The sequence below is a fragment of the Paenibacillus sp. MMS18-CY102 genome (assembly GCF_009789195.1).
GTDB lineage: Bacteria > Bacillota > Bacilli > Paenibacillales > Paenibacillaceae > Paenibacillus_T.
This window is the reverse complement of sequence record NZ_WSTC01000010.1, coordinates 57672-173014: the sequence shown is the minus strand read 5'-3', so window position 1 is coordinate 173014 and position 115343 is coordinate 57672. Positions and strand designations below refer to the sequence as shown.

At 53.2% G+C, this 115343-nt stretch carries 49 protein-coding genes, 4 pseudogenes and 1 other annotated feature (2 of these 54 cut by a window edge); of the genes and pseudogenes, 49 read left to right on the top strand and 4 right to left on the bottom strand.

Annotation, left to right across the window (positions count from 1 at the left end; all coding sequences use genetic code 11):
• The 11 genes from GON22_RS09580 to pssA all read left to right on the top strand — a co-directional run.
• A protein-coding gene (locus GON22_RS09580; RefSeq protein WP_442954370.1) for a protein arginine kinase crosses the window boundary here: on the top strand, positions 1-486 show its 3' portion. It extends 528 nt beyond the left edge of the window; 486 of the gene's 1014 nt are visible here — the last part of the coding sequence; its start codon lies beyond the left edge, outside the window; its stop codon occupies positions 484-486.
• Positions 487-519: 33 nt separating this feature from the next.
• A complete protein-coding gene (gene clpC / locus GON22_RS09575) occupies positions 520-2988 on the top strand; it encodes an ATP-dependent protease ATP-binding subunit ClpC (RefSeq protein ID WP_160395875.1) in 2469 nt (822 codons plus the stop codon).
• Between the two features lie 87 nt (positions 2989-3075).
• Positions 3076-3627 carry a YfiT family bacillithiol transferase gene (locus GON22_RS09570; protein ID WP_160395874.1) on the top strand — a complete coding sequence of 184 codons (552 nt, stop codon included), beginning with the start codon at positions 3076-3078 and terminating at the stop codon, positions 3625-3627.
• A 255-nt stretch (positions 3628-3882) separates the two neighbouring features.
• Positions 3883-5043: an ABC transporter substrate-binding protein gene (locus tag GON22_RS09565; RefSeq protein WP_160395873.1), complete on the top strand. Its 1161-nt coding sequence runs from the start codon at positions 3883-3885 to the stop codon at positions 5041-5043.
• Between the two features lie 19 nt (positions 5044-5062).
• Entirely contained in the window at positions 5063-5908 is an 846-nt protein-coding gene (locus GON22_RS09560; protein ID WP_160395872.1) for an ABC transporter ATP-binding protein, read from the top strand.
• A gap of 23 nt (positions 5909-5931) precedes the next feature.
• Positions 5932-6762 (top strand): ABC transporter permease, encoded by an 831-nt coding sequence (locus GON22_RS09555; RefSeq protein ID WP_160395871.1) that lies wholly within the window; start codon positions 5932-5934, stop codon positions 6760-6762.
• A 172-nt stretch (positions 6763-6934) separates the two neighbouring features.
• Positions 6935-8293, top strand: coding sequence for an LLM class flavin-dependent oxidoreductase (locus tag GON22_RS09550; RefSeq protein WP_160395883.1), 1359 nt, complete (start codon positions 6935-6937; stop codon positions 8291-8293).
• Positions 8294-8349: 56 nt separating this feature from the next.
• Positions 8350-9780 carry a DHA2 family efflux MFS transporter permease subunit gene (locus tag GON22_RS09545; RefSeq protein WP_160395870.1) on the top strand — a complete coding sequence of 477 codons (1431 nt, stop codon included), beginning with the start codon at positions 8350-8352 and terminating at the stop codon, positions 9778-9780.
• 167 nt (positions 9781-9947) lie between these two features.
• Positions 9948-11318, top strand: coding sequence for a DNA repair protein RadA (gene radA, locus GON22_RS09540; protein WP_160395869.1), 1371 nt, complete (start codon positions 9948-9950; stop codon positions 11316-11318).
• Between the two features lie 12 nt (positions 11319-11330).
• Complete coding sequence (disA, locus tag GON22_RS09535; protein ID WP_160395868.1) at positions 11331-12401, top strand: DNA integrity scanning diadenylate cyclase DisA; 1071 nt, start codon at positions 11331-11333, stop codon at positions 12399-12401.
• Positions 12402-12504: 103 nt separating this feature from the next.
• The gene (pssA, locus tag GON22_RS09530; protein ID WP_160395867.1) at positions 12505-13248 is read left to right on the top strand and encodes a CDP-diacylglycerol--serine O-phosphatidyltransferase; all 744 of its coding nucleotides are present in this window, start codon (positions 12505-12507) and stop codon (positions 13246-13248) included.
• 198 nt (positions 13249-13446) lie between these two features.
• Here pssA and GON22_RS09525 read toward each other — a convergent pair whose 3' ends face one another.
• Both GON22_RS09525 and GON22_RS09520 read right to left on the bottom strand, forming a co-directional pair.
• The gene (locus GON22_RS09525; protein WP_160395866.1) at positions 13447-14148 is read right to left on the bottom strand and encodes a metal-dependent hydrolase; all 702 of its coding nucleotides are present in this window, start codon (positions 14146-14148) and stop codon (positions 13447-13449) included.
• A 53-nt stretch (positions 14149-14201) separates the two neighbouring features.
• Positions 14202-15371 carry an MFS transporter gene (locus GON22_RS09520; RefSeq protein WP_160395865.1) on the bottom strand — a complete coding sequence of 390 codons (1170 nt, stop codon included), beginning with the start codon at positions 15369-15371 and terminating at the stop codon, positions 14202-14204.
• A 123-nt stretch (positions 15372-15494) separates the two neighbouring features.
• Between GON22_RS09520 and GON22_RS09515 the strand changes: the two genes are divergently transcribed.
• Positions 15495-15911, top strand: coding sequence for a PaaX family transcriptional regulator C-terminal domain-containing protein (locus GON22_RS09515; RefSeq protein ID WP_160395864.1), 417 nt, complete (start codon positions 15495-15497; stop codon positions 15909-15911).
• A gap of 191 nt (positions 15912-16102) precedes the next feature.
• The gene (locus tag GON22_RS09510) at positions 16103-16753 is read left to right on the top strand and encodes an L-threonylcarbamoyladenylate synthase (protein ID WP_160395863.1); all 651 of its coding nucleotides are present in this window, start codon (positions 16103-16105) and stop codon (positions 16751-16753) included.
• A 129-nt stretch (positions 16754-16882) separates the two neighbouring features.
• Here GON22_RS09510 and GON22_RS09505 read toward each other — a convergent pair whose 3' ends face one another.
• The gene (locus GON22_RS09505; RefSeq protein WP_336604284.1) at positions 16883-17278 is read right to left on the bottom strand and encodes a DUF1573 domain-containing protein; all 396 of its coding nucleotides are present in this window, start codon (positions 17276-17278) and stop codon (positions 16883-16885) included.
• Positions 17279-17420: 142 nt separating this feature from the next.
• Between GON22_RS09505 and GON22_RS09500 the strand changes: the two genes are divergently transcribed.
• The 25 genes from GON22_RS09500 (at position 17421) to tuf (ending at position 43997) form a co-directional block, all read left to right on the top strand.
• Positions 17421-18518 carry a PIN/TRAM domain-containing protein gene (locus GON22_RS09500; RefSeq protein ID WP_160395861.1) on the top strand — a complete coding sequence of 366 codons (1098 nt, stop codon included), beginning with the start codon at positions 17421-17423 and terminating at the stop codon, positions 18516-18518.
• A gap of 47 nt (positions 18519-18565) precedes the next feature.
• The gene (ispD, locus tag GON22_RS09495; protein WP_160395860.1) at positions 18566-19264 is read left to right on the top strand and encodes a 2-C-methyl-D-erythritol 4-phosphate cytidylyltransferase; all 699 of its coding nucleotides are present in this window, start codon (positions 18566-18568) and stop codon (positions 19262-19264) included.
• Between the two features lie 34 nt (positions 19265-19298).
• Positions 19299-19790: a 2-C-methyl-D-erythritol 2,4-cyclodiphosphate synthase gene (gene ispF / locus GON22_RS09490; protein WP_160395859.1), complete on the top strand. Its 492-nt coding sequence runs from the start codon at positions 19299-19301 to the stop codon at positions 19788-19790.
• Between the two features lie 62 nt (positions 19791-19852).
• The gene (gene gltX, locus GON22_RS09485; RefSeq protein ID WP_160395858.1) at positions 19853-21310 is read left to right on the top strand and encodes a glutamate--tRNA ligase; all 1458 of its coding nucleotides are present in this window, start codon (positions 19853-19855) and stop codon (positions 21308-21310) included.
• A gap of 627 nt (positions 21311-21937) precedes the next feature.
• Entirely contained in the window at positions 21938-22621 is a 684-nt protein-coding gene (cysE, locus tag GON22_RS09480) for a serine O-acetyltransferase (protein ID WP_160395857.1), read from the top strand.
• Positions 22618-24051 carry a cysteine--tRNA ligase gene (cysS, locus tag GON22_RS09475; protein ID WP_160395856.1) on the top strand — a complete coding sequence of 478 codons (1434 nt, stop codon included), beginning with the start codon at positions 22618-22620 and terminating at the stop codon, positions 24049-24051. The genes cysE and cysS overlap by 4 nt, the downstream gene beginning before the upstream one ends.
• Complete coding sequence (locus GON22_RS09470) at positions 24048-24515, top strand: Mini-ribonuclease 3 (protein ID WP_237179089.1); 468 nt, start codon at positions 24048-24050, stop codon at positions 24513-24515. The genes cysS and GON22_RS09470 overlap by 4 nt, the downstream gene beginning before the upstream one ends.
• On the top strand, positions 24512-25357 hold the full coding sequence (gene rlmB / locus GON22_RS09465) for a 23S rRNA (guanosine(2251)-2'-O)-methyltransferase RlmB (RefSeq protein ID WP_202113172.1): 846 nt from the start codon (positions 24512-24514) through the stop codon (positions 25355-25357). The genes GON22_RS09470 and rlmB overlap by 4 nt, the downstream gene beginning before the upstream one ends.
• Positions 25358-25359: 2 nt before the next feature.
• Positions 25360-25890 carry an NYN domain-containing protein gene (locus tag GON22_RS09460; protein WP_160395855.1) on the top strand — a complete coding sequence of 177 codons (531 nt, stop codon included), beginning with the start codon at positions 25360-25362 and terminating at the stop codon, positions 25888-25890.
• 199 nt (positions 25891-26089) lie between these two features.
• On the top strand, positions 26090-26740 hold the full coding sequence (gene sigH, locus GON22_RS09455) for an RNA polymerase sporulation sigma factor SigH (RefSeq protein ID WP_160395854.1): 651 nt from the start codon (positions 26090-26092) through the stop codon (positions 26738-26740).
• A gap of 384 nt (positions 26741-27124) precedes the next feature.
• Positions 27125-27274, top strand: a complete 150-nt coding sequence (gene rpmG, locus GON22_RS09450; protein ID WP_006037965.1) for a 50S ribosomal protein L33 — start codon at positions 27125-27127, stop codon at positions 27272-27274.
• Positions 27275-27292: 18 nt separating this feature from the next.
• Positions 27293-27502, top strand: a complete 210-nt coding sequence (gene secE / locus GON22_RS09445) for a preprotein translocase subunit SecE (RefSeq protein WP_006037964.1) — start codon at positions 27293-27295, stop codon at positions 27500-27502.
• Positions 27503-27525: 23 nt separating this feature from the next.
• On the top strand, positions 27526-28059 hold the full coding sequence (nusG, locus tag GON22_RS09440; RefSeq protein ID WP_160395853.1) for a transcription termination/antitermination protein NusG: 534 nt from the start codon (positions 27526-27528) through the stop codon (positions 28057-28059).
• 88 nt (positions 28060-28147) lie between these two features.
• Positions 28148-28573 carry a 50S ribosomal protein L11 gene (gene rplK, locus GON22_RS09435; RefSeq protein ID WP_006037962.1) on the top strand — a complete coding sequence of 142 codons (426 nt, stop codon included), beginning with the start codon at positions 28148-28150 and terminating at the stop codon, positions 28571-28573.
• A gap of 134 nt (positions 28574-28707) precedes the next feature.
• Positions 28708-29400 (top strand): 50S ribosomal protein L1, encoded by a 693-nt coding sequence (gene rplA / locus GON22_RS09430; RefSeq protein ID WP_160395852.1) that lies wholly within the window; start codon positions 28708-28710, stop codon positions 29398-29400.
• 12 nt (positions 29401-29412) lie between these two features.
• Positions 29413-29572 (top strand) — a sequence feature (ribosomal protein L10 leader region).
• 55 nt (positions 29573-29627) lie between these two features.
• Positions 29628-30131 (top strand): 50S ribosomal protein L10, encoded by a 504-nt coding sequence (rplJ, locus tag GON22_RS09425; protein ID WP_160395851.1) that lies wholly within the window; start codon positions 29628-29630, stop codon positions 30129-30131.
• Positions 30132-30199: 68 nt separating this feature from the next.
• Positions 30200-30559 carry a 50S ribosomal protein L7/L12 gene (gene rplL, locus GON22_RS09420; RefSeq protein WP_160395850.1) on the top strand — a complete coding sequence of 120 codons (360 nt, stop codon included), beginning with the start codon at positions 30200-30202 and terminating at the stop codon, positions 30557-30559.
• Positions 30560-30653: 94 nt separating this feature from the next.
• A complete protein-coding gene (locus tag GON22_RS09415; RefSeq protein ID WP_160395849.1) occupies positions 30654-31268 on the top strand; it encodes a methyltransferase in 615 nt (204 codons plus the stop codon).
• A 520-nt stretch (positions 31269-31788) separates the two neighbouring features.
• Positions 31789-35352, top strand: coding sequence for a DNA-directed RNA polymerase subunit beta (gene rpoB / locus GON22_RS09410; protein WP_202113171.1), 3564 nt, complete (start codon positions 31789-31791; stop codon positions 35350-35352).
• 28 nt (positions 35353-35380) lie between these two features.
• The gene (rpoC, locus tag GON22_RS09405) at positions 35381-39007 is read left to right on the top strand and encodes a DNA-directed RNA polymerase subunit beta' (RefSeq protein ID WP_160395847.1); all 3627 of its coding nucleotides are present in this window, start codon (positions 35381-35383) and stop codon (positions 39005-39007) included.
• A gap of 207 nt (positions 39008-39214) precedes the next feature.
• Complete coding sequence (locus tag GON22_RS09400) at positions 39215-39454, top strand: L7Ae/L30e/S12e/Gadd45 family ribosomal protein (protein WP_160395846.1); 240 nt, start codon at positions 39215-39217, stop codon at positions 39452-39454.
• A 146-nt stretch (positions 39455-39600) separates the two neighbouring features.
• Complete coding sequence (gene rpsL / locus GON22_RS09395) at positions 39601-40020, top strand: 30S ribosomal protein S12 (protein ID WP_006037954.1); 420 nt, start codon at positions 39601-39603, stop codon at positions 40018-40020.
• Positions 40021-40088: 68 nt separating this feature from the next.
• Positions 40089-40559 carry a 30S ribosomal protein S7 gene (gene rpsG, locus GON22_RS09390; protein WP_006037953.1) on the top strand — a complete coding sequence of 157 codons (471 nt, stop codon included), beginning with the start codon at positions 40089-40091 and terminating at the stop codon, positions 40557-40559.
• A 35-nt stretch (positions 40560-40594) separates the two neighbouring features.
• A complete protein-coding gene (fusA, locus tag GON22_RS09385; RefSeq protein ID WP_160395845.1) occupies positions 40595-42670 on the top strand; it encodes an elongation factor G in 2076 nt (691 codons plus the stop codon).
• 136 nt (positions 42671-42806) lie between these two features.
• A complete protein-coding gene (gene tuf / locus GON22_RS09380; protein ID WP_160395844.1) occupies positions 42807-43997 on the top strand; it encodes an elongation factor Tu in 1191 nt (396 codons plus the stop codon).
• Positions 43998-44153: 156 nt separating this feature from the next.
• On the opposite strand, the gene loaP is transcribed toward tuf, so the two are convergent.
• Positions 44154-44738 carry an antiterminator LoaP gene (gene loaP / locus GON22_RS09375; protein ID WP_160395843.1) on the bottom strand — a complete coding sequence of 195 codons (585 nt, stop codon included), beginning with the start codon at positions 44736-44738 and terminating at the stop codon, positions 44154-44156.
• 462 nt (positions 44739-45200) lie between these two features.
• Between loaP and fabD the strand changes: the two genes are divergently transcribed.
• From fabD to GON22_RS09330, 11 genes and pseudogenes are all read left to right on the top strand, one after another.
• Complete coding sequence (gene fabD, locus GON22_RS09370) at positions 45201-48665, top strand: ACP S-malonyltransferase (protein WP_160395842.1); 3465 nt, start codon at positions 45201-45203, stop codon at positions 48663-48665.
• A gap of 40 nt (positions 48666-48705) precedes the next feature.
• A pseudogene (locus GON22_RS09365) lies at positions 48706-57207 on the top strand (SDR family NAD(P)-dependent oxidoreductase); the annotation flags it as partial.
• A gap of 201 nt (positions 57208-57408) precedes the next feature.
• A pseudogene (locus GON22_RS26735) lies at positions 57409-58953 on the top strand (type I polyketide synthase); the annotation flags it as partial.
• A 189-nt stretch (positions 58954-59142) separates the two neighbouring features.
• Positions 59143-60219: a polyketide synthase dehydratase domain-containing protein gene (locus GON22_RS26730; RefSeq protein WP_442954369.1), complete on the top strand. Its 1077-nt coding sequence runs from the start codon at positions 59143-59145 to the stop codon at positions 60217-60219.
• A 7-nt stretch (positions 60220-60226) separates the two neighbouring features.
• A pseudogene (locus GON22_RS26725) lies at positions 60227-68530 on the top strand (SDR family NAD(P)-dependent oxidoreductase); the annotation flags it as partial.
• A gap of 310 nt (positions 68531-68840) precedes the next feature.
• A complete protein-coding gene (locus GON22_RS09355; protein ID WP_160395839.1) occupies positions 68841-86090 on the top strand; it encodes an SDR family NAD(P)-dependent oxidoreductase in 17250 nt (5749 codons plus the stop codon).
• Positions 86091-86399: 309 nt separating this feature from the next.
• Positions 86400-87089, top strand: coding sequence for an MBL fold metallo-hydrolase (locus GON22_RS09350; protein ID WP_336604283.1), 690 nt, complete (start codon positions 86400-86402; stop codon positions 87087-87089).
• A gap of 35 nt (positions 87090-87124) precedes the next feature.
• Positions 87125-89437 (top strand): beta-ketoacyl synthase N-terminal-like domain-containing protein, encoded by a 2313-nt coding sequence (locus GON22_RS09345; RefSeq protein WP_160395838.1) that lies wholly within the window; start codon positions 87125-87127, stop codon positions 89435-89437.
• 18 nt (positions 89438-89455) lie between these two features.
• Positions 89456-97885 (top strand): SDR family NAD(P)-dependent oxidoreductase, encoded by an 8430-nt coding sequence (locus GON22_RS09340; protein ID WP_160395837.1) that lies wholly within the window; start codon positions 89456-89458, stop codon positions 97883-97885.
• A 29-nt stretch (positions 97886-97914) separates the two neighbouring features.
• Positions 97915-109503, top strand: coding sequence for an SDR family NAD(P)-dependent oxidoreductase (locus GON22_RS09335; protein ID WP_160395836.1), 11589 nt, complete (start codon positions 97915-97917; stop codon positions 109501-109503).
• A 24-nt stretch (positions 109504-109527) separates the two neighbouring features.
• Positions 109528-115343, top strand: a pseudogene (locus tag GON22_RS09330) (SDR family NAD(P)-dependent oxidoreductase); its annotated part runs 7033 nt beyond the window's last position; the annotation flags it as partial.

Sequence of the window (115343 nt, the reverse complement as noted above, 5' to 3'; positions counted from 1 at the left end):
CAGCAAATTAACCGGATTTTATCCGCGGTTACCCAGGTAGGGCTAGCGGTTAGAGGGATGTATGGGGAAGGCAGTGAATCGCTCGGCAATTTGTTTCAAATTTCGAATCAGATTACGCTCGGCCAATCCGAGGCGGAAATCATCGATAATCTGTACAGCGTAGCGCAGCAAATCATTGAGCATGAGAAAGCGGCGAGACAGCGGTTAATGACAGAATCCAGCATCCGTATTGAAGACCGGGTTCTGCGATCCTATGGCGTACTGTCGCAAGCGCGGATCATGGACTCGAAGGAAGCGGCGCAACGGATATCGGATATTCGTCTTGGCATTGATCTAGGCATGATTGGCGGGGTTACCTCGCAGGTCATGAACGAGCTGATGGTGCTGATGCAGCCGGGATTCCTCCAGCAGGTATTCGGGGAAGCGCTTAGCCCGGAAGCAAGGGACATCCGTAGAGCGGAGCTTATTCGCAAGCAGTTAACGTAATAAATTGTAAATCATTCATGGGGGTGTTTCGCAATGATGTTCGGAAGATTCACGGAACGTGCACAGAAGGTGTTGGCGTTGGCGCAGGAGGAAGCAGTACGGTTAGGCCATAACAATATCGGTACAGAGCATATCTTGCTTGGCCTTATTCGAGAAGGAGAAGGCATTGCGGCGAAGGCGCTCATCGGGCTTGGCCTTGGATTAGAGAAAATTCAAGATGAAGTCGAAGCGCTCATCGGCCGCGGCCAAGAGCAGCCGACGAACATTGCCTATACGCCGCGCGCGAAGAAAGTTATCGAGCTATCGATGGACGAAGCGCGGAAGCTTGGACATACGTATGTAGGCACAGAGCATATTCTGCTTGGCCTGATTCGCGAAGGCGAAGGCGTAGCTGCACGCGTGCTGAACAATTTGGGCATCAGCCTGAACAAAGCGCGCCAGCAAGTGCTCCAGCTGCTCGGCAGCAGCGAAGCGGTATCCAGCAGCCATGGTGCGCCAGCTAATGTAAGCACGCCAACGCTGGATGGCTTGGCTCGTGATTTGACGGCATTCGCACGCGAAGGCAACCTCGATCCGGTTATCGGCCGGAGCAAAGAAATCGAGCGCGTTATTCAAGTGCTGAGCCGCCGGACCAAGAACAACCCGGTATTGATCGGGGAGCCAGGCGTCGGCAAAACAGCGATTGCAGAAGGGCTCGCACAGAAAATTATTGCTGGCGAAATTCCTGAGACGCTGCGCGACAAACGCGTTATGACGCTGGACATGGGCTCGGTCGTTGCAGGCACGAAGTACCGCGGCGAGTTCGAGGATCGGCTGAAAAAAATTATGGACGAAATTCGCCAAGCGAATAACATCATTCTGTTCATCGACGAGTTGCACACCTTGATTGGTGCAGGAGGAGCAGAGGGGGCAATCGATGCATCGAATATCCTGAAGCCATCGCTGGCAAGGGGCGAACTGCAGTGCATCGGTGCCACGACGCTGGACGAATATCGCAAATATATTGAGAAGGATGCTGCCCTAGAGCGCCGGTTCCAACCGATCACGGTTGACCAGCCGTCGCCGGAGGAAGCGATTCAAATCTTGCACGGCCTGCGCGACCGTTATGAGGCGCATCACCGTGTAAAAATTACGGACGAAGCGATCGAGCAAGCCGTCAAGTTGTCTGACCGTTATATTACGGACCGGTTCTTGCCGGATAAGGCGATTGACTTGATCGATGAGGCTTCTTCCAAAGTAAGGCTCAAAACGTATACGGTACCGCCTAACCTGAAGCTGCTTGAGAATCGCCTGGAGGATATCCGTAAGGAGAAGGACTCAGCTGTACAGTCTCAAGAGTTCGAGAAAGCAGCCGCCCTGCGCGACACGGAGCAAAAGCTGCGCGAAGAGCTGGATATTACGCGCAACCAATGGAAAGAAAAGCAAGGCCGCACCGATTCCGAGGTAACGCCTGAGGATATCGCACAGGTTGTGGCAAGCTGGACCGGCGTACCGGTTAGCAAGCTGGCTGAGGAAGAGACGCAGCGCCTGCTGAAGATGGAAGAGATTTTGCATGATCGTGTCATTGGCCAAACCGATGCGGTAAAAGCGGTATCCCGCGCTATCCGCCGTGCCCGTGCAGGCCTGAAAGATCCGAAACGCCCGATTGGTTCGTTCATCTTCTTAGGCCCAACAGGTGTAGGCAAAACGGAGCTGGCTCGTGCGCTTGCCGAATCGATTTTTGGTGATGAAAATGCCGTCATCCGGATCGATATGTCGGAGTACATGGAGAAGCATTCGACGTCTCGTTTGGTCGGCGCGCCTCCAGGGTATGTCGGCTATGAAGAGGGCGGCCAATTGACCGAGAAAGTACGCCGCAAACCGTACTCGGTCGTATTGCTCGACGAGATTGAGAAAGCACATCCGGAAGTGTTCAACATCTTGCTGCAAGTGCTTGAGGATGGCCGCCTAACGGACTCCAAAGGCCGCGTTGTAGACTTCCGCAATACGCTGATCATCATGACGTCTAACGTTGGCGCTGATCAAATTAAACGGAATTCGACGCTTGGCTTCACTGCCGTGCAAGATTCGGGCCGTGAATTTATCCAAATGAAAGATAAAGTAATGGGCGAACTGAAAAAGAGCTTCCGTCCAGAGTTCTTAAACCGGATCGATGAGACGATCGTGTTCCACTCGCTGGAGCAAGAGCATATCGCGCAAATCGTGACGCTCATGTCCGAAGAGCTGCGCAAACGTCTCAAAGAGCAAGAGGTGGACTTCTCGCTGACGGAAGCGGCGAAAAACTTCCTCGCGAAGGAAGGATTCGATCCGCAATACGGTGCGCGTCCACTGCGCCGCGCTATTCAGAAGCATATCGAGGACCGCTTGTCCGAGGATCTGCTTATGGGTACGATAACGAAAGGCGATTCGCTGCTGATCGACGAGAAGGATGGCGCGCTCGTCGTGCATCGTTCAAGTGCGGAGCCAGAGGCTGCCGACCATGCAGAGCCGGCGAATACGTAAGTAAGTTTTAGTCACGACGCAATAAGATCAAAGGCGCTGCAAGAGCCAGGTTCTTGCAGCGCTTTTTTACATACTGGAGGAATAGGGATGAGCGAGCAAGCGGTGGAGCTGGAATTGTTGCGTTTCCCCATCGGTCGGTTTGTAGTGCCGGAGTCCATTACGGTGGACCAACGACAGCAGTGGATAAAAGAGATTGGCGTTTTGCCGAAGCAGCTAGAGGAAGCCGTTCGGGGGCTTGATGATGGCCAATTGGATACGCCCTATCGAGACGGTGGTTGGACGCTGCGCCAAGTCGTGCATCATATTGCGGACAGCCATATGAACTCCTACACGAGGTTTAAACTAGCGGTGACGGAAGAACGGCCGACGATCAAACCATATGCCGAGGAGCTGTGGGCAGAGTTGCCGGATGGCGAGCGGGCGCCAATTGGCAGTTCGTTGCGGCTTGTGGAGGCTCTTCATGAGCGGTGGCATTATTTTCTCGAACGAATGGAAGATGGGCAATTTGAACGTGCTTTCATCCACCCTGAGCATGGCCGGGCTATGACATTGCTTGAAGCCACAGGCATGTACGCTTGGCATGGCCAGCATCATGTGGCGCATATTACGTCATTGAAGCAGCGAAAAAGCTGGGAATAGGGCAGTAATATCATGAAGCCTTTAATCGAAATATTTTTCGATTCGAGGCTTTTTTTCTATTGACTGGCAGGAAATGGGCTGTTATGATACTAATCATACTAAACAGATAGGTTTTATATAATTAACTAATTCGCCGAGAATTAGCAATAAGCCGACCAGGCATCTGGAGGTCTTTACAACGGAACTAATTCCGAGTAAAGGCCTTTTTGTGTTAGGCAACCATTACAGAGACAAGCGGAGAGGAACGTGGCGGACATGGCCAAAATCGGGGAGAAAAACAAGCGGGAAATGCAAGAGACAGCGATACATCTGCAAGCAAGTTATGCAAAGAACAATGAGCAGCTTATAAACCGCAAACGGGAAGGCAACAAACGCCGCACATCGATTGCGCTAGGTATTTCGATCGTGCTTGTGCTCATGCTGGCGCTGACCGGATGCGGCGATGGCTCAAGCAAAGCGGCAAGTGGCAAGGAGGGCGGATCCGATCTTGAAACGCTCGAACTCAAATACCAAGGCAGCGTTGGGAACGTTACATACCCAGAACTAGCCGAGGAGCTTGGCTATCTGGCACCGATCAAGCTGAACTGGATTGGCAACACGATAAGCGGTCCGCAAGATATTCAGACCGCTGCGACGGGACAATCGGATTTTGGCGGAGCGTTCAATGGGGCAATCATTAAGTTGATCTCGGCTGGCGCACCGGTGAAAGCGGTCATCGGGTATTACGGAATCGATAAGGACACGTACATCGGTTATTACACATTGGAAGATAGCCCGATCAAGACAGCGAAGGACTTGATTGGCAAAAAGATTGGCGTAAACACGTTAGGTGCACACTCGGAATTCGTTACGAAGGAATATTTGCGGCGGAATGGATTGACGGAGGATGAGATCAAGCAAGTAACGCTCGTCGTTATTCCGCCGGTCAATACGGAGCAGGCGTTGCGCCAGAAACAAATCGACGTAGCGGCTTTAGGCAGCGTCCTTCGGGATAAGGCGTTGGAGCGTGGCGGAATACGAGCGCTGTTCACGGACTTCGAGCTGTTCGGCACCTTCACGGCAGGGAGCTACGTTTTCAAAAATAAATTCATCGAAGAAAACCCGAACACGGTACGTAAGTTCGTCGAAGCAACGGGCAAAGCGATCGAATGGGCGCGCACGACGCCGCGGGAAGAGGTTATCGCGAAGTACAAAGCGATTATTGAAAAACGCGGGCGCAAAGAAGACTCGACGACGATTCAGTATTGGAAGAGCACTGGCATTGCCGGCAAAGGCGGTTATATCCGCGAGAGCGAGTTCAAGGTTTGGAAAGATTGGCTGGTGAAGAGCGGCGAAATCAAGGAAGACGATGTGAAGCTGACGGATTTGTACACCGATGAGTTTAGCGCCTTTAAAGACGATCAAGAGACCAAGTAATCAAGAGGAGGATGAACCAATGAAAATCCAATTCGACAATGTGCAGAAAACCTTCAAGGTGCGCAATCCAGCTGAAGGACGAGGCGCATTCTCGACCTTCACGGCGGTCAAAGACGTGCAGCTAGGCGTGAAAGACGGCGAGTTTATGGTCATCGTCGGGCCGAGCGGCTGCGGCAAGTCAACGCTGCTGGATATGCTTGGCGGGTTGACGAAGCCATCAGCTGGACAGATTTTACTCGATGGAAAGCCAATTGATGGCCCGGGCCTTGATCGAGGCATCGTGTTCCAGCAGTATGCGCTATTCCCTTGGAAGACGGCGAAGCAGAACATTGAATTCGGGCTGGAAGCCAAAGGCGTGCCGCGCAAGGAGCGAAGCGAACGGGCGAGCCATTTTCTCGCATTGGTCGGATTGGCAGGGTTCGAGCAGCGTTATCCCCATGAGCTGTCAGGCGGCATGAAGCAACGGGTTGCCATTGCGCGCAGCCTAGCTTTTGACCCGGATGTGCTGTTAATGGATGAACCATTCGCCGCATTGGACGCCCAGACAAGAGAGACGTTGCAAAGCGAATTGCTTCGCATTTGGGAGCAGACGAAGAAGACGATTGTGTTTATTACGCACGGCATTGACGAAGCGGTTTATTTGGGCCAGCGGGTTGCAGTGATGACCTCCCGTCCAGGGACGATTAAGCAGGTGCTTGATATCCCGATTCATTTAGGTGGCGCGGAGGAGGACATTCGTTCATTACCGGAGTTCGGCGAGCTGCGGCATGAGATTTGGGAGCTGCTGCGGGAAGAAGTATCAAGGGCACAACAGCAGGAGCATCACAAAGCGCAAGCAGGTGCGGCCGTCGGGGCACGCGGATAACGAAGAAGAGGAGTTGATTGGAAATGGCGGTTATTAACAAGTCTGTCGCTGTCCCTTATGGTGCGAATGCGAAGGTGCCTTCGCTTCCGCTCGGATTGCTGGGCAAGGTGTTTAAGCGGAGCATCGCAATTATTTTGCTGCTGGCTATTTGGGAAACAGCGCCGCGTATCGGAGTTGTAGATTCCACCTTTTTGCCACCGTTCTCGGAAGTCATTCGAGCTTGGTGGGGGCTATTGGAGGGAGGCGATATCGCCGTTCACTTCCAAGCGAGTATCGTGCGCTCGTTGACAGGCTTCAGCCTGGCGATTTTGCTGGCGATTCCGCTAGGGCTTCTAATCGGCTGGTATCCGAAAGTCGCTGAGCTGCTGAACCCACTGCTGGAGCTGTTTCGCAATACGGCGGCACTCGCATTGTTGCCGGTGTTCGTGCTGATCCTTGGCATCGGCGAAACGTCGAAGGTCGCGCTCGTATTCTACTCTTGCTCGTGGCCGATTTTGCTAAACACAATTAATGGCGTTAAAAATGTTGATCCGCTGCTGATCAAATCAGCGAAGTCCATGGGGCTCGGACCGTTGCGGCTGTTCCAAAAGGTGATACTGCCAGCATCGGTTCCGACGATCTTCACCGGCATCCGCCTGGCTGGCGCATACTCCATTCTCGTATTGGTCGCGGCAGAGATGGTAGGCGCCAAGGCAGGGCTTGGCTATCTTATTAACTACACGCAGTTTAACTTCCAAATTCCCGAAATGTACGCAGGCATTATTACGATTTCCTTGCTTGGTTTGCTCTTCAATCAGCTATTAGTCACGCTGGAGCGGCGGTTCTCGTCTTGGAAAACACAATCGAACGATTAATGGGATGGAACGATGGGTTCATGGGATGTAATGAAGGATACATGGAATCCCAATACAATCACAATAGATAGAGGAGTGGATCGCAATGAGTCACAATTATGAACAATCGCAATCGAGTTCAACTGGCAATTCGGATAACCAATCGAAGAAACAGCTTCGTTTAGGTGCGTTTATGATGATCCCAGGGCATCACGTTGCTGCATGGCGGCATCCAGAAGCAGAGGCGAAGAGCGTGCTCGACTTTAAGTTTTATAAGCAGCTCGCGTTGACGGCGGAGCGGGGCAAGTTCGATATGGTGTTTCTTGCAGATGGGTATGCCGTTCACGAACGGTATCCCGAAGCGCTGGAGCAGACGGTTAACGTAAGGCCAGAGCCATTCACGCTGTTGTCCGCTTTGAGTGCGGCCACGGCGAATATTGGCTTGGCGGGAACTGTATCAACGACTTATAACGAGCCGTTCCATGTCGCCCGCAAGTTTGCATCCCTTGATTATCTTAGCGAAGGCCGCGCTGCATGGAATGTGGTTACATCAGGTTCTGATGCGGAGGCGAAAAACTTCAACCTCGAGAAGCATGTCCAGCACGATCTCCGCTATGAGCGGGCTGAAGAATTCGTTGATGTCGTCTCGAAGCTATGGGATAGCTGGGATGATGATGCGCTCCTATATGACAAAGAATCTGCGAGGTTCGCAGACAAGGATAAGGTTCGGGCGATTGACCATAAGGGCAAGTATTTCAGCGTTCGCGGCCCGTTGAATGTGGCGCGCCCGATTCAGGGGCATCCTGTTGTGATTCAAGCGGGAGCATCTGAGCCAGGAAAAGAACTGGCAGCGCGTACGGCAGAAGTGATTTTTACGGCTTGGCAAACGCTTGAGGAAGCGCAGAAGTTTTATTCGGATGTCAAAGGGCGCTTAGCGCGTTATGGCAGATCGCCTGATGACCTGAAAATTATGCCGGGCGTATTCCCGATCATTGGGCGTACGGAAGAGGAAGCGGCGGCGAAGAAGGCATTGTTCGAGCAATTGATTCCAGAGCAAGCGGGCGTAGCGCTGCTGTCGGCCTTGATTAGCTTTGATCTGGCTGGCTATCCAGTCGACGGCCCATTGCCTGAGCTGCCGCAGCTTTCCCAAATTAATGGGGGCAAAAGCCGGTTCCAGTTGCTCAAGGACCTCGCTGATCGGGAGCAACTGACGATACGCCAGCTGTACCAGCGCATTGCAGGCGCTCGCGGCCATCGTGAGATCGTCGGCACGCCGTCGCAGATTGCGGATCAGCTTCAGGAGTGGTTTGAAAACGGCGCGGCGGATGGCTTCAACATTATGCCTCCTTATTTGCCGGGCGGATTGGATGACTTCGTGGATTTGGTCGTGCCTGAGCTGCAACGCCGTGGCTTGTTCCGCACGGAGTACGAGGGAGCGACGCTCCGGGAAAATCTCGGATTGCGCCGTCCCGCAGATTTCACAGCAACTGAGCTTGCCAAGCAGCAACAAGAGCAGGCCATAGAGCAGGTCGCTGTGCAGGTGGCAAAGTGAGATCGGCAACAGCCGATATCGGCAGATTATTCGGCCGGGGAGGGAGTCGCTTAACGATGGCGACTCTTTTCCTCGGCTCGTTTCTTTCCATCTACCATGTCGTATCGTTGAATGCGGTGCTTCCGGGCTTTATTACGATATTCCATACGGACCTATCGACAGCACAGTGGTTAATGACTGGCTTCACGCTGGCGACAGGAATGGTTGCACCCGTATGTGCTTATCTCGAGGAGCGGTTTGGCACACGCAGGCTGTTTTTGTCCTGCATTGTGATGTTGACCGTTTGCTCAATTATCTGTTCCTTCGCTTGGAGCATTTACTCGCTCATCGTGTTCCGAACGCTTCAGGGAATCTTTTGCGGCATCTTGCAGCCGTTGACCCTCTCCATACTGTATGGCACGCTGCCGCCTGAGCGGCATTCAGCCGCACTCGGCTGGTGGACGGCGTCGACGATACTCGGGCCTGCGCTAGCCCCGACGATTAGCGGCTGGCTGCAGCAATCGGATTGGCGGCTAATCTTCTGGGTGACGGTGCCAATTGGGCTGCTCGTCTGGCGAATGGGCTTGGCTTGCTTGCCAGTTGCGAAGGCTAAGAATATTCAGCGCCCGGATTTCCTCAGCTTGTCTTACGTAATGGCAGGAACGCTTGCGCTGTTGATGCTGTTTAGCAAAATGAATCGCTGGGGTTTGCTGTCCGTATCCTCGCTTGTATGCCTAACAACAGCCCTGCTGTTTATTGGGTTGTTCGTCCGGCGCTCCTTGCGCTCTGAGCAACCGCTGCTCCAACTAAGGCTGTTCAATAACCGGATGTTTTCATCTAGCTTGGCTGCTTCGCTCATCTTAATTGTAGGGCTGTATTCGGGCATTTATTTTATCCCGTTATTTCTTCAGCAAGTGCAGGGGATGGCTCCGTTGCATGTCGGCCTGCTGTTGCTGCCGCCTGCCTTATCGATGACGCTTGCCACGACGATTTCTACTCGTTACTATAAAAAGCTTGGCCCTAGCTCGCTGCTTATTGCGGGCTCTGTTCTGCTTATGGTTGCAACCTGGCAATTCAGCAGGCTGAAGCCGGAATCGGGCCATGGATTTGTCATGCTATGGATGGCCGTGCGTTACGTTGGTATCGGGCTGTCGATGACGCCCGCCATGAACGCAGGCATGTCCGCCGTTTCGCAGCAGCTTGCTTCACATGCCTCTGCATTAATTAATTGGATTCGGCAGGCAGGGGGAGCGCTTGCCATTGGCCTGTTCACTGCCTTTTTCTATTCGAGAATAAGCGCTTATGGCGGGCTAGCCGGAGTATCCCCGTCAACTGTTGATAGGGCGGACCAGTTGAATGTTCTAACACCCTACATGCACGGTCTAAATGATGTGTTCTTGCTTGCGCTGCTGTTCACCTCATTAAGCATTCCACTCGCATTGCTAATGCGTAACAGGAAACGGGCTGCTGCAGGAAAGCCACATATAAAGGAGGGGCACACGGGTTAAAGCACACCTTACGGCGCTCGCTTCTTCTGGGGAAAATCGGAATTGCAACATACGAAGAGGGGAGAACGACACGTTCTCCTCTTATTCCGCATGGCGCTAGGGGTTTCTATTGCGGTTCGAAAATGGTAAACTTTGAATGATATCGTTTACTGTTAAGGGAGCCGACAATGGCAAAAATAAAAGTGAAATTCGCATGTATGGAATGTGGCACGGAATCGCCAAAATGGCTGGGCAAATGTCCGGGCTGCGGAGCTTGGAACTCCATGGTGGAGGAAAAGGAAACCGTCGTCAAGACAACCGGCGCAGCGGGCGCTGCCGTTTTTCAAACGAAAGAAAAGCCGCGTTCCATCATACACATAGAAAGTGACCAAGAACCGCGTATCGATACGAAGCTTGGCGAACTGAACCGCGTCCTCGGAGGCGGGGTAGTGCCAGGCTCGCTCATATTGGTGGGCGGCGATCCAGGTATCGGAAAATCGACGTTGCTGCTCCAAGCATCCCACTCACTCGCCGCAAGCGGCATGCGGATTTTGTACATATCGGGTGAGGAATCGGTTCGCCAGACGAGATTGCGCGCAGACCGGCTAGGTTCGTTGTCTGAACAGTTATACGTGCTGTGCGAGACGAATGTTGAATCGATTCGCGAAGCGATCGAATCGGTTGAGCCCGCGCTTGTCGTCATCGATTCCATTCAAACGGTGTTCGATCCGAACGTGCAATCGGCGCCAGGCAGTGTCGCACAGGTTAGGGAATGCACTTCGCACTTCATGCGAATTGCGAAGATTAAAGGCATCGCGACCGTTCTTGTGGGGCATGTGACCAAAGAAGGGGCAATTGCCGGCCCGCGCATGCTGGAACATATGGTCGACTGCGTTCTTTACTTTGAAGGGGAGCGCCACCATACGTACCGCCTGCTGCGTGCGGTTAAGAATCGGTTCGGCTCGACGAACGAAATTGGCATTTTCGAAATGGGCGAAAGCGGCCTGCGTGAAGTAGCAAATCCTTCAGAGCTGTTCTTGTCCGAGCGGCCGCTTGGCGTTGCAGGCTCCACGGTTGTAGCGAGCATGGAGGGAACAAGGCCAGTGCTCGTAGAGCTGCAAGCGCTCGTTGCTTCGACGAACTTCCCTTCGCCAAGGCGCATGTCGGCAGGCATCGACCATCATCGGATGGCGCTTATTATAGCAGTGCTGGAGAAGCGAATGGGCATGTTCCTGCAAAATCAAGACGCTTACTTGAATGTGGCAGGCGGCGTCAAGCTCGATGAGCCTGCGGTTGATTTGGCGGCAGCGGTCAGCATTGCTTCTAGTTTTAGGGATGCGCCGACGCGTCCATTTGATGTTATTTTTGGCGAAGTTGGCTTGACGGGTGAAGTTCGTGCGGTATCGAGGGCGGAGCAGCGGGTACGTGAAGCAGAGAAGCTAGGCTTTAAACGGGTCATTATGCCCGAGAATAGCTTGAAAGGATGGAAGCCGCCGTCCAACATTGAAATCATCGGCGTATCCACCGTGGCGGAGGCGCTCAGGGCAGCGCTCGGATAGAGGGGGCACACAATGAAGGAACAGAGAGAGCTTGAGGTCATGAACCAATTGCTGCAGCTAGTTGCACCAGGGACGGCTTTCCGCGATGGGTTGGAAAACGTGCTGCGTGCCAAGACGGGAGCACTGCTCGTTGTCGGCTACAGCCCGGAAGTGATGGAAGTGGTAGACGGCGGCTTTTCGATTAATTGCGATTTTTCGCCTAACTATTTGTATGAGCTTGCGAAGATGGACGGCGCTATTATCTTAAGCGAAGATATTAAGCGTATTTTATATGCCAACACCCAGCTAATACCTGATAGCTCCATTACCTCATCAGAGACTGGCATACGCCACCGGACGGCGGAGCGGGTTGCGAAGCAAACCGGCAAGCTGGTCGTATCGATTTCGCAGCGCCGGAACGTTATCACTTTGTATCAAGGCAATCTTCGTTATGCACTTAAAGACATGGCGGTCATTCTGACGAAGGCGAATCAAGCTATCCAGACGTTGGAGAAATACAAAGTTGTATTAAACCAGTCGTTTACGAACTTGTCAGCGGCTGAGTTTGAGGAGCTCGTTACACTGCAAGAAGTCGCGCATGTCGTGCATCGCGTTGAGATGGTCGTCCGCATTAAATTGGAGATCAAACGGTATGTGAATGAGTTAGGGACAGAAGGCCGCCTCATCAACATGCAGATGGAGGAGCTTGTCGGAGGCGTAGAAGAAGATGCTTGGTTCTTGCTCAAGGATTATGCGAAGGATAATTCGGATGACCGCATTCGGGATATTCGCATTGCGTTTAAGAAGCTCAGTTCCGATGAACTAATGGATCCGCCGCATATTATCCGGCTGCTTGGCTATGCAGGAACATCTGCAGATGAGGCCGTATCCCCAAGAGGATATCGTTTGCTCCACAAAATCCCACGTCTTCCTATCGTTGTTATGCATAATCTCGTCGATCGCTTCCATCATCTTCCTCATATAGTGATGGCTACCTATGAAGAGTTAGACGAAGTCGATGGCATTGGAGAAGTTCGTGCACGTGCGATCAAGGAAGGGCTTAAGCGAATTCAAGATCAAATGTTCATTGACAGGCACATTTAAATCCCATAGAATGAGGGAATGCGTTCGTGTATGGTTCTCATTGGAATTGTTGCATGTGTTCGCGAATCGATTTATTGGGCATAGTAGAGATGAGGTGGAACGGATGATCACAAAATCGATACCTAGCCTGTTTACAGTAGGCAATCTCTTTCTCGGTATAGTCGCCATCATTCTCGTGTTCAACGAGAAGCCAGAATTGGCGGCCATGATGGTTATTATCGCCATGCTGTTAGACGGCGTGGATGGCCGAATTGCACGCGCGCTTAACGCGCAGAGCGAGTTCGGGAAAGAACTGGATTCGTTGTCGGACGTCATTTCGTTCGGCGTTGCACCGGCGTTCATTATGTACGTAGTTGCTTTTCAGGATTTAAATCAGGCGGCCGCTTGGATTGTAACTGCGCTGTTCCCGATCTGTGGTGCGCTTCGGTTGGCTCGCTTTAACGTCATATCCGGCATGCCCGGCTACTTTATCGGACTTCCAATCCCTGCAGCAGGCGGGGTGCTGTCGACGCTGGCATTATTCAGTAAGGATATTTCGGTCGTCGTCCTGCTTATAAGCACGTTGTTGCTGTCGTTCCTGATGGTAAGCACAGTGAAGTACCCGAATTTTAAGAAGTTCGGCATTCCGAAAAACGCAATTTGGGTCGTGCCTATTATCGTTATCGTTGCCGTTGTACTCGGCTATATGTTCCCTAAGCATCTATCCAAAATCATTTTCGTGCCATTGCTGGTTTACGCATTGTACGGCTTAAAAAAAAACGTTAGTGCCCTGGTGCGCAGGGCAAGCCGCAAGAAGCGGCGGCGCACGGCTGCAGAAGATGCGGCAAAGTCAGAGCATAGCGCTTAACTGGCAGGCTGTCCCACGAGTAAGCCTGCTCATTTAATTGGTGAAAGTAAGGAATGGCGGTGTTAGGGAGACAATCCCTGCACCGCCATTTTTCTTTTGAGATCCGTTAGAAAAGAGGTATCCCTTAGCCATCGCGCGGCTTGTGGGATACCTCTGTCTTTTGTTGCCGAGTGTTAACAGGTTTCAGCAAACGAATGATTAAGCCGTTACAGTGGAAACATCCAACGATTGGCCAGGGCTAAGCACTTGGCCCGCCAATCCTTTGCGTTCCATTTGCTCTGCCCATGCAGATGAATCTACTGCGACAAGCGGGAACGTATTAAAGTGCATAGGAATCGTAACGCTTGGCTTCAGCCAGCTTGCCGCAATAACAGCATCCTCGATGCCCATTGTGAAGTTATCGCCGATGGGCAAGCAAGCAACGTCGATCGTATTCAGTTCGGCGATGAGCTTCATGTCAGAGAACAGTGCAGTATCCCCTGCGTGGTAAACCGTTTTGCCGCCCATTGTTACGAGCAGGCCTGCTGCAACGCCGCCATAAATGAACTCGCCTTCCCCAACTTCCATTCCCGTGCTATGCCATGCTGGCGTTACTTTGACACGGCCCCATGGGAAGGTGAATGCTCCGCCTACACCCATCGGATGAATGGATGCGCCTTGTTTTGCAAAATGGAGCGCGAGCTCATAGGTCGTCACGATAGGGCAATCGTTATTTTTCGCAATGCTCACAGCATCCCCTGTATGGTCCCCATGGCCATGCGTAACGAGAACGGCATCTACCTTAAGGTCTTCGGCTTTAACGGCTGCTTGAGGATTTCCAGTCAGGAACGGATCGATTACAACACTTTTGCCGTTAGCTTCTACCAGGAAACATGAGTGGCCCAAAAAAGTAATTTTCATCATTAATTCCTCCATTAATTTGATTATATAGGTGAAGCCGGTTCTGTCCGCTCTTACTGAATTTGTTCTGCGGCGGCAGTTGGCTGTGCGGTATGTATGTGATAAAGCCAATAACCAACTGTCATGAGAACAACGTAAACAACGGCCAGAATCAGCATTAACCACTGAAAACCGATAGAATCAATCGCAAAACCTCCAGCGATAAGAAGGATTGCATTCCACAATCCGAAAGACTGTTCCATGGAGGAGAGCAGCGCAGTCCGCTGCGTCGGTGTCCATTCGCCCATATTCAGGTTGCTAAGTGTGAGCGGCCTTACGCCGCCGGAAGCTAGGCCAAGGACAGCCAGTGCGACGATCCCGAAGGGGAGGTAGCTGCTGCTGCCTAGCAATGCCATAGATGCGGTGCATAACAGCGCCGATGTGGCTGCGATTTTGGCAAACCCATATACATTGCCAGCCCGGACGATAAAACGTGCCGAGATGAATCCGAGCAAGGTGAAAAGGCTGAGAATTAAACCAAATATATTTAAGCTGACTTGGGTTTGCGTGAAGAAATAGTAAGGGAGAAATCCGACAAAGGTAGCCATTGCAAACGCTCGTGTGATGGAATAATAAAGCTTCCAAAACTTCTGGGCGGATGTTTCTGTTGGCTTCGCTCCGCGAGCCTCTTGCTGTGTGTTTGTGTGAGCAGGTTCTCGAATGAGGAGTACAGCTGTGATCGCGATAGCATTCGCTCCAATGGAGCACCAGAAGGCGTATTCGTGGGAGTAGTTGAAGATGATGCTTCCAATGATGCCTGAGAGCAGGAAGGAAGCAAAGGTGTAGCTGCTGGAGCCGGATTCGGCTTTCTTGTACGCTTGCATGTCGGGCATGATCGTACGCAATAAGCTTGAGTCTGTGCCTTGTGCCAAACTGTATCCAAGACCGGATAGGATCTGGCCAACAAGCAGAATGCCGAGATGTTCATTGGCAATGAGTGCGGCGAGTCCGCCTGCTTTTATAAGCTCTCCGAGCGCGATGACCTGCTTATGCGGCATGCGTGTGAGCATGGCTGCATTAAGCTTGGAGGTTAGCAGAAGCACAATAGCGTACACGCCCAGCAGCAGCTCAATTTTCCAGACAGGCAAATCGAGTGTGAAGAAGTAAACGAATAGAACGGACAAATGGAAATACATGCGTGAGACGATACGGTACACATAGAACAGTCTAGCGTTAATTGACATTGAACTCAACTCCTTTTACATAATAAATACCAAAATTAATAAAATGAGCTTATAATCAGATCTTGGACCAGTCGACAAAAATCGATTATAATTTTGATAAGGGATGGCAATTGGTTTGTCTTATTGATTGAGATCCCAGAGAAAGACCGACAGATTCGCAATCAGGTGCGCATGCAAGTTCGGATCAATGAAGCCTACATCGCCAATCGCCAGTGGTTCCATGAAACATTCATTCCCGCTGCCGAACCGCTGAATTTGAAATCGGACGAGGAGCTATTCGTTCATTTTTTAACGCTGGATGAAATGATCACCGAGCTCAGCCTCATCGACCCGATGCTGCCTAAACAGCTGCTCCCTGTTGATTGGGAAGGGGAGAAGGTTTATGCAGAGCTGCAGCAATACTTATGGCGCGGCTCAGCGTCCACATCTCGCCATCCTCGCATTACCATCGTTTTGTCAATCACTAACAGTAATCCGAAGCTGCAGCCACTTGGCTGGAGTTTTTTTGTTATAACTAAAAAATGTCCCCTCGCAACATAATTCATTATGAACATGCATCCTGACACGGCAGTACTCACTTCCATCTATGATTATAAGCAATTAACTGGTGTTTTGTTATAGTTTTTATCTATATATACATAGATAGAAAATATTGGATTGAAAAGATTTTCGCTGATAGCTTAGAGATAGGCAAAGCCGCAGGCAATAAATTATGAAGAGGAGTGGTTGGAATGGCAGAGCATAATAAAGTGTTGGAACCGAATGAACCAAATTTCCGTAAAGCAGCTGAATGTGTTGTAAATGGAGGAATCGTCATTGCTCCGAGTGACACGAATCTCGCGTTGACGCTCAATCCATGGAAGGACGATGCGATCGAGCGTGCATTCGCGATTAAGAACCGTCCGGCGACGTCAGCGCTGACGCTGTTCTTTTTGGAGCCAGATGAGTGGAAGGACTACGCGGAGGCGGCTGATCCCGGTCTTGTGCAGGCATTTGCAGATGCGTTCTGGCCAGGGCCGCTTAACATCATTTTGCCGAAAAAGCCTTCAATATCTGATCGTATGGTATGTGGCGGTTCGACCGTTGCCCTTGGCTGCCTGAGCAATCCGGTATGGCGCGGGATGATGAAATACACGAATATGCCGGTTGCGATGACGTCGGCGAATCTGTCTGGACAAGCTGATGGGGTATTGGTTGATCTAGATCTGGCACTCCGCCAAGTTGGCGGGAATGTCGACTACATATTGAAAGGAGAGGCGCAGGGGACGACGAAGTCGAGTACAATTATCGATCTGACTGGCGAGCCGCGCATCACGCGCTTCGGTGACTTAACGAGAGAGCAGCTGAACCAGATTGCACCGATTTTTAAGGATATTGATTAAACCTAGAACTGTCCCGAAAGTCATTTCTATAGACTTTTAGGGCAGTTTTTTCATTTGGCAGCGCAAAATAAAACAGGGGTCCCCAGCCTTCGTGGCTGTTTGGGACCCCCTGTTATTCGTGTTGAAGCATTAACGCATATTGAACAGGCCGAGCGTAGAACATCTGTCTGATTCGTTGGCAACAACGTCTTCGAGCTTAATATCAAGCAGATTGCATAGAGCGGACATGTAGAACAGGTTACGGCCGAGCTCAGCGCGTAGGACATCGCTGCATTGCTCGCACAACTCGCCATTCATGTGATTTTTCAGCATGGATTGGGCTTCTGTCAGATCGGTCTCATCCGAATAGGCTTGCTTCTTGGCATTTAACTCAATGCAGCCGCATTCGGTAACAGCTTTGGCAACAGCGCGGTTGACAGCAGAACCTGTTTGGCCGTATTTGGAGAGGACATCTAATAGACTGCGGTGCCGTAGCAATAGTTCAGACACTTGCCGTTGAAATTGATCCAATGTTGGTGCGCTCACATTCATCCACCTTTCTCGTCATCGGCGTTCGTATAACTCTATTATAATCTTCGCGCCGTTCCATTTCAAAAAGAAATTGGTTGGAACGGGGATTAATGGGCGGATACGCTGACCATAATGAGTAATGGAGGTGGAATAGGTCATGAAACGTATGATACAAATTATTGGCATTTGGTTGGGTGGCGCGCTTGGCAGCCAGTGGGATGAATGGATGGGCAGCGGATTTTCTTCTTCGCTCGTGAGCACGGCAGCACAAGGTGGCGGATCGGGCATGCATTATGCAAACATTGCGATTGGCGCATTCTGCGGCCTTGCAGCGGCAACGATGATGGCAACACCAATTATGAAGCGGGTTCGCGGCGGGTCGGAACGGCTGGCGGCGGTTCCTATGAATGATTTGTTTGCAGGGGCGTCAGGCATATTGGCGGGACTTATTTTTGCGGCGCTTCTTTATCCGGCTGTCGCGCGGATCAACGGAATCGGCATTGTATTTCCTGTTATACTGTCGGCGCTGCTCGGTTATCTGGGGCTGCAGCTTGGCCTTGGGAAGAAGGATGAGTTAGCTGCGGGATGGAGCACACTGATGCAGCGTCGAACGATGCCTGCGGAGGACGATGGCAAGAGCCGATTTGAGGAACATAAAATTTTGGATACGAGCGTCATTATTGACGGGCGGATCGCAGACATTTGCAAAACCGGGTTTATCGAAGGCACGCTTGTTATTCCAGAGTTTGTGCTCGAGGAACTGCAGCATATTGCGGATTCTTCGGATTTGCTCAAGCGAAACCGCGGCCGGCGGGGACTTGATATTTTGAACAAAATTCAAAAAGAACTCGACGTCAGAGTGCTTATTTATGAAGGTGATTTCGAAGAAATTGGCGAGGTGGACAGCAAACTGGTTAAGCTCGCTAAGGCGCTCGGCGGCAAGGTTGTGACGAATGACTTCAACTTGAACAAAGTATGCGAGCTGCAAGGCGTATCGGTGCTGAACATTAATGATCTAGCCAACGCAGTGAAGCCGGTCGTGCTGCCAGGCGAGGAGATCGTCGTGCAGGTGATCAAGGATGGCAAGGAACATGGCCAAGGCGTTGCTTATCTGGATGATGGAACGATGATCGTCGTAGAGGGCGGCCGCGAATACATTGGGACAACGATGGAAGTGCTCGTGACGAGCGTGCTGCAAACATCGGCGGGCCGAATGATCTTTGCGAAGCCGAAGCTGTTGGAAAAAGCGCAATAAACACGGTATGATGGTTGTATGATCATACAGTGAGGCGGTTGGCAGACATGGTAGCACAGTGGGGAGTCGTCATCGTGGCAGCAGGAAAAGGGACGCGGATGGGGACGGCGGAGAGCAAGCAGTACTTGGCTTTGCAGGACAAGCCGATTCTCGTCCATACGCTTGAGCTGTTCCAGTCACTTGCTGGCACGAAGGCGATAACGCTGGTCGTTGGGGAGCATGATATCGACCGGTGCCAGAATTGGGTAGTGCAATATGGATTAGACAAAGTAACGGCAGTCGTCACTGGCGGAGCGGAGCGGCAGCATTCGGTTCACTTGGGGCTAAAAGCGCTGCCAGCGGACATTGAATGGGTGATGGTGCATGATGGCGTCCGTCCGCTCGTTACGGCAGAAGCCGTGCGAAGAGGCTGTGAAGCTGCTATGCAAGCCGGCGCTTCCGTACTCGCTGTTCCCGTGAAAGATACGATTAAACAGGTTGATAAAGCGGGTGTCATCGTTGCGACGCCTGACCGCCGGAGCTTGTGGGCGATCCAAACGCCACAAGCTTTTCGTCGTGCGCTGCTAACCCGTGCGCATGAGGAGGCAGAAGCTGAGGGCTTCGTTGGCACGGATGACGCGATGGTCGTCGAGCGGCTGGGGGTTCCGGTCGTTGTAGCAGAAGGCGATTATACGAACATTAAGATAACGACGCCGGAAGATTTGCCGTACGCGACGTTCCTATTGGAAACGCGCAAGCCATTATAAAACGTTACATCATTTAAGAGGGGGATACATGAGCATGATTCGTGTAGGACAAGGATTCGACGTACATCAATTGGTAGAAGGGCGCCCGTGCATTATTGGCGGCGTTACAATTCCGTATGAGAAGGGATTGCTCGGCCACTCCGATGCGGACGTTTTGCTGCATGTCGTAGCGGATGCTGTGCTCGGGGCGCTTGGGCTGGGCGACATCGGCAAGCATTTTCCAGATACAGATCCGGCGTTCGAGGGCGCGGACAGCGTCAAGCTGCTTGAGCATGTGTGGGCGCTTGCGAAGGAGCGGGGCTACAAGCTGGGCAACGTCGATAATACGATTATTGCGCAGAAGCCGAAGATGCTTCCTTACATACCGCAAATGGTTGAGGTCATCGCGCGCGTGCTGGAAGCCGACGACTTGTCGCAAGTAAACGTGAAGGCGACGACGACGGAGCAGCTCGGCTTTACTGGACGGGGCGAAGGAATCGCAGCGCAATCGGTTGTCTGTCTTGTCAAGGATGTGCTATCATCTTAGGCATTAGTTTACGAGAAGTCCGACCGCAAGGACCGGCACAAGTACGAGGGGAGCAGTAATCAATGACACAGGAAATTCGCGTTCGATATGCGCCGTCACCGACGGGCCATCTCCATATCGGCAATGCAAGAACGGCATTGTTTAATTATTTGTATGCACGCAGCTTAGGCGGCAAATTCATTATTCGGATTGAAGATACAGATGTGAAACGTAACGTAGCAGGCGGGGAAGAAAGCCAGCTCAAATATTTGCAATGGCTCGGCATCGACTGGGACGAGAGCATCGACGTTGGCGGAGGTTACGGACCATATCGCCAGACGGAACGCCTCGATATTTATCGCGAACACTGGCAGGCGCTGCTTGACCAGGGTCGCGCGTATCGCTGCTACTGCACGGAAGAAGAGCTCGAAGCAGAGCGTGAGGAGCAAATTGCCCGTGGCGAAACGCCACGCTACTCTGGCCAGCATCGTGAGCTGACAGAAGAGCAGCGCCAAGCGTTCGAAGCGGAAGGCCGTGTGCCGAGCATTCGGTTCCGCGTTCAAGAAGGCAAAACTTATAAGTTCAACGATATGGTAAAAGGCGAAATCAGCTTCGAATCCGAAGGCATGGGCGATTTTGTAATCGTGAAAAAGGACGGCATTCCGACTTACAACTTCGCTGTAGTAATCGACGATTACCTGATGCGGATCTCCCATGTTCTGCGTGGCGAGGACCATATTTCGAATACGCCGCGCCAGCTCATGATCTACGAAGCGCTTGGCTGGGAGCCTCCACAGTTCGGCCATATGACGCTGATCGTGAATGAATCGCGCAAGAAGCTCAGCAAGCGCGACGAATCCATCGTCCAGTTCATCGAGCAATACGATCAGTTAGGCTATTTGCCGGAAGCGCTATTCAACTTCATCGCACTTCTTGGCTGGTCGCCAGAGGGCGAGCAAGAAATGTTCACGCGCGACGAGCTCATCAGCGTGTTTAATGCAGCGCGGCTCAGCAAGAGCCCGGCTGTATTCGATACGAACAAGCTGGCGTGGATGAACAATGAATATGTGAAGAAAACCGAAATTGACCGCCTTGTTAACCTCTGTTTGCCTCATCTGCAAAAGGCAGGCCGCGTACCGGCTGAGCTGGATGCTGCTGCACATGCTTGGGTAACGGATCTTGTCCAACTGTATCAAGACAAAATTCGTTTCGCATCGGAGATCGTTACGCTGACGGAGCTGTTCTTCCGGGATGCGGTTGAAGATGAAGGTGATGCTGTAACTGTATTGGCCGAAGAGCAAGTGCCGGCTGTACTGGGCGCGTTCCTTGCACAAGTGGAAGCGGCTGCTTCTTTTGGCGCTGACGACATGAAGGCGCTAATTAAAGCGGTACAGCAGGAGACGGGGAACAAAGGCAAAGCGCTGTTCATGCCGATCCGGGCTGCGTTGACGGGACAAACCCATGGTCCTGACTTGAACCAGACTATCGCATTGCTCGGCAAGGACAAAGTAGCGGCTCGGCTGAAGCTGCGACTTGGCTGATAAGTGTGCAACCCATGACGTCCGCCCTTGTCACCATGGCGGTGAGCGGGTATACTGAATTTAAAGGCAAAGTTGGAGCTGGCCAGTTGGTTGCTCCATTACGGTCTATAATAAAAAGGCTTTGAACAGGAGAAGTTCGCTATAGCGGAATTATCAGAGAGGACAACCGTCATGCGGGCACGCGATGCATTCGCGGCATACCGGCATTGGGCTGTAAGTTGTCTAATTCCACAGCGTAACTGATGCACCTGGGAGCCTTGCTCCGATCCGAATGCGGTGATGCGAGCCGGTCTTGAGTATTTCAATTCAAGATGGCCTAGTTTGCCTGTCGGGGTAGGCGGCAACGGAATGCCTCCGTTAAAGGGCACTTAAGATGAACGGCCATTCGATATGGCAGGCGATGCGGCAGAGGCGATTAACGCTAAGCGCAGCAGGGAGCCAGCTATCGAACCCTTGTTCATGCAGAGTGGAACCGCGACGAACACGCCTCTGCAGTCCTTGTGACTGCGGAGGCTTTTTTTTGTACAGGTAGCATGTTATTTAGTTAGAAGGCAATGCTGCAAACATGGGGAATAGCCCGCATAGGCTTGCGGATGAAATGAGGGGAAGCGGAGAGGGGGAGGCGGCATGTTTAGGCATATTCGCTCGGACATACAAGCGGTGTTTGACAACGACCCGGCAGCCCGCAGCAAGCTGGAGGTTGTGCTGACATATTCAGGTCTCCATGCGATCTGGGCGCACCGCGTTGCACACGGTTTTTATAAGCGGGGCTGGTTCGCGATTGCACGCGGTGTATCGCAAGTTAGCCGATTTATGACCGGTATTGAAATCCATCCGGGTGCCCGTATTGGCGACCGGTTATTTATAGACCATGGCATGGGTGTCGTTATAGGCGAAACCTGCGAGATTGGTGACGACGTTGTCATTTATCAAGGCGTTACGCTCGGCGGTACAGGCAAGGAAAAAGGAAAGCGGCATCCGACCATTGGCAACAATGTAGTGATCGCCTCAGGCGCTAAGGTGCTGGGTTCCTTCTCCGTAGGCGCCAATTCTAACATAGGCGCCAATTCCGTCGTTTTGCGGGCCGTTCCGGATAATAGCACAGTGGTTGGCATACCAGGGCGTATCGTTAAGCGGAATGGCGAACGGGTTGGCGACCGGCTTGACCATACGAAACTGCCGGACCCAGTCATTGAGATGTTTCGTACAATGCAGAAGGAAATTGCCGATCTTCGGCATGAAGTATATGAATTGAGGGCAGTAGCGGGAAAGTCCCGGGAGCCCGTACTCGAAGGAGAATCCGTCAAATGACTGTTTCCATTTATAATACGATGGCCCGTGCGCAGGAGGCTTTCAAGCCACAGCAGCCAGGCCAAGTCAAAATGTATGTGTGTGGCCCGACCGTATATGACTATATCCATATTGGCAATGCGCGGCCGGTTATCTTTTTCGATGTGGTGAGACGCTACTTAGAGGCCGTTGGCTATGATGTGAATTACATTGTCAACTTTACGGACGTCGACGACAAATTGATTCGCAAAGCAGAACAGCTGGGCACGACAGTACCAGAGGTAGCCAATACGTTTATCGCTGCTTTTAATGAAGATATTGAGGCGCTCGGCGTGCACAAAGCGACGCGTAATCCGCGAGTTACGGACCACATTCCGCTAATTGTTAGTTTTATTGAAGGCTTGGTAGATAAGGGATTTGCCTACGAGAGCGCAGGCGACGTCTATTTCCGCACCAACCATTTCGATGAATACGGCAAGCTGTCGAAACAAAATACGGATGAACTGCAGCTCGGCATTCGCATTGAGATCGATGAGCGCAAGCAGCATGCGCAAGATTTTGTGCTGTGGAAGTCGGCTAAGCCAGGCGAAATCTACTGGTCCAGCCCATGGGGCAACGGCCGGCCAGGCTGGCATATAGAATGCTCTGCGATGGCGCGCGAATATCTTGGCGATACGCTGGATATCCATGGCGGCGGACATGACCTTCAATTCCCGCATCATGAATGTGAGGTAGCGCAATCCGAGTCGTTGACGGGCAAACCGCTCGCGAACTATTGGATGCATAACGGATACGTTCACATTAATAACGAAAAAATGTCCAAATCGCTCGGAAACGGCATCACCGTTCGTGAAATGCTGAAGCGGACGAAGCCGCAGGCGATTCGTTATTTTGTTCTTGCTACGCATTACCGCAGCCCGGTGAACTTTAGTGACGATACGCTCGCGCAAGCGGAAAACAGTGTCGAGCGCATTGCGAACTGCGCAGGCAATTTGCTGCATCGGTTGTCTGTACTGGGGGCAAAGCCGATTGGTTCGCAGCAGTCGGCCATAGCTTCTGGCAATGCAGAATTGGATGCGAGATTATCAGCTATTGCAGCGCAATTCAATGCAAAAATGAACGATGACTTCAATACGCCGGATGCGATTACAGCATTGTTCGAGCTTGTATCGGAAGCTAACGGCACGATGCAACGCCAGGATGCTTCTGCATCTGAGCTTCAAGCGCTGCTTGCGTTTCTGGAGCAGTTTGACCGGACGCTCGGGCTGCTGCCGCGCGTGGCCGAAGCGGGAGAGATGCTGGATGAACAGATCGAGCAGTTGATCGTGGAACGTACGGAAGCACGCCAGGCCAAAAATTGGGCAAGGGCTGATGAGATTCGGGATTTGCTCGCAGCTGACAATATTGTATTGGAAGATACGCCGCAAGGCATTAAGTGGCGCCGCAAATGATGGGGCATTCAATTGGCGATACCCCATTGGATGCTCTTGACCTGTTGATTCATGAGCCATCGAAGCCAGCCCGGCTCATGAATCCAGTTGTTCTTGCTTATGCTGGCGATGCGGTGTTTGAGCTGCTAGTACGGCAGTATCTGATCTCCAAGCCGAACCATAAAATGCATGAATTGCATCGGGAAGCAACGAAGCGGGTTTCGGCCAAGGCGCAGCGGATTTCGTTGGAGAAGCTGGCGCCCTTGTTGACAGAGGAAGAAGCGGATGTCGTACGCAGAGGGCGGAATGCCAAGTCAGGCGCGCCGCCCAAAAATGCTGATCTGGCTGATTACCGCCAAGCGACTGCGCTCGAAACGTTGTTCGGCTATTTATATTATGAAAGACGCGGTGACCGGCTTCGCGAGCTCTTGGCCGTTATATTGGATGAACAGGGACCGCTCCGGTCCGAGGAGGATAAGGCATGAAATCACGGAACAATCCCTATAGGCAAGAACGCCAGCGCGAACGGAGTTCAGGCGGGAATCGCCAAACCGAGCAAGTGCGAGTTGACGAAACGGCAGCGGACAATGGAGAAGAAGTAATTGCGGGCAAGCATCCTGTACTGGAAGCGCTCCGGTCCGGCCGTGAAATTAATAAGATTTGGATCGCAGAAGGCGCGCAAAAGCATCTTACAGCACCCATCGTAGCGGAAGCCAAACAACATGGCATTATCGTGCAGTTTGCGGACAAGCGCAAGCTTGACAGCATGGCGGGGGAAGTTGCTCACCAAGGCGTAATCGCACAAGCGGCGGCTTATCGGTACTACGAAGTTGAAGAAATTCTTGCAGCGGCCAAAGCAAAAGGCGAAACGCCATTCTTGCTGCTCCTTGATGAGATCGAAGATCCGCACAACTTAGGTTCAATCCTGCGAACTGCGGAATGCACGGGTGTTCATGGCGTTATTATTCCGAAGCGCCGCTCTGTTGGATTAACAGCTACGGTGTCCAAAATTTCTGCTGGGGCAGCAGAGTATGTTCCAGTAGCGCGCGTGACTAACTTGGCACAGACGATTGAGTCGCTTAAGGAGCAAGGCGTATGGATCGCCGGAGCAGATGTCGCGGCAGAGCAAGATGTTTATCGCACGAAGTTTGATATGCCGCTCGGCCTTGTCATTGGCAATGAGAGCAAAGGAATGGGACGCCTCATTCGTGAAAAATGCGATTTTCTTATTAAGCTGCCGATGGCTGGCCAGCTTAACTCACTGAATGCATCCGTAGCTGCGGGCGTTCTTATGTATGAAGTGCTTCGCCAACGCAGGGGTATCTGACGATGAGCCGGAGGGGAGACGTCCTGCTGGTTGATGGCTACAACATGATTGGGGCTTGGCCGGCATTGCAGCGTCTTCGTGACCATGATCTTGAGGATGCCAGGGATGCATTGCTGGACATGCTTGCGGATTATCAAGGGTTTACGGGCATGCGCGTATACGTCGTGTTTGACGCTCATCAAGTTCCGGGGCTTGGTGCGAAGTATAAGCAGCATGAGATGGTCGTTGTGTATACGAAGGAAAAAGAAACAGCTGATGAATGCATTGAACGCTTAGTGGTTGATTTGACGTTGCGCGGGCGCAATATCTACGTAGCAACCTCTGATATGACAGAGCAGCATGTTGCGTTTGGCAAAGGGGCGCTGCGCTTATCGGCGCGAGAGCTGTTAATCGATATCGGGCAGAAGCAGAAACAAATTCAAGCAACATTAAAAGAGGTTGAAACACGCCCGATCAAACGAAATACGGTCGATGGATCGTTAACGTTAGATGTGCGTGCGAGACTCGAGAAGTGGCGTCGAGGGGATCTGTAAGCATTGCGTAACAAACGTGTAAAAGTAGGTAACATTAGGCAATTTGAATTCCACCATTTGCTTACATATCTACTATTTACTTAGTAGTTTTGGGCGGTCGTTTCGGTTGACGGTTCGAAGTTACATAATGTATACTAAATCTATGCTTGATAGAGTGCGAGTCGAGCAGTGCACGCCTTGCAGGCCGGAGGGATAGTTCGTGAGCATCGACCTCAGAGAAACGAGTACGGACGGATATGACTGCAGAACGGACGAAGATGTCGTTGAAGCGGTCCGCGAAGGCGATAGCGAAGCTTTAGAATATTTGATTTACAAGTATCGCAATTTCGTACGCGCGAAAGCCCGTTCTTATTTTCTTATCGGCGCCGACCGGGAGGATATCGTCCAGGAAGGCATGATAGGCCTTTATAAATCCATTCGTGATTTTAAAGGAGACAAGCTCTCATCGTTTAAAGCGTTTGCTGAATTGTGCATAACGAGGCAGATTATTACTGCGATTAAGACGGCGACCCGTCAGAAGCATATTCCGCTTAACTCATATGTTTCGTTAGACAAGCCGATCTATGATGAAGATTCCGACCGTACATTGCTAGATGTCATTTGCGGCACTCGCGTATCGGACCCGGAAGAGCTGATTATTAATCAAGAAGAATTCGTCGGATTAGAAGACAAGATGTCCGAGATATTGAGTGACTTGGAACGCAAAGTGCTTATGCTCTACTTGGACGGCCGTTCCTATCAGGAGATTGCAGTCGATTTGGATCGGCATGTGAAATCTATAGACAATGCCCTTCAACGCGTAAAGCGTAAGCTGGAACGTTACTTGGAAGTGCGTGATATCGGAGGATAAGGAATACGAATCACAAAGACTCGTGCAGCGAGTCTTTTTTATTTGGTGTAAGGTGCTGGAGTTAAGGCGTAGCCTGCTAGAATGAACCAAAGAACGGCGAATTATGCAAACGTGCAGATGAAATGTGTCTATTTTTCCGAAAATTGGCCATACTGCACGGAGGACACCCGATGTCGCTTGTTGTGCAGCAAAACGAGGAATGGCGCGGTTCTGCAGCTCGATTGCCAAAATATTTGTTGAATATATCGGCATTGACACGAAAAATGCAATGTGATAATCTGTTTGGGTAGGTCTAAAAATGCATTTTTCAACCTATTGGCTCAGGAATCAACTTTGATTCAACATAAAAGAGCAACACTAAGTACAGCTCAGGAGGTGTACTTCATGCGGGTAATCATTACGTTGGCTTGTACGAGCTGCAAACAAAGAAACTACACGAACAGCAAGAACAAGCGCAATCACCCCGACCGCATCGAGATGAAGAAGTTTTGCAAGTTCTGTAACGAGCATACTCCTCATCGCGAGACGAGATAGTCTATTGGAGGTGTGAACGTGGCTTTTTTGGCTAAGCTCAAGCAAGGCTTCGGAACAACGTTCAGTTTCTTCGCAGACAGTTGGGCGGAACTAAAGAAAGTAAGATGGCCGAGCCGTAAAGAGTTGACAAGCTATACGATTGTAGTGCTTGTAACTATTATTCTCGTAACCATTTATTTCTGGGTTCTTGACATCGGGATCTCTGAATTGGTTGAACTGGTTGTTTAAGAAGGGTCCGAAGGTGGATGGCTATGGAAAAACGATGGTATGTGGTGCATACCTATTCCGGGTATGAGAACAAAGTGAAGGCGAACCTAGAGCGCCGCGTTGAATCAATGGGCATGGAGGATAAGATCTTCCGCGTTCTTGTTCCTATGGAAGAAGAAGTGGTAAACAAGGATGGCAAGAAAAAAACCATCATGCGTAAAGTTTACCCTGGTTATGTTCTTGTGGAGATGGTTCAAACGGATGATTCTTGGTATGTCGTTCGCAACACGCCCGGCGTGACGGGCTTCGTCGGTTCGACGGGATCCGGTTCTAAGCCGACTCCTTTATTGCCTGAAGAAGTGGATCAGATTCTGAAACACATGGGCATGGAGGAACCGAAACCGAAGATCGAGTTCGAACTGAAAGAAACCGTCAATGTCAAAGTGGGTCCTTTTGCGGGTTTTGTTGGCACGATCGAAGAGATCTTGCTGGATAAAGCTAAGTTGAAGGTTCACGTCAACATGTTTGGCAGGGAAACCCCGCTTGAGCTGGATTACACTCAAGTGGAGAAGATATAACATCCGGTTTCCGGAATCGTCGGCGCCTCCGGCGAGGCGGAGTTTAACTTCGTGCATATGGGCATTACTGGTTTAAGGAGGTGTTAGCATGGCAAAGAAAGTCATCAAGATGGTGAAACTGCAAGTGCCAGCAGGTAAAGCGAACCCGGCTCCGCCGATCGGTCCTGCACTCGGTCAAGCAGGCGTTAACATCATGGCGTTCTGTAAAGAGTTCAACGCTCGTACAGCTGACCAAGCGGGCTTGATTATCCCGGTCGTTATCAGCGTATTCGAAGATCGTTCGTTCACGTTCGAGACGAAAACGCCGCCAGCTGCAGTACTGCTTCGCGTAGCCGCAGGTATCCCTAAAGGATCCGGTGAGCCTAACAAGAAGAAAGTTGCAACAGTGAAACGTGCCAAAGTTCGCGAAATCGCTGAGCAAAAAATGGAAGATCTGAATGCAGCATCCGTGGAAGCGGCAATGCGCATGGTTGAAGGTACGGCGCGCAGCATGGGCGTTGTTATCGAAGACTAATCCAACTCGATAATTGAGTTGCGTTCGTTCCGGAAACGGGAGGACGGCGCGGATGGCAGCGTCATCGGCGTGAAAGTGGGAGGATCATCCGCAAGGAGGATATTCCGCTACTACCACACAAGGAGGTTATACTCATGGCTAAACACGGTAAGAAATATATCGAAGCTGCTAAGCTTATCGACAGCGAAGCAACTTACGAAACAGCAGAAGCAATCGAGCTCGTGAAGAAAGCCGCTTCGGCTAAATTCGACGAAACGGTTGAGGTTGCGGTACGTCTGGGTGTTGACCCACGTAAACAAGACCAAGCGGTTCGCGGTGTAGTTGTCCTGCCACACGGCACGGGTAAAACGAAACGCGTACTCGTATTCGCTAAAGGCGAAAAAGCAAAGGAAGCGGAAGCTGCCGGCGCTGATTATGTTGGTGATTCCGACGTAATCAACAAAATCCAACAAGGTTGGTTCGACTTCGATGTCTGCGTAGCTACGCCTGACATGATGGCTGAAGTCGGTAAACTCGGTCGTATTCTCGGTGGTAAAGGCCTCATGCCTAACCCTAAAGCCGGCACGGTAACGTTCGACGTTTCCAAAGCTGTGCAAGAGATTAAGGCTGGTAAAATCGAGTACCGTCTCGATCGTGCAGGACAAATTCTTGCTCCGATCGGCAAAGTATCGTTCGACGCTGAGAAACTCTCTGAGAACCTCAAATCGTTGATCGATGCGCTTAACCGTGCTAAACCAGCATCGGCTAAAGGCGTGTACCTGAAAAACATCGCGATTTCCTCGACGATGGGCCCTGGCGCTCGCGTTAACGTGGCTTCGTACCGCTAAGAGGCAACGCATCAATTTCGAATACGCATACCGTAGACAGTAGGTGCCTAAGGGCTTAATTTCCTACCGAGGTGTTATGATACAGTGTTTGCATCTTACATTCGCAAGAATGGTAAGCTGACAGACCATCATGGCCTTCGCATTGTCTGCGAAGGCCTTTCTCATGCATCAAGGGACGGGAAACGTAATTGAACGGAATGTGCAATAATGTACGGGAGGTGTACAAAGTGGCAAACGCAAAAATTATTCAAGATAAACAACTCGCAGTTGATGAAATCGCAGCAAAGCTCCGTGCGAGCTCCTCTACGGTTGTAGCTGACTACCGCGGATTGAACGTTGCACAAGTAACGGAACTCCGTAAGCAATTGCGTGAAGCTGGCATCGAGTTCCAAGTCCTCAAAAACTCACTCGTTCGCCGTGCTACTGCTTCTGCAGAATTGTCAGAACTGGACGCTGTTCTTACGGGTCCAACTGCAATCGCATTTGGTGGCGACGACATCGTTGCTCCAGCAAAAATTCTTAGCAACTTCGCTAAGAAAAACGACGCGCTGCAAGTTAAAGGTGGCGTAGTTGAAGGTCGCGTTGTTGGTGTTGACCAAATCAAAGCGTTGGCGGATCTTCCGTCCCGCGAAGGTATGCTGTCGATGCTCCTCAGCGTGCTCCAAGCACCAGTTCGCAACTTCGCACTCGCTGTCAAAGCGGTTTCGGAGAAACAAGAAGCACAAGCTTAATAATTCGCCGCACTGGCTGAAGCCAGCGGTTTAGATTAACAATAAACTTATTTTATGGAGGTTCAACCATGTCTAAAGAGCAAATCTTGGAAGCAATTAAAGTAATGACAGTTCTCGAACTGAACGATCTGGTAAAAGCAATCGAAGAAGAATTCGGCGTAACAGCTGCAGCTCCAGTTGCAGTAGTAGCTGGCGGCGCTGCTGAAGCTGCTGAGCAAACTGAATTCGACGTAATCCTCAACAACGCTGGCGCGTCCAAAATCAACGTTATCAAAGTCGTTCGCGAAATCACAGGTCTTGGCCTGAAAGAAGCGAAAGAAGTTGTTGACAACGCTCCAAAAGCACTGAAAGAGAAAGTTTCGAAAGAAGAAGCTGAATCGATCAAAGCTAAACTCGAAGAAGCAGGCGCTTCCGTAGAAGTAAAATAATCTCATTTACGAGATGTCGAACCCCTTGGAGCTTCACGGCTTCAAGGGGTTCGTTCCTATTTTTGCTGCTGAAGAGCTGTAAGGAGTGAAATTAGTGTCGAATCACTATTACTCGAAAGTGCCTGAAGTTCAGCATGACCGTAAAACGCTCGAGTTTGAATTGCGGGGCGTACGTTTGAAGTTCACTACAGATGCTGGGGTGTTCTCTAAATCTGGAGTTGATTTTGGAAGCCGCGTGCTTATTGATGCGTTAGACATACCTGTTGATGCAAAGGTATTAGATGTAGGCTGTGGATATGGCCCGATTGGATTATCAGCAGCAAAGTTAGCGGAGAAGGGCCATGTGACGATGATCGACATTAACGAGCGTGCTGTCGCATTGGCTGCAGAAAATGGGAAGCTCAATGGAATCGGCAACATTACCGTGTTGCAAAGTGATATTTATTCATCGGTTCGCGACAAACGCTTTGATGTAATTGTAACAAATCCTCCGATACGTGCAGGGAAGTCGGTCGTTCACCAAATTTTTGAAGAAGGCTACGATTTGTTGAACCCCGGAGGGGCAATGTGGATCGTCATTCAGAAGAAGCAGGGAGCTCCCTCGGCAGAAGCGAAACTTTTGGAACTCTTCGGCAATGTTGAGGAAGTAACCAAAGAAAAAGGATATCGCATTTTCAAAGCAATCCGAGAAGGTTCGGAAAAAGTGTAACTATTTATTGACTTGACATTTCAGATGTGATATTATTATAAAATGTCAGTATTAGACTGGGCTAATTCTCTTTAGCTCACTAAAATGTCAAGAACAAAATTCGGGCGCGTCATGCATAGAAATACGACATTTGACGTATAATGTTTACGTTTTGGGCAAAATTACTTGATATAGGACTTTTGCTTTGTCGCGACTCGTCGTTAGCGGGTTGGTTGCTCGTGTATCGACATGAATGTTCGAGAAGAGCCTTTTCTTTACGAGATAAGAAAGCGATCCAATAGAAGACCGCCTCCTTATCTCGCAAGGAAAAGCACCGCCCGTTCCTCTCTCGGGAGGATCGTTTGGAGTTGTTGTTCACAAAGATTCAAAGCCGCCGGGCGAAGCCGGGTCCGCTAAGAGGGACCACGGCTTCGCTTGGCGGGCTGAAAACTTCCTCTAATACGCAGATCGCACACTACTAAGCTGTGCATCCGCCGCGGAAGTTTTTATTGTTTTACGATACGTAAGCTGTGAAGCAGACATGAGGGGTGAGGTTAAGTTGGCAGGACAACTTGTTCAGTATGGTCGACGCACGCGGAGAAGTTATGCGCGCATTAATGAAGTGCTCGAAGTTCCGAACCTGATTGAAATCCAACAAAAGTCGTACGAGAAGTTCTTGGATACTGACTTGCTAGAGTTGTTCCAGGACATTTCGCCGATTCAGGACTTTACAGGAAATCTGTCACTCGAGTTTATCGACTATAGTCTCGGCGAGCCGAAGTACTCGGTCGATGAATCTAAAGAGCGCGACGTTACGTTTGCTGCTCCGCTGCGCGTGAAAGTGCGTCTCCTTAATAAGGAAACGGGCGAAGTTAAGGAACAAGAAGTGTTCATGGGCGATTTCCCGCTTATGACCGAGACGGGCACGTTCATCATCAATGGTGCAGAACGGGTTATCGTCAGCCAGTTGGTCCGCTCCCCGAGCGTCTATTTCAGCACGAAAGTTGACAAGAACGGAAAACGTACCTATACGGCTACGGTTATTCCGAACCGCGGCGCGTGGCTGGAGCTTGAGACGGATGCAAAGGATATTATTTATGTCCGGATCGATCGTACGCGTAAAATACCGGTAACGGTATTGCTCAGAGCACTTGGATTCAGCACGGATGCTGAAATCTTGGACTTGCTTGGACAAGATGAATATATCCGTAATACGCTGGACAAGGACAATACGGATTCGACGGAAAAAGCACTCATTGAAATTTATGAGCGCCTTCGTCCGGGTGAACCACCAACTTTGGATAACGCGAAGAGCTTGCTAGTTGCACGTTTCTTCGATCCAAAACGATATGACCTAGCAAACGTTGGTCGTTACAAGATCAACAAAAAGCTGCATATCAAAAACCGTTTATTCAACCAACGATTGGCGGAAACGCTTGTTGACCCTGCGACCGGCGAAATTATCGCTGAGGCAGGACAATTAATCGACCGTCGTCTTTTGGATGAAATATTGCCGCGTTTGGAAAGCAATGTTGGCTTTAAAACTTACCATGTAGCCAATGGTGTCCTTAATGCAGATAGTATTCCGCTTCAAGCGATTAACGTATTCTCGCCGCTCGAAGATGGTAAAGTGACGAAGATTGTATCGAACGGTATTATCGACAAAACGGTGAAGCATATTACGCCGGCTGATATTATCTCCTCGATCAACTATTTCATCAACTTGCTGCATGGCATTGGCAACACTGACGATATCGACCACTTGGGTAACCGCCGCCTGCGTTCCGTTGGCGAGCTGCTGCAGAACCAATTCCGTATCGGCTTGTCCCGTATGGAGCGTGTCGTGCGTGAGCGGATGTCCATTCAGGATGCGAATGCAATTACGCCGCAAGCGTTGATTAACATCCGTCCTGTAATTGCGTCAATCAAAGAGTTCTTTGGCTCTTCACAGCTCTCGCAGTTTATGGACCAGACGAACCCATTGGCAGAGTTGACGCATAAGCGCCGTCTCTCCGCGCTCGGGCCAGGCGGCCTGACGCGTGAACGCGCAGGCTTCGAGGTTCGTGACGTACATCCATCCCACTATGGGCGGATGTGCCCGATCGAGACGCCAGAGGGACCGAACATCGGTTTGATCAACTCCTTGTCTACATTTGCCCGGATTAACGAATATGGATTCATTGAAGCGCCATATCGTTGGGTTGATCCGAAGACGGGAATCGTTTCTGAGCAAATTGATTATATGACGGCCGATGAAGAAGACAACTATGTAGTTGCACAGGCGAACGCTAAGCTTACGCCAGAAGGCAGCTTCGCAGAGGATGTCGTTCTCGTTCGTTACAATAAGCAGAGAGACAACATCCTGACGATGCCAAGCGACCGTGTAGATTACATGGACGTTTCGCCGAAGCAGGTAGTGTCTGTAGCAACAGCGCTCATTCCGTTCCTCGAGAACGATGACTCCAACCGTGCGCTCATGGGATCCAACATGCAACGTCAGGCAGTTCCACTGCTTATTCCTAAAGCACCGCTTGTCGGTACAGGAATGGAGCATAAATCGGCCAAAGATTCCGGTGTATGTATCGTTTCCAAGTATGATGGCGTCATCGAACGCGTTTCAGCGAATGAGATCTGGCTGCGCCGTATTGAAATGCTCGACGGCAAGCAAGTTACTGGCGATCTTGTGAAGCACAAACTGCATAAGTTTATGCGTTCTAACCAAGGCACTTGCATTAACCAGCGCCCACTTGTTAACAAAGGGGACATTATCCGCAAAGGCGATATCATGGCGGATGGCCCTTCGACTGAACAAGGCGAATTGGCGCTTGGACGTAATGTCGTCGTTGCCTTCATGACGTGGGAAGGTTACAACTACGAGGATGCTATCCTCTTGAGTGAAAAGCTTGTGAAAGAAGACGTGTACACGTCCATTCACATTGAAGAATATGAGTCCGAAGCTCGTGATACGAAGCTTGGGCCAGAGGAAATCACACGCGACATCCCGAACGTTGGCGAAGAAGCGTTGAAAAACCTCGACGAGCGCGGCATTATTCGCGTTGGTGCCGAGATTAGTGCTGGCGACATCCTCGTTGGCAAAGTTACGCCGAAAGGTGTAACGGAGTTGACTGCGGAAGAGCGTTTGCTGCACGCAATCTTTGGTGAAAAAGCACGTGAAGTACGCGATACGAGCTTGCGTGTACCGCATGGTACCGACGGCATCGTTGTTGACGTTAAAGTGTTCACGCGTGAGAATGGTGACGAATTGCCACCTGGCGTGAATCAACTGGTACGTGCATATATCGCCCAAAAACGGAAAATTTCCGAGGGTGATAAAATGGCAGGGCGCCACGGTAACAAAGGGGTTATCGCGCGCATTATGCCAGAAGAGGATATGCCATTCCTGCCGGACGGCACACCTGTTGAAGTTGTATTGAACCCACTGGGCGTACCTTCGCGGATGAACATCGGCCAGGTACTCGAGGTTCACCTTGGCTTGGCGTGCAAACGTCTTGGCATTCATGCTGCGACACCGGTATTTGATGGTGCGCGTGAGTATGACGTATTTAACGCCATGGAAGAAGCAGGCATGCAGCGTAACGGCAAGACGGTACTGTATGACGGCCGCACGGGCGAAGAGTTCGAACGTGAAGTTACGGTCGGCGTCATGTACATGATCAAACTCGCGCACATGGTTGACGATAAAATTCATGCACGTTCGACAGGTCCATACTCGCTCGTTACGCAACAGCCGCTGGGTGGTAAAGCTCAGTTCGGTGGACAGCGCTTCGGTGAGATGGAAGTATGGGCACTCGAAGCATACGGCGCGGCCTACACGCTGCAAGAGATCTTGACGGTCAAATCCGATGATGTTGTCGGGCGCGTTAAGACGTATGAGTCGATCGTGAAGGGTGAGAACGTACCGGAACCTGGTGTTCCTGAGTCGTTCAAAGTATTGATCAAAGAGCTCCAGAGCCTTGGCATGGACGTTAAAATATTGTCGGAGGACGAAGAAGAAATCGAGCTTCGTGAATCAGACGATGATGAAGACGGTGCGGGTGACAAGCTGAACTTAAATTTAGAAGGCTCAGAAGCTAGCGCCGAATAAGCGATACTTGACGAAGGAGGGTTGCTCCTTGTTGGACGTGAACAACTTCGAATACATGAAGATCGGGTTGGCATCTCCCGATAAAATTCGATCGTGGTCCCGCGGAGAAGTCAAAAAACCGGAAACGATCAACTACAGGACGTTGAAACCGGAGAAGGAAGGGCTCTTCTGCGAGAAGATATTTGGGCCGACGAAGGACTGGGAATGTCATTGCGGTAAATATAAACGCGTTCGTTATAAAGGCGTTGTCTGCGATCGTTGCGGCGTCGAAGTAACGCGTTCCAAAGTACGCCGTGAGCGGATGGGCCATATTGAGCTCGCCGCTCCGGTATCCCACATTTGGTACTTCAAAGGGATTCCTAGCCGGATGGGCTTGGCGCTTGATATGTCGCCACGCTCTCTGGAAGAGATCATTTACTTTGCATCCTATGTCGTAACGGATCCGGGCGAAACGCCTCTCGAGAAGAAACAGCTTCTTTCCGAGAAAGAATATCGCAGCTACCGTGAGAAGTACGGCTACGGCTTCCAAGCCGGCATGGGCGCAGAGGCGGTTAAGAAGCTTCTGCAAGATATCGATCTTGAGAAAGAACTCGATACGCTGAAGGAAGATCTCCGCACGGCACAAGGCCAACGCCGTAACCGTGCGATTAAACGCCTTGAAGTCATCGAAGCATTCAAGAGCTCGGGCAACCGCCCAGACTGGATGATTCTCGACGTGCTCCCGGTTATTCCTCCGGAGCTTCGTCCAATGGTACAGCTCGATGGCGGCCGTTTTGCAACGTCTGACCTTAACGATCTGTATCGCCGGGTTATTAACCGGAACAACCGTCTGAAGCGCCTTCTCGACCTAGGTGCGCCAGATATTATCGTTCAGAACGAAAAACGGATGCTTCAAGAGGCAGTCGATGCTTTGATTGACAATGGCCGTCGCGGCCGTCCCGTAACGGGACCGGGCAACCGTCCATTGAAATCGCTCAGCCACATGCTGAAGGGTAAGCAAGGGCGTTTCCGTCAAAACTTGCTCGGTAAGCGTGTTGACTACTCCGGCCGTTCCGTTATCGTTGTCGGACCATATCTGAAAATGTACCAATGTGGTCTCCCTAAAGATATGGCACTTGAGCTGTTCAAGCCTTTCGTTATGAAAGAGCTTGTCAACAAGGGCCTTGCCCATAACATTAAGAGTGCGAAACGTAAAGTTGAACGCGTAAGCGCAGAGGTATGGGATGTTCTCGAGGAAGTTATTAAGGAGCACCCGGTTCTATTGAACCGTGCCCCGACGCTTCACCGACTTGGCATCCAGGCGTTTGAGCCAATCTTGGTTGAAGGCAAAGCGATTCGACTTCATCCACTCGTTTGTACGGCATATAACGCCGACTTCGACGGTGACCAAATGGCTGTTCACGTACCTTTGTCTGCTGAAGCACAAGCAGAAGCCCGTTTGCTCATGCTTGCGTCTGGTAACATCTTGAACCCGAAAGACGGCAAGCCAGTAGTAACGCCGTCCCAGGATATGGTTCTCGGAAGTTACTATCTGACATTCGACGACAAAGACTCTAAAGGCAGCGGAATCGTGTTTGCATCAGTTAACGAAGCTGTGTCCGCGTACCAACGTGGCGCTGCTGCCCTGCATGCTCGCGTATTCATTCCAGCACGTGTGCTCGGCAAAGTATCGTTTACGGAGAAACAACAGAGCGGCTTGCTGTCTACAACGGTTGGCAAAATCATTTTCAATGAGATTTTCCCGGCTACGTTCCCTTACATTAACGAAGCTACCAAAGCGAACCTTCTGCATGGGACGCCGGAAAAATACTTCATCTATGAAAAGGGCGCAGACCTGCATGAAATTAAAGAGACTCTCCCGATTGCTCCGGCGGTTGGCAAAGAGTATCTCGGCAATATCATTGCAGAGTGCTTCCGGATCTACGAGACGACCAAAACGTCGGTTATTCTTGACCAGATCAAGAAACTCGGCTTTACGTACTCGACTCGTGCAGGCATTACTGTAGCGGTAGCTGACGTAACTGTACCTGTTGAGAAAGATCAAATCATGCAAGAGTCCGATGAGAAGGTTAAGATCGTTACAAATCAATACCGTCGGGGCTTGATCACGAACGAAGAGCGTTATGACCGCGTAATTGAGATTTGGGGCAAAGCGAAAGACCAAGTGACGGACGCACTCATGAAATCGATGGACCGCTTTAACTCCATCATGCTCATGGTTGATTCCAAAGCACGGGGTAACAAATCGCAGATTACCCAGCTCGGCGGCATGCGTGGCCTGATGGCAACACCATCAGGACGTATCTTCGAGATTCCAATTAAATCGAACTTCCGTGACGGGCTATCCGTCCTCGAGTACTTCATCTCGACGCACGGAGCGCGTAAAGGTTTGGCCGATACAGCACTTCGTACAGCGGACTCGGGTTACTTGACCCGCCGTCTCGTTGACGTAGCGCAGGACGTTATCGTTCGCGAAGATGATTGCGGTACGGATAAAGGATTTACTGTTGCTCAAATTCGTGACGGCAAAGAAGTTATCGAGGATCTGTATGACCGTATCGAAGGCCGTTATTGCTTCGAGACTGTTCGCCATCCAGAGACGAGAGAAATCATTGCTCGCCGCAATGAGCTGATTGACTCGAATAAAGCCGAAGAGATCGTTGAAGCAGGCGTTCAGAAGCTGCAGATTCGTTCCGTGCTTAGCTGCCGTGCCCGTCATGGCGTCTGCAAAATGTGCTATGGCCGCAACTTGGCGACTGGCAAATTTGTAGAGATCGGCGAAGCAGTCGGCATTATCGCAGCACAATCGATCGGTGAGCCAGGAACACAGCTGACGATGCGTACATTCCACACCGGCGGCGTTGCCGGCGACGATATTACGCAAGGTTTGCCGCGTATCCAGGAGCTCTTCGAGGCTCGTAACCCGAAAGGTCAAGCTACGATCAGTGAGATCGACGGGGTAGTGAAAGAAGTTCGCGACGGCAAAGACCGCCGTGAAATTGAAGTCCAAGGCGAAGCTGAGACCAAAACGTATCTCGTGCCGTATGGATCACGCCTGCGCGTAAGCGAAGGCGCTAAGATCGATGCTGGTGACGAACTGACGGATGGCTCGATCGACCCTAAAGAAATGCTGCGCATCAAAGGCATCCGTGGCGTACAGAACTACATCTTGCAAGAAGTTCAACGCGTTTACCGGAACCAGGGCGTAGAAATCAATGATAAGCACGTTGAGGTTATGATCAAGCAGATGCTTCGTAAAATCCGTATCGTTGATGCGGGCGACACGACACTTCTGCCTGGTTCATTCGTCGACATTCATGAATATGAAGCGGCTAACCGCACGGCAATTCTTGCAGGGCTTGAGCCTGCAGTTGCCAAGCCGGTATTGCTCGGTATTACCAAAGCATCCCTTGAGACGGATTCGTTCCTCTCGGCTGCATCGTTCCAAGAGACGACACGTGTTCTTACAGACGCAGCAATTAAGGGTAAAGTCGACCAGTTGCTCGGCCTGAAAGAGAATGTCATCATCGGCAAACTCATTCCGGCAGGCACAGGCATGACTCGCTACCGGAGCATCCGCTTTGCGGGACTGGAAGATGAGATTATCGAAGGCGAAGGTTCAGCAGAAAGCGAATCTGTAGCGATCGAGTCTTAAGATCCGGAAGCCGTGGGCCATGTTGGGCACGTTTGTGCTCGGCATGGTTCATGGGTTCCATTTCTTTTGAGTAGCCATGATTTACAATAAATTAATGAACAATTATTCAAGTGTTTTTCCTTGACATGAATAGGCGTCAGATGCTAATATGTCGTAGTGTGCCTGTTCGTGTGATCCCTGTCCGGTTGGACGAAGAGGGGTGATTGCATGCAGTACAAGATCGGCACGAAGCAAACGACGAAGATGGTAGAGCTTCGCAAAGCCGTACTCGTCTATGTTGCCCAAGATGCAGATTCGCGTATGACGGATCGTATTGTCCAATTATGCGAGGATTATGAGGTCGAGGTTGTTTGGGTCAAGAACATGCAACTCCTAGGGGAAACCTGCGGGATTGATGTCGGGGCCGCCATGGCAGCCGTCGTGCCAGATATTTCGGAAGACGAATAGAGAATCGTTGTTTTTGTCGGCAGTTTATTAAGATAGACGGGCTGACAGAAATTTTTCTTTGCTTCTTTATGAATCGCCTGGATCTGTGGGCTTAACTATTTCGGGTAAGATTATATGCTTTACAATTAAAGGAAGGGGGTGGCAACATGCCAACAATTAACCAGCTGGTCCGTAAAGGCCGTCAAGCGAAAGTCGTGAAATCGAAATCGCCTGCTCTGCAAAAAGGTTTCAACGCCCTGAAACGTGAAGCAACGAACATCAGCGCTCCACAAAAGCGCGGTGTCTGCACTCGTGTAGGTACGATGACTCCGAAAAAACCGAACTCCGCACTCCGGAAATATGCCCGTGTACGTCTGACGAACAAAGTCGAGGTAACGGCTTACATCCCAGGTATCGGTCACAACTTGCAAGAGCACAGCGTTGTTTTGATTCGCGGTGGTCGTGTAAAAGACCTTCCGGGTGTACGTTATCACATCGTTCGCGGTGCTCTTGATACTGCAGGTGTTAACAACCGGAAACAAGCTCGTTCCAAATACGGTACGAAGCGTGCAAAAGTTAAAAAATAATAATCGGATTAGCGTAATTGCATAATTCGACTATATCGAGACACTATTAAAGAAAGGGGGACATCCTCATGCCACGTAAAGGTCCTGTAACGAAACGTGATGTACTGCCGGATCCGGTTTACAATAGCAAACTGGTAACGCGTCTCATCAACCGTATTATGATCGACGGCAAGCGCGGTGTTGCTCAAACATTGCTGTATGATGCATTCAAACTTATCCAAGAACGTTCGGGTAAAGAACCAATGGAAGTGTTTGAAGCTGCAATCAAAAACATTATGCCAGTCCTTGAAGTTAAAGCTCGCCGCGTAGGCGGTTCCAACTATCAAGTTCCGATCGAAGTGAAACCGGAGCGTCGTACGTCGCTTGGTCTCCGTTGGCTCGTGAACTACTCACGTAACCGCGGTGAGAAAACGATGGTAGAACGTCTGGCTGCTGAAATTCTGGATGCATCGAACAACACTGGTGCAGCAGTTAAGAAGCGCGAAGACACGCACAAAATGGCTGAAGCGAACAAAGCGTTCGCACACTACCGCTGGTAGGATTCACATTCGTATAATCGGAAGGAGACATAATCATGGCAAGAGAGTTCTCCTTGAAAAATACGCGTAACATCGGGATCATGGCGCATATTGATGCGGGTAAAACGACTACCACTGAACGGATCCTGTTCTACACAGGCCGTACCCACAAAATCGGCGAGGTGCACGAAGGTGCAGCTACGATGGACTGGATGGAGCAAGAGCAGGAGCGCGGCATCACGATTACGTCCGCTGCTACGACAGCTCAATGGGATGGTCACCGCATCAATATTATCGACACCCCAGGGCACGTTGACTTCACAGTTGAAGTTGAACGTTCCCTGCGCGTATTGGACGGGGCTGTAGGTGTTTTCAGTGCGAAAGAAGGCGTTGAGCCTCAGTCCGAAACCGTATGGCGCCAGGCTGACCGCTATGGCGTTCCGCGGATCGCATACGTAAACAAAATGGACATCATCGGTGCAGACTTCCTCAATGTTGTAAAAGACATGCGTGAGCGCCTGCAAGCGAATGCCGTTGCGATTCAACTTCCAATTGGTGCTGAGAACGACTTCCTCGGCATGATTGACATCGTTGAGCGCAAAGCTTACAAATACAAAGATGACCTCGGCAAAGAGCCAGAAGTTATCGAAATTCCTGCGGAACTGGCTGAACAAGTCGAAGAGCTTCGTATGGAACTGGTCGAGAAAGTTGTAGAACTTGACGAAGAACTGACGATGAAGTACCTCGAAGGTGAAGAAATCACGATCGAGGAACTGAAAGCTACGCTCCGTAAGGGCGTTTGCGAAGTTAAGATCTTCCCTGTTATCTGCGGTTCCTCGTACCGTAACAAAGGCGTTCAGCTTATGCTCGACGCGGTTGTTGACTACCTGCCTGCTCCAATCGACGTTCCTGACATCAAGGGTACCCTTGAAGACGGCACGGAGACGACGCGCAAGTCGGCTGACGACCAACCGTTCTCGGCGCTGGCGTTCAAAATCATGACTGACCCTTATGTCGGTAAACTGACGTTCTTCCGCGTATATTCCGGTGTATTGAGCTCCGGTTCGTACGTTGTGAATGCAACGAAAGGCAAACGTGAGCGCGTTGGCCGTATCCTTCAGATGCATGCTAACAGCCGCCAAGAGATCACTGAAGTTTACTCCGGTGACATCGCGGCTGCTGTAGGCCTGAAAGACACGACGACTGGCGACACGCTTTGCGACGAAAAGAACCCGGTAATCCTTGAGTCGATGAACTTCCCGGATCCAGTTATCCAGCTCGCGGTTGAGCCTAAAACGAAGGCTGACCAAGACAAAATGGGTATCGCGCTTCAGAAGCTTGCTGAAGAAGATCCAACGTTCCGCGCTCATACGGACGAAGAGACTGGACAAACGATCATCGCGGGCATGGGCGAGCTCCACTTGGAGATCCTCGTAGACCGTATGCTTCGTGAGTTTAAAGTCGAAACGAACGTAGGCGCACCTCAGGTAGCTTACCGTGAGACTTTCAAAGCTGCAGCTAAGGTAGAAGGTAAGTTCGTTCGCCAATCCGGCGGCCGTGGCCAATTTGGTCATTGCTGGGTTGAGTTCGAACCACAAGAGCCAGGCGCAGGCTTCACGTTCGAGAATAAAGTCGTTGGTGGCGCTATTCCACGTGAATTTATCGGTCCAATCCAAGCGGGTATCGAAGAGTCGATGAAAAACGGCGTTATCGCTGGTTTCCCACTCGTTGATATTAAAGCAACGGTTGTCGATGGATCGTACCATGACGTCGACTCCTCGGAGATGGCGTTCAAAATCGCTGGATCGATGGCGCTTAAAGCGGCTAAAGAAAAATGTAGCCCAGTGCTTCTCGAGCCAATCATGAAAGTCGAAGTTTCCGTACCGGAAGAATACATGGGTGACGTAATGGGCATGCTCAGCTCCCGTCGCGGCCGCATCGAAGGTTCCGATACGAAACACGGCTCCCTGATCGTTCGTGCGAAGGTACCTCTTGCAGAAATGTTCGGTTACTCGACGGTTCTCCGTTCGGGTACGCAAGGACGCGGAGTATTCTCCATGGAGCTGTCCCACTACGAGGAAGTTCCTAAGTCGATCTCCGAAGCAATTATCGCGAAAAACAAAGGCGCTTAAGCCTGACGTTCTAAGGGTAATGGCTTTAAGATAAGGTTTACTCGGTATTAACGCGGCTTGCGCGTCTATTCGTAAGCCGCCGATACCATAACATACACAACTAATAAATTTATTTATTTAAGGAGGCAGAAGTTCAATGGCTAAGGCTAAATTTGAACGTAATAAACCGCACGTTAATATCGGTACGATTGGTCACGTTGACCACGGTAAAACAACGCTGACGGCTGCTATCACGACTGTACTGTCCAAAAAATACGGCGGTGCTGCAGTAGCATTCGACCAAATCGACAAAGCTCCAGAAGAGCGCGAGCGCGGTATCACGATCTCGACAGCTCACGTTGAGTACGAGACGCCTAACCGTCACTACGCTCACGTTGACTGCCCAGGTCATGCCGACTACGTTAAAAACATGATCACGGGTGCAGCACAAATGGACGGCGCTATCCTCGTCGTATCCGCATCCGACGGTCCAATGCCACAAACGCGTGAGCACATCATCCTCTCCAACCAAGTAGGCGTTCCTTACATCGTCGTATTCCTGAACAAATGCGACATGGTTGAAGACGAAGAGCTCATCGAACTCGTTGAAATGGAAGTTCGCGACCTTCTGAGCGAGTATGACTTCCCAGGCGACGACACGCCAATCATCCGTGGTTCGGCTCGTGAAGCTCTCCAAAACCCAGACGGCGACTGGGCTGAAAAAATCGTTGAAATGTTCAACACGATCGACGAGTACATCCCTACTCCAGAGCGCGATGTTGACAAACCATTCTTGATGCCAGTCGAGGACGTGTTCACGATCACTGGTCGTGGTACGGTTGCTACTGGTCGCGTTGAGCGTGGCGTTATCAAAGTTGGCGACGAGATCGAAATCATCGGTCTGCAAGAAGAAACGCGTAAGAGCGTTGTTACGGGCGTAGAAATGTTCCGTAAACTTCTTGACTCCGCTCAAGCGGGCGACAACGTAGGTGCACTGCTTCGTGGTGTTGACCGTAAAGACATCGAGCGTGGACAAGTACTGGCTAAGCCAGGTTCCGTTAAACCACACACGAACTTCACGGCTCAAATCTACGTTCTGACTAAAGAAGAGGGTGGCCGTCACAAGCCTTTCTTCACTGGCTACCGTCCACAGTTCTACTTCCGTACAACTGACGTTACGGGCATCATCAACCTGCCAGAAGGCACAGAGATGGTAATGCCAGGCGATAACATCACGGTTACGGTTGAGCTGATCGCTCCAATCGCTATCGAGCAAGGTACGAAGTTCGCTATCCGCGAAGGCGGCCGCACAGTAGGTGCAGGTTCCGTAGCTTCGATCTTGAAATAGTATGACAAGCAAGGCACAAACTCCCCCGTTGGAGTTTGTGTCTTTTTTGTTTTCATCTCTGTGTTTTGTTCAACAAAAAAAAGACAGCCAGTACGCCCTGAAATAGGGGATCATGGCCGTCTTTTTATTTTGGAAAGATAATCGTGGGTTCATATTCTAAGTGCTCTCACGGCCAATGACTTCGATGCCGAGATCGACGATTTTCTCTCCTCCGAGAAAAGGAAGGCTCACCTTTGCACGGTTTTTACGAAAATCGATTTTTTTGATGATTTCCTCTTGGCCGATTAGTGGACCGGATTGGACATGTACTTTAGAATTTTTTATAAATACTTGAGAGTAATCGATAACATGTTGTTGGTTTAGAAGTTTTAATACAGTAGACATTTCTTCGGGCGGTATTGATTTGAAATAATCACTCTCTTGCGCCGCACTAATTTCATCGAAACAAGTATTGAGCGGGCAGTACGATTTTTTGTCCTTGTTGCTTGTGTAGTTCAATAGCTTATATATAAATGGGTTTTCTTTAATTTGATAATAGAGTGAAAAGTTCATATTCGCTCGAATAAATACATAGCCAGGATATAGGTTTCTTATAACGTCTGTAACAATTCCTCCATTTCGCTCGGGCACTTTCCTCTTAGGAATCAAACATTCAATTTGATTGGTCTGAAACATGCGACTGAAAAACTCCTTAATGCTTATCTCTTCGCCTGTTTTGACAAATAGTGCATACCAGTACATGATTACCTCCTCTGCTGCAATTGTATAAACACTCTAGCACAGCCAATTTGTAAAATGTTGTCGAATCGTCTGGGTAATTTGTTAACTTTTCTTGACATTTGGATGCAGTTCCAACTTTAGGGAGCTGTTTGCGATGTTCACTTGTCATCTTGTGGTTGATTATCTAATATTATAGTCCCTTGACAGGTAGAGGCATTGAGAGCATAATAAGTTGTGAGTTTGGGAAAATGCCTATGCACGGAAGTTGATTTATTTAAATAGAGGTTCGAATACTAATCGTTGTTACGGCACGTTAGCATTGCGCAACTTTGACATGATATGAAAATGTAGTGTGCGTATGCAGATGAAAGGGAGAGAGTGTGCCCACAATACATTTCTAGCAATCGGTTTGGAGCTTAGCTCCAAGCCGATTGCTTTTTTTATTCCATCTATAGTCGGGATGTAATGGAGGCGTTCTTGGAGATGAGGAGCAAGATTGTTTTTATGTTTGCGGGGCAGGGCTCTCAATATTACGGTATGGGGCGAAGCTTATTCGACAACGAAACCGTATATCGAGAAATCATGCTGTCTCTTGATAAGATCGTACAATCGAACTGCAATTTTTCGGTTATTGATGTGCTAGGGAACAAGGGCCCTTCGAAGCCCGCATCGTTTGGCCGAACGTTACATACGCACCCAGCAATATTCATGACGGAATATGCTTTAGCCCAGACCTTGATTCGTAGAGGCATACAGCCTGATTACGTGCTAGGCACGAGTTTAGGAGAGTTCGCTGCGGCTGCAATTGCAGGCATTATGGAGCCGGAGATGGCGTTGGAGGCGGTCATTCGCCAGGCTCAGGCATTTGAAACACATTGTGAAGCCGGGGGGATGGCTGCAGTTCTGGATAATCCAGCCTTCTATGCGGAACTTCCGCTCCTAAATCAGAACAGTGAAATGGTGGCCGTTAATAATGATGCCCATTTCGTTATTGCTGGGACCGACGCGGATTTAGGCAAGATTCGCGACGGATTGAATAGCAAAGGAATAATCAGTCTCCAGCTCCCGGTGTCCCATGGGTTTCATTCGCGTTTGATCGATCGTGCGCGTGAGCCCTTTATGGCTTATTTGAATAGATTGGCCATTCGTAAACCTAGCATCGGCTTTATATCTGGCTTGAGCGGTGAACAGGTTACGCAATTGCAGCCAAGCTATTTTTGGGATATTGCAAGAGAACAAATGCATTTTTCGAAGTCGATTGCGACGTTACGCCATAAATATGGAGACTCGTTAATATTTGCTGACATGAGTCCTGGCGGCACATTAGGCAATTTTACAAAACGATTAATAGATGATTCATTGCATCGCAATATTGTTGCCTTCTTATCCCCCTTTGCTGATCAGAAGGGTTATTTTGAGCAAAGCGTCAATAAAATGACGGACATGATGGGGCTAAATGGAAGTGAGAGACCGCAGTTCAAATCGAAGGGAGATCGAGTGATGTTAGCATATATGTTCCCAGGCCAAGGATCGCAGGTGAAAGGAATGGGGGGACAATGGTTCGACCAATTCCCTGAGATAACAAAGATTGCTGATCGGGTGCTCGGATATTCGATCAAGGACTTGTGTTTGAATGATCCAGAGCGAAAGCTGGGGCAGACGGCTTTTACGCAGCCTGCTTTATATACGGTAAATGCGCTAGCTTATATGAGCAAATTTCAGGAGACAGGACAACAGCCGGACTATCTAATCGGCCATAGCCTTGGCGAATACAATGCGCTTCTGGCTGGCGGCGCTTTCGATTTTGAGACGGGCCTTAGGCTCGTGCAAAAACGGGGTGAGCTGATGGGGATGGCTAGAGGCGGTGGGATGGCCGCCGTGATCGGGCTTGATGAGGACCGCATCCAACAAATTATTGAAGAAAGTGGCGCCGCGTTATCGATTGCTAATCACAACTCTCCGAGCCAGATCGTTATTTCCGGCAAAGCAGATGATATTGGGCGCGTAGAGAAGCGGTTTGCCGATGCAGGGGCAGTCTATGTACCGCTCAATGTGAGTGGGGCATTCCACTCTACATTTATGAATGAAGCGTACGAACAGTTTAAACGATTCGTGCAATCGTTCAAATTTGGCAAGCTTGCCATACCGGTCATCTCGAATGTATATGCCCGTCCTTACCGCTCGGCAGTGATGGACGATACATTAAGCAAACAAATGGTTAGCGCCGTGAAATGGACGGAATCGATTCGGTATGTGATGGGCAAAGGCGAGGTTGACTTTGTAGAAATCGGCCCGGGTGATGTGTTGAAAAAGCTCGTAACAAAAATTAAGCTGCAAGCTGAACCGTTAATTGTTGAAGATGAAGAGCTTGAAGATGAAACGGAAGCTGAAGTTCGGGTTGAAGTTGAAGCATTACAGCAGCAAGCAGAAGTACAGGCAAACGAAAGGTTAGATGGGAATACAGATGTGCCTGCTTCCGTAAAATCGGAACAAGTAACAGTGGAGCATGCACAGATTATTGAAAGCTATCATGCAGCTGTTGGAGCGCAAACTGAGGCGGCAGCTGCCCATGCGGTTACGGGGCATGCGGCCATTTCGCCGGCTACCCTCGGCAATGAAGCATTCCGGAAGGAATACCGATTAAAGTATGCTTATTTAGTTGGACCAATGCATCGCGGAATCTCTTCATCAGAGATGGTGGTGAAAGCAGCCAAAGCGGGCATGCTAGGCTTCCTTGGGGCGGATGGTTTGGAAACGAATGCGGTCGAAAGAGAACTGGCAGCCATCAAGAATGCGCTCACGCTGGAACAGCCGTACGGCGCAAACATTGTCTATAACCCGCATCTTCCGGAAGCGGAGGAGAAATTCATCCAAATGTACCTCAAGCATGGCGTTAGCGTATTAATGGCTTCGGAATATTTGAGCATTACGCCAGCTCTTGTTATGTTTAGGGCGAATGGGATTCGCCGGCAAGCCGACGGAAGCGTGGCAAGCAATGGGCGGATTATCGGGAAAGTGTCTAGGCCCGAGGTCGCCGAAGCTTTTCTAAAGCCTGCGCCGGCGCGCATCGTCGAGAAGCTGTTAATAACGAACGTTATTTCCGCGGAGCAAGCCGAACTGCTGAAGGAGCTGCCAATGGCGGACGAGCTATGTGTGGAAGGCGACTCCGGCGGTTACACAGAGGGCGCTTCGTTAACTTCGCTGCTCCCTACGATCATAAGGCTGCGGAATGAGATGCTTGGAAGCAAGGGCGGTCACATTCGTATAGGCGCAGCAGGTGGAATCGGCACGCCGGAGTCTGCTGCTGCGGCATTTTTGATGGGAGCGGATTTCATCGTTACAGGCTCGATTAATCAGTGTACGGTTGAGGCGCGCACGAGTGATTCAGCGAAAGATTTGTTGCAGCAGATGAACATTCAAGATACGGAGTATGTGCCTTCTTCCGCTATGTTTGAGATGGGCGCTAAGGTGCAAGTGCTTAAGCGTGGCGTGTTTTTCCCGGCAAGGGCGAATAAATTGTACGACTTTTACCGTGTGTTCCAATCCCTTGATGAGATTGGGGAGAAGAATAGCGTACTCATTCAGGAGAAATATTTCAAACGCAGCTTTACTCGCATACTAGAGGATATTCGATTAAACGGCAGCGCGGACGAGATCGCCAAAGCCAGTGGCAATGGGAAGCAGCAAATGGCGCTTGTTTTCAAATGGTATTTGGAGCAGGCTTTAAGCTTTGCAGTAAGAGGCGAGAAAGAGCATCAGATCGATTACCAAATCTTTTGCGGACCGGCATTAGGGGCGTTCAATCAATGGGTGAAAGGAACTGAGCTAGAGCATTGGCGCAATCGCAACGTCGACGTTATCGGCCTGAAGCTGCTGGAAGAGACCGCGGCTTTATTGCTGGAACGGCTGCAGTCGTTATGCGAGCCAGCGTTAGCAGTACGGGCATAGTGGAGTCAAGCGATATAGATTTAGAAAGGAGTGCAGTATTTTGGCAGCGGAAAATAGAGAGGCAAAGGGTAGTAAAGCGTCTTTTAGTAGAGAGGATTTCGAGCGGTTCGCGGCTGCAAGCCATGACAGAAACCCACTCCATATCGATGAGACTTATGCAAGGAGCACGCCATACGGCAAAAATGTCCTATACGGCATTATGGGCCTGCTTGCTATGCTGGGGAACGTTCGCGGAAGCCGCAATCGCGTACTGCGGCAGCTGGATGCGGAGTTTCTTGGCCCTATGTTCGCTGATATTGAATATGAAATTCGCACGAATGACGGGCAAGAGGACAGTGCGCGCTTCGAGCTGTTGGATGGGGCACGCGTAATTAGCAGATGCGTACTGTCCTCAATAGCTGTTATTAAAGGTGCCGACGGAGATATGGCAGCAAACCCAGATGTACCTGAAGCAGGCAAGCAAGAGCTGTTCGAACCGGAAGAGACAGTCAGTACGGAACAACCCCGAATGGACGCCCTAATTTATGAAGAATCGGACTTTATAAAGCCAATTACGCGCACGGGCACGTATGTGGTGAATAAAGAAGCGGCTGGCCGGCTGCGGCGCAAAGTGTCGCTTTCCCAATATGCAATGACGGCTACGCAGTTGAACACGCTGCTGCTATGCAGCTATTTGGTCGGCATGATTATGCCTGGCCGCCAGGCGCTGTTTAAGAAATTAAGCCTAACGTTCGAGGCTTCTGCCAAGAAGCAATGCGACAGCCTCGACTATCAGCTTACTGCTGTCCATTACGATAATAGCTTTGGCTTGCTGCAGATGGGGCTTAACGTTTATAGCGAAGGGCGGCTAGTGGCAAGCGGCGAGCTTGATGCATATGTACGAAAGGAACTGAAGGCGATGCCTTCTGCTGAGCTGCGTGCATTGCTGGGGAGTCGGTCCCTGGCAGAGATGAAGGGAAAAACGGCGGTCGTCATTGGCGGCAGCAGAGGGCTCGGCGCAGCGATTGTAAAGTCGCTTGCCCTGCAAGGCTGTGATGTGATCGTAAACTTCAACCGGAGCTTATCTGCAGCTGAGCAACTGGTGGAAGGCTTGTCGGATGCCCCAGGCAGCGTCACGCTGTTGCAGGGGGACGCGGGCAGCATGGCATGGTGCAAGGAAGCGAAGGATACAATCACCGAGCAATTCGGCAAGCTCGATATTCTAGTTTGTTGTGCTTGTGCCCCGCCGGTTCCGCTTGAGCTATCGGAACAAGCTTTTGAAAGAATTCATTCGTACATCGATCAAAATATGGTGCTTACAGCAGCTCCGATGACGGTGTTTATGGATATGCTGGCCCAATCGCGAGGAAATGTGGTAGCGGTTTCATCTGAGTTTGTCGAAGAGCAGCCAAAAGAGTTTCCGCACTATGTGAGTGTGAAGCTGGCGATTGAAGGGCTTGTACAGACGGCGGCAAAAAGCCAAAAAAATATTTCGTTTACAATCGCAAGGCCCCCGCGCCTTCTGACGGATATGAACAATACGCCGACTGCGGGTTTCAAGGCGATCCCGCCTGAGTTGGCTGCTGTGCGTATCATTGAGGCACTATCTGCAGCGGCTCCCGGCGACGTGGACATTGTCAGCGATTTTGATGGGACGGGCGTAAAGCCGCTGGCGGATGCTTCAGTGGCAAGCCCGCATAAGCTGCATGTTCCGGTACGCATTGCGGCATCGTTTACGGCTGAGCCTTTGACGCCGGGGCTGCTGTTTTGGGCGAATACGTTGGATGTGCAAATGGAAATTAGCTATACGCCTTACAACCAATTATTCCAAGCTTTGCTGGACCCGGGCAGCTTGCTCGGGATGGGCGTAGACGGGTTGAATGTTGTATTAATCCGCTTTGAGGATTGGATGCGTTACCGGGACGATGCGGCTGATAGCCACGCACAATTGCGGGAACTGGATGAGCCGTTTATGCTGGACACGTTTGAACGGTTTGTTGCGGCTTTTCAAACGTACGCACAGCGAGCGCATCCGGTTACCCAAGTTATCGTATGCCCGCCTTCTTCCCTATACCGGCAGCACCCGCAGTGGTCGAAGCTGCTGGAGCGATTGGAAGGGCAACTGCTGAAGCAACTTCAAACGCTAGAGGGCATTACGGCTGTCTCCAGCCAGCAACAGCATGAAAACTATAGCGTTCATGACTTTGAAGATTCGCTCCGCGATGAGCTGGGGCATATTCCATATACCGATTCCTATTATCATTTGTTGGCTACGTCCATATCGAGGCGTATATTCGAGCTTCGAAGCAATCCCTATAAGGTGCTGGTTGTAGATTGTGACCATACGTTATGGCACGGGGTATGCGGGGAGGATGGGGCAGACGGTATCCAAATTAACGAAGGGTACCGTGAATTCCAGAAGTTTCTCGTGAAGCAGTCAGAGTCCGGCATGCTCGTCTGTTTGTGCAGCAAAAACGCCGAGCATGATGTTTGGCAAGTATTCGAAACGAATCCCGATATGATTCTGAAGAAAGACCATATCGTTGCCGACATGATTAACTGGCAATCCAAATCGTCTAATCTCATCCAGCTTGCAGAGCGGCTTCGCCTCGGGCTGGATAGCTTTATTTTCATCGATGACAACCCATTGGAATGCGCGGAGGTTCGGGCGGAAGCGCCGAATGTGCTCACCTTGCAATGGCCGACCGATCCGGAGATGATGCATCGCTTTATGAGCCATCTTTGGATTTTTGACCGCTCGTTCATTACGAAGGAGGATCGGCAGCGGTCAGGGCTGTACCAAGCTGACGCCATGCGGGAGCAATTAAGGGAACAAAGCGGGGGCTTTGCCTCCTTTATCGAAAGCCTTGAGCTAGAGGTAAAGCTTCAGCCGTTAGACGAGGCGAATATCGCCCGAGTATCACAGTTGACAGCAAGAACGAACCAATTCAACTTCACGACGATTCGCCGCTCCTCCCCAGAGATTCGTTATTTCTTGGAGCAGCCAGGCGCGGAATGCTGGACGGTAGAAGTGAAAGACCGTTTTGGCGATTATGGCTTAGTCGGATTAATGCTAACCGTCTGCGGGGAGCAGCAGCTCGAAGTGGATACGTTCTTGTTAAGCTGCCGCGTTCTTGGCAGGGGCGTTGAGTACCGGATGTTGGCAAAGCTCGGCAAGCTGGCACGCGAACGTGGAATTCGGCAAGTTCGCGTCAATGGCAGGCAGACGGACAAGAACGAGCCTGCACTTCAATTCCTGTCGAACTTCGGCTCAGGGGAACCGTGCGGCGAAGGCCGAGTCTGGCAGTTGGAAGCGGCGAAGCTAGCTGAGCTTAGCTTCGCTTCCTTTGACGGGGGAGCCTCGGTGGGCGAAGTCCGTAAGCAAGCAGCGGTTAAGCGCAAGCCTGGGCAATCATCGGCTGCTATGATTTTTGCCAATGCAAGGGAATGCGAGGCTTTGATGGAGCGGTTAGCGGACGGGCTGCATAATATTGCTGCGATAACAGCTGAAGTTGAGGCATTCACGGCATCTTCAAGAACCGGCCACAGCGAGAAGGCGCCGCAGGCGGCGATGGCCGTTCCAGCAGCAGCAGCAGTCCCCGCGGAAGCCGTTCCAGCGGCAGCTGTGCAGAAACAGGATGCGCCTTCACGCACTGTAATGGGATACGCGTGGAAAAGCCAATTAGTAGATGAGATTAAGGGCTTGTTTGCCAAGGTGCTCGGCGTTGATGCCGGGATATTTGATGTCGATGGCGAGCTGGAACATTATAAGCTGGACTCTTTCAAAATTATCGAAACGATGGTGGAGCTAAACAAGCGCTTTGATCAGCTGCCGCCTACCTTATTGTTTGAGCATCGCACGATTCGAAGCTTAGTCGGCTACTTGGAGCAGAATCATGAAATGGAAGTGCTGAAGCAATACGGAAACCTGGCAGAGGGCGCTGCAGCATTGCCAGCACCATCGCTATCCGAGCGTGATGAGATCGTAATCGTTGGGATGCACGGCAAGTATCCAAAATCCGAGACGCTGGAGCAGTTGTGGAGCCATTTGTTGGACGGGCAGTCCTGTCTCTCCGATCTGCCGGAAGGCCGTTGGAATGATATTGGGATTTATGGCGAGGCTGGTGAGCACGGGGATGTAACCGGTGGATTTTTGCGCGGCGTCGATCGGTTTGAAGCGCCTTTCTTCCGCATAACGCCGCGTGAGGCGGAGTTTATGGACCCACAGCAAAGGTTGTTTTTGGAAACAGTATGGGGTTTGTTAGAAGATGCGGGTTACACAACAGAGACCATCGATCGCAATACGGGCGTATTTGCAGGCGTCATTGCCAGCGATTACGGAACGCTGACGGACATGGCGGCCTTACAGGGCGCGGGTTCTTACCGCAATGCGGATATGTACCAAATTCCGAACCGAATTTCGTATTACTATAACTTCCATGGCCCAAGCCTTGCAGTCGATACAGCCTGCTCTGCTTCTGGGACAGCGGTACATCTGGCATGCGAAAGCTTGAAGCGGCGAGAATGCAATACGGCCGTCGTTGGCGGGCTAAACGTGTTCCTGCACCCAAGCCGGTTTATTCAATATTCGCAAATGCAGATTATGTCCAAGGACGGCGTATGCAAGCCTTTTGGCAAAGATGCGGGCGGGACGGTTTTCGGCGAAGGCATTGGCGCACTGCTGCTTAAGCGGGCAGAGGATGCACGGCGTGACGGCGACCATATTTATGGCATTATTAAAGGCACGGCGATTAATTCGGGCGGCAAGACGAACGGGTTTACTGTACCGAGCCCGAATGCCCAAGCGGAATTAGTGGCGGAAGCGATCGATCGGGCTGGCATTGAAGCGGAAACTATCGGTTACGTGGAAGCCCATGGGACAGGCACATCGCTTGGCGATCCGATTGAGATTCGCGGCTTGCAGATGGCATTTGAGAAGCAGCCCGAATCGGGCCGGCCAATCGCCGAACGGAAGAAACAGTATTGTGCAATAGGCTCCATCAAAGCAAATATTGGACATTTGGAATCGGGGGCGGCTGTCGCTGGCATCATTAAGGTGCTGCTGCAAATGAAGCACGAGACGCTCGTCCCATCCTTGAATGCTGAGGAGCCGAACCCGTTAATTGCGTTCGGGCAATCGCCTTTTTATGTCCAGCAGAAGGTTAGCAAATGGGAGAAAACGTACAACCAAGCAGGGCATAGCGTGCCTAGGCGCGCAGGTATAAGCAGCTTTGGAGCTGGCGGCTCGAACGCTCATATCATTATTGAGCAAAATGAGCTGGAGTTGCCTGTTCTGCAACCGAAGGCTTCCCAAGCAGGGGAGGCTGTGCTCATCGTGTTGTCTGCTGGCGACGAGCTAAGGCTGCGCCACATGGCAAGGCGGTTAGCTGCGTTTATCGGGACGAGGGTTGAGACGAGCGATACGATTCGTGATGGCTCCATCTGCATGTCTTTGAAACAGATTGCATACACCTTGCAGGTCGGGCGTACAGCAATGGCTGCGCGAATCGCCATAACGGCATCAACTGTTGAAGAACTGGCTGGGAAGCTGCATCGTTATGCCGATTCGGAGCAGGGCGCATTCGCAGAAGGCGTGTTCATGTCAGCGCAAGGCGAAGAACCTAATGCGGCGGGGCAGCAAGGGAATGTGAAGGGCAATGAGTTTGTAGCAAAAGCATTGCAGGGCCGCAACTGGGATGAAATCGCCCGTATATGGACGATGGGAATGCCAATAGATTGGAATGTGTTGTACGAAGAAGGGACGCCTGGGCGCGTCCCGTTGCCGACTTACCAATTCGAAGGCGAGCGGTACTGGATTCCGGCTGTTAAGGTCGCAGCGCCTATGCTTGCTGAATCGGCAGGCTCGAACGTACTGCACCCTTTGATCGGAAGCAATACGTCCAATTTAAAGGAACAGAAGTTTACTACGCGGCTAAGTGGCGAGGAATCTTTGCTGCAGAACCATCAGCTATTCGACGAGCCGCTGTTGCCGGGAACGGCTTATCTGGAAGCGATTAGGGCGGCTGCTGTATTGTCATCGGATACGCAGGTGCATGCACTACGGAACATGATCTGGATGCGGCCAATCGGCTTCGCGGAAGGCTCGCGAGCATTCGAATTGGTGCTGGCTCCGGCGGATGAAGAAGGCGTGCTCGTTTGTGAAGTGGTAACGCGAGAAGCGGATGGCGCACCGATTGTGCATGCATGCGGAGAAGTGGTGCTTGCTGATGCGTTGAGTGATGGCAGCCGTGAAGCGGGACATATCGAGTTGGCGCAAATTCGTCAACGGATGGAGCGGCGTACGGCGGGTCCGGATTTGTACCAGGCATACGGTGAGCTTGGCTTGCGGCTGGGCCCTGCATTTCAAGTCGTTAAGGAAATTCATGCAGGCGACGGAGAAGCGCTCGCATGGATTGAGAAGCCTAGCGGGCTGGGCGAGGGCCAGGAGGCGTTTGAATATGATCCGGCATTGCTGGATGGCGCTTTCCAATCGGTGCTTGCATTCTGTGGTGAGGATGCGAATGAGTTGTTAGTGCCGTTTATGTTAAACGAGATTGCATTATTCAGGCCGTTAACGAACTCATATTTTGCCCATCTCACTTGCGTTAGCGAAGAACGCGGGGACGGCTCGCTTAGCCGAACCTTCCATATTACGTTCGCAGATGAGCAGGGGGCTGTACTAGCTGTAGCACGCGATTTTACAGCTCGTGCGTATAAGAAGTCCAGCAGCGCATCGATCGGTGCATTGAGCGATAGCGATAGGAACGAAGCCTCCATGTTCCGGTACGAGTGGCGCCCTTCGGCAATAGATGCAAGTATCGCAGAGCCGTTGAATAGGTCTGGCTACCTGCTCTTATTTGATGGGGAAGACGGGCAATTGAGGGGGCTTCTACAACAGTCGTTCTCGATGAGCGGCGGCCAAGGGACGATTGTCGTGAAGCCGGGCAGTGAATATTGCGAGCTTGAGGATTCTGCCTATACGATACGGCCGGGCTCGCGGGAAGATTATACGCGGTTGATCGAATCGCTGCTGCAAGCGGGCAGGATGCCTAAGCATGTTGTGCACGGATGGTCAACTGAACGGTTCAGCCCTGATCGAGCGGGGATGGAAGCGCAACTGGAGCAAGGGTTTTATTCCATGCTGTTCCTTACTCAGGCGCTAATGGAAGCGAAGCCGAGCAAGCGCATAACGATGCTGTATGTGTACGGGTATGAAAGCAGCGAGAATCAGCCTGCTTATGCGTCCGTTAGCGGCTTGGCCAAGACGGTCACCCAAGAGAATCCGCTTTTTGCGTGCAAAACGGTGCACTGGCAGCAGGGGCATACGGCTGAGCAACTTGGTGAAGGGCTGTTAAAGGAATTGGCTGCATCGATGGAAGAGGTTGAAGTGAGCTTCCGAGCGGACGGGCGTTACGTCCGGCAAGCGGTGCCTTGTACGCAAGAGCAAGATGTTTCCCGAAGCTGGGATGAGCAGCTGGAAATCGGGGCTGTCCCGTTCAGGCAGAAGGGCAGTTACATCCTTACAGGCGGAGCGGGCGGTGTAGGAAGCTTGGTTGCGCTGCATTTGGCAGAGCGAGTGAAAGCGAACATCGTAATTGCTGGGAGATCAGTGATAGATGGCCGTATCGAAGCGCTGATGAACCAGATTGTACTGCTGGGCGGGGAAGCCGAGTATGTGCAGGCGGATATTGCAGATTTCGAGCAGGCATGCGGCCTCGTAGGCAAAGCCAAGTCGCGTTTTGGCGCGATACATGGCATTTTGCATGGGGCGGGCGTACTGCGTGATGGTTATATTTTAAATAAAACGGTTGCGGATGCATCGGTTGTGTTGTCTTCCAAGACAGTTGGGCTAGCTAATCTGGATGAAGCGTCGAAGGGCGAGCAATTGGACTTGTTCGTCATGTTCTCTTCGATAGCTGGGGCATTCGGAAATGTGGGCCAATGCGATTATGCAACGGCTAACCGCTTTATGGATGAATATGCGTTGTGGCGTGATGCGCAGCGCATGTTGGGCTTGCGGCACGGCAAGTCGTTGTCCATTAATTGGCCCTTATGGGCGGATGGCGGCATGACGGTTAACGAATGGTCGCTGGAACGGCTGAACGGCAAGCTGGGCATCGTGCCGTTGGATAAGAAAATCGGGCTGAATCTGCTGGAGCAGATTTGCGCGATGGGCGAGCCTAGCGTATTGCTGTTGTATGGCGATCCGGACAAGGCTGAATGGGCTGCACGGGCTGGCATCCTAGATGCGAAGAAAGAAGTGCCAAGCGCGGCGGCGCAGGCAAGCGCCCTTATAAATGGCCAATCGCCTGAAACGCCAGCAGGGACGGCGGACATCGTTCAAGCTAGTCTCGCGCGGCTGCAAGCGATGGCGGAAAATTATTTGAAACAATTGCTCACCGAGGAGACGAAAATTCCTTCCGCCCAGTTGCGGTCCCGGGATGCGCTCGATCAATATGGCATTGATTCGGTCATGATTATGCGATTGACCAATCAGATGGAGGCATCGTTCGGGAAGCTGTCGAGAACGTTGTTCTTCGAGTACAAAACGATTGAGAAATTGGCTGAGTATTTGTGTGCCCATCATCAGCCGGCACTTGCTGAGCTGCTGGGGTGGAAAGCGGAACGCAACAGCTCTAGCACTTTGGCTGCTGCGGAGCAGGAGCCGCCGAAGCGGGCTGCGGCAGCTAACCGGCTGCAACGCAAAAGCATCGCGGGCTCGGTTACGCCTATCGCCGCCATGCCAGACGGACAGGGCGAGCTGGACATTGCCATTATCGGCATAAACGGAAAATATCCAGGCGCTCCCGATCTGGAAGCCTACTGGAAGATGCTCCAAGCGGGTGAGGACCAGGTGAAGGAAATTCCTGCGGAACGTTGGGATTATCGCAAGCTGTTCCATCCGGAGAAAGGAAAAGAAGGAAAAGTGTACAGCAAGTGGGGGTCATTCCTCGACAATGTCGATAAGTTCGACCCGCTCTTCTTTAACATTTCGCCGCGTGAGGCAGAGCTTATCGATCCGCAGGAGAGGCTGTTCTTGCAGTGTGCATGGCATACGTTTGAAGATGCAGGCTATACACGTGCGAGCTTGGAGGGAACGGAAGTAGGCGTATTCGCAGGTGTCATGTGGGGCGAATACCAGATGCTCGGCGTGGAAGAGATGATGAAAGGGAACGTAACTGCGTCTAGCTCTTTATTTGCTTCTATTGCAAACCGGGTATCGTATTTCTTTGATTTCCAGGGCCCTAGCCTTGCGGTCGATACGATGTGTTCCGCTTCGCTGACTGCGATTCATCTGGCTAGCGAGAGCATCCGCCGTGGCGAATGCGGCATGGCGCTTGCGGGCGGCGTAAACCTGTCCCTGCATCCGAATAAATATGTTCATATTTGCCAGGGGCGCTTTGCTTCAAGCGACGGCCGTTGCAAGAGCTTCGGCGTTGGCGGAGACGGCTACGTCCCAGGTGAAGGAGTTGGGGCCGTCCTGCTTAAGCCGCTCCATCAAGCCGTTGCCGACGGTGACCGCATCTATGCCGTTATAAAAGGAAGCTCAATCAATCATGGCGGCCGCACGAATGGATATACCGTGCCTAATCCGCAAGCGCAAGCAGATTTGATCGAAAAGGCGATTAAGCGGGCGCGAATCTCGCCTCGTACAATTAGTTACGTAGAAGCGCACGGAACGGGCACGTCGCTTGGCGACCCAATCGAAATGGCTGGGCTGGGCAAAGCGTTTGGCGCCCACACGCAAGACCGCGGGTTCTGCCCGATCGGTTCGGCTAAATCGAATATTGGGCATCTGGAGTCGGCTGCCGGCATTGCCGGGTTGACGAAAGTATTGCTGCAAATGCAAAACAAGCAGCTCGTTCCTTCTATTCACTCGGAGACGCTGAATCCTGGCATCGACTTCGATTCGACGCCATTCTATGTGCAACGGAAGCTAGAGGAGTGGAAGCGGCCGATTATTGCAGGCAAAGAAATGCCTCGGCGCGCCGCGATTAGCTCGTTCGGGGCAGGCGGTTCGAATGCACATTTAATTGTTGAGGAATATGAGAGTACCTCCACAGCAAGGGGAGCAGCGGTGCAGGGCTTAGGCAGCACAGGTGGGCAATTGTTCGTCTTGTCAGCCAAAACAGAAGAAAGGCTTGTGGATTATGCAGCGAAGTGGCTCGCTTTCCTTGACGCTGATTCGCAAACCCTCCCTTCATTAGATGAAATCGCCTATACGCTCCAGAATGGAAGGGAGGCGATGGAGGAAAGGCTGGCCATCGCTTGCTCAACCTTGCAGGAGCTGCGGGAGTCCCTAGCCTCGGTAGTCACTGGAGATGGCGAGGCACTCGCGCCAAACGTATATCGAGGCAACAGCAGAAGAAACGGAGGGACGATTAGCCTGTTAGTTGAGGGCGAGGCGGGCCGTTTGTTTATTCGCACGCTGATTGGCCAAGGCGAGTGGGCGAAGCTGGCCCAGCTGTGGGTGACAGGCGCCGAGATCGAATGGAACATGCTTAACGGCGGATTAGAACGGGAGAAAGTACGGTTGCCGCTGTATCCGTTCGCAGAGGAACGCTGCTGGCTTCCTACAGTTGGAGCAGCTTACCGCATGGCCGGAGCCGCTGAAGCTGAACATGCCTTGCATCCGCTGGTAGGGCGCAATATTTCAAATTTCTATGAGCAAAAGTATGCGGCGGCGCTGCCAGGCGGTGCCTTTTATTTCACAGATCACGTCGTTAATGGGGTGAACATGCTTCCGGGCGTTGCTTATTTGGAAATGGCGCGGGCTGCAGGCGAGCTTTCGGCAGAACGGCCAGTCGAGGCAATCAAAGATTTGGCATGGCTGAGCCCGGTTGTATCGACCGATTCGGAAGCTAGCGTTGGCCTGGAAATCCAACTGCTTCCTGATGGCGATAACGCAGCATTCGAAATTGGCAGCAGCACCGGAAATATAGCCGTCCATGCCCAAGGCACGCTTGTGTTTGGGGGAGATGGAGAAATCGCGTTAAACGGAGAGAGGCCGCAGGCCGATTTGGAAGCATTGCGGGCAAGATGTACGTCAGGGGTATCTGGCTCCGCCTATTATGGCATGCTGGCCGGATTAGGTTTTGCATATGGGCCTAGGTTCCGTACGATACAGAGCTGGATGTCGAGCGGCACAGAAGCGGTCGCTGAGCTGGAATTGCCTGAATCGCTAACCACAGAATGGGGCCAATATAGGCTTCATCCGGCGATGCTGGATGGTGCGCTTCAAGCTGTCGTCGGCTTGCATGCCGGCAGCAGCCTTCCGGGCGAAGGGCCTTTAGTTCCGTTTTTCCTTGAGGAAATGAAGATCTATGCTCCGCTAACCGAGCGTTGTATTGCATATGTCACCTATGAAGGCGATGTTATGCGAATGTATAATGTACGCCTTGTGGATGAGCGGGGCAATGTGCTGGTTGATCTAAGAGGGCTTATGCTTAAAAGAGCAACGAAAGCGGAGCGGCTAGATGAGCTGGAGGAAGCCGACCGGGAGCTGCTGGAGTCATTCCAACAATTGGCGACAGGAGAGCTGAATGCCGAAGAAGTCGCGCGAATGATGAGGTGAGGGAGTTTTGAAGAAGGATAATTTCGAAGCGGATTTGCTGTATAAAATACAAAAGGGCGAGCTTGCGCCGGAGACCGCACTGCGGATGTTGAAGGCGCATAAGAGCGGAACGGGCAGCTCGATGCTCTATTTTACGAACCGTTGGGTTAGCTCCGATCTGCCGGATAACGGCTCCGAGATGGCTGGCAGCCGCGCCCTTCTTTTCATCGAAGGTGGACAATGGAGCGAAGCGCTTGGCAGCCATTTTGCTACAGGGCTACAGGCAGCCAGCGGGCTGGAAGTGACGATCGTCAGGCCGGGCAAAGCGTATGAGTGTCTTAAGGACGGGTCGATTACGATCCGTCCGGACCATAGTGAAGATTACCGCCGATTGGCTGCTGAGGTTGATGATATTCGCGCTGCCATTCATTGCTGGTCAGCCGCAGGCTTTGATGGAGATCCCGTTCATGTAAAACGAGGGGTGGAGCAAGGGTTCTATTCCATGTTCCGATTGGTCCAAGCTTTGATGAAAGAGAAGCGGGGCGAGCAGGTGAGGCTGCTTTATGCTTATACGGGACAATCCGAGTTAACAGAGCCCCACAATGCTGCTGTAGCCGGGCTGCTGAAGACGGTACAGCTAGAAAACCCTGATTATGCAGTTAAAAGCGTATATGTTTCTATGGATATGATAGCTAGCGATGCGCATGGCGTATCCCTTCGGCTGCAGCAGGAATTAGCGGCAATGCCGGGGGATGGCGACGAGGTGCGATATTCGGGCGGCAACCGTTATGTCCGGAAGCTGGCCGAGTATGAAGCCGATGTGTTATCACAAAATAAGCCGCCATCCTTTAATGATGGCGGCGTTTATTTGTTAACAGGGGGAATTGGCGGGTTAGGGCAAATTTTTGCCCGGTATGCAGCGGGGAAACAAGCTGTTCGCCTCGTGCTTTCCGGCCGTTCGCCGCTTGATGCGGACAAGGAGAAGTTTCTTGGCGAGCTTCGCAGCTTAGGAGCGGAAGCTGCCTATGTGGCGGCAGACCTGTCGCAAGCGAAGGATGCGAGAAAGCTGGTCGCGTACGCGAAGGAGCGATGGGGCAAAATTGACGGTGTGATACACAGTGCAGGAGCGATTCGCGACGCGTTTATTTATACGAAACCGGAGAAGGACATGGAAGCTGTACTGTCTCCGAAAGTGTATGGTTCGTTGGAGCTTGTCGATGCCTTGCAAGGGGAAACGCTCGATTTCTTGGTTCTGTTCGCATCTATGTCAGGCGTTGTAGGGAATATCGGGCAATGTGATTATGCATATGCTAACCGTTTCTTAGATGCGCTGGCTGAACGGCTGGCCGAGGACAAGCGGTTTGGCAAAGTAGTGTCGATAGACTGGCCGCTATGGGGCGAAGGCGGCATGCATGTAAGCGATGAAATCGCCGCTTCGTTGGAAAAGAAGTTCGGCAGCGTGCCCCTGAGCACGGATAACGGCCTTAAGGCGTTTGAGTTCAGCCTCGCAGCAGGCGCTTCCCAGCTGCTTGCCGTTGAAGGAAACGCATCGCGTATCCGCCAAGCGCTTGGGGAAGCCGCAGCAGTTTCAACGCCAACGGAGCGTAAGGAAGCAGAGGGGCAATCGATGAAGGGGGCAGCTACTGGCGGCAACATTCAGGCTGCATCCTCGGCTGGCTTGGACCTTAGGAAAGAAGCGGAAAATCTTGTGAAGCAGCTGTTATCCGAGGAAACGAAGGTGCCGGCTAACCGCATTCGTTCGGATGAGATGTTTGAGAATTATGGCATCGACTCCGTTATGGTGCTTAAACTAAACGACAAGCTGGCGAGCCGGTTTGGCGAGCTGTCCAAAACGTTGCTGTTTGAATATCAGAGCGTCTCGGAATTATCGGGTTATTTGGCCAAAAGGCATTCGGATGTGCTGCAACAAATGGCGGAGGACCGAGCTTCTGCTAGTTCTGCCCCGGCTGAACCGAAGCGGGCGGAAGCCGCGCAGGCTGTGAAGCCTAGCGCCGGCCTTAGCAGGGAGAGGCACAATGCCTCGGCCAGCCGTGCTTCGCGGTTTATTGCGCGGCAGGAAGGGAAGGAACGGCCGGCTTCGGTCGCCGATTCGATTGCAGCAGCAGTGCCAGGACCAAGAACGGAAGCAACGCCTACCACACAAGCAACGGCAAAGCCAACGCCAACCGCAACAGCAACAGCAGCATCATCATCAGAATCCCGCCAGCAAGCCCATCCTCATGAGGATGTTGCCATCATCGGCCTTAGCGGCCGTTATCCGGGCGGCAGTTCGCTCGAATTGTTTTGGCAGACGCTTCGGGACGGTGTGGATTGCGTACGGGAGATACCAAGGGAACGCTGGCATTATGAAGATTATTATGATCCGGACCGCACGAATAAAGGCAAAGTTTATAGCAAATGGGGCGGCTTCATCGATGGCGTTGATCGATTCGATCCGCTCTTTTTTAATATATCGCCGCGTGACGCAGAGACAATGGACCCGCAGGAGAGGCTGTTTTTAGAAACAGCATGGAAAACCGTCGAGGATGCGGGGTATACGAGAAAAGGGTTGGACAAGGAGCGAGTTGGCGTTTACGTCGGAGCGATGTGGGGCCACTATCAGCTGTTCCAGCCATTGGATGCGGATAGCGGCGCAGGCAGAAGGCCGATTACGTCGTTTAGCTCGATTGCCAATCGTGTTTCCTACGTGTTTAATTTCGATGGCCCGAGCCTAGCGCTGGATACGATGTGTTCATCGTCGCTGACTGCTATTCATCTGGCTTGCGAAAGCATTCGCAGCAACGAATGCAGCATGGCCATTGCCGGCGGCGTTAACTTGACGATCCATCCGGATAAGTACGCCGTTTTGAGCCAAGGGCAGTTTTTGTCTGAAGACGGACGGTGCCGCAGTTTCGGCCAAGGCGGAAGCGGCTACGTTCCAGGTGAAGGGGTAGGCGCGGTGCTGTTAAAACCAGTGTCACGCGCTATCGCTGACGGGGACTATATCTATGGCGTCATTAAAGGCAGCACGGTTAATCACGGGGGCAAGACGAACGGCTATTCCGTCCCTAACCCGAATGCGCAGGAGAAGCTAATTGCCGAAGCTTTCGCTAAGGCGAACATCGACCCAAGGTCGATCTCTTACATCGAAGCGCATGGAACAGGCACCGCCCTTGGCGACCCGATTGAAATAACAGGGCTTTCGAAAGCGTTTGGTGACCAGCATAGCGAGCAACAATACTGCGCCATCGGTTCGGTCAAGTCCAATATTGGCCATCTCGAATCGGCGGCTGGAATTGCAGGGCTAACGAAGGTTCTGCTTCAAATGAAGCATGGCAGCCTCGTGCCCTCCCTTCACGCGGACACGCTTAATCCGAATATTGATTTTACCCGCACGCCGTTTTACGTTCAGCGGCAGCTTGCGGATTGGCAACGTCCCGTTATCCGGGAGAATGGGCAGGAGACGCCCTATCCGAGGCGAGCAGGCATTAGCTCATTTGGGGCCGGCGGCTCCAATGCGCATCTCATCATAGAAGAGTATATTGGTCCCGCAGCTTCTGCGGGTGAACAACACGCCCAAACCGAATCGCCTCAACTAATCGTCCTGTCAGCGAGGACCAGCGAGCGGCTTAAAGCGTATGCCCGCGAGCTTGCCGCTGCGTTGAACCGCCCAAATGAACTGGTAGCGCAGGAAGCGCTCGTTCTTGGGAACGAGCGTTTCGAGGATGCTTTGCGAACCATTGCCGCAGGGCTGCTTCAGGTGGAAGAGAAAGAGATAGATTTTGCTGATGAGTTCCAAGCCTACGGCTTTGATGCGGTGCATTATTACGGGCTCGTTGAACAAGTGAACAACCAATTCGCAATCGGCATGCCAGCCAACGCTTATGCCAAGGATGAAACACTCGAATCATTCGCGGCAACGGCTAGGCAACTCTTACAGGCGCCAGGGAAGCAAGGCCAAAGTTTGTCGAGCGGGCAAGCCGGCCGTTTCGGCAGCACGCAATTGCCTAATCTAGCATACACGCTTCAAGTCGGGCGGGAGCAGATGGAGGAGCGCTTTGCCGCTATCGTCCACAACATAGAACAATTGCAAGAAAAGTTGCATGCATTTGCCGATGGAGCCGAAGAACAGCCGGAAACGTATGTGGGCAGCGCCAAGACAGACAGTTTGTTTGCTGAGTTGTTTGATGATCGGGAAGAACGCATTCGTTTCCAAGAAGAATTGATTCGCAGCGGCAGGCTGGACAAGCTTGCCCGTCTGTGGACGTCGGGAATGGATATCCACTGGGATTTGCTGCATGCAGGGCGTGTCCATCAACGGCTGCCTTTGCCTGCCTACCCGTTCCAAGGGGCTTCCTATTGGGTATCCCATGCGTTGGGCGAAAATAGGGCGTTTGCCAATGGAGGCAAGCACGGCATTGGTAACGGCAACGGCGACAGCAATGGCGGCGAATCGCTTCTGCAACAGATCGATGCACGCCGCAGCGTGGAAACCGGCAATGTCGTATTTGGCGTTTCGCTTGAACGGGCGTTAAAGCTTATGCAAGAACACCTCGTTCAAGGCATGCCGGTGCTGCCGGGAGCGGCCGGCTTGGAGTTAGTACATGAAGCGTCATCCCGGTTGGATGGCGGCAGTCCCTACACAATTTCAGGCGTGGTTTGGCGACAGCCAATTGCCAATTTGCATGAGGGTGCACCATTGGAACTAGCCGTAGTCCGGGAAGGGGATTCGCTGTTATTCCAGATTCGCCAAGGGGGGCAATCCCCGGATGAAGTGTGCGTGAGCGGCAATCTGGAGATTAGAAAAAACGTGATTGGCGAGGAACGATCGCTTCCGATTGGGCAGATCATGGCCCGTGCCGAACAGCAGTTGGGCAAGCAAGCGATATACGAACGGTTTGAGCAAATCGGGGTGAGCTACGGGCCACGGTATCAGGCGCTTGAGCAGCTATGGTTCAATCGCAATGAAGCGCTTGGCCTTTTGCAGGCAGGGGACGGCAACCGTTCCTACGGGCTATATTCAGCCATTCTCGATGGCGCTTTCCAAGCGGTGTCCGGCATCGCAATAGGGATGGAAGACCCTGGGCTTAGCAATGCTAGCCGGCCAATGTTGCCGTTCCGCCTGGAACAGCTTATGATCATTCGGCCGCTCCCAAGCAAGGCATATGTCCATGTTACCCGCGTGGGAGACGGCAGGTACAATCTTCTCATCGCAGATGAGAGCGGATTGATTTGTGCGCAGATGAAGGAGTTGTATTTACGGGCGGATAAAGGGCAAGGAAGAGCAAACGGACACATCGGGGACATGCTGTTCGCTCCAATGTGGGAGCCGATGAACGATGTTGAAGAGCTAACAAACGGATTAGCGGCAGAAGGGGCAGCCTCCGCTGGAGCCGTTGCTATCGTTTATGCCGAGCATAGCGGGGCACTCGAAAAACGGTTATCCGAGCTTTATCAAGGGGAAAAGGTGATTCGCATCCGGCTTGGACAGGAGACCAAGCGGCTATCTGAAGGGGAATGGGAGCTTGACGTTCGCGATGCAACCGCCCCTGCTGTCTGTATCAACCAGCTCGGTGCAATTCGCCGTCTCTATTTCCTTGGAGGCGTTGATGTTCGCCGTTCTGATCGGCCAGAGCTTGTGCGATTGCAGGAAAGCGAGCAAACGGGCGCATTGTCGTTGCTTCGGTTGGTGAAGGGGATGAAACAATGCGGCCTTAGCGGCGATAAGCTGGAGCTTACAATCGTAACGAGCGATGCGCAGCAAATTGGATATGAAGATTCGGCCGTTCCGTATTACGCCGGCTTGGCGGGGCTTGCCGCGACCATTGCCGCGGAGTTCAGGCTATGGTCCGTCGTATGTACGGATATCCGTGGACGGGAGCTTGAGGAGAACGGCGGACAGATCGCACGCAAGCTAGTCAGCCTAAGGGCATTGAAGGAATGGAGAACGACAGCAATACGCGAAAGCCAGCTTTGGGCCAGAACGGTCCGGCCGATCGATCTTCCGCCTGCCCCTCACGTTCCATTACGGGAACAGGGCGTTTATGCCATTGTAGGCGGGGCTGGCGGCATCGGGTCGGAATTAGCCCGTTATTTGACGCGAATGGCCAGAGCCACCGTTGTATTGATTGGGCGCAGCCCGCTCGACGCTGCCAAGCGAGCCCAGCTTGCTAGGTTGGCGGAAGATGGTGCTGGGCGAGTAGAATACGTGCAAGGCGACGTGACGGATGAAGGAAGCTTGCAAGCGGCGGCGGGCATCATTAAGGAACGGTTTGGCGCTGTAAACGGCGTATTCCATTCCGCAATCGTGCTGAAGGATGGCCTACTGCATGCGATGGATGAGCGTGATTTCTTGGAGGTGCTTCGGATCAAATCCCGAGGCAGCCTTGTGCTGGATGCAACGTTCGGGCGCGAACCGCTCGATTTCATGATGTTCTTCTCCTCGGGCCGATCGCTTATCCAACAGGCCGGGCAAGGCAATTATGCAGCAGCCTGCACGTTTAAGGACGGGTACGCCAATTACATGGACAAATCCCGCCCATTTCCTGTGAAAACGATCAATTGGGGCTACTGGGGCAGCATCGGGATCGTCGCAAATGAATTTTACAATGAAAAATTAGCGAAACAGGGCATTTTATCGATTCAGCCTGAAGAAGGCATGGAGATGATTGCCCGCATTCTTGCACATCCGATTCGCCAAGCTATGCCGCTAAAAGCAACGCGCGATGCATTACAGCGAGCGGGCATTCTGCTTGGCCGCAAAGCCGAGTGGTATCCCGAGGAGCGGCCTTCTGTCCTGGCTCACGTGCTGGAAGCGACCCATACGCCATTGCCGGAAGAGCAGCAGCTGGCGAGGACGGAAGCCTTTTATCGCGAAATCGAACGCTACGGCCATCTGAAAGTGATGAACATGCTGCGCCAAGCCGGGGTGATGGCCGAGGGTGAACGGTATAGCCAGCAGCAATTGCGAGATCGATTGCGTGTCATCCCTGCCTATTACCGTTTATTCGAAACATTGCTTGGCATGTTAGAGCGCGCATCATTCATTCATATGGATAGGGATGCCCTATCGGCGGTTAGCCCGAATGGTTATTCGTTTGATGATCATGAAATAGAAAATACGGCTATGCGTATCGCGGCCTTAACGGAATCGCAGCCTGAATTGAAACCGCATTTTGAATTGCTGGAGGCGTGCTTAGGCCAGATTAAGAGCATTCTGTCTGGCGAGAGAAAAGCGACGGAAGTGCTTTTCCCTGGCGGTTCGACGGAGCTTGTGCAACCGGTTTATGAAGGGGATTGTATCGTTCGGTATTGCAACGAATTGGCTGCGGATGTGATCAAAAACTATGTAGCCGCGGCCAGTGCATCCGGCTCAATATCGGGTCTTGCCAACAAGCCGAAGCAGGTGACCGTACTTGAGATTGGGGCAGGTACCGGAGCGACAAGCCGCCGCGTGCTTGAAGCGATCAAGGAGTACGGTGCAAGCATCCGCTATCTATACACCGACATTTCGCCGGGGTTCGTTCGGCAAGGGCGGGAACTGCTCGGATCGGCGTATCCATTCGCTGAATTTGAGGTGCTCAATATCGAAGAGGCTGACGGCCGCCATGCCGGAAGTGTCGATTTGATCATCGCAACCAACGTGCTTCACGCGACTCGAAATATTAACCATACCATTCGCCAGGCAAAGCGGCTGCTTCGGGCAAATGGGTTGATCGTCATCAATGAATTGACGCAGGTCCATGATTTTACAACGCTGACGTTCGGTTTGACCGAGGGCTGGTGGGCGTTCACTGACGACGAGGGGCGGATGGCTGGTTCACCGCTGCTTGGTGCAGATAACTGGATTCAGGCGCTCAAAATGAACGGGTTCCGCCATTCGTGCAGCGGTGGCCGATTGTCTGGACCGGCAGGCCATGCGATGCAATCCGTTATCGTTGGCGAAAGCGACGGAGCGGTGCAAGTGGGCGTTCAAGCAGAACAGCCGAAGCCAAGCGAAAGCAAGGCTAAGGGAAGCGGGCATGAAGCAGCAGGCCGGCGCTTAGCGGGGGCAACGCCTGACAAGGCAGCAGCTGCTGGGCAAAATGTAGCAACGATTGCCGGTGCTGATGCGAAGTTATCGGCCACAGGCATGAAGGAATGGATCGAGACGTATCTGTGCGCCATATTCGCCGATATTTTGAGAATGGACACCGATATGCTCGATAAAGACAAGCATTATGAAGCTTACGGCATCGATTCGATTGTCGTTCTTGATATTAGCCGGCAGTTGGAGAAGGATTTTGGCAGCTTGCCTGCGACATTGCTGTTCGAGCATTTGACGATAGCGAAGCTTGCCGGATACTTTATTGCGGATCACGGGGAGCGCGTGCGCCAGTTAATGAATGAAAGAAACGGTTCGAATACCGCCGTTGAGCGCATGGCTTCGAACGATCCTGAGCCAGCAGGAGCTATGGATTCACCAACGGCAGAGCAGGCATCAGCAGACACAGCGCCTTCAGATTCAATCGATACGATCGTCGACCAGCTATCGGAAGCGGATATCGATAAGCTGCTCGAACAATTGTTAAGTGTGAAATAGCGATAAATAGCGGACAACCGAGTTAGGTGGATCGCTTCGGAATGAAGAACAGGAGGGACCTATGGTTAACAATAGCTTGGGCGAAATGGGCATAGCACAAAAGAAAATGCTGCTAAAGCAGATACTGGGCAAAGCGGCCAATATCCCATCCGGCGTCCTCGTTCAAGATATCGCGATTATTGGGATCAGCGGCCATTATCCGATGTCGGACGGGCTGGAGCAATTATGGGACAACTTAAAGCGCGGCGCCAGCTGCATTAGCGAAGTGCCAGAAGAACGGTGGAAAGCTAGCGATTATTTTGATCCAAGCCGTGAGGATAAAGAGAAAGCATATACGCGTTGGGGCGGCTTTATTGATGATCATGATAAGTTTGACGCACGGCTGTTTCGCATTTCTCCTAAAGATGCTGAGGCGATGGATCCACAGGAGCGGCTGCTGCTGCAGACGGTATGGGAAACGTTCGAGGACGCTTGCTATAGCCGTAACAATATAAGGAAGATTGCTGAGAATACGGGCGTATTCATGGGGGCAATGAACAGCGATTATGAATTTATTGCAGGGGAGGCATGGGCAGCCAGCGGCAAAGCGGCTGCCCATAGCTCGTTTTGGTCGCTTGCCAATCGAATCTCGTATTTCTTTGACCTGAAAGGGCCGAGCATGACCGTTGATACGGCATGCTCTTCTTCGTTAACTGCCATTCATTTGGCATGCGAAAGCTTGCGGAAGGGCGAGTGTGAAGCGGCAATCGCCGGGGGCGTTAACCTAATTCTGCACCCTGCCCATTATGTGCGTTTGTGCAAAATGGAGATGCTGTCAAGCGGTGACCGTTGCAGCGCGTTCGGCGGCGAGGCTGACGGCTTCGTTGATGGCGAAGGTGTCGGCGCCGTGCTGCTGAAGCCGCTAGAGCAGGCGATTAAGGATGGCGACCGAATCCATGGCGTCATTAAGGGCTCGTTTATTAATGCTAGCGGCAAAACGAGCGGTTACACCGTGCCGAACCCGAGTGCGCAGCGGAAGCTGGTCGCGGCATCGCTAGAAAAAGCAGGGGTGCATCCCCGCACGATCAGCTATGTAGAAGCACACGGAACTGGAACCGTTCTGGGAGACCCAATAGAGATTAGCGCGTTGACGGGAGCCTACAGGGCAGACACGGATGAACGGGGCTACTGTGCAATCGGGTCGATTAAGTCGAATATTGGGCACTTGGAGTCGGCGGCTGGCATAGCGGGCTTGGCGAAAGTGCTGCTTCAGATGAAGCACGGCAAGCTCGTGCCCTCGATACATGCCGAGCGGCTGAATTCCAAAATTGCCTTCGAAGATTCGCCATTCTACGTCCAGCAGGAGCTACAGGATTGGTTGCCTGCTGAGGTGCAAATTGATGGGGAAACCAAGGTTTATCCGCTGCGGGCAGGCATTAGCTCCTTCGGGGCGGGCGGCGCCAACGCGCATATTATTGTAGAGCATTATGAAAGAGCACGTTCAACGGAGGGCTCGCATCAGGGCGAAGGGCCGCATCTGTTTGTTATGTCTGCGCAGAACACAGAGCGGCTGAAGGCGTATACATCAGATTTGTCCCGCTATTTGGACCGCCATCCTGAACTGAATATGAGGGATGCCGCTTATTGTTTGCAAATCGGCCGTGAGCTGATGGATGAGCGGCTTGCAATATTGGCATTCGATGTGGTTGATTTGGTGCAAAAATTAGATCGGTATGGCAAGGGGGAAACGGCAGCATCCGACATCTGGAGCGGCCATGCAAAGCAAGGAAAGGCGGCCATGGAAGCGGCTATGGTGGAGGCTTGCTTGCAGCAACGCCTTTTGCCGCAATTGGCGCAGGCTTGGGTGGACGGCGCATTCATCAATTGGGAAGCGCTCTATGACAGCCGGCCGGCGAAGGTCGATATGCCGTTTTATTCGTTTGGGAAAGAGCGGTATTGGGTGCAGTACGAGCGTCCGGCAATTGCGCCTAACGGCCGGGATGAAGAGAGTGGCATTTATTATTATTCGCCAGTGCTAATTCCGTCACCGTTAAATCGAGCACAGCAGCAGGCAGAAACGTTCAAGCGTGCCCTATTGTTCGGAGGCAATGAAGCTGCGGCCAAACGGCTGGAGGAACGGCTGCAATGTAGCGTGGTTCAGGCTCACTTCGGTGATCGATTCGCCCAAACAGGCAATCGTAAATTCACGATAGCTCTTGCGGAAGAGGGAGTGTGCGAGCGGCTATTCGAGTCGTTACAAGCAACCGGGCCGCTGCCGGATGCGATTATTTATTTGTCGGACAGCCCGGGTTTAACTGCCATGGAAGAAATGATGAACGTGCTTCGTATCGTACAGGCGGGATGCTGCATCGCTGGCTCTTCGTTGAAGCGGTTTTTGTATGCGTACGAGACGGGTTCGGATTCCGCTGTTTGGAAGCAGTCGCTTGCCGCATGCTCCAATTCGTTGAAGCTGCTTGTGCCGCAAATGGCGTATTCGGCTATCAGGCTTAGTGATCGTGAAGGCGGCATTAGCGGGGAAGCCGCAATGGACATGCTGTCGGATGAATTGCTTAGCCGTGCTGCGGCAGCAGACGGCGATGTGGAATATGGCGCAGGCAAACGATCAGTTCGCCGGCTGCAGCAACTGGCATTGGGCTCACCTGCCAAGGCGAAGCCAATCCGATCAGGCGGCGTTTGCCTGATCGCCGGAGGGATGGGCGCCCTTGCCGTTATATTCGCTCGCCATATGGCAGAGAGCGGTGCAGACGTTTATTTGATCGGGCGATCTGCGCCAGATAGCGGCCGGTTGCTGCAATTAAACGACCAGCTTGCCAGAGGCAGCGGGAATATTCGCTACATAAGCGCGGATATAACGGACTTGCAAGCGATGTTGCGTGCAGTGCAGCAAGTGAACGGGCAAAGCGGGCCCATTACAAGCGTAATCTGTGCAGCGGGCACGGTTGGAGAAGGGCACTTGCTTAATCGGGATGCGCACCAAATGGCAGCAACTTTGCCAGCCAAAATTAACGGAACGGCTGTCCTTGATGAGGCGACGCGCTCGCAGCCGCTAGAGCTGTTTATGCTGTGCTCCTCCATCTCGTCGATGATCGGCGATTTTGGCCAGTGTGACTATGCGGTCTCTAATCGCTTCTTGGATGTATATGCGGGTTATCGGGAAGAGCTTCGGGAGCGGGGGGAACGTAACGGGCGGACGGTAGCAATTGGATGGCCGCTTTGGGAACAAGGCGGGATGCACCTGAATAAAGGGGCGGAGCAGCTTTATTTGCAAAGCTCGGGCATGAGGCCGATCGGTGAGAAGGAAGGGATCGCTGCGCTGGAGCGGGTTCTTAGCGGGATTGCCCACGAACCTGTTGTCATGGTGTTTGCTGGCGAGAAAGCGCGCATTGAAGGAATTACCGGCTTATCCGCACGCTACACATTGCCGGATGGGAATGAAGATAAGGCTGAGGATACGGGCGGCTGGAAGGGGCAATTGGATGCTGATCTGCGCGGGATGGCTGCTGCCATTATCGGGTATCGGCCGGAGCGGCTTGCATCGGACCAGAGCTTGGGCGAGTACGGATTTGATTCCATTGGCCTGCGCCAGCTAACGGAAAGCATGAATAAAGCGTTCGGCATTGAGCTGAATCCTACTGTATTTTTTGCGCATAGCACAATCAGCGCACTGTGTGGCTTTCTCTTGGAAGATTATCGAGAACAGGTGAAGGCGCGATATGCTCCGGCAGTGGATCAGGCTGCGATTAGCTGGCCTGCTTCTGCTTCTGGTCTGGACCGGGAGATGGACCAGCCGATTCAAGCACAAGCTGCGCATGCAGTTGGCCATGGGACTGAGCAACGCCAGCTCCGTAAGGAGCCTGTCGCGATCGTCGGCATGGCGGGCATCATGCCGGGGTCGGATGATTTGGAAACGTTCTGGCGCCATTTGGAGGACGGGACGGAGCTTGTCACAGAAGTTCCGGCCGAACGGTGGGATTGGCGTCCGATTTATGGCGACCCTCTGCAGGACACGCGCAAGACGAACTCCAAATGGGGAGCTTTTATCCCGGATGCAGATAAATTCGACGCGCCATTTTTCCAAATCCCACCGATTGAAGCTCGCATGATGGACCCGCAGCAACGGTTGTTCCTGCAGTCGGCATGGTCCGCCATCGAGCATGCGGGGTACAATCCGCGGCAATTCCATGAACGCCGGACGGGAGTGTACGCGGGAGCGCAATTTAACGACTATAGCCGATTGGCCGAGCATGCCGAAGGGGCAGCAGCGCAAGCGGCTACCGGCAATGCGCTTTCAATGATCGCTAACCGCGTTTCCTATATGCTGCAATTGAACGGGCCTAGCGTAACGATTGATACGGCATGCTCCAGCAGCCTTGTAGCTGTGCATCAAGCCGTTCGCGCCATTCAGGGCGGGGAATGCGAGCAAGCGATCGCCGGCGGCGTTAGCTTGATGCTGACGCCGGATACGATGGTCGGAGCCTCGCAATTGGGCGTGCTTTCCCATGAGGGCAAATGCAAAACCTTCGATAAGGATGCGAACGGCTATGTAAAAGGGGAAGGGATCGGCGTTATTGTGCTCAAACTGCTCAGCCAAGCGGAAGCGGATGGCGACACCGTCTACGCGGTGATCAAAGGCGGAGCTGTCAACCATGGCGGGCGTGCGCAAACGCTGACGTCCCCGAATTCGAAAGCGCAGGCGGCCCTATTAGCGGAAAGCTTCAAGGAAGCGGGTTTTGCGCCGGATACGATCTCATATCTGGAGCTGCATGGCACCGGAACAGCGCTTGGGGACCCTGTTGAAGTAGACGGCATTAAGCAGGCGTTCCGTATGATGGGCAATGGCGGAACATCCCAGAGGGACCCCGGCTATTGTTCGCTTGGAACTGTAAAAACGAACATAGGCCATTTGGAGCCGGCTTCGGGAATTGCCGGCTTATTGAAGGTCGTACTGGCGATGCGCCATGGCAAAATTCCGGGCGTTCGCCATTTGCGCCAGTTAAACCCGTTATTGCAGCTGGATCATACGCCGTTTGCCATCGAGACGGAGACCGTTCCGTGGGAGCAACTGCTCGATTCTAGCGGCAAACCGATTCCGCGGCGCGCAGGCGTTAGCTCATTCGGGTTTGGCGGTGCGAATGCGCATATAGCGTTGGAGGAGCATAGCGACAATCGCGGGCAAACAGCGGATGGCGATGATCATCTGCCGCCGCTGCCAATTCTGATTGTGCTTTCTGCACCTACGCGTGAGCGGCTGCTTGCACAGGCAGCGCGTTTGCTGGAGGCTATTCGTGCGGGCCAGTTGCGAAATTCTGATTTGCCATCGGCAGCCTACACGCTCCAGATAGGCCGGGAGGCTTGGCAGGAGCGGATGGGCTGTATCGTCACGTCCATTGAGGAGCTGGAGGCGAGGTTGGCTGCATATGCCGATGGGCATGAAGCTGCACAAGAGTGGCATCAGGGCAATGTGGAACGGGATAGGGCAGCGCTTGAAGCTTTGGGCGAAGGCGAGGATCTGGCACAAGTGGCCGCTCGCTGGATAGTGAAAGGCGAATATGGCAAGCTGCTCGATAGTTGGGCTAAAGGGCTGCCTGTCGATTGGAATACGCTCTATGCGGGAACGAAGAAACCTCGCCGAATCGCGCTTCCCGCTTACGCTTTTGCCAAGCATCGTTACTGGGTTCCATCGGTGGCAACGGCAGTTAGTACGGCGCAGGCACGCCAAGGGGCTGCATCATTAGCGGTGGAAGCAGATGAATCGGCGTCCCGGCTTCATCCGCTATTGCATGAAAATATTTCGGATTTGTCGGGCATTCGCTTCCGTTCGCGGTTCACTGGCGAAGAGCGTTTCTTGTCCGACCATGTGGTGAATGGGCAACGGATTTTGCCGGGGGCGGTTTGTCTCGAATTGGCGCGTGAAGCGGCGCTGCGCGCGTATGGGCAAGAGAGCAGCCATGCGATCAGGCTGCTGCATGTGGCTTGGCTGCGGCCGGCAATGGCAGGCCGCCAAGGCTTGCAGGTCGAGATTGTGCTAAGAGACAGTGCAAACGGGCGGCTTCAGTTCGATCTGTATGGCGGCGAACCCGAGGCAAGCGGCTTTGAGCTGCTTTGCACCGGGACTGCTGTGCGAACGGATGGCAGCGATCGTACGTGCGATCAGGCTGACATGGATCGGCTGCTTCGAGAGCATGCGGGCGAGACGGTTAGCGCACAGCAGTTTTATGAACGCTTTGAGGCGGCGGGCACTACATTTGGCCCTGCCCATCGGGCGGTGGAACGGGTTCACTTAGGCAGTGAATCCGCCCTTGCGAAGCTGAAGCTTCCGACGGCTGTTTCTAACGATGCTGGCTGTTGGCTTCACCCAAGCATGCTGGATGGCGCGATGCAAGCGGCAAGCGTTCTCATGCGCAGCCATGCAGGCGGTGGAGCGAGCTTGGCTATCGGTCTTGATCGGCTCGACGTGTTCACAAGCACGGGGGCGGAGATGTGGGTGGTTGTAAACCGCCGGACAGCTTTGGCGGCGAGCGCTGTGCAGTCGTTTGATATTGAACTACGTGACCGGCGCGGCAATTTATGCGTGTTCCTGTCTGGTTTTGCATCCAAAACAGCGGGGCAGCCAAGTCCTATCGCATCCGGGGAAGAGAACGGCCCGCCAATTGGCGATGTATTAATGGCGCCAGTATGGGATGCGGTCCGGTTTGCGGACATTTCGGGCGATCCTTCCTTGAGCGAAACAGAGCGGGTGCTCGTCATTGCTTCGGAAGACCGGCGCACCGGCCCATTCACTTCGCGTTATCCGCATGCCGCCAAGCTTGTGCTGCATGAGGAAACGGTGGAGGAAATCGCCGCTAAGCTGAACCGCCTAGGGGATTTGGGCCATATCGTATGGATAGCCGGGAATAGCGAGGGAACTGCGGACGGCAATGACGAAGCGATCATGGATCGCCAAAAGAACGGCATCTTGCAATTATTCCGCGTAATTCAGTCTGTAGCCAAAGCAGGCTATGGCTCCCGTAAGCTCGGTTGGACGATTGTTACGGAGCAATGCCGCTCGATCGGGCAAGGGGACGTTGCTGACCCGGCGCACGCTTCCGTGCATGGATTGATTGGCTCGGCCGCCAAGGAATATCCGGGTTGGGAGATCCGCCTTATCGATGTGGAAGCGGCGGTTGCTTGGCCAATGGAAGAGATGCTCCGGCTGAAGGCTGATCCGCGAGGGGAGCCTTACGTCTGGCGTAATGGGCAGTGGCACCGGCAACGGCTTGCCCTCATTGCGGACAGCGGCGCTCTCATGAATGGGCAAGCGCCATTATATAAGCAGGGCGGCGTGTATCTTGTCATCGGCGGTGCTGGCACAATCGGTGAAGCGTGGTCGAGCTATATGATTCGCACCTACGGCGCGACAATCATATGGATCGGGCGCAGGCCATTGGATGCGGCTGTTGAGCAGAAAATAAGCAGATTGGCGAAGCTTGGCCCTGCCCCAATCTATGTAGAGGCTGACGCTTCGGAGCCGGGCAGGCTGGAAGCCGTGCGCAACGAAGTGACCGGGCGGTTCGGGCGACTGAACGGCGTCGTTCACGCTGCGGCGCATATTACAGCCGGGGATATATTGGAGCTGCAAGAGGAGGCATACGGCGCGCTTCTGCAATCGAAGCTGGAAGTCAGCGTTCGCATGAAGCAAGCTTTCGGGCAAGCGCCGCTTGATTTTATATTATTTTTCTCATCGATCAACTCGTTCTTGCAGGCACGGAAGCAAAGCGTTTATGCTGCCGGTTGCCTCATTAGTGATGAATACGCGGCATGGCTAGCGGCAACAATGCCGTGTGCGGTGAAGGTTATCCACTGGGGTTACTGGAACATGCCAGAGAACAGCGAGAATGCGGATACGTTCCGGTATTGGTGTGAGCAGAACGGCATCGGCTGCATTGAACCAGCTGAAGGCATGAAAGCGCTGGAGATGCTGATGGCCGGTCCGCTGGACCGGATCGCTTTTATGAAAACGACGAAAATCGCAGGCTATGAAGGGCTGGTGCCGCTTAAAGGCGAAGCGCTAAGGGTCTATTCGGGCGAAACGAAGCTGGACATCGAGCAGGTCAAGCGCCGCATTCGCATGCCGTTAGAGAAAAGCAACGGGCTGATGGGGCCGATGCTGGATATCGATGAACATCTATGCCGCCTGCTGCTCGTACAGTTGGGCGGGATGAACGCATTCGAGGCTGGAACAGCAGAGGCGTTTTTGTCCGGCTTGCCGGAAGTGCAGCGCAAGCTGTATGCGAGCTGGCATGAGGAGACGCTTAGCATTTTGGCGCGGCATGGCAAGCTGTTGTTCGATGGCACGCAATACCGATTGCCAGAAGCGGCGGAGCTGCTAGATTATGCTTCGGCTTGGGAGCAATGGGAGGCACGCAAGAAAGTGTGGCTTCAGGATGAACGGCAAGCTTCCAAATTGCGGCTAGTTGAAGTGATGCTGAAGGCTTTGCCGCCTATTCTTAACGGGGAACGGCCGGCGACGGAGTATATGTTCCCGAACGGTACGCTGGAATTGGTCGAAAGCGTCTATAAGCATACGCCGGTAGCGGAGTATTTTAATGAGGTCGCTTCCGATGCCGTCGTTGCTTACGTGGAAGAGAGAAGGGCGCATGACCCAGGGGCGCGCATCCGGTTGCTGGAGATCGGCGCGGGAACAGGCGGCACGAGCAGCAAAATGTTCGCGAAGCTTGCACCGTTCCGTGAAAATATAGGGGAGTATGCGTATACCGATATTTCCAGAGCGTTTTTGCTGCACGCAAAGAAAACTTACGGGGAGCAAGCGCCTTATTTGGCATGCAAGCTGTTAAATATCGATGAACCTTTAGAAGGACAGAACATTGATTTGGGACAATACGATGTTGTGATCGCTACGAACGTGCTGCATGCCACTCGCAACATCCGAACGACGGTGCGCCATGCGAAGGCATTAATGCGGGCGAACGGCATGTTTGTCATTAATGAGCTGACGGATAAATCGCTGTTTACGCATTTGACATTCGGGCTCTTGGAAGGCTGGTGGCTGTATGAGGATGCGGAGCTGCGCATACCAAACTGCCCGGGGCTGTACTTGGAAGGCTGGGAGCAATTGTTGAAGGAAGAAGGCTTTGCTTCGGCCTTCGCCCCAGCGTATGCGGACCGGGAAGTGGGGCAGCAGGTCATCGTCTCTGCAAGTGATGGCATCGTTAGGCTCGAAGGCAGCTTTACGGCCGACAGGCTGGTTATGAGTAAGGGAGATGAGCGTCATGGCGAGCCGGAAAGGGTGTTGGCTGTCGAGCCGGTGGAAACGCAGCAGCAGCATGCCGGATTGGCGAATCAGCCAGCGCCGCGCAGAATGGCAACAGGGGCTGGTGACGGCGAAATGATGGAATTTGTACGCAGCATTATTAAATCGAAGCTATCGGAAGCAGTGGACACCGATATTGCAGCGATTTCGAACGATATGCCGTTTGCGGAATTCGGCGTAGACTCCATTCTCGGCATTCATTTGGTCCAAACGATCAATCGAGCGCTTGGCACGGATTTATCGACAACGAGCATTTTTGATTTTAGCACGATTAACAAACTGGCTGCCCATTTGGTGGCATCCTACAAGCCGGCGATCATGGAACGGATGCCGCGCTCGATGCCAGAGCAGGAGGCGGGTCCGAGGGCTGGACAGCAAGTGGTACCGGCGACCGGCCGCTCCCATTCGGCAGAGGCGCAGGCACGGCAGGCACAGCAGGAACAGCCAGAGCAACTAGCGCCGTCATATGGCCAAAGCATGCCCGCACAGCCGAGCTGCACCGGCATTGCGGTCATCGGCATGTCCGGCCAATTCCCTGATGCGGCGAATATCGATGCGTTCTGGGAAAATCTGTGCAGCGGGCACGATGCCGTTCGCGAGCTGCCTTCGCAATATTTGGACCAGCAGAAGCTGTTTAGCAGCAAGCGGACGCCGGGCAAAACATATTGCAAATGGGGAGGCGTGCTAGAGGAGCGGGACTGCTTCGATCCGCTGTTCTTCAACATTTCGCCGCGTGAGGCAGCATCGATGAATCCGCATCAACGGCTTATTTTGCAAGAGAGCTGGAAGGCGTTAGAGAACGCAGGGTATAACCCGAAAACGTTAGCGGGCACGAATACGTCCATGTTCATCGGCGCAGAACCGACTGGTTACTTCAATGAAACCTTTACTGGTTTTTCAGACGCCATCGTCGCCTCGCGCCTGTCTTATTATTTGAATTTGAATGGGCCGGCCGTGGTCATTAATACGGGCTGCTCTTCCTCGGGCGTCGCGCTGCATATGGCATGCGAAAGCTTGCGCAGCGGGGAATCCTCGATAGCGGTTGCGGGCGGAGCCGCTGCTTATTTGAACGGCTCAACCTTAGCGACGTTATCGGAGATTGAGATGCTATCGCCAACGGGCAAGTGCCATACGTTCGATACGGCGGCTGACGGGACGGTTCTGTCCGAAGGCGTTGGCATCGTTATTTTGAAAAGGCTGGAAGAGGCGATTCAGGATGGCGATCCAATCTGGGGCGTCATTAAAGCTTCGGGCATTAACCAAGACGGCGCAAGCAATGGCATTACCGCGCCGAGCGGTGCAGCGCAAGAGCGGCTGCTTACGGATGTGTACCGCAAGTACAGCATCAATCCCGCGGACATTACGTATGTAGAGGCACATGGCACTGGCACGAAGCTTGGCGATCCGATTGAGACGAATGCATTGGTGAGAACGTTCAAGGCATTTACGGACAAACAGCAATATTGCGCAATTGGCACAGCCAAGCCATATATAGGGCACACGGGAGCTGCGGCAGGCGTGATAGGGCTTATGAAGGTGCTGCTCTCTATGCGCCATCGCATGATTCCGGGCCTCATTCATTATGAGAAGCTTAATCCGTTCATTGAATTAGCGGGCTCGCCGTTCTATTTGAATACGGAAACGATGGCGTGGAAAGGGAATGATGGCAAGCCGCTCATGGCAACGGTCAACTCCTTCGGCCATAGCGGCACGAATGCCCATCTGGTTGTGCAGGAACATATCCCGGCTGTCCCTTCCGTTTCACGAATGGGCCATACACCACAATCGGGACCGATCCTGATTCCGCTTTCGGCGAAAAACAAGGACAGGCTGCTCGAATATGCGGCAAGCCTGCTTGCTTATGTCCAGAAGCCGTATGGAAGAGAAAGCATTAGCGCACTTGGCGGCAGCCACAATTCGAGCCAACAGGACGCAGCCGTGCACAAACAATTGGACCAAGCGGAATTGGTTAATATGCTGGCCCGAATTTTACAAGTCGATCCGTCCGTCATTGATCCGAATGAGGCTTTCCATGAATATGGGGTAGAGCAGTTGCATCTGATGCAGCTGCAACAGCGAGTTTGGGAGGAAGCGGGTGCCGAATTGCCGGCAGAGCTGCTTTCTAGCTACGGATCGCTCGCCGCCATCGCCCAAGCCGGGCCATCGCAGGCAGCGGGCAATAAGGGCAATGGCATAGCAACCAACGGGCAGCTTACGGCTGATGGCTTGCACAATATCGGTTATACGCTGCAAACCGGAAGGGAAGCGATGGAGGAAAGAGTGATCTTCCTCGTAAACGATCCAGCGGATTTAATAACGAAGCTGGAGGCGTTTTTGCACAATCGCAATATCGACGGCTGCTGGCGCAGCAAAACAAAAGAAGATAACGATATGGTGCGGCTATTCGATTCCGACGAAGAGCTGCAAGATGTGATCGCCCAATGGTTGGCGAAGGGCCAGTGGGAAAAAATCGCGAAGCTATGGGCGAACCGGGTGCACATTGAGTGGGAGCTATTCTATGGCAACGATCGTCCTGTGAAATTGCATCTTCCTGCTTATCCGTTCGCGAAGGAGCGATACGGGCTGGCAGGGCCTGATGAACGCCGAATGCCGGAACAGCTTGCTGCTTTCCAAGAGCAGGTGCCACTGCCGGTTCTTCATCCGCTCGTTCAGCGGAACGTATCGGATTTAACGGAACAGAAATATGAGTCGCGCTTTACGGGGGAGGAGTTTTTCCTCGCGGATCATGTCATTCGCAATCAGCGGGTGTTGCCTGGGGCAGCGCAGCTAGAAATGTTCCGTGCGGCTGTCGAGCTGGCGGCTGGCGCGATGAAAGGCGAAAGCGCTCATCTCCAGCTGAGGCAAATTGTATGGGCGCGGCCTGTTACGGTAGAGGCTGGTCCGGTGGAATTGGCTGTTGGCTTGCAAGCAAATAGCGAAGGCGCAATTGAGCTGGAGCTTCGCTCAGCAGGCCAGCCGCGTGGGAAGGGTGCGGCTTATAGCCATGGGTTGGCGGCATATGTTGATGCTGGTACGATGCCGCCCGTCGCCTTGGATTCGTTAAGCGCAAACTGCAACGCAGCGCTCGATGCGCAGCAATGCCAAGAAGCGTTTGGCGCGATGGGCATTCATTATGGCCCGTCGTTCCGGGGGTTGGAGAATGTGTTGATCGGCACGGGCTATGTGCTGGCCAAGCTTTCTCTGCCGATGATGGATCACTCGCATCATCACACCGCCCTTCATCCGGGCATGCTCGATTCCGCTTTGCAAGCAGCTATTGGGCTCGTCCTCGCAGGCCATTCCGATGGGCAAGCGAGCAAGCCGATGCTGCCGTTTGCGCTTGAGCAGCTGGATGTTTACGCTCCGCTTGTTTCAAGCATGTGGGCTTATGTGCGATACAGCGGGCACACAAAGGCAAATAGCGCGATACAAAAGCTGGATATCGATTTATGTGATGAACAGGGCTGTGTGCATGTACGGCTTCAAGGGTTCACGGTTCGCATGCTTGACGGCCAGCCAGCGCTGGCTGATGGGCCTGGCGCAATGGTTGGGTCCGCTGGACCCGCTGATAGTGGGACAATTCTGATCAAGCCGACATGGCAGCTGTTGCCGCAGGCAGCAAGCGGCCATGTTGGCAAGAAGGCAGCGGAAGGCCGGCGCAGGCTTATGTTGATTGGGTTTACGCCATCGGTAAGCGCACAGCTGGAGAAGCTTTTGAAAGGCTCAATTGCATTATCGTTGCCTGAACGGAAGGAAAAGCTGGCTGACCAATTCCACCGCGCATCGGCTGCCGTGTTCGAACAGGTTCGGGAAGCATTAATGGACAAGAGCGCTGCGCCTCCGATTGTACAGATCGTAGCTGCAAGCCGTGAGGATGCTTGCCACTATGCGGGGCTTGCGGCAATGCTGAAGACCGCTAGGCTGGAAAATCCGAAACTAAACGCACAGCTGATCGAGACGGATTCCGAGGAAGCGGATACGGTAATGCGTATATTGGAACGCCATTTGGACGACGGCAACTTGCATATTCGTTATCGGGGCGAAACGGCGCATACGCCGGGCTGGAGCGAGCTGGTTGAACAGCCGGACCCTGCAGCCGAGCTTTGGAAAGACGGCGGGGTTTATTTAATCACCGGAGGCAACGGGGGCTTAGGCCTGCTATTCGCCGAAGAGATTGCCCGCACGGCGAAGCATGCGACGATTGTATTGGCAGGCCGCTCCGCGCTAAAAGCGGAGAAGCAAGCGCTCATTGATTCAATGCGGTCGGCTGGCGCGGACGTGTGGTATGAGCAGGCGGACATCACGAGCTGGGATGGCGTGTCCGGTTTGGTTGACGCCATTGTATCCCGCTCCGGCCGATTGGACGGCATTTTGCATTGTGCAGGCATTATACGGGACCAATACATCATTAAAAAAGAGGTGGAACAGTTCAAGGAAGTGCTTGCCCCTAAAGTGAAGGGCACGGCTTATTTGGATGAAAAGACAAAGCGGCTCAAGCTTGACTTCTTCCTTCTGTTCTCATCGGGCTCCGCTGCGTTCGGCAATGCCGGACAGGCGGATTATTCAACGGCCAACGCATTTATGGATGCCTTCTCCGCTTGCCGCAACCAATGGGCAGCCGAAGGCAGACGGTTCGGCCGGACATTATCGGTCAACTGGCCGTTATGGGCAGACGGCGGCATGCAAGTCGGCAGCGCTATGGAAGGCGACATGCTGGACCGTCTAGGCATGCAAGCGATGTCTGTGCCATCGGGCATGGCCGCTTTGCGTGAAGCGTATGCTTCGGGCTGTGATCAGGTTGCGGTCGTGGCCGGGAACAAGGCGAAAATAAGGCGCAACCTTGCTATTGCAAACGGGGAGCTGCTTTCCGCCAGCGGCGAGGCATCCGCATCAGCGCCTACACCTGCACCTGCTCTTGTCGTCCATTCGACGCCAAGCACAGAGGCGGAACCAGCAGCAACAGAGCAGGCGAATGAAGCTGATGTGCGCGCTGCCATTATGGCTTATCTCAGAAAGCTGCTTAGCGGAACGCTCGGTTTGCAAGCTGGCCAAATGGAGGATGATCGCCCGCTTGAGCAATATGGATTAGATTCAGTGATGGTGCTTGACGTAAACAATAAGCTGGAAAGCCATGTGCCGAACTTGCCAAAAACATTGTTCTTCGAGTACAGCACACTCGTTGAACTAGCCGATTATTTCTTGCGCGAGCATCGCAATGCCCTCGGCAAGCTACTTGGCGATTCGATAGCAAAGCCAGCTCGTGTATCGTCGGCTCCTGTTCCAGCAGCTGCAATCCCAGTTGCGAACACGGACGATAACGGCGAGCCTCAAATACTGGCCATGCAACGGAGATTCGTAACGAATGCTGCCGAGGCCCGGCCGAGTGCGCAATCGATGATTGAAGGGGAGGCGGCACAGCTAGCGCCAACGGTCACGCGAACAGAAGCAGCGCCCGTAGCTGCGCTTGCAGAAGCTCAGCCTGTGCATGCGGCAATGGTCCAGCCTCTTCCATCCGCAGTTACGCAGGCCGAGCCGGCCGCCCAGCGAATGACGATTGATGATTGGGTTGCAAGCGGCGCTGCGGCGCTGGTACAAGAGGGCGAAGCCCATATGGCTTCCCTATCGGCAGCCGGCGTCGCCGAGGAGCCGCCAACGGCAGAGGGCATTAGCGAAGCCGGTCGCCATCCGCAAGCGCAGCAGAGTGGCTCGATGCTAGTTCATGAGGCAGAGCTGGAACGCGATGCCGAAGCGGCCAGCACCATAGCGAAGCTTGATGAAGCCCATCCCCCTGTCGGGTATGAACGCATTCTATATCCGCATTACTTCATCTCGGCGAATCGGGATCGATATGTGAAAGTTACAGTAAATGAGGAAACGCGACTTATCATTCCTTTTATGCCGGTAGAACAGCCGATCTATGAGGAATTGGCAACCTATTGCAGCCAAACGGGTTATCAACTGTTAATGGTAGATTTTCGCCGGGATTGGGTCGATCCGGCCGCTATGCGGCAAGTTCCGCTAGGCGTCTGGCAAAATCTGGACATTAATTCGTTTACATTATCAGGGAACAAAATGAGGAAGCTTCGGTATCTGGTCGATAAATTCAGAAAAGCGGGCCATGCGGCCGTTGAGGAATACGACCGTTCCAAGCCGCTTCCACTGGGCGAGATGAAACGGCTGATGCTGCGATGGGGCGAAAGCAAGAACAATATTATTCGCCATTCGCTTCTCTGTATGGAAGACTTGCTGGAGCGAAGGCTGCCGGAAGACTATCGCGCTTTCCTCACCTATCTAGATGGCCAATTGTGCTCGGTTATCGTTGTGGAGCGAACGAGCGAAGGGGCTTATCTGATGGATCAGGAGTTTTATGATCCGAAGACGGCACCGCTTGGGCATATGGAATATGCGATAACAGAAATTATGCAAATGCTGAAACAAGAAAATGCGAAGCAGTTTTCTCTCGGCTTGACCTGGTACCCATTCGCCTTCGAGGATGTGCCGGGCAGCGACGCGGAAGCTTGGCAATGGCTGCAGGAGCAGAACGAGAAGAAGACGCTGCTGGGCCGGATTTTTAGCCAAGGGCAGACCAATTACCAATTTAAGAAAAAGTTCGGCGAAATCGGCGAGCCGATTATGGCGTATATGCCGCGAACCGCGCCGCCAACATTGCTGCTGCAGTATTGGCCGGTATTTTATCAAAATTCGATCACGGCTGTTGAGCTAAGAAGGGCAATGGAGCACATGCCTTCCTGCGGGGCAGCGGATCATGCCGGTAACGCGCCATGGCATGCTGGATTGGCGGCCGAGGATCGGGAAGAGCTGCTTAATGGCCCGATTAGGCTTGAGCATCTCGACTACAATGCTAACCCGCTTGACCTCATGACTGACTCATGGGGCATCGTCCGCTCGCATGCAGTGCGCCAAAGGATGGATGAGCTGCAAGGAAGCAAGATGGAGGCAGGGCTAGAACCTATTCGCGCGCTGTTCCCGTTCAAGCATTTAATTGTAACGACAGAGGGCAAAACGGCGGAATCGTTGTTCTATCAGGCGTTCGGCAGCACGAACAAGAAAATCGTTTCGACGATTCCATGGACGACGACACTCATGCATCAATTAAACAATGGATTTGATGTCATCGAGCTGCCGCATGAATCCCTTCGTACGATGGATGGGGCCGAGGCGTTCAAAGGGGAATTCGATCTGGCGCTGCTGGAGGAGTCGCTTCGCGGCAATTCCGATATCGCGATGGCAGGCCTGGAGCTTTTAAGCAATGCAAGCGGCGGGGGGCTAGTCCGGTTGAGCCACATTCGTGAAGCCAAGCAACTGTTGCAGCGGCATAACATTCCGCTCGTTATTGATGCTTCACGCGCGGTTCGCAATGCGATGCTGCTTCAGCGGTTTGAACCAGGCTGTGCGAAGCTGGGCGTGTGGGACATTTTTGCCCAGACGATGGCACAGGCCGACCATGTCGTTACGAGCCTTACGAAGGATTATGCCGTGCCTTTCGGAGGGCTGGTCGCTACGAATGATGATGAGCTGGCAAACCGCATCGTGCAGTTGCGTTCTGCGCAAGGCTTTACTTTGTCGGAGCAATCCGAACGAATGGTGTTATGCGGATTAGCTGATCAAGTGACAATGGAGAAGCTCGTCCGGCAGCAGCTCGATTTCACTGGGCGAGTAGGCGATATGCTCAAACGCATGAATATCGGATGCATTCAGCCTGTAGCTGGCCATGCGGTTGTAATTGACAGCGAAGCTATTATTCCGGGAGAATTTACAACGCTGGAACGGAAAGAAAAGCTGCTGCGGCTCCTATTTGCAAAGACGGGCATTCGTGGAGGCATCCATCAAGTCGGAAAGCAGCGCAATACGATGCTGAACCGCTGCATTCGATTGGCATTCCCGCTTGGGCTGTCAGCCGCTGATGAGCAGTTGATCATTAGCGCGCTGGAGCCAATGCTGCATGGCCTGCTGCTCACCAATGATCTCGTGCATTCATGAATGTAATTCTAATCATAATGGTGAACTGCCTTGACATTCATGCGCGATTGGAGATAGTATTTTCTTATTAGGATTAATTTCCCAAACGATTTTGATCGCTGTTTCGGCACGTCAGAATAATAGTGGAATGTCATACGGCGGGTGTTGCCAGTAGTGTGCGCGAACGAGCGCGCAGACGACATGGCAGAGCTATGCCCGAATGTTTATGGAACTGCCGCTTTAAGGTCTTTATCGGGCCTTGGAGCGGCAGTTTTTTTGTTTAAAGGGTAGACAGGCTATTGCTCCAGAAAATCAGGGTGGTACATCATAATGGAAATGAACGAAATGGCTGGCTATGAAATATTTATGCTCCGAGTGAGTTCGGGCAATATCATTAATCAAGTCTATATCATTGTCGATTCCTATACGGGCAAGACGGCTATAGTAGACCCAGCCTGGAATATGGAGCTTATTGAAGCAAAGCTGGCTCGGCTCGGAGCCGTTCCAGAGATGATTCTGCTTACCCATTCCCACGAGGACCATGTTCAGCTGGCGGATCCATTGGCTCGCAAATTTGGCGTTAATGTCTATATGTCCAGAAGGGAAGCCGACTATTACCGATTTGGCTGCACGAATTTGCATCTATTGGATGATGGCGCTACCGTGTGGCTTGGCCGGACCGCCATTACGGGCCTACTAACCCCGGGCCATACTGCAGGGGGCATGTGCTATAAGCTAGAAGGCAGCCTTTTTACAGGCGACACGGCTTTTATCGAGGGCTGCGGCATATGCAATCTGCCAGGCGGATCGCCCGACGACATGTTCGACAGCATCCAGCGCATCAAGCGAGTGGCGGACGCTTCTGTCCGCGTGTACCCGGGCCATTCTTTTGGAGAGAAACCGGGGCAAACGCTCGGCCATCTGCTTTCGAACAATGTTTATTTCATTCTCGAAAACCGGGATACTTTCGTCAAATTTCGCATGCGCAGCAATCAGTCGCGGCTATTTCATTTCCAATAGAAGTCTAATATGAAGGCTATAAGGGAGAGAGCTATATGGCACACGGCCAACAGGCAACGAAAGGAAGCGATATTGCGATTATCGGATTGGGAGGAAGATTTCCACAATCCATCGACTATCAGTTGTTTTGGCGCAAGCTGATGGATGGGGCGAATCTCATCGAACCGGTTCCGGCAAGCCGTTGGGACCATCGGAGATATTGCGAACCGGAACAGCAAGCGGCGTTTGTGCCCAATAAAACGAGATGCCAGCACGGCGCATTCGTGCCGGAGCATGACCGTTTTGACGCATCATTTTTTCATATTCGGCCGGAGGAAGTGCTCGCGCTTGATCCACAGGAGCGGATTGCGCTGGAGACAGCTTGGACTTGTATGGAGGATGCAGGGTATACTCCGGCAAGCCTAGGCACGGATGTTGGTTTGTTCTGCGGCATTACCTATGGGGAATACCAGAAGCTGCTGCCGATATCGAGCCATTCTTATATGTTAAATAACCGAATTGCTTACTTTTTTAATTTTCAGGGGCCGAGCTTTACGACCGATGCCGGCTGCTGTTCTTCGCTTGTGGCGCTGCATCTCGCTTGCCGAAGCTTGCAAAGCGGCGATTGCCGCACCGCGCTTGTGACCGGAGCGAATCTGATCGTGCATCCCGACCATTACGCAACCGCCTCCTATATGCTCTCATCCTCCAGCGAGCCGCATTCAAGCCCGTTCGGCAACGATGACGGCTGGGTGCCTGCGGAAGGCGTCGTATCGATGCTGCTCAAACCGCTAGAACAAGCCCAGCAGGATCGCGACCATATTTATGGCATCATCAAATCCAGCCATATTCGCAATGAAGGAAAAACATCATGGTTTGGCGCATTTAATCCGAACCGCCAGGCGGCGTTAATGGAGGAGCATTTTCGAAAATCCGGCATTAGGCCGGAAACGATCAGCTATGTGGAGGCTGCTGCGAACGGATCGCCGCTAGGTGATGCCATTGAGCTGGAAGGGCTGCGTACAGCATTCCGCTCATTTACGGACATGCGCGGCATCTTTCCTGTTGGCACGGTAAAGTCGAATGCCGGTCACGGCGAATCGGTGTCGACGATGCTTCAGCTGACGAAGCTGCTGCTGCAGTTCGAGTCGGAAAAGCTGCTGCCGCTGCTGCGGCTGGACAGCGTAAATCCGAATCTGCGAATGGAGGACAGCCCCTTTTACTTGCTGCAATCCGTTCAGGAGTGGAAGCGGCCTTCGTTCCAGATCGGCACCGAGCGGATGGAAGCGCCAAGGCGCGCTACGATATCGTCGTTCGGGGCAGGCGGCGACATGGGCCATTTGATATGTGAAGAGAATGCGGAGACGGATGGGGAGCGGACGCCGCTGGCCCAATATTTCTTTCCGTTATCCGCTCCGTCACAGGAGCAGCTTGCCGAGCTAGTGAATCGGTTAATACGATTTTTTGCGGATGAGATGCCCATGCATGCCCGTTACGCTAATCGTTATTCGCCTGAAAATGTGATGTTTACGCTTTGTACAGGGCGAATTGCTTATGCGGAGCGTATGGCCATTATGGCTGATAGCCTCGAATCATTCATTAGCCAGCTAAGGGAATGGGAGCAGGGGCAAACAACAAGCGGGCGAATCATCCGGTCGACGGAGCAAGCGGGATTAAAGGATGCTGGTGCAGCCGATAAGGCGGCAGTATGGATGGAAGAGCAGAATTGGCCGAAATTGGCGAAGCTATGGGTTTCTGGAGCGGAACTGCTCTGGGAGCCTTTTTTCCGTTCGCTGCATGTCACTAAGGTTTCGTTGCCCGGCTACCGATTCCAACGCCAGCACTTCCCGATTGCGCCTGTTGAAGCACGAGTTGATTCCCCGGGGAATGCAGCTACGGCTGTATCAGCGGGCGTTGATCCACATGCAGCGGCGGCAGCAGGCAATGGCGACCGGCCATCGCGAGCGGTGAAGCCGTCCAGCGAGCCGAAGCAGACGAGTGCAGAAGCTTGGTTTATCGGACTGTTCGCTGAGGCGCTGGACGTTCCGGCATCGGCACTAACGATAGATTCTGAACTAGGTGAATACGGCTTCCAATCATCTTCCGTGCTTGCTGCATCTTTACGTTTAGAAGAGCAGTTTGGCTCTTTTCCGAAGACGATATTTTTTGAGTATCAAACGATTGGGGCATTCATTGCCTACTTTGAACGCGAATGCCCTAGCCAGATGCAGGCACTGTCGAAGGATGGCGTGACCATGCCGCATGCGAAGCATGAAGCGGAACGGCCAGAAGCGGAATCGATCGAGAAGTTGGCGAAAGCCATTTTGTCAGGAGAAGTAACGGCGGATTGGGTCATCCAAAAAATATAATCGGCGAGGTTATAAACGATGAAAGAAGCCATAATTGGTTCGATTCTGCACAGCGTCAGGGAAGGGCTCATTGCCAAGGAAACAGGTGTCCAGCTATGCTACGACATTAAAAATATGGAAGTGCCAGCTGCGCATGAGCCGTCTAGCGAGAAAGATATTGCGATCATAGGCTTGGCGGGAAGCTACCCGAAAGCCCGGAATATGGAGGAGCTTTGGTTTCTGCTGAAAGAGGGCAGGGACGCTGTTTCCGAATTGCCTGCTGAACGGCAGGAAAGATGGGGCGGCTACGGCAAGAATGAAACGGGCGAATCTAGGGCAGCGGGAAGCGCCATCTATGGCGGATTTCTTGACGGGATCGATGAGTTCGATCCGTTGTTCTTCAATATTTCGCCGCTCGAAGCCGAGCTGATGGACCCTCAGGAACGGTTGTTTTTGCAAACAGCATGGGAGGCACTGGAGGATGCCGGGTATTCCCGTAATGCATTGCGCACGCAAGGCGATGGGAAAATCGGGGTGTTCGCAGGGGCCACTTGGCAAGAGTACCAGCTGTACACCGATACGGTAAACGGGGGAGCGGAATCGCCTCTCATTACGAATCTTTCGAACATTGCGAATCGCGTGTCGTACTATTTTGATTTTAAAGGGACTTCCCTCACGGTCGACACAGCTTGTTCCTCGTCCTTGACGGCTATCCATCTCGCTTGCGAGAGTTTAATAAACGGCAGCAATACGATGGCGCTTGCGGGCGGCGTCAATGTATCCGTCCATCCGAACAAATATGCGGCGTTATCCCGTTTCCAATTCACCTCGTCCAAAGGGCGCTGTGAAAGCTTCGGAGCCGGGGGCGACGGTTATGTGCCGGGTGAAGGGGTAGGGGTTGTTGTACTAAAACCGCTTCAGCAAGCAATCGCCGACAATGACCATATTTATGGCGTTATCAAAAGCTCTGCCATTAATCATGGCGGCAAGAGCAATGGCTATACTGTCCCTAATCCAGCTGCCCAAGCGCAAGTGATTGGTGCCGCATGGGAAGAGGCTGGATTTGATCCTGCAACGATCAGTTATATCGAAGCGCACGGAACGGGCACAGCGCTTGGTGATCCGATCGAGATTGCGGGATTGGGCACGGCGATGCGCATGTTTTCGCAAGAGCGGCAATTTTGCGCCATCGGCTCGGTGAAATCCAATATTGGGCATTGCGAGAGCGCGTCGGGCATTGCAGGCTTGGCGAAGGTGCTGCTTCAGATGAAGCATGGCCAGCTTGTCCCCTCCCTTCATGCGGATACGCCGAATCCGGACATCGATTTTGATAGGAGCCCTTATAAAATTCAAACGAGCCTTGGGGAGTGGGAGCGCCCTGTTATCGATGGCAAGCAGCAGCATAGAAGGGCAGGCATTTCGTCATTCGGGGCGGGAGGCGCTAATGCCCATCTCGTCGTGGAAGAATATTGGCCGGCATCGGCTGGGGCAGAGCACGAAGATGGAGCAGGCAATTCTGGTACTGAGCTTTCCATTATCGTGTTATCGACCAAAAGCCAAGGGCAATTGATCGAGCTGGCGCATCGGTTGCTGGATTGGCTGGAGCATAACGAGGCTGGTGACGACCAGTTGCCCCATATCGCTTATACGTTACAAATGGGGCGGGATGCGTTGGAGCATCGATTGGCGATTCCGGCATGCTCCATTCGGGAATTGCATGGGAAGCTAAGCAGCTTTGTTATGGGTAAAGGCAATTTGGCTGAATCGGGGGTTTATAGCGGAAAAGTTAAGCGGGCGGGGAAGCGAGCAGCGGAAACCGAAACGGCACTGGCGGAGCAGCCGTTGTCCGGTGACCCGGAGAGAGCGGCGGCTGAGGGGCTGGCGATCCAATGGACGAACGGCGAGGCTGTGGCATGGGAACGCCTGCATGATGGCGATCGGCGTCGCCGGGTAAGCCTGCCTACTTATCCGTTCGCGCGAGAGCGCTACTGGGTGGCAGTCAAGCCGATTGGCGGAGGGAACGATGGACGGCTCCTCGGGGATAAAGCTGTCCTCTCTGCGGGCCATGGTGAGGCGATTGCACCTAGCGAAGGCACAGGCGAAGGCAATGCAGCTGAGCTGCTAATGCTTGAACCGTGCTGGCAAGAGCATGATCAGCCGGTTGCTACTGAAGATACGCCGGCCTATGGCTTGCACATTGTGCTGCTATGCGGACAGCGTGCTGCGATTAACGGGGATGAGCTTGCAGCGAATCTTCGCGCACTATCGCCGGCTAGCGAGGTTCGATGCGTGAAGGCTGCCATCGGGGAAGAGCCCGAGGATATTATATCGGCCTTCCATCGGCATGCCAGCCTGCTATTCGCGGAGATTCAATCGGAATTCCGCCAAAAGCGCAGCACGAAGGTGTTAGTGCAAGCAGTCGTCGCAGGTGAGAGAGAGGGCAGGCTGCTGGCAGGGCTTGCCGGCATGCTTCGCTCCGCTCGTTTGGAAAACCCGAGATTGACGGGCCAAATGATCGAGCTGGCTGGCGCGGAAGATGAAGCAGGGCTTGCCCAGAAGCTTGCTGAGAGCGGCAAAGCGGGCAGCAGGCATCATATTCGGTACAGCGCTGGTAGAGGGTACACGGCTGGATGGCGTTTCGCCAACGCGGCTGGTGCTAGTGTGGGGACTGCGGCCATGCCTTGGAAAGAAGGCGGCGTCTATCTCATCACTGGCGGCGCTGGCGGCCTTGGCCTGTTAGTTGCCGAAGCGATTGCTCGCGAAGCGCGCTCCGCATCCATTTATTTGGCCGGGCGCTCGCCATTGGGAGCTGTTCAGGAAGGCAAGCTGGAACGGTTGCGTGCGATGGGCGCTACGGTTCATTACCGCAGGGCGAATCTGGCTAGCCAATCGTCGGCGGAGCAGTTAATTGAAGGAATCGCCAGCGAATGTGGCGGCCGCTTGAACGGCATTATTCATGCAGCAGGCATTACGCGGGATAGCTACGTTATTAAGAAGACGGAGCAGGATTTGCACGCGGTGCTGGAGCCGAAGGTCGATGGGCTCGTTCATTTGGATGAAGCCAGCCGCGACATTCCACTCGACTTCTTTATCTTGTTCTCATCGGGAGCGAGCGCGCTCGGCAATATCGGCCAGACAGATTACTCGGCAGCCAATGGTTTTATGGACGCTTACGCCCAGTACAGGAGCGGGCTGCAGGCTGATGGACGACGGAGCGGGCGTACGCTTTCCGTGAATTGGCCGTTATGGAAAGACGGGGGCATGCACGTAGATGCAAGCACCGCTGCCATGATGGAAAGAACGACAGGCATGGTCCCGATGCGCACAGCAAGCGGGCTGTTTGCGTTGTATGCCGGGCTGCAAGGAACGGCAAGCCAGCTCTTCGTAATGGAAGGCGATCTTGCGAAAATGACGGGTTATATGTTAGGCGGCACCAAGCCGGAGCAGCAGGAGACGCAAGCCGCTGTGCCGGACAACATCCCGTTGCCGGCTGATATTGCCCGCAGCGTAGAGGGCGTGCTGAAGCAGATGCTGTCGGACGTGACGAAGCTTCCCGTTGCCCGGATTGATGCCGAGGAGCCGCTCGAGAGCTACGGCATCGACTCGATCATGATCACGCAATTAAACATGAAGCTGGAGGAAGCGTTCGGCGAAGTTTCAAAAACGTTGTTTTTTGAATACTTGGCGCTTGATGCGCTTGCCGAATATTTGGTTGCCGACTACCCGCAGGATTGTTTGCGCCTTTGTGGCCTTCAGGCGGCCACGGATGGGGCAGCGGACGGTAAAGCGGCGGCTCCCGGACGGGCGGCGGAGCCGCAAGTACCCCAAGGGCATGCTGCAGTTGCCGCTAACGCCCGCCAGGAGCAGCTTCCCTTGCCATATGCGGAGGCGACGCGGGAGCCAATCGCGATAATCGGCATTAGCGGCCGATATCCGCAAGCGGATTCGCTTGAACAATTTTGGAATAATCTCGCCAGCGGCACGGATTGCATAACGGAAATTTCACCGGAGCGTTGGCCGGTGGAAGGCTTTTACGAGCCGAATAAGGATGAGGCTGCCGCGCAGGGCAAGAGCTATAGCAAATGGGGCGGATTTCTCGACCGGTTTGCCTCATTTGATCCGCTATTTTTCCAAATGTCGCCCCGCGAAGCCGCTTATATCGATCCACAGGAGCGATTGTTAATCGAAGAGTGCTGGGCAGCCATGGAGGATGCAGGCTACACGAGAGAGCGCGTGGCGAGCACGGTTAACCGGCGCGTAGGCGTGTTCACGGGCATTACGAAGACGGGCTATGAGCTGTATGGCGCAGAGCTATGGAAGAAAGGGGACTATGCGTTTCCCCACACCTCATTCGGCTCGGCGGCAAATCGGATTTCCTATTTGTTTAATTTGCAAGGGCCAAGCATGCCGATCGACACGATGTGCTCCTCTTCGTTGACAGCCATCCATGAAGCGTGCGAGCACTTGTACCGCGGGGAATGCGAAATGGCCATTGCAGGCGGAGTTAACTTGTATTTGCATCCGTCTGGTTACGTGAAACTGTCCTCGCTAGGCATGTTATCCGCAGAAGGGCGCTGCCGAACATTCGGCCAGGGAGCGGATGGCTTTGTTCCCGGAGAGGGTGTCGGAGCGGTTATTTTGAAGCCGTTATCGAGCGCGGTGCGCGATGGAGACCAGATTCACGCTGTCATTCGGGGAACGGGCATTAATCACGGTGGCAAAACGAACGGTTATACAGTGCCGAATCCAACCGCCCAAGCTGAGCTGGTTCGGACGGTGCTGGACCGTGCGGGGGTGGATGCCCGGGCGGTTAGTTATATTGAAGCGCATGGAACGGGCACCGAGCTTGGGGACCCGATTGAAATTACAGGGCTTTCGCAGGCATTCCGGAAGGATACGAAGGATACGGGCTTCTGTGCGATTGGATCAGCGAAATCAAACATCGGCCATTTGGAGGCAGCAGCGGGCATTGCGGGTTTGGCGAAAGTTATTTTGCAAATGCGCCATCGTAAGCTGGTTCCTTCGCTTTATGCGGATAAGCCCAACCCGAACATTCCGTTCGCCAAAACGCCATTCACTGTGCAGCAGGCGCTCACGGATTGGAAACGCCCGATTGTAGAAGTGGGCGGGGAACGAGTAGAGTGCCCGTTAATCGCAGGCATCTCATCGTTCGGCGCGGGAGGGGCGAACGCCCATCTCCTCGTTGAAGAATATGTAAGCGATAGCGGCATGGATGGGAGTGCGGGGGCGCGGGCAGTCGGTCCTGTAGCCGTTATATTGTCTGCGCGCAATGCGGGGATGCTTGCGAAGCAAGCGCAGGGCTTGTTAGGGCGGCTGCAAAACGGCGGGCTCACAGACAATGATTTGGCTAATATGGCGTATACGCTTCAAATCGGCCGGGAAGCAATGGAGGAGCGGTTAGGGCTGGTTGTTTCCTCCGCCCAAGAGCTGTCCTCGAAGCTGGAACGCTTCTTGAATGGCGGGGAAATCGGGGAAGGCATGTATGTCGGCCAAGCGGTGCGAGGGCAGGGATCGGCAGAAGCGGCTCTAGGCGATGATGGCCTGGGGCATTCGGCCGAATCGTTGCTGTCGAATCGGCAATATGGAAAGCTGCTCGAAAGTTGGGTGAAAGGCATGAAAGTGGATTGGCGGCGATTGTACGACGGCGGCGATTGCCCGAGGACAATCAGCTTGCCAACCTATCCTTTCTCAGGGGCGCAATATTGGTTGAAGGAGATGGGCATCGACGCGCCAAAGTGGCAGCAGCCATCCCTAGGGCGGGCAGTGGCCGGCGATTCGAAGGCGATCGGAGGATCCCGGGAAGAGCGGCACCCGATGGTGCAACGGAACACGTCCACTTTAGCGGGCTTGCGGTTTAGCGCCGTCTTTACGGGCGATGAGTGTTTCTTAGATGACCATCGGGTACAAGGAAAACGGATATTGCCGGGTGTCGCTTATTTGGAGATGGCCTATGCTTCCGTGCTCGCCGTTCTCGACGCAGAGTCGTTGGCAGACCTTCGCGATGGCCGGTTACGGCTTAAATTATCGAACATTGCATGGCTGCGCCCGCTGGAGGCCGAAGGCAAGCAGGTGGACGTGCATATTGCGCTTGAGCTGGAAGACGATGGGGAAATTGCGTTCAAAATTTATACGGAAAACGAAGCCGGAGAAGTGGTTCATGGGCAAGGCAACGCCAGCTTGCATGAAACAGGGCAACTAGAGCCGGCGGATTGGGCGGCCATTAGCGCCAGATGCGCAAACCGCTACTCGGCGGAGCAGTGTTATAGCGCCTTCTCGTCGCTTGGCATCGCGTATGGCCCTTCCCATAGAGGGGTGGCTGGCCTTCAGGTTGGCCAGGGCGAATTGCTCGCTGAGCTGGCATGGCCTCGCGAAGCCGAAGCGGCGCGATCCGAATATACGATGCATCCGGGCATGCTGGATTCCGTCTTGCAGGCAGCGATTGGCTTCTCTATTGATAATGCGTCTGCCGCGCCTTCCCTTCCGTTCGAGCTGTCTGAGCTGGAAATTGTCGGGGATTGCAGCAGCATGTCCATGGCATGGCTTCGCTATAGCGATCAGGGGGATCACAATCGCCCAATCAAGCTGATTGATATCGATATTGCCGATCAAGATGGAAATATCTGCTTGCGCCTGCGTGGCTTCGCGTCGCGTGCGAAGGAAATGAAGCGCTTGGAAGAGAGCGGGTTCGAAGAAAAGTTGATGCTTGCGCCGGTTTGGGATAGGGCCGTCCTTGAGGAACAAGGTGAGGCTTCGGGCCTGGACGAGCCTGTATGGATAATTGGCGATTCGGGAGCGCTTCGAGACGCGCTGCGCAGCAACTATCCGGACGCATGCGTAACGGAACCGAACGGTTCGGTTGCGATTGAGGAATGGGCTGATGAAGCGGGAAATGCCGGCGTTATTGGCCGCATCATCTGGCTAGCGCCTTCGTTCGATCCCGTATCGAATAACGCGGATCGCACGGCGTATGATTCGCCTGTGCTGCAATTGTTCCGGTTTATGAAAGGGTTATTGCGTGCGGGCTGGGACACGCGTGATTTGAGATGGACGGTCGTGACCGAGCGGGCGGTAACGGCAAGGGCAAAAGATGAGCCGAATCCAGCGCATGCAAGCTTGCATGGGCTTGTTGGCTCTGCGGCCAAAGAGTATGGCAACTGGAGCTTCCAGCTTATTGACTTAGACGGGGGCACGGTGCCGATGGATGGCATGCTGGCATTGCCAAGCGATCCCGAAGGCGAGCCATGGGTTTATCGGGACGAAGCGTGGTATCGGTCTAAATTGGTGCCGGTTCGCTTCCCTGCGCAATCCGCCCGCAGCGGGTATCGGCAAGGCGGCGTTTATGTCGTTATAGGCGGCGCTGGAGGCATCGGCGAAGTGTGGACGGATTATATGCTTCGCAGCTATCAAGCCCAAATCGTTTGGATTGGGCGCAGGCCGTTGGATGAAACGATTCAGCACAAGCTGGACAAGCTCTCGCTGCTAGGTCCTGTACCTCACTATATCGCGGCGGATGCGGGGGATGAGCAGGCGCTAAGGCATGCTATCGCCGAAACGAAGGCGCGGTTCGGTTCGATTCATGGCGTCGTGCATTCTGCGATTGTGCTGCTTGACCAGAGCTTGGCGAACATGGAAGAGGAGCGGTTCAAGGCGGGGCTTGCCGCGAAGGTTGATGTCAGCATCGCCATGGTGCAAGCGTTCAAGGGCGAAGCGCTTGATTTTATGCTGTATTTCTCCTCGATGCAATCATTCTCGAAGGCGGCAGGGCAGAGCAATTACGCTTCGGGCTGTACGTTCAAGGATGCTTACGCGATCCGGACAGGGCAACAGTTAGGCTGTGCGGTGCGTGTGATGAACTGGGGCTATTGGGGCAGCGTTGGCATTGTGTCGTCGGATGCTTATAAGCAGCGCATGGCGCAAGCGGGAGTGGGCTCCATTGAGCCGGATGAGGCAATGGAAGCGCTGGAGGCATTAATGGCCAGCCCGATTAATCAGCTTGCTTTTATGAAATTGACAGCAAAACCGAAGGCAAAGGACGGCGTCGAAGAGTGGATCAGCGTGCCTGAACAAGCCGTGGCGCCGAGCATCGCAAATATGCTGTCGGGCGTGAGCATGCCGCCAATGCCGATGAAGGGCAAGGCCTTGGCAGTGGAGGATAGCCGTGAGGCTGAAATTTTGCAAGCCCTGCTGCAAGCAACGGCGCGGGTTTTGCACGTGACAGCGGAGGAAATCGACCCAGACGCTGATTTGGACGACTGGGGCGTTGATGCCGTAACGTTGGCTGGATTGGCCGAAGCATGGAGCTGTGAAAGCGGCGTGGAGGTGACTTCTGGAGTGTGCCTTGCATGCGCGACGTTACGGAATATATCGAAATATGCGGCAGCCCGGCATCAACATCAGGAGCTTCCAGCGGCGGATAACGGGGCGGCGCCAGCTTTTGTGCGGCTATAAATGGGATGAAGGTAGAGAGGGGATCGGGAATGGAGAAAATCGACGAACTGCTGTGCCGGCTTTTATGGTCGCAATTGCGCGAAGCCGGCATGTTCAGGGCGGAACGCGCGACGCTTAGCCAGATGAAGCAAGCGGCTGGCTTACATCCGATGTATGATCGCTGGCTGGAAGAAACCATTCGGTTGCTGTCCGAAATCCAGTTTGTACGCATGGAGGGCGACACCTGTGTGGCCGTCCAGCCGCCAGCGGACGATGATATCAAGGCCTTGTGGCAGCAATGGGAATCGTCAAAGGCAGAGTGGATGGGCGACCCGGATATGCGGTCACAGGTTCGATTAGTCGAAACGACGATGCGGGAGCTGCCGGCTATTGTGACGGGTAAAACGCCGGCAACGGAAGTGATGTTTCCGAATTCCTCGATGGAGCTTTTGGAAGGCGTGTACAAAAACAATAAAGTGGCGGACTACTTTAACGAGGTGGTCGCTAACATCGCGGCGGCTTATGTTGCAAACCGCATAAAGCAGGAGCCGCACGCCAGCATTCGCATGCTGGAGATCGGCGCTGGCACAGGCGGCACAAGCCAGATGGTGTTCAACAAGCTGGAGCCGTTCAAAGCGCATATCGGTGAATATTGTTATACCGACATTTCACGGTCATTTCTCATCCATGCTGAACAGCAATATGGGCCGCAGGCGCCTTATTTGGCATATAAGCTATTTAATGCCGAACAGCAGCCGACGGACCAAGGCATTGCGGAGGGCGAATACGATATCGTCATCGCAACGAATGTTCTGCATGCTACACGCAATATGCGCGTGACGATGCGCAATACGAAGGCGTTGCTGCGCAAGAACGGCATGCTCCTCGTGAATGAGATGAACGGGAACACGCTGTTTACGCATTTGACGTTCGGCTTGCTTGAGGGCTGGTGGCTATATGAGGACCCAGAGCTTCGTGACCAAGGCTGCCCAGGGCTATCGCCGGAAGCTTGGGAGCGGGTATTGGAAGCGGAAGGCTATCGGTCGATAGCCTTCCCAGCCGTTCAAGCGCATGGGCTTGGGCAGCAAATTATCGTGGCAGAGAGCGATGGAATGATCCGCAGGCAGCAAGCCGTCGGCAACAGCGAGCCTAAGCGAGTGAAAGCAGCCCCAACGCCGAGCAGCCGCTCGGAGGAGGAGGCGCAATCGCCGAAGCTTCAGCCTTCTAGCGCGGGTTCGGATGAATTATTGCGCGAGCGGGCGCTCGTTCAGGTGAAGAAGCTGGTCGGGGAAACGTTCCGCATTCCAGCCGACCAGATTAATGGGTCTGCTCCGCTAGAGGAGTACGGGCTGGACTCCATCTTGGTTGTGCAGTTGACGAATGCGTTTCGCAAAGTGTTTACGGGCGTAACGAGCACGCTGTTTTTCGAATGCCGGACAACGCTGGCGTTGGTGGAGCATTTCATGCGTACGCAGCGGGAGCAATTAGCGGCGTTCGCAGGCGTATCTGCATCAGCGGCTGCACCGGAGCTGCCGGATGCGGCGGCGGCTGGCCAGGAGGCATCAGCTAAAGCGCCGTCGCCGATCACGCCGAAGGGCGGGCTGAAGGCGGGCAAGTTTGGCCGGGCAGTTAGCCCGAAACCGGAGGCTAACCCAAGGCGAACTGAAACGCACCGAAGAGGGGAACAAGCCGCACAGCTACAAGAAAGCACACCTTGGGAAGGGGTCGCTATCATTGGTTTGGCTGGCCGCTACCCGGGCGCGCCTGATGTCGCCTCATTTTGGGACAATTTGAAGGCAGGCAAGAGCGGCATTGGGGAAATTCCCGCGGACCGTTGGGATTGGCGGGATTATTTTGATCCGAAGAAGGGCAAGAGAGGCGCGATGTATTCCAAATGGGGCGGGTTTATTGCGGATGCAGATAAGTTCGATCCCTTGTTCTTCCAAATATCTCCTGCTGAGGCGGAGCGCATGGACCCGCAGGAGCGAGTGTTCTTAGAAACGGTATATGCATCGATTGAGGACGCAGGCTACACGCCCGGTACGCTAGCAACGACACGCAAGATCGGTGTTTTTGCAGGCGTCATGAATGGCAACTACGCAACGGGACCGCTTTATTATTCGATTGCTAACCGGATTTCGTACCTGTTTAACTTCCAAGGGCCAAGCATGGCAATCGATACGGCTTGCTCGTCTTCGTTGACGGCCATCCATTTGGCGATGGAAAGCTTGCGCAGCGGCACCTGTGAAACAGCAATCGCAGGCGGCGTCAATCTCATTGTCGATCCGGTCCATTATTTGAAGCTTTCCGAGGTTACGATGCTGTCAGCGGGCGACCAATGCCGTTCGTTCGGCGCTGGTGCGGACGGTTTCGTCGATGCGGAGGGAGCCGGCGCAGCCGTGTTGAAGCCGCTTGCCCGGGCAATTGAGGATGGCGACCATATTTATGGCATTTTGCAAGGCAGCATGCTGAATGCAGGAGGGCGGACGCATGGCTACTCCGTCCCTAACCCTGTTGCACAATCGGAGCTGATTGCGGATGCGCTCGCCCGGTCGGGCGTGCATCCACGCGAGGTTAGTTACGTAGAAGCGCACGGTACGGGAACAGCGTTAGGTGACCCAATTGAAATTGCAGGGCTGGCCAGCGCCTTCCGCAGGCAAACCGGTGATACCGGATTTTGTGCCATTGGATCGGTGAAGTCGAATATCGGGCATTGCGAGAGCGCGGCTGGCATTGCTGGCATCACGAAAGTGCTGCTGCAAATGAAGCATGGCCTACTTGCGCCGTCTTTGCATGCGGACGAGACGAACCCGGAGATCGAATTCGGCCAAACGCCATTTTACCTGCAACGGGAACTTGCGGAATGGAATCGCCCTCAAGTAAGCCTGGACGGCAGTCCGGCAAAAGCTCGCCCGCGCATTGCGGGCATTTCGTCGTTCGGCGCGGGCGGCGCGAACGCGCATGTGGTTGTCGAAGAGTTCGTGGCTAGCGGGAACGATCAGTCCGCTTATGCCATCGATGCTGGGAATCCGGCTATTATTGTGCTGTCCGCCAAACGCCAAGAGCAATTAATGGCGCGCGTGCAGCGGTTAATGGCATTTATTCAGTCAGGGCAATTGGTTGACGGGCAGTTGGCCAATGCTGCATACACGCTGCAGGTGGGCCGTGAGGCGATGGAAGAACGGCTTGCGGTTATTGCGACATCGGTCCAGGATCTTTATCGCAAGCTGCAGCAGTTCGCGGATGGCGAGAAAAGCATTGAGGGCGTGTACTCGGGACAGGCCAAAAAAAGCGCGGATACCGTATCGTTGCTTAGCGCTGACGAGGAGCTTCAAGAAGCTGTTGCGAAGTGGCTACAACGAAAAAAATACGCCAAGCTGCTGGATTTGTGGGTGAAGGGGCTAACGTTCGATTGGAACAGCCTATATGAAAATGGAACGCCGAATCGAATCAGCTTGCCGGCGTACCCGTTTGCACGGGAGAGGTACTGGCTGGAGCGTAAAGACGCGGCATATGAGCCGGGCAGCCAGAACAAGCCTGCGCCGGCAATGCTGCATCCGCTTGTTCACCGCAACACTTCTGATTTAACCGAGCAGCGGTTTACGTCTGAATTTAGTGGGACGGAATTTTTTATTGCGGATCATGCCGTTAACGGAAGCCCGATGATGTCAGGAGCGGCGTGCCTAGAACTGGCGCGCACCGCGCTTGAGCTGTCCATCGGCAACCCTTTGCATGGTGCGGATGAGGCGGCTGGCGGGGATGAAATGGCTGGCCGTACGCTGCACCCCGTATTGCGTAATGTGATGTGGGACCGTCCGATTGTGGCGAACAGCCCAACTACTACAGTCCATATTGCAATCACGGCTGAAGATGAAGGAACGTTGGCCTTTGACATATATGGCAGCCATGCCAATGAAGAAGCTGCGGCGTTACGCGAGCTCGATCACTCGGCAGAAGAAATGGTTTACTGCCGGGGCGAAGCGTCGTTCGAAGCAGGCATTGCGCCTGCCATCCAATTGCCGGAATGGCAAGCGCGCTGCTCCACTAGAGCTATTACAGGCGAAGAGGTTTACGCCGCGTATGCATCGATGGGCATCGTATATGGCCCAGCGCATCAGGCGATCCGCATGTTATGGACCGGGGATGGCTGCGCGTTAGCTGAGCTGGAGCTTCCGCATGTCCAAGCAGCGGGCAACGAAGCATTCGTTATCCATCCTGGCATGCTGGATTCCGCGCTGCAAGCGGCACTTGGCTTGGTGATCGGCGCCGAAGGGGAGCAGAAGGCAGCGGTTCCATTCGCAGTGGATACCGTCGGCATTTACGCGCCATGCGATAGCCGCATGTGGGCAGTTGTAAGCCGTATTGAAGCGAATGGCAAGCAGTTGCTGAGCCGTTACGATATCGATCTCTGTGACCGGGAAGGGCGCGTATGCGTCCGGCTTCGGGGCATTATGGCGCGTGAGACAGGCAGCGGATTGGCTGGCCAGCTGGGCTTGCTGCTGTTGCAGCCTAAGTGGGATCGGAAGCCTGAGCCGCTCGTGGAATTGGCTGATTCGCATGACATTGGCGAGCGTATTATTGTGCTTGTTGATCCGCAGGAACGCGTTGTATCACATGTGGCGGCAGCGTTGCCGGGTGCGCGCTGCATAAGCCTGCAATCGCATGCATCCGATGTGGCGGGGCGGTTTGGCTCGTATGCTGAGCGGCTTCTCGCGGAGCTTCAGCATATTTTGAAGGAGAAGAAGCGCCGTAAGGCTGCTATTCAAACGGTCATATTCGCGGATGGCGAGTCGGAGGCGTTAGCCGGGCTGAATGGGTTAGTAGGCACGATCAGGCTGGAGGAGCCGAGCATCGCTGCGCAACTGCTAATCGTACAGGCGACGAATGGCACATGCCCGAGTGAGCCGAAAATTGTCCAAGCGCTGGAACAGCTCGTCCATATGCCAGAAGCAAGCTGCGTCCGCTTGGATGGGGAAGGGCTTGCCGTTGCAGGATGGGAAGCAGCTATGGACGGTTCGGAACAAGCAGTTCCATGGAAAGACGAAGGCATTTATCTCATCACCGGCGGGGCAGGGGCGCTGGGGATGCTCTTTGCTAAGGAGATTGCAAAGCATGCTGCTCGGGCAACGATTGTTTTGGCCGGTCGGTCCCTTAAAGGAAAACTTGATCAAGCATGGATACAGGAGCTTGAAGCTGCTGGCATAACTATCGTGTATAAGCAGGCAGATGTTGGCGTACGAAGCGAAGTGGAGCGGCTGCTGGCGGATATCGACCGCGAATATGGCCCGGTATGCGGCATTATTCATAGCGCAGGGGCGCTTCGCGATAATTATGTTTTGCGCAAGACGGCAGAGGAAATGCGGGAAGTATTCGCCCCCAAAGTATCGGGCACAGTCGCTTTGGACGAAGCGAGCGCATTGCTTGAATTGGACTTTTTCATTTGCTTCTCTTCTGGCGCGGCACTCGGCAACGTAGGGCAGGCGGACTATGCGGCTGCCAATGCATTTATGGACAATTACGCCCGATACCGGGCAGGAATGGTGAAGAAAGGGCTGCGGCACGGCAGAACGTTATCGATCAACTGGCCGCTCTGGCAAGAAGGAGCGATGCAGCTTGACGAGGAAACCGCGAAGCTGATGCGCACGCACACGGGAATGGCGGCAATGCCATCTGCAATGGGGATGGACGCCTTTTACCGAATCATGGCCTCAGATGCAACCCATTCAATGGCCATGTATGGGGATACGGAACGGCTGCGGCAAACATTCGTTGGTCCAGCAAGCCCACCGGCGAAGGAGCCGCGGGTGGATGCTCCGCTTGCCGCAGCGCCTCAACCAAGCATGGCGCTCGATTTGGAGCCCTCATTCCTTGACCGTGTAGCGGCCTATATAGCTGGACAGTTAGCGACCGTGCTCAAGCTGCCGCTTGATCGGCTGAATCTGGACACGGAGCTTGAGGCATACGGGATTGAGTCGATTACGATTATTAAGCTGACAAACTACTTGGAGCAGTCGTTCGGCACGTTGCCAAAGACGTTGTTCTTCGAGTACCGAACGGTTAGAACCTTGGCTGAATATTTCGCGTCGGAGCATCGGGGGCGGTTAATGGAGCTGCTGAATGAACCGGTGCGGATGCAGGCGGGAAGTGATGCACAATTGGGCGTTGCTTCAACCGAAGCAGCTAACTCCACTGCTAATGCTGCCGATCGCGCCGCTTCGGCGAATGGCTTCGATTATTCCCGCAGCAAACGGCGGGCATTAGCGGGCGGCTCGCGCCGCGGGCGCTATACGCCATCGGCTGGGCCAGCTTCATCTGCGGCATCCGCAGCAGGCCATTCCGACCAGGATATCGCGATCATTGGCATTGCTTGCCGATTCCCTGGCGCAGCAGATACGCAGCAGTTCTGGGACAATTTGAAGGCGGGGAAAGATTGCATTACCGAAATTCCGGCGGACCGGTGGGACCATAGCCAATATTTTGACCCCGTTAAAGGTAAACCGCATAAAACTTATACCAAGTGGGGCGGCTTTATCGATGGCGTGGACCGCTTCGATCCATTGTTCTTCCATATTTCGCCGCGTGAAGCCGAAGCGATGGACCCGCAGGAACGATTGTTTTTGCAGTGTGTCCACGAAACGTTAGAGGATGCGGGCTATACACGCGAGACGCTTGCCGGCAAAGGCCGGGGAACAGGCGGCACGGAAACGTCCGTCGGCGTTTACGTGGGTGTCATGTATGAGGAATATCAGCTCTACGGAGCGCAGGAAACGATGTGCGGGCGGCCGATGGCGCTGAGCGGGAATCCGTCTTCTGTGGCTAACCGTGTTTCTTATTATTTTAATTTCAATGGGCCAAGCATGGCGGTCGATACGATGTGCTCGTCTTCGTTGACAGCCATTCATTTGGCTAGCCAAAGCCTGCGTTTGCAAGAGTGCGATGTTGCCATTGCGGGCGGCGTGAACGTTTCTATTCATCCGAACAAATATTTGCAGCTTGGCCAGGGCAAATTCGCCTCAAGCATTGGCCGCTGCGTCAGCTTCGGTGAAGGCGGCGATGGCTATGTTCCCGGTGAAGGTGTGGGGGCGGTGCTGCTCAAGCCGCTTCACAAAGCCCAAGCGGATGGCGATCTCATCTATGGCGTGATCAAAGGGTCGTCGATTAATCATGGCGGCAAAACGAACGGCTACACCGTGCCGAATCCGGGCGCGCAATCGGCCGTCATCGAACGGGCTTTGCGCCATTCGGGCATCGACCCGCGCACGATCAGTTACTTGGAAGCGCATGGGACGGGCACTTCACTTGGCGATCCGATCGAAATTGCAGGGCTATCGAAGGCGTTCCGCCAGTGGACGGATGAAACAGGATTTTGTTCCATCGGATCGGTCAAATCGAATATCGGGCATTGCGAAAGCGCGGCAGGCATTGCGGGCCTTATCAAAGTGCTTCTGCAATTGAAGCATGGGGAGCTTGTACCGTCGCTCCATGCGGAGAAGCTTAATCCGAATATCGATTTTGGCGCAACCCCATTCGTTGTCCAGCGTGAGGGGACGAGCTGGGAGCGGCCGATCGTCGAGCGCAATGGCGTTAGCAGGGAAGTTCCCCGCCGGGCGGGCATCTCGGCTTTTGGAGCAGGAGGCTCTAACGCGCATCTCGTGGTGGAGGAATATGCTGCTGATCAGCAAGCAGTTGCCCAGTCGCCAACGGGTCCAGCCGTCGTTCTGCTGTCGGCGAAAAACGACGAGCGGCTGCAGGAGCGGGCAAGCCGGCTGCTGGCAACGATTCGCCGCGGGGCTATATCGCCTTCGCAGCTGCATGATGTAGCGTATACGCTGCAAATCGGGCGCGAGCCGATGGAGTCCCGTTTGGCGTTATTAGTTACGACGATGGCCGAGCTGGAGGCTAAGCTGGCTTCCATCGAAGCTGGCGAACCGTATGTAGCCGATGTTTATCGGGGGCAGCTTGATCAGAATAACGGATTGCTGGCTGACGATGAGGATATGCGGGTGACGATTGAAGCTTGGATAACCAAGCGGAAGTTTGCCAAAGTGATGGAGCTGTGGACAAGGGGATTGCAGGTTGATTGGAGCAAATTGTACAGCGGTGGCGCTGTGCCTCGCAGAATTAGTTTGCCGGGCTATCCGTTTGCTCAAGAACGCTGCTGGGCGCCAACGTTAAGCAATTACCCTATTTTATCGGAAACCGGCATGGCTAGCGCTCCGGTATCCCGGGGTTCGGGAAATCGTGACGGCGAGGAAGCCTTCGTCATGGCCCATAAACGTTGGGAGCCGTGTGGCGTTTCTCGCAAGAGCGATGCCGTAGATGGCGTTGTTGCGATTTTGTCGACGGACAGGACGCTTGCGCTAGCTGAGCAGTTGGCCAGCATGCTGCAAACGGCGCATATCGTCGTAGCATCTGGTTTCGATGCTTCATCCGTGCTTGGCGGCATGGACTGGCAGCAATACGGAGGCTGCATCGATCTGGTCGGCTGCGATCCGGGTGAACCAGATGATATTGCCGGGCTCGCTTGGGTTCAGCAATTAATCGACAACGGCCATAAGCGGGGCATGAAGCTTCTTGGTGTCACCCATGGGCTGGAACGGTTTGAAAATCAAGGCGAAATTCGCTTGTCAGGCGCAGCGCGGGCGGGTCTATACCGAATGCTTGGGCGTGAGTATAAGCATGTAACGGCCAGCCATCTCGATGCAGATTGCGCTTTGCAAGGGCGGGCGCTCGCCGCACAAATTGCCCAAGAGTTTGCATCTGATAGCGACGATGCGGAAGCATGCTACAGGGCAGGGGTTCGGTATCGCACTTATCTCGATGCTGAGCCTGCTGGCCTGATGGACCCTATTCAAGTGAATGCAAGCGCCGCGTTTCCGCCTAGCCATGTTTTGCTCGTAACGGGCGGCACGCGTGGGCTCGGCTATGCGGCTGCACGCTTTTTTGCCGAACACCGGGGAGTTAAGAAAGTAGTGCTGACCGGCCGTGAGCAGCTGCCGGACCGTTCGGACTGGGCGTGGCATGAAGCACAGCAGCCCGATTCCCCTATTGCAGCCAAAATCCGCGCCATACGCGCGTTAGAGGGTCTTGGGGCAGAGGTGCAGGTGTTATCGCTGCCGCTGGATAACCGGGAAGAAGTGAGGCGCAAGCTTCAGCAGATCAGGCAATCGCTTGGCCCTATTGGAGGGCTCATTCATTGTGCGGGGCTGACCGATAAGGAAAACCCAGCGTTTATCCGCAAGCCGGAGCAATCGATTAGAAAAGTGATGGAGCCGAAGGTGGCAGGGCTGCAGGTGCTGCTCGGTGAACTCACTGAACATGAGCATGAGCATGAGCTGCGGTTCGCTGTGCTTTACTCCTCGGTTTCGGCCATTATTCCTTCTCTTGCTGTAGGGCAGAGCGATTATGCAATGGCAAATAGTTATATGGATTACGTCGCGGAAGCGATGCAGGATCGGTTGCCGATCATCAGCATCCAGTGGCCGAATTGGAAGGAAAGCGGCCTGGGCGAAATTTCGGGCGGAGCTTATGCCCAGACGGGCCTGCTAGGCTTAACGGATAACGAAGGCTTGGCGTTGCTTGGCCGCATAATAGACGGTGAGCGTCCTGCCGTTGTTATGCCTGCCCGCATTCAACAAGCAAGCTGGGAGCCGAAGCGATTGCTGCAAGCCGGCCGTTCGCAGCAAGCCGTGCATGAACGATTGGGCAGCGCAGCAGTTGCGGCAGGCGCGGCTGGCATGCCGGGCATCCTCAGTGCGAGCCAGAAAACAACGGCTAGCCGTCAACGGGCAGGGACAGGTACACCAGTGGAGCGTGTCGGGCAATGGCTAACTGAGCTATTAGCCGAACAGCTCAAGCTGGATGCGGCGCGGCTGCAATGGGATAAGCCATTCCAAGATTACGGCATGGATTCAATTCTGTTAGCACAGGTTGTTACCCGATTGGACAAGGCGGTAGGAGAAGCCGTTGATCCGGGCGCTATGCTTGAGCATTCGACCATTCGGGCATTCGCGCATTATTTGATAGAGGCTTACCCGAAAGCAATGAATGCTATCGTGATGAAAGGCGAGCCTGTGGAAGCGCATGAGCCTGTTGAATTCCTTGAGGCTGCTGTGCAACAGCCAGTAAAGGAATGGCCGGCTGATGAAGAACTGCTGGGATCGATGCAGGTGCCGCTTCAAACGGCTGCGGGCCTCGCACCGTTCTCGGTCTCTAAGGCAGAACGGAATCAGGCTTCCGCACGCATCGCAATCGTAGGCTTGTCCTGCCACTTCCCAGATGCGCCGGATGCAGCTTCCTTCTGGTCAAACTTGGCGAATAGCAAAGATAGCATTCGGGAGATTCCGGTCGAACGCTGGAAGGGCCGCGGCGAGAATGGTGCGTTCCTAGAAGGCATTGAAAATTTTGATGCCGGTTACTTCAAAGTAACGGAGTCGCTTGCGGTTCAGATGGACCCGCTTCAACGGCAATGGCTCGAAGTTAGCGCGGAAGCGCTGGCAGATGCGGGCTATTCCAAATCCGATTTGTGGGGAAAACAGGTAGGGGTGTTCGTCGGCGCCCGCACTGGGGCATTCGCCCGGAAATTGAGAGGAAGCAAAAGCGACACGATTATCGGCACGGCGCAAAACTTTATCGGGGCGCATTTGTCCCATATCTATAATTTTAAAGGCCCGAACATGGTCGTCGATACGGCTTGTTCAAGCACACTGACGGCGATTCACCTCGCTGCGCGAAGCATTTTGTCGGGTGAATGTGAAGCGGCGCTTGCTGGCGGAGTCGATATTTTGGACGAGTCGGTTTATGAAGCGCTCGATGCCGCCAAAGTCATGTCCCCATCTGGCCGATGCAAAACGTTCGCTGCGGATGCGGACGGCATAGGGGTTGGGGAAGGCTGCGGCGTGCTGCTGCTCAAACGGCTGGAGGATGCGATTGCTTCCGGGGATAAAATTTATGGCGTCATTGACGGCTCAGCTGTTAATAATGATGGCAACACGATGGGCGTTACGACTCCGAACCCGGACGCGCAGCAAGAGCTGATTGAGCAAGCGATTACCAGCGCAGGCGTCGGACCGGAAACGATCGGCTATGTGGAGACGCACGGAACGGGAACATTAATCGGCGATCCATTGGAGCTCAAAGGGCTGACACGCATATTTAGCCGTTACGTCTCAGATAAGCAGATATGCGGCGTTGGCAGTGTCAAAACGAATATCGGCCATCTGTTAAGCGCGGCTGGCGCTGCCAGCGTCATTAAAGTGCTGCTTGCCATCATTCATGAACAATTGCCGCCGACGCTTAATTGCGATGTGCCGAATCCGCGCTTTAAATTCGAAGAGTCACCGCTGTTCCCAGTCAAGCAATTGATGGACTGGAAACCGAAGCAAGGCATACTCCGGGCAGGCATTAGCTCCTTTGGGCTTGGCGGCAACAACGCGCACATTCTGTTAAGCAACGAAGGCGTGCCCGAAGCGCTGAAGGCAACGCTGCAATCGAAATTGCCGATGCCTGCATACAACAAGCAGCGCTATTGGCCGGAGCCGCAGAAAGAAACGGCAAACGAGGCGGCCTGGCAGGGAGAGGAAACGGCCGATGCTGCATTTATGAGCTATTTTGATTCGGTCAAGGTGCAGTGGAAATAGAGGAGGTTGGCGAAATTGGCTAGTTCCCGGCAGGAAATGTATACGCAAACGATTCATCACGATAATTTCATCGTACGCGACCATCGCGTGCACGGCGTCCGAACGCTTCCAGGCGTGGCGCTGCTTGACCTGATTTACCGGCTTGCTTCCCTTCATATCGGAACGGTTGCCGTTGAATTGCATCATGTTTTATTTCTAAAGCCAATCGTCACGTCGGAGCAGTTTGACCAGGAGTTGAACGTTCAATTCGAGCCCGAACGCTCCGGCTGGAAAGTAACCGTATCAAGCTGCAAATTGTATAAGGATGGCCATAAGGATGGCCAGCTGGACGTCAATATGGAATGTATGGTTCAGCATGCGGAAAAAACGGAAGAAGTTCACGAACGCCTCGATATCGAGGCGTTTGTTGCGGATCGGAACACAATCCGGTTCGATATGGACGACGTGTACGGGATTGCCCGCAGCGCTGACATTGCACATTTTCCGTTTATGAAGACGGAGGGAGCCGTCTATCAGCGGGCTGGGGAAGAGCTGATGCGGTTAAGCCTGAGCGAGCTGGCTGAGAAGTATAGGGATAAGTTTTTTGCACATCCGGCATTGCTGGACGGTTCGACCTTTGCGGGCTCCTCATTCCGGCTAACCGGTGCAACAGATAGCCCGCAGGACGGCCAAGTGCCGTATATCCCTTTTATGCTAAAGCGATGTTGCATTTACAAGCCATTGCCTAGAACGGTATACGCATATTCCAAGCGGGATACCGATGCGGCAGAACGTACGGGACAATTGCCGGATATCGTGTCGACGGCGATACACATCTTTAATGAGCAAGGCGAGAAAGTAGCGGATCTGATCGATATGATTGCGAAACGGATCAGGGAGCCTAAGCTCATTCAGAATCTTATCGTGAATGAATCGAAGGTTGAATACGCCGCGGCTGGCGGGATGCAGCAGCCCGTCCGCGAGGCTCGCGAGGAAGTTTTGCCCGGCACCGATGCCGATTTAGGCGCGGGCGTTGAGGCGAATATTTACGCTTATTTGCAACAAGAGATCGGTCGAATGCTTCATTTGCCTGCGGATGACATCGACATTTCGGCCGGATTTTACGATATTGGGCTCGAATCTTCCCAATTGCTCGTGCTCGTGAAACAGTTGGAAAAAAAGGCGGGGCAGCAGTTTTACCCGACGCTGCTGTTCGAATATTCAACGATTCGCAGCCTAGGGGATTACTTAGCTGAGCAATGCGGCAGCGCATTCGGCGGCGGCACGCTTCGAGAGCAGCCGCTTAAACGCGTGCACCATGTGGCGCCTGCCCCTGCGCCCGCTGCAAGCAGCAAAGAGGAGCTGCAGCCAAGCGGCTTCGCCGCGGGACAGGGAGCTGCTGCTCCCCAAAACGATGAGCTAGTCATCGCCGGGCCCGGCTGGATTGAGCAGGCGCTTCGTGCGGGCGGACGGCCGAATGTTAAGGCGCAACGGGTAGTGGTGGTAAGCGGCAAGCAGGATGATCCTTTAGCGCTTGCGTTATTGCAAGCGGAGGAGCCACTCGAAATCGTGCATTTGCGTGAGTCGGCGGGCAGTTCGGCGGAAAGCCTGGAGTCATCATGCATTGAGCTGCTCCGCTTAATCCAGAGCCGGATGCTTTCGGAAGGTCCCGGTCCGTTTCTTATTCAGCTAGTTCTAAGTGGCAGCCCAGCCGATCAGGTCATGAAAGCGTTAGCTGGACTGCTCAAAACAGCGCATATGGAGCATCCACATATTCATGCGCAAATCATTACAACTGACCAGTTGCAAGGCAGTGGCCCGATGGCGGCGCTCGCTGAACTGCTGCATGCGGAAGCCCGCGCACATGAGGGCGGAGTAAGCGAGATTTATTACAAAGGCGATTCCTTGCTGCGCCATACGGCGCAACTGCATGAATGGCCATTATCTCTCTCGAATGACGATAATCCTTACCGGAACGGAGGCGTTTATGTCATTACCGGGGGGCTAGGCGGATTGGGAGCAGCGGTTGCTTCCCACATTGCGCGGCGTTCCCCTAAAGCGAAGCTTGCCTTGATTGGCCGCAGCCCGCTTGACCCCGCGAAGGGGCCTTTGCTTGATTCGCTTCGCCTCCTGGGGGCAACGGCTGTCTATGTACAAGCTGATATCGGCATTGAGGCAGAAGCTAACCGGGCGGTTGAGATGATTAAAGCCCAGTGGGGGCGCGTTGACGGAATCATTCATTGTGCTGGCATTTTGAAAGATTCATGGATTAGCCGGAAGCGGCCGGAGGAATTGCAGCAAGTATTGAAGCCGAAGGTACATGGCCTACAGCATTTAGACCGGGCGCTGCGCGACGAGAAGCTAGGCTTCTTCGTCATGTTCTCGTCGATTTCCGCTGTAACGGGTAACATGGCCCAGTCCGATTATGCTGTTGCTAATGCGTATATGGACCTGTTTGCAATCGAGCGCCAGGAGCAGGTAAATCGCGGCGCGCGTTCAGGTTTAAGCCTATCTGTAAACTGGCCGATTTGGGATGCAAGCGGGATGGGGATCGACCCTCATCTGGAACAAATGATGGAACAGGCAGCAGGCCTGAAGAAGTTGCCCGTGCCAACAGGAATGAAGGCGCTTGATGCGATGTTAGCGCAAGGGCTTAACCGAGCGGCAGTGTTCTATGGCAACCGCGGCCAGATTGTTGAACGATTGGGCGTGCGCGGCGCAAAGCCTGCACAACAGCCGAATCACCGGAAGGCAGAGCGCAAGCAGCCCGAGGCAGCAAGCGTATCGGCAGCTTCCGCTAACCGATCCGACATCGCGATTATCGGCGTCTCTGGCCATTATCCAATGGCGGATACGTTGGACGAATTTTACGATAATTTGCGTCAAGGCAAGGATTGCATTACGGATCTGCCTGTCGAGCGCTGGAAAAATAACAAGCTTGCTTATTCCGCGGATTTGCTATACCAATACGGCGGATTCCTTGACCGTATTGATGCGTTCGATCCGCTTTTCTTTCATATATCGCCTCGGCATGCTGGAATGATCGATCCGCAGGCGAGGCTATTTTTGCAGACGGCGTGGGAAGCTTGCGAGGATGCTGGCTTTAGCCTAGAGCGATCGGAGCAGCATTACCGTTCCTCCGGCGGCAAAACCGTTGGCGTATTCGCCGGCGTTTTTTGGAGCCATTACGAGCTGTTGGCAGCGGAAAGCACACAGCGGGGCGAACCGATGTCCTTCGGCAATTCGCCAGCATCGATTCCGAACATGGTATCGTACTGCCTCAATCTTCACGGGCCATCGATGGCGGTCGATACGATGTGCTCCTCATCGCTTACAGCCATTCATCTCGCCTGCGACAGCATTCGAAAAGGCGAATCCAACTATGCGATTGCAGGCGGCGTTAATCTCGTCACCCATCCGCATAAATACATGTTTTTGAAGCAAGCGGACTTCTTGTCCTCAGAAGGGAAATGCAGAAGCTTCGGGGAGAACGGGGACGGTTATGTGCCTGGAGAAGGCGTGGGCGCCGTCATGCTTACGACATTGGAGGAAGCGGAGCGGGAAGGGTATCCGATCTATGGCGTGATTAAAGGGTCTGCGCTTAACCATGTTGGCAAAACTTCCGGGGCGATGGTGCCTGATCCGGTTGCCCAGTCGGAGGTTATCGCCGATGCGATCATGCAGGCTGGCATTGATCCGCGCACGATTGGCTATATCGAGGCCCATGGCACGGGAACGTCGCTGGGCGACCCGATTGAAGTGCAAGGATTGCAGCGGGCGTTTGCCAAATGGACCGATGACAAGCAATTTTGTGCAATCGGTTCAGCCAAATCAAACATCGGCCATCTGGAAGCGGCTGCTGGCATTGCAGGGCTTACCAAATTGCTGCTGCAATTCAAGCATAATCAAATTTTCCCGAGCATTCACGCCGATCAATTGAATCCGCATATTCCGTTTGAGCGAAGCCCGTTCTATGTCGAGCGGGCTCTTCGTCCTTGGCATGCGTCCGAAATCGAGCGGTCTGATGGTCGTGAGCGCCACCCGATGCGGGCTGGCATTAGCTCGTTCGGCGCTAACGGAAGCAATGCGCATATTATTTTGGAGGCATACGCCCCATCCCATCAGCAGGCTTCTGCCGTCGCCAGCGGTCCCGTTATCGTACCGCTTTCGGCGAAGAGCGAACAGCAGCTGCGTGAGTACGCGGATAAGCTGCAAAGTTATTTGTGCGAGCATGCAGATGCAAATGCAGGCGCGGGCATCCGATTGGCGGACATAGCGTACACGTTCCAAGTTGGCCGCGAGCCGATGAACGATCGCTGTGCAATCATCGCTGCAACCGTTGAGGAGTTGGTTCAAAAGCTCCAGTCGTTTGCAAGCGGAGCGAATCAGATCGAGCGTTGCTACGCGGGCAATTCGAAGCAAGGGAAGGACGCGGTGCGCCTATTCGACAACGATAAAGAAGCCAAGCAGCTTATGAAGCAATGGGCGGCAGGCGGCAAGCTTGGGAAGCTTGCGGAATTGTGGTCCAAAGGCGTCGATATCGATTGGAGCATTCTTTATTCGGGCGCGAAGCCGCGCAGAGTCCCGCTTCCTGCTTATCCTTTTTTGAAAGAGGGATATTGGGTGTCCAGCTCCGAGGAAACGGGAGAATCGCTGGAACGCTCTCCGCTTGCGCTTTCGTCTTTCAAACGGGGCATTTCAGGCGGAGGGGAAGCTCCTTCGTTGCATGCTTTTGAAGAGATATGGAAGGAAGGGCAGCATGCTAACGAGGCAGAGGTTATGCAACGGGCGGGCATGGCAGCAAATGAAGCGGGGCGTGAAAGCGAAGCAGCTTATCTCTGCTTCTTGTCCGACAGCCATCGCCAGCAGGAAATGAAGGAAGCGGTTCGCAGCATGGAGCCGGGCAGCCGAATGGTATTTGTCGCTATCGGGGACGATTATGTTCGCCATTCTGCCGAGGCTTACACGATTAACCCGGCTAATCTTGCGCATTGGCAGGAAGCGTTCCAGCAGATTGGGGCAGAGCAAGGGGCGGTCGCTGCGGCTTTCTATATGTGGGGCTTAGAGGATCGGGCCCAGCTAGGGAATTATGGGACGGTCATGAACCTATTGAAGGCTGCTAGCTTGGAGAAAGTAAAGCTGGATCGATTGCTGCTTGCAGCATCCTATTCGAATGGGCTGGAGCGCTGTTATGCGGAGTCATGGATCGGGTTTGGCGATTCCCTCCGTTTGATTGCGCCGAATTTGAAGGTTGCTGCCATCATGGATGGGGCATTCAGTGGCGGATGGGGCGATTCCACCACAGCATGGATGAAGAAACTGTGGAGCGAGCTGCATTCGGAACAATTGGCAGATGTGTCGTATGTGGATGGCCTTCGTCATGTTCGCAGCTATCGCTGGATTGAAATTCCTCAGAACCGAATGGCATTCAGGCCGGGCGGCACTTATTTGATTACTGGCGGTTTGGGAGACCTTGGGCTTCTATTCGCTTCGCATATTGGAAGGCATGGCAATGCCAATCTGGTGCTGACGGGCCGGTCTCCGCTTGACGCTGGCAAGCAATCTGCTATACGGGCGTTGGAGGGCAAAGGGGCTTCCGTCCTCTATATCCAGGCCGATGTGGGCGATGAAAGCCAAATGCGGCAAGGGCTGCAGCAAGCTCGTGAGCAGTTCGGGCTGATTCACGGCGTCATTCATGCGGCGGGCGTTGAAGGCGCGGGAAACATTTTTGATAATGTGGAGAATCAGTTTGCTGCGGTAACAGCTCCGAAAATTAGCGGAACGGTCGCGCTGGACAAGGCGCTTGAGGCAGAGAAGCTTGATTTTGTTTGTTATTTCTCTTCTTCTTCGGCTATGTTGGG

What these genes read in the sequence shown, in the direction of transcription:
- GON22_RS09400 (WP_160395846.1), top strand. Translation starts at nt 39,215, where the DNA reads ATGCAGTACAAGATCGGCACGAAGCAAACGACGAAGATGGTAGAGCTT.
- GON22_RS09340 (WP_160395837.1), top strand. Translation starts at nt 89,456, where the DNA reads ATGAAAGAAGCCATAATTGGTTCGATTCTGCACAGCGTCAGGGAAGGG.
- clpC (WP_160395875.1), top strand. Translation starts at nt 520, where the DNA reads ATGATGTTCGGAAGATTCACGGAACGTGCACAGAAGGTGTTGGCGTTG.
- GON22_RS09460 (WP_160395855.1), top strand. Translation starts at nt 25,360, where the DNA reads ATGAGCCGGAGGGGAGACGTCCTGCTGGTTGATGGCTACAACATGATT.
- rplL (WP_160395850.1), top strand. Translation starts at nt 30,200, where the DNA reads ATGTCTAAAGAGCAAATCTTGGAAGCAATTAAAGTAATGACAGTTCTC.
- tuf (WP_160395844.1), top strand. Translation starts at nt 42,807, where the DNA reads ATGGCTAAGGCTAAATTTGAACGTAATAAACCGCACGTTAATATCGGT.
- GON22_RS09510 (WP_160395863.1), top strand. Translation starts at nt 16,103, where the DNA reads ATGGCAGAGCATAATAAAGTGTTGGAACCGAATGAACCAAATTTCCGT.
- nusG (WP_160395853.1), top strand. Translation starts at nt 27,526, where the DNA reads ATGGAAAAACGATGGTATGTGGTGCATACCTATTCCGGGTATGAGAAC.
- disA (WP_160395868.1), top strand. Translation starts at nt 11,331, where the DNA reads ATGAAGGAACAGAGAGAGCTTGAGGTCATGAACCAATTGCTGCAGCTA.
- gltX (WP_160395858.1), top strand. Translation starts at nt 19,853, where the DNA reads ATGACACAGGAAATTCGCGTTCGATATGCGCCGTCACCGACGGGCCAT.
- rpsG (WP_006037953.1), top strand. Translation starts at nt 40,089, where the DNA reads ATGCCACGTAAAGGTCCTGTAACGAAACGTGATGTACTGCCGGATCCG.
- radA (WP_160395869.1), top strand. Translation starts at nt 9,948, where the DNA reads ATGGCAAAAATAAAAGTGAAATTCGCATGTATGGAATGTGGCACGGAA.
- GON22_RS09550 (WP_160395883.1), top strand. Translation starts at nt 6,935, where the DNA reads ATGATGATCCCAGGGCATCACGTTGCTGCATGGCGGCATCCAGAAGCA.
- GON22_RS09560 (WP_160395872.1), top strand. Translation starts at nt 5,063, where the DNA reads ATGAAAATCCAATTCGACAATGTGCAGAAAACCTTCAAGGTGCGCAAT.
- cysS (WP_160395856.1), top strand. Translation starts at nt 22,618, where the DNA reads ATGACTGTTTCCATTTATAATACGATGGCCCGTGCGCAGGAGGCTTTC.
- GON22_RS09565 (WP_160395873.1), top strand. Translation starts at nt 3,883, where the DNA reads ATGGCCAAAATCGGGGAGAAAAACAAGCGGGAAATGCAAGAGACAGCG.
- ispD (WP_160395860.1), top strand. Translation starts at nt 18,566, where the DNA reads ATGGTAGCACAGTGGGGAGTCGTCATCGTGGCAGCAGGAAAAGGGACG.
- GON22_RS09570 (WP_160395874.1), top strand. Translation starts at nt 3,076, where the DNA reads ATGAGCGAGCAAGCGGTGGAGCTGGAATTGTTGCGTTTCCCCATCGGT.
- loaP (WP_160395843.1), bottom strand. Translation starts at nt 44,738, where the DNA reads ATGTACTGGTATGCACTATTTGTCAAAACAGGCGAAGAGATAAGCATT.
- GON22_RS09555 (WP_160395871.1), top strand. Translation starts at nt 5,932, where the DNA reads ATGGCGGTTATTAACAAGTCTGTCGCTGTCCCTTATGGTGCGAATGCG.
- fabD (WP_160395842.1), top strand. Translation starts at nt 45,201, where the DNA reads ATGAGGAGCAAGATTGTTTTTATGTTTGCGGGGCAGGGCTCTCAATAT.
- GON22_RS09355 (WP_160395839.1), top strand. Translation starts at nt 68,841, where the DNA reads ATGGTTAACAATAGCTTGGGCGAAATGGGCATAGCACAAAAGAAAATG.
- rplK (WP_006037962.1), top strand. Translation starts at nt 28,148, where the DNA reads ATGGCAAAGAAAGTCATCAAGATGGTGAAACTGCAAGTGCCAGCAGGT.
- rpmG (WP_006037965.1), top strand. Translation starts at nt 27,125, where the DNA reads ATGCGGGTAATCATTACGTTGGCTTGTACGAGCTGCAAACAAAGAAAC.
- GON22_RS09545 (WP_160395870.1), top strand. Translation starts at nt 8,350, where the DNA reads ATGGCGACTCTTTTCCTCGGCTCGTTTCTTTCCATCTACCATGTCGTA.
- rlmB (WP_202113172.1), top strand. Translation starts at nt 24,512, where the DNA reads ATGAAATCACGGAACAATCCCTATAGGCAAGAACGCCAGCGCGAACGG.
- cysE (WP_160395857.1), top strand. Translation starts at nt 21,938, where the DNA reads ATGTTTAGGCATATTCGCTCGGACATACAAGCGGTGTTTGACAACGAC.
- GON22_RS09520 (WP_160395865.1), bottom strand. Translation starts at nt 15,371, where the DNA reads ATGTCAATTAACGCTAGACTGTTCTATGTGTACCGTATCGTCTCACGC.
- rpoB (WP_202113171.1), top strand. Translation starts at nt 31,789, where the DNA reads ATGAGGGGTGAGGTTAAGTTGGCAGGACAACTTGTTCAGTATGGTCGA.
- rpsL (WP_006037954.1), top strand. Translation starts at nt 39,601, where the DNA reads ATGCCAACAATTAACCAGCTGGTCCGTAAAGGCCGTCAAGCGAAAGTC.
- GON22_RS09335 (WP_160395836.1), top strand. Translation starts at nt 97,915, where the DNA reads ATGGAGAAAATCGACGAACTGCTGTGCCGGCTTTTATGGTCGCAATTG.
- ispF (WP_160395859.1), top strand. Translation starts at nt 19,299, where the DNA reads ATGATTCGTGTAGGACAAGGATTCGACGTACATCAATTGGTAGAAGGG.
- GON22_RS09525 (WP_160395866.1), bottom strand. Translation starts at nt 14,148, where the DNA reads ATGAAAATTACTTTTTTGGGCCACTCATGTTTCCTGGTAGAAGCTAAC.
- pssA (WP_160395867.1), top strand. Translation starts at nt 12,505, where the DNA reads ATGATCACAAAATCGATACCTAGCCTGTTTACAGTAGGCAATCTCTTT.
- GON22_RS09350 (WP_336604283.1), top strand. Translation starts at nt 86,400, where the DNA reads ATGGAAATGAACGAAATGGCTGGCTATGAAATATTTATGCTCCGAGTG.
- GON22_RS09500 (WP_160395861.1), top strand. Translation starts at nt 17,421, where the DNA reads ATGAAACGTATGATACAAATTATTGGCATTTGGTTGGGTGGCGCGCTT.
- GON22_RS09470 (WP_237179089.1), top strand. Translation starts at nt 24,048, where the DNA reads ATGATGGGGCATTCAATTGGCGATACCCCATTGGATGCTCTTGACCTG.
- fusA (WP_160395845.1), top strand. Translation starts at nt 40,595, where the DNA reads ATGGCAAGAGAGTTCTCCTTGAAAAATACGCGTAACATCGGGATCATG.
- GON22_RS26730 (WP_442954369.1), top strand. Translation starts at nt 59,143, where the DNA reads ATGCTTAACGGCGGATTAGAACGGGAGAAAGTACGGTTGCCGCTGTAT.
- GON22_RS09345 (WP_160395838.1), top strand. Translation starts at nt 87,125, where the DNA reads ATGGCACACGGCCAACAGGCAACGAAAGGAAGCGATATTGCGATTATC.
- rplA (WP_160395852.1), top strand. Translation starts at nt 28,708, where the DNA reads ATGGCTAAACACGGTAAGAAATATATCGAAGCTGCTAAGCTTATCGAC.